This is a genomic window from Paenibacillus sp. J31P190, from assembly GCF_059692075.1.
The window spans coordinates 288357-403699 of record NZ_JCAUAS010000002.1 but is presented as its reverse complement, the minus strand read 5'-3'; the positions used below and the strand labels follow the sequence as shown (position 1 = coordinate 403699).

The following is a 115343-nucleotide window of genomic DNA, read 5'->3' as shown; positions in this document are numbered from 1 at the left end:
GCCTGCGGGAGAACCGCGACTGCCGGTTCAATCTCTCACTCCATCAGCTAAAGAGGAGCTGAGAATTGTGATGGATCGATATATGGGCGAAGGGGTCATAAAATGATCAGGAAGAGGTGCTGAAGATGAAGGATGTAAACATTCCGAATGGCGTTTGGCCAACGATGCTGACCCCGTTCACAAATTCCAACGAAGTGGACTATGGCGCATTAGGGCAATTGGTCGAATGGTATATTGCCCAAGGTGTTCACGGCCTTTTCGCGGTCTGCCAATCGAGTGAAATGTTTTACTTATCCTTGGAGGAGAGAGTAGCGATCGCGGGGTTCGTTAAGGAGAAGGCTTCTGGACGTGTGCCAGTGATCGCTTCTGGCCACATCTCAGACGGATTCGATGAACAGGTGGAAGAGCTTCAGCGGATGGCTGACACGGGAGTTGATGCGGTCGTGTTGGTCAGCAACCGGCTTGCCGGGCCGGAAGAATCGGACGAGGTATGGTTGAACCGTGCAATGGAGCTGCTGGATCGAGTGCCGGATGTGCTTTTTGGTATTTACGAATGCCCCTATCCTTATAAAAGGCTGATGACCCCGAAACTGCTCAAATGGTGCGCGGATACGGGCAGGTTTGGGTTTCTCAAGGACACGAGCTGCGATCTTAAGCTTATTGCCGAGAAACTCGATGCGGTTAAAGGAAGTCCATTGAAAATATTCAATGCTAATTCTGCAACACTGCTTGAATCGCTATGCTTGGGCACAGCTGGCTTCAGCGGCGTAATGGCCAATTTTCATCCCGAGCTGTATGTACAACTGATGGAGCGTTGGGATTTAGAGAGCAATACGGCCGAAATGATACAAGCATTTGTAGGACCGGCGTCCTTGATCGAACTGCAGATGTATCCCGTCAATGCGAAATATCATCTGCAAAAAATAGGCCAACCCCTAACGATACACTGCCGTACCAGAGATTCTAGTAATTTCAGAGAAAACCAAAGGTTTGAGGTGGAGCAGCTCGATACACTGTATCATCTGTTCAAGCAGCAGCTTATGACAAAACAAAATGTAAACGTTTGAAAAGAACAGCTGACCCTTTGGCGAATTCGAAGCTGCAGCATGCTGCCTCAAGGCCGTCGATCAGGGAATGAAAATACGAGGGGGCGTTACAGTGCCATTTAAAGCAAAGGACAAAATCGTATTTATCGGTGACAGTATAACGGACAAAGGAAGAAAAAAGGACCCCTTAAAGCTGGGCTCGGGTTATGTAAGGCTGCTGCATGATTATCTCACTGCGGTATATCCGAAACTGTCGTTGAAAATAATCAATGAAGGTGTATCCGGAAACCGCGTGATTGATTTGGAGAAAAGATGGAGAATCGACGTAATGGATCACCAACCGCAATGGGTTTCGATTTCTATCGGAATCAATGATGTATGGCGGCAATTGGATTCGCAGGATGCTGATCAGGTGTACCCCGACAAGTTCGAAGCGGTGTATCGCAGCCTGCTGGATCAAACGAAACAAGTACCCAATTGTCGTGCGATTCTCATGCAGCCTACGGTCATCAAGGAGTATCCTGATTCTACAGGGACCCAGTTACTGAAGCCTTACGTGGACATTGTTAACCGTCTGACGGAAGAATATAGTGGCATCCTTGTGCCGACGCATGAAGCATTCATCGATTTCTTACACTGTGAAACAGGTCAGGACTTAACGACTGATGGCGTACACATGAACACGCTCGGAGATATGCTGATGGCCACTACTTGGCTGAAGGCGGTTACGGGCACCCCCAATAGGAATTAGTCCGGATCTATTAATTAGACTGCATGCCATTCACCATGGATGCAGTCTTTTTCATGACTTTTTTCATGAGATTCATGGAGAGGTGGAAGGCGTCGCCTATAAAATAGGTGAATTCGCCCTATAAACGAAAGTTGAATTTTAGATACACTTGACTCAAGCATCCCGGTGAAGGGAGTCTGTCTATAGGAGGAGAGGACTATGAAAGTTTCTGAACTAAAAACGGAATACATCGAAAATCCGTTAGGTATCGTTACAACCGTTCCCCGCTTAAGCTGGATCATGGAATCGGAAGAATGCGGTCAAGTCCAGTCGGCCTATCACGTATTGGTAGCATCTCGTCCAGAGTTGTTGAATGAAAATAAGGGCGATCTATGGGACAGTGGAAAGGTTCATTCCGACCAATCTATCCATGTCTCTTACGGAGGAGCACCTCTAGAATCCAAGCGAGTTTATTATTGGAGGGTCAGGGTTTGGGATAAACGCGATATGGTGTCTGAGTGGAGCAGGTCAGCTCACTGGTCGATGGGATTTCTAAACGAAAACGAATGGCAAGCACGTTGGATTGGCAGAACCAATCCTCAGAATACGGAGCTTTTGCCTTCTCCCTATATGAGAAAAAGATTTCGAATCGAAAAGCCGGTCCGCCAAGCTTTCATTTATGCAACTGCATTGGGCTTGTACGAACTGCATATGAACGGTGAAAGGGTAGGACGAGACTATTTTGCCCCCGGATGGACAGATTACAACATTAGGGTACAGGTCCAAACCTATGACGTAGCGGCGTATCTGAGTACGGGAAGTATGGCTATAGGTGCGATCGTAGGCACCGGATGGTATGCCGGTCACGTGGGTATGTTCGGTCCGAACAGGTACGGGGACACCCCTTACTTGCTACTTGAACTGCATATCGAATATGAGGACGGTTCCTCTGACATTATTGTGACAGATGAATCATGGAAAGTGTTTGCAGGTCCTATCCTGTACTCGGATTTACTAAAAGGCGAAAGTTTTGACGCCCGTCTGGAACCGAAGGGATGGAGCCTGCCTGGTTTTGATGATGACTCTTGGGAGACGCCTGTTGTTTTGGAACGTTACGAAGGGATTTTGACTGCACAAGTAGATCCTCCTGTTCAAGTTATGAAGGAACTGCTGCCGATCAGCATGAAGCAAACATCCCGTGGCTCTTATCTATTTGACATGGGACAAAATATGGTCGGTTGGGTTCGTCTTCAAATTGAAGACGGGCAAGAAGGTCAGGAAGTTACTGTCAGCTGCGCGGAAATGTTGAATGAAGACAATACGTTATACACCATAAATCTGCGCGAAGCCATTCAGCAGGAGACATACATCTTGAGAGGCGATAGGGAGGAATGTCTGGAACCTCACTTTACTTTTCACGGCTTCCGGTATGTGGAAGTAATAGGATTGACGAGTTCGCCCACCCTGCAAACGGTCATCGGCAGAGTGGTTCATTCGGCGACGCCGCAAACGGGTTGGTTAGAAACTTCCAACGTCATGCTGAATAAGCTTCTAAGCAATATTGAGTGGGGACAACGTGGCAATTTTCTCAGTGTGCCGACGGACTGTCCGCAGCGTGACGAACGGCTAGGTTGGACGGGGGATGCGCAAATTTTTGCTCGTACAGCCAGTTTTAATATGGATGTCGGACGCTTTTTCAATAAGTATATGATCGATGTTATCGATGCCCAACGGCCCTCCGGAGCTTTTCCAGATGTGGCGCCGGATGCCGGCTGGGAAGCGTTTAAGCATAATCATGCGGAACTTAACTGGCATGCTCCCGACAATGGCGGATGGGGGGATGCGGGGGTTATAATTCCTTGGACCGTTTACCAGGTATATGGTGACTACAGAAATTTGGAGGAATGCTATCCGGCGATGGTCAGATGGGTGGAGTATTTGCAAGCAAACACGGTGAACTTGATCCGACCGGGTTACTCGAATTATGGTGATTGGCTCTCCATCCATGCGGACACGCCAAAGGACGTGCTTGATACTGCTTATTTCGCTTACAGCACCTTACTGTTGTCCAAATCTGCGAAGGCACTCGGCAAGGAAGAAGATGCACGTAAATACGCGGATTTGTTTGAAAAGATCAAACAAGCTTTCGAGGATGCGTTTGTGGATGAGGCCGGACGGATCAAAGGAGATACGCAGACCGTATACGTGCTTGCACTGAAGATGAACCTGCTGACAGAAGAGCAGCGCAAACTTGCGGTTCGACATTTGGCGGGGAATATCCAGCTGCACGGCAATCATTTGACGACAGGTTTTCTCGGCGTCGGGTATTTACTTCCTGCTTTAACGGAAGGGGGGAGAGAAGATCTTGCTTACACTTTGCTCAATCAAGGTACTTTCCCTTCGTGGCTTTATTCCATCAAGCATGGAGCTACGACTATTTGGGAACGGTGGGACGCCTGGACAGAAACAAACGGATTCCAGAATCCGGGTATGAATTCGTTTAATCATTACTCATTGGGTTCAGTCGGCGAGTGGATGTATCAAAATATGTTGGGGATCAACACAGATGAGGACAGACCGGGATATAAGCATATTGTGATTCATCCGCGTCCAGGGGGCGGGCTCCATTTCGCCAAGGGCGAATTTCATTCTGTATACGGCAGGATCCGAGTAGAGTGGAAATTGGAGCGGTCGTGCTTCGTTTTGAAAGTCCAAATTCCTGTGAACACAACCGCCACGATCTATGTGCCAGGTGCCGTCCTGAATGAGGATGGGCACGTAACCGAGGGATTGCATTATGTAGGAATGGAAAACAATAAATCCATTTACAGCGCTGGTTCAGGAAGTTACACATTCGTTTCTCGGTGGACAGATGTCGGATTGAGTCTGGGAGCGGAGACAAATGTCACGCATGAGATTGGAGCGTAAAGTAGCTGTTGTTACCGGGGCAGCTTCCGGTATTGGAGAGGCTGTTGCACGGCGATTCGCCGAAGAGGGAGCCTGCGTGATCGTCAATGACATATCCGAAGAGGGAGTTCGGGTCGTCGAAGAGATCGTAGAGGCAGGTGGGAACGCCTTGTTTGTCCATGCCGATATTCGCGCCGAAAACAGCGTAATTGCCTTGATGGAAGCGGCCAAAACATATTTCGGCGCCCTGCATATTCTCGTTAACAACGCCGGGGTTACTTTCAGTTCGAACGTCGTGACAGCTGACGAAGCAGCTTGGGATCACGTGATGAATTTGAATTTGAAAAGCGCTTGGTACTGCTGCAAGCACGCCATTCCGTTCATGATGGAACAGGGTGGTGGCAGCATAGTCAACATCGGCTCGACTCATGTTATCCGTACACAGCGAAATCATTTCCCTTATCACTCTTCCAAGGCAGGCATGCTTGCGATGGCGCAAGGGATTTGTGTCGATTTCGGAGGTCAGGGAATCCGTGCGAATACCATTAGCCCGGGGTTTATTGAAACCCCGCTTGCCGAGACCTACATGCAGTCCTATCCAAACCGGGAACAGAAACGCAGTGCCATGCTGGCAACACACCCTGTCGGGCGATTCGGTAAGCCGGAAGACGTGGCGAATGCGGCCGTTTTTCTTGCTTCTGATGAAGCGGGATTCATTGCGGGAGCGAATCTCGTTGTTGACGGAGGCAGGTCTGTTCTGCAGGTCTTCGATTAAAGATCGAACGGTTAATCATAACAAGGGAGAGAGACTATGACATTCGAAGTTGAGAAAACCGCAGGAGACAGTGAATGGTTTACACATGACCGATTCGGCATGTTTATCCATTGGGGACTATATTCGCTTGCAGCTAGGCATGAATGGCTGCAATCCCGGGAAAAATTGAGCGGGGAACAGTACAGCCAAAAATATTTCAAAAGATTTGATCCCGATTTGTACGATCCCGATCTTTGGGCACAGCTCGCTTCTGACGCGGGCATGAAGTACTTCGTGGTGACGACGAAGCACCATGAGGGTTTTTGCTTATGGGACAGCAAGCTTACTGATTATAAAGCGACGAATTCTCCGGCTGGGCGAGATTTGCTAAGACCTATGGTAGATGCGTTTCGTAAACGCGAGATGAAGGTTGGTTTATATTATTCCCTGCTAGACTGGCATCATCCCCATTATACGGTTGATCCGAAGCATCCGCTTCGTTTCGATCCTAATAATATCGCTGGGAACACAACGCTGGACTTCGCCAATTACCGGAACTATTTGTATGGACAAACGAAGGAATTGCTGACTGATTTCGGTCAAGTAGATCTGTTATTTTATGATTTTTCGTTCCCGGAAGAAAACGGGTTGGCGGGTAAAGGGAAGGAAGATTGGGGCAGCGAAGAGCTGGTCCGAATGATCCGGACCTTACAGCCGAATATTTTATTGAATGACCGCTTACAGGTTGGGGGCGATATTACAACTCCTGAACAGTATATGCCGACCAAATGGGTCCAGGTAAACGGTAAGCGCGTCGTATGGGAAACATGTCACACCTTCAGCGGTTCGTGGGGCTATCACCGGGAAGAAGAGTCATGGAAAAGCGTCGAGTTGCTGATCAAAATGATGATTGATACCGTAAGTAAGGGTGGCAATCTATTATTGAATGTCGGCCCAACCGGACGCGGTGAATTCGACGAGCGTGCCGTAGACCGGTTGAAGGGAATGGGGGAATGGATGAAGCGGCACAACCGTTCCATCTACGGATGCACACAAGCTCCGGATACATTCGTTTGCCCCGATGATTGTCGGTTAACTTACAATCCGCAGTTGAATCGCATGTACGTGCATGTGTACAGCTGGCCTTTCAAAAATATCCATCTTCACGGATTCGCCGGCAAAGTGGCGTATGCCCAATTCCTTAATGACGCATCGGAAATCAGATTTAAAGAAGGCTTTGTGCCAAGCGGTATGGATAACGGAGCCTTCAAGGAAGGGCGAGATGAGCATACAGTGACCTTATCGCTTCCTGTCAAGAAACCGAATGTTACGGTGCCGGTCATCGAACTATTTTTAAAATGAAGTGAGAAGAATGGAGGTTGGGTATAAAGGATGAAAGCTATCACTCTTGGATACGCACCGAATCCTGCCCCGCGGGTGGAAAATGGCATCCGGCTGCTGAAACAAGCATTGCTGGACTGCGGATATGATGTGAAAGTTGAAGAAGTTTCATGGACGTGGGATAGCTATCGGTCAGTAACGGGGAGAAAAATCTTTGTGGGAAACCGTATTGAATCTGACTTGCTGCGGCAGTTGGAAGAACGTGACGTACTCTTGTATCACACGGAAGCTCCGGAAGGAGAAGGGTTTTATATTGCTGCTTGCCCGGGCAATCTGATGACGGTTTCCGGAGGCAGCGATTCCGGAATATTATACGGCTGTATGGAGCTTGCGCAGCGTGTTCGCGCTGCTGGGCTTCTGCCCGAAGATATCGCCTACGGGGACGCTCCGCGATTCGCACTTAGGGGGCCGGCGATCGGACTGCAGAAAACAACTGTCGAACCGCCTCGTCAGACGTATGAATATCCGATTACCCCCACACGCTTTCCCTGGTTTTACGACCGGTCATTGTGGCAAGATTTTCTCGACATGTTACTGGAGCAGCGGTGCAACATTGTCTATTTGTGGGCCGGTCATCCCTTCTCCTCATTAGTGAGATTAGAGGAGTACCCGGAGGCGCTTGAAGTTACGGAAGAAGAGTTCGCGCTGAACGTTGAGACGTTCCGCTATGTGGCGCAGGAAGCGGATCGACGAGGCATATGGCTCGTATTGAAGTTTTACAACATTCATATTCCGCTGCCTTTTGCGGAAAAGCACGGGTTGAAGCTGCATCAACCGAAGCCGCTGCCGTTAACGAGCGATTACTATAAGAAATCGATCGCCTCTTTCGTTCGATCATTCCCTAACGTGGGGATGATGGTCTGCCTCGGAGAAGCACTGCAGGGACAAATTTACGGAGTAGAATGGTTTAACGAAACGATTCTCGCAGGCTTGTTGGAAGGGCTTAAGGATTCAAATGTGAAGGAAAAGCCACCGATTATTCTACGTTCGCACGCGATCGAGCCGCAAAAAGTCATTGAGGCGGCGCTGCCTCTGTATCCGAATCTGTATACGGAGGCCAAATATAACGGCGAATCGTTGACCACATATACACCTCGAGGCAAATGGCAGGACATTCATAACCGTCTAGGGTCGTTGAAGACGATTCATATCGTCAATGTACATATACTTGCTAACCTGGAGCCTTTCCGATTCGGGGCGCCTTCGTTTATCCAAAAATGTATGCAGGCGGCTAAATATCGGCTGAAAGCGAACGGGCTGCATCTGTATCCGTTGTTTTTCTGGGATTGGCCGTTTTCGCCGGATTTGGCGGAGCCAAGGCTGAAACAACTGGACCGCGATTGGATTTGGTTCGCAGCCTGGTTCCGTTACGCTTGGAACCCGGATCGTGATCCAGCAGCCGAACGGCATTACTGGATCGAAGTGCTTGACCACAGATACGGCAGCCCGGAAGCAGGCGAAGCAATACTGGACGCATACGAAGCGTCCGGAGAATGTGCGCCCAAGTTGCTGCGACGATTCGGCATTACCGAAGGCAACCGTCAAACGATGAGCCTGGGAATGACCATGAGTCAATTGACGAATCCGGAACGGCACATGCCTTGGCCAGATTTATGGGAATCACAGTCGCCTCAGGGTGAAAGGCTGGAGGAATATGTGATTCGGGAGTTGAAAGGCGAACCGCACGTCGGAGAGACCCCGCCTGAAATTATCGCTGATGTCAGTCGGCATGCGGAAGATGCCGTGCAAGCGATCGAAAGGGCGCGCAAGTTGGTGAAACGAAACTGGGATGAATTTGATCGCTTGTTCGATGACATGCAGGCCATTCGTCTCATGGTCAATGTCTTTGTGCATAAAGTTCAAGCGGCATTGCTCATTTTGACTTACAAAGGCAGGGCTCAAGGGGAGTATTTCACACAGTTGGAATTGTTGGAAGAGGCCGCTGGGCAGCTTGAGAGCTCCTTGAAAAGCTACCGCGCATTGACGACTTTGACGGAAAAGACCTATTTATTCGCCAACAGTATGCAAACGCCGCAGCGGAAAGTGCCGATTCGAAACGGACTTGAATACAAGCATTGGACGGGGTGTTTGCCAGTCTATGAGTTAGAATTGGAACGCTTCCAGTTCCATCTGAATGAATTAAAGTCTGGCACCCTGCCTGAGGCGTTGAAGAATATGAAAGAACCGATTGTTCCATATCGGGAGGTTCCGTTCACCTTGCTGTCCGGAAACGCGGAAACATTCCTGATTGAGAAGGAAGCACAAGTGTTTGTGGATGGGGACATTCACATCGTCGGTTGTGCGGAGGAGCTGGATGGTTTAACGGGAATCCGGTTCAGCCAAATGGAAGCGGGTCTGAGCGGAGTGACGATTGATATCGAATTGCAGCAGCCATCCAAGGTGTTGATCGGTTATTTCAATTCGAAGGATGAGCAGTGGCTTCAAGTTCCCAGCTTGGAGGAAAACACACACGCGGATGACTTGGGCGGGTATGCTCCGGTATTGCAAAAAGGATTGCGTTTGTACGCGTATCCATCTGTCAATGTCCATACGTTTCGTTACGAAGCAGGGCGGCATTCGCTTGATTTTGGCAAGGGAGCTTACTTGATCTTGGGCGTCGTACCTGCTGATCTAGACATTCGGCCAAGGAATGTCGAGCACAAAAACGATGGCATCAACACATTGGATTGGCTGTACGAGTAAGCAAGTGACAGATGGGGAGAGAGTCTATGTCCGATAAGAGATCCACACTCTGGTATACCCAGCCGGCCAAGGATTGGTTCGAAGCGCTTCCTATCGGCAACGGTCGGTTTGGCGGTATGGTGTATGGCGGCACGAACCGGGAACACATTCAATTGAACGAGGATACGCTTTGGTCGGGGGAACCCCGGGAGACGGTCCGCTATGATGCGGAGCGGCATTTGGACCCTGTGCGTGAATTGATATTTTCGAAGAAGTACGCTGAAGCGGAGCAGATTATTGAACAGTACATGGAAGGGCCGGATATCGAGTCCTACATGCCTCTCGGGGATTTGGAGCTTATCTATGACGAAGAGGGCGAAATATCGAATTATCACAGGGAATTAGATCTGGAAGCTGGAATTGTACGGGTGCGTTACTGTCAAAATGGCGCTGTCTTCACACGTGAAGTGTTCGTATCTGCCGTTGATCAAGTGATGGCGATACGTCTGCACAGCGAGAAAAAAACCAGTTTTACTGCCGTCCTTCACAGCCCGCTGCAGTTTTCCGTAGGCAAAACTTCTTTAGACCGGGTGACGCTCTCCGGCCGCTGCCCGTATCATGTTTTGCCTAACACGGTCAAATCATCCGATCCCATTCTCTATGCCGAGGGGAAAGGAATCGGCTTCGAAATCCACCTTCAAGCAGCAGCGGAGAGCGGAAGGGTGGAAGTCAGCGGCGGGCGGATTCGCTTCAGCGGGAAAGGATCAGTTACTCTGCTGCTGGCCGCTGCTACCAGTTACAACGGCTTCGAGAAAGATCCGGTCGTACTGGGCAAAGATCCTTCAGACTTGTGTACTGCATGGCTTACGAATGCTGTACGACTGGGGTACGATCGTCTGAAAGAGCAGCATATGAGCGAATACGCCGCACTATTCGGCAGAGTTGCTATCGACCTTGCCGATAGCGGCGAGGACAAAAGCCTTCTACCTACGGATGTTCGCATCCAAGCGGTCAAAAACGGGAATGACGATCCTGGTCTCGCTGCACTGTTCTTTCAGTTCGGGAGATATTTGCTCATATCCAGCTCCCGTCCTGGTACGCAGCCGGCGAATCTGCAAGGCATTTGGAACGATAAGATCCAACCACCGTGGTGCAGCAGCTGGACAACAAATATTAATGTTGAAATGAACTATTGGCCGGCGGAGGTCGGCAATCTTGCGGAATGCCACCGACCGCTGTTTGATCTGATCGAAGATTTAAGGATCACAGGCCGGAAAGTGGCCAGTATCCATTACCGCAGCAGGGGATGGACTGCTCATCACAACATTGATTTGTGGCGGACGGCGACGCCGGTAGGCGGATCGCCCAGTTGGGCATTTTGGCCGATGGCCGGCGCTTGGTTATGCCAACACTTGTGGGAGCATTACGCTTTCAGCCAGGATGAACAATTTCTTAAACAAGCGTATCCGGCAATGAAAGAAGCCGCGCTGTTTTGTCTGGACTTTCTTATCGAGGATCCGGATGGCTATTTGGTCACCTGCCCGTCTACGTCCCCTGAAAATTTCTTCATTACCCCGGACGGGCAGCGAAGCAGTGTAACAAAAGCAACGACGATGGATTTGGCGCTAATCAAGGGATTGTTTGCCCACTGCATGGAGGCCAGCCGCATTCTAAATCTAGATGACACGTTTAGGGGACAACTGGAAACGGCACTGAGCCGAATCCCCCCGTTCCGAATCGGAAAATTCGGCCAGCTGCAGGAATGGGACGAAGACTTCGAAGAGTTGGAACCGGGACACCGGCATATCGGACATTTGGTCGCTCTTCATCCACTGGATCAAGTTACACGACGTGGACAGCCTGAACTGTTCCAAGCCTGCAAGAATACACTCGAACGCCGTCTTGCCCATGGCGGAGCGCACACGGGCTGGAGCTGCGCTTGGACAGTCAACTTTTGGGCACGGTTGGGTGAGCCGATAGAAGCGCGTCGATTCTTAAACGACTTGCTTGCTGGTCTGCACCCCAATATGATGAATGCTCACCGGCATCCGAAGGTGAAGATGAATATTTTCCAAATTGACGGTAATTTTGCCGGTATGTCAGGCATTGCAGAAATGCTGCTGCAAAGCCATGCAGGAGTGATTCAGCTCTTGCCGGCCTTACCGCTCCAATGGAGGCATGGTAGCGTTAAGGGATTGAGAGCCCGCGGTGGGTTTGAAATCGATATGGAATGGGAGGATGGAAAACTATCACGTGCTTTCATTAAGTCGATTGCTGGTAAGAAGTGTCGGCTATGGACCGCTCAGCCGGTTCAAATCCTCCTAAATGGACAAATCTACCGTTCGTCTAGTGACAAGTCGGTGTTTGAAACTGGCGAAGGATTCTATTACGAAATCGTTCCTGTATCGGAGGTTAAAGGATGAGATACGTCAATACCGTAAAGGAATTCATTTTTGAGGAGGAGAGACCCTTCCTCAGCTGTCACGCATCCACTTTGGAACTGCTGCCAGGGGGCGATGTGATTGCCGCATGGTTCGGAGGAACACGAGAGAAAGCTGGGGATGTTGCGATTTGGATATCGCGCAGGGGAGACAAGGGATGGACACCGCCCGTGAAAGTGGCGGATCAAGAGGATCTTCCTCATTGGAACCCCGTCCTTTTTCGAACGAATGAAGGCATTCTATTTCTTTATTATAAAGTCGGATCCAGTATTGCCGATTGGGAAACCATGGTTATTCGCTCTACGGATAACGGAAACACATGGACATCTCCGGTTCCTTTGGTTGAGGGGGATAAGGGAGGAAGGGGACCTGTCAAAAACAAGCCGATTGTGCTGCACGATGGAACGATTGCTGCCCCTGCTTCACTGGAACCAGCCTGGGATGCATTTGTCGACCTCTCGTTCGATGGAGGCGAGACCTGGACTCGCAGTGAAATCGTCCCTTTGGAACACAGCCGTATGAAAGGAAAGGGCATTATTCAGCCGACCTTATGGGAATCTGTCCCTGGAATCGTGCATATGCTCACCCGAAGCACCGAAGGGTCTATATACCGCAGCGATTCGATGGACGGGGGAAGAACGTGGTGTCCTGCATATCCCACCGAATTACCCAACAATAACAGCGGAATTGATCTAGTTAAGCTTAATAACGGCACAATTGCGCTGATTTACAATCCGACTCGTCCAGAAAATGGGAAGAATAAGGGACCGAGAACGCCGCTTGTCATTCGGCTTTCACAAGATAATGGCCTTACTTGGGAAAATGAAATTGTACTGGATGAAGGTGAAAAACAGTATTCCTATCCAGCTATAGTTGCAAGCGGTCTTGACCTATATGTGACCTATACTTGGAAGCGTGAACGCATTGCCTTCTGGAAAATCACTCTTGCAGATTTAGCATGATTGACCTATAGTTTGAGCGGATAACCACCATCCATCTCTCAGATGAATTCGATATAATAAACAGGGTAATACAATACACCCATAAGCAGTTATGGGATGGGAGGTCATCCATGCCAGCTGGCAGCCGATTGGACGAAAAATTGCGCGCGGGAAAAAAAGCGCTTCGTACGCTCCCCGGTGCACTCTTGCTCGGTTCGACCGGAGCGCGGTTGTGGGCCGATTATTTGGATCCCGTACCTGGTTTTTCTGGACGGTTCGATTTTATTCACAAAGTCAATATTCCTTTGTTGTTTAAGATAACGAACAATTTGGAAGAAAGCTTTGAGCCGTGCCAGACCGAATGGTTTCCGAGTCACTTGCTCATGGCATATACAGGTAACCGTCTTTCATTGGTTGAACGCAAGTTCATCTCTTGGAACGACTGTGCAGTTTCCTGTCAGACTTGGACGAATCGAAGCAGCGAGGAGCTCGTATTACGATTGGAGACGTATGGAGATGCGTTCTCGGAATGCAAAGGGAATTATCTATATGGAATGTTTAACATCGAGCATTACAGCTTTGACATCGCAGGCGTAATTGCCGTCAGCGATCCCGCATTGTTCGAAGAAATGCGTTTGAAGCCAGGAGAATCCAAAGATATTATCGTCTCAGCGGCATTTGGAATTTCCGGTCAGGATCATACCGACTTGCTGAGGGAACGGGCTTCGGCGTATGCGGAAAGCGTTTACACTACCGATCAGGTCATAGAAAATCAGCGTAATGAATATCAAATCTGGTTTGAAAAAACACCGACATTTACTTGCAGCGACCCTGTGTTAAACAAGACTTGGACCTATCGGTGGTTTCTGCTTCGGCACAATTTGGCCGATCCACAGTACGGTCACTTGTCCTATCCATTGTTTTACGAGGGAAGATCTCATAAAAAAAGCAAAAAGCCCTTCAGCAAAGGAGGATGGGAGTTCAGCAAGCTGATCAATCTGTCCGTTCCCCTGCATCTGATGGATGCCAGATGGTATCACGATCCGATATATAGTGAAGGTCCGTTGCGAAACATGAAGAATGCACCCGGCGAAGACGGCATGTTTAGCTGCTTAACGGTAGATACGATCATGCATTCGTTTGCGAACTTCTCTTGCTGGGCCGCATATCAGCTCTATCTCGTGCATCGAAACACCGAAATGATAGCGGAGATACTGCCTGCCATGAAATCGAATATTTCGGCATGGAAGCTTGTGAACGGAAATGATCAAGATCATTTGATGATCGAACACAAACATACGCGGACGGGAAAAGAATATCAACCAAGCTATTGGTATTTTCACCAATTTCCGAAAAATCCCAAGGACAAGGCAACCTACACCCATCTCAAAAGGGTGGATCGCGCCATCTATCACTATTTAAACACGCTCGGCGTTGCTAAATTGTGCGAGGTCACGGGTGATCCGGAAGCGGAAGAATTTTATCGACAAGCCGACAATATCAAGCAGGACATTCTTGACAAAATGTGGAATGAAGATACAAAGTTCTTTTACGATCTACATTATCAAACCGATGAGAAAGCGTTTGTCAAAAATATTGTCGGGATTTATCCCGGTTGGGCAGAAATCCTGGATGATCGTTTCAATGGGATGATCGAGCATCTGTTCAATGAACAGGAATTTCATACGAAGTGTCCGTTCCCGTCTGTTTCCGCCGATTGTCCTGCCTATTCGCAAGAAGGGGGCTGGATGGGCCATTTTGTCAAAGGACGGAACGGCTGCGTATGGGACGGTCCGACCTGGCCTTATACCAATTCGATTGCGCTTGACGCGCTCGCAAAGGAAAGTAAACGGAGAAATCATCAATTCGATCGTCAGTTTGCCTATTATCTGCGCGAATATTCGTTTCTCCATTTTATGCAAAGAGATTTAAACCAGCCTGGTCTTGTTGAGCATTACAACAGTGCAACGGGCGAACCGTTAAGTGACGAACAGGAATACAATCACTCGTATTATATCGATCTAATAATTTCACATGTGGCGGGATTGACCATTGAAAAAGATGGGATAGTCCTAGATCCACTGAATACAGGATTGGATTATTTTTGCTTGGACCGCGTGAAGGTAGCAGGCACGGAAATTCGGATCACTTACCGGAAACCCGATATGTTATCAGATATTCCGAATATCGAGGAAGGCTATTGTTTGTATGTAAAAGGCAAACTTGTTTTCTCAGATCAAACACTTTGCCGAACAGAGCTAACATGGAAGGAAATGAACTTATCGTGAAATGGTTTACCATGCGGACAAGGAGTGTGTTCTAATGAAACGTTTCAATGGAGTTGTTGTACAGTCGGAGACGGATCCGCATCTACAAGAAGCTTACCTTCCCATTCCGTATCCAAATGACAACCATGCAGCCAATTTACTGGAACTGGACAACGGCGACCTGCTCTGCGTTTGGTTTTCGGGAAGTGGGGAGGGTAATCCTGATACCAATGTTTTGATGGCGAGATTACCTGCTGGAGCCAAACAATGGACTTCTCCCGTGCAGCTTTCGGGTGATCCCGAACGATCCGAGCAAAATCCGATCCTGCATCAAGCGCCAGATGGTAAACTATGGCTGTTCCATACGTCCAACGAGCCCCATAATCAAAAAACATCGAGGATTGTTTATCGCGTATCGGAAGACCAGGGTTTTACTTGGAGCCCTACCGAGGTTTTGTTTGACGGTCTGGGTATATTTCTGAGGCATCCTCTGCTCGTTCTCAAAAATGGCGATTGGCTGCTCCCGACGTATTACTGTAAGCTTGACGGGCACTACAGCGTTGTGCAAATTAGCTCAGATCAAGGGAAAACATGGCAAGAATTCGAAGTGCAGGGCAGCACCCACCGGGTTCAAATGAACGTTGTTGAATTAAACGATGGTACGCTCTACGCGATGTTCCGGAGCCGCCAGGCGGACCGTATCTATACAAGTGTTTCTCGCGACAACGGAAAAAGCTGGACAGTTCCTGTCAAGAGTGAACTGCCGAACAACAATTCCTCGATGCAGTTCATTAAGATGCAAAATGGCCATCTAGCCTTGATCTATAATAACTCCACCATGGAGCGTGACCAATTCAGGTGGGTCCAAAGGAAGGGCGAGTTCCGCAAGAAACCGCTGCGTACGCCGCTTACGTTAGCCATCTCAGAAGACGAAGGAAAAACATGGCCTTATTTCAGAAACGTACAGATGGCGGATTTGGAGTACAAGGATAGCGAAATCGGGTATTCCTACCCTTCGATTATCTCTACGCGTGATGGTAAGATTCATATTGCTTTTTCATATTTACGAAAAGGAATCAAACATGTTTGTCTAGCGGAAGAATGGGTAAAAGAGGGTTGAAATCATGTGCTGGAGGTGATGGTCATGAATGGTAGAATTGGTCATTTAAGTGGAGACTTGTTTTTTGACGGAAAGATGGATATTTTCATAAATCGTGAATTGGAATCGTTTACAACCACCCAGCACACGCATGATTTCGTTGAAATCAGTTATGTGGGGGAAGGAAGCGGTTATCACTACATTGAAGATCAAGTGATTCCCATTAAACAGGGAGATCTGTTTGTGATTCCAATTGGAACATCACATGTATTTAGGCCGTCATCTCCGACGCAGGATAAAATGCTCGTCATATATAACTGCATTTTCCGAGTTGGGCTAATGGAGAACTGGATGCATCTTCTGCAGGAAGAATCTCACACCTACAATTCCATCACGTTTCCATGTAAGTGTCCGGAGCGGTGGCTGCATTTTCAAGATAAGCATGATACATTCTCAACGATCGTTGACAATATGTACCGTGAATATTTGAAGCGGAGCACTGGCTTTGAGACCATTCTGACCGCTTTGCTGATCCAAATGCTGGTGATGCTGCAGCGCTTTGAATTGAAGAATGAATCGGAGGCTGTTCCTTTTCGGATGTTGGAGGAAGTCGTACATTTCATCAAATCCCATTACACACAAAACCTTACGGTTCAGCATGTGGCGGATTACTTTTTTTTAAGTGCCAGTCATTTTCAACGCTTATTTAAAAAATCAACGGGTCTGTCGTTCACGCAATACTTGCAAAACGTACGCATTCAAAAATGCTGCGAACTGTTGAAATCTTCCGATATTCCGATTTATCAAATCGCCAATCAAGTCGGTTATCAGGATATGAAGTTTTTCCATGCTCTATTCCGTAAAAAAACAGGGGTAACGCCTCGGCAATACCGACAAAATTTCCAAGAGTTCGAAGATAAAGCTATAACGTATTAATTTGCGCGGGGGCTGACCATAGCTATGGAACAGCTCTTTTTTTAATTTATTAAAGTGGAGGAATAATCGATGTGGAATCCGGATGATTACTTGGAACATGTATATAACAACTTGAATGATGAATCTAGGCTAGCAATCAAAAAGCCATGGAACGAAAGAAAAGCCGATGTACGGTCAAAACTGCTTGAAAGTTTGGGGGAAATCCCCGATACGATAGGTGAATTGAATCCGGTTGTACTTGAGAGGATGGATAAAGGAGATCACTACCTAGAGCGTGTCATTTATACGACAGATATAAACCTTCAGGTTGCTGCATTCGTATTGATTCCGAAACGGCTCATGGGTAGAGCGCCAACCGTGCTTGCATGGCACGGACACGGATACGGAAGCAGGGAGATCGTCGGTTTAAAGCCAGACGGAACCACGGATGATGCGCCTCCGGGCATCCATCAGCATTTTGCTTTGAAACTTGTACAAAGGGGCATGATCGTCGTAGCGCCCGAGATCATCGGGTTCGGTGATCGTAGGCTGTCGGCGGACAAGGATAAGGATCCGAAAAAAAGCAGTTCCTGCTTTTCGCTCGCCTCTCGCTTGCTGCTTTATGGAAAAACGTTAGCCGGCCTGCGAATTTATGAAGCAATCAGATCACTTGATTATTTGTTAACGCGAGAGGATGTAGATCCGAATCGGATCGGATGCATGGGATTTTCCGGTGGCGGTTTAATTGCTTCGCTCAGTTCCGCTCTGGACGAACGTATTAAGGCTACCGTTATTTGCGCGTTTACAAGCACTTTTAGAGGAAGCTTATTAGCAATGAATCATTGCATTGACAATTATTTACCGTCGATTCTTCCTTACGCGGATCTTCCAGAGTTGATCGGACTGATCGCACCGAGAGCGCTGTTTGTCGAATCGGGAATCGAAGACCCGTTATTTCCAGTTGCTTCCGTAGAGGAAGCTATCGTCAAACTCAAGGAGATTTATCATACCGAGGGAACCGAAGGAAAGTTTGAAGTTGATCTTTTTCCAGGAAAACATGAAGTGTCGGGGAGACAATCATACGATTGGTTAGCACGTCAGTTGAAAGCATGATTCACCTATAGAGTAAGCAATCATCACCTATAAGTTAAAAAGTAGATGGATGTATAATGAACTGAAACCGTTATCATCGGGAAGTTTGAAACAGACTATCGGAGGTGCCGCAATGGGGCGCATTCTTTTGAATCACGTGGAAAAACGTTATGGTAAAGATGGTGGATATGCTGTCAAAGATTTCCATTTGGAAATACACGACGGAGAATTTCTTGTCATGGTAGGTCCGTCTGGCTGCGGTAAATCAACGACACTCAGGATGATCGCCGGCTTGGAGGATATAACATCAGGAGAACTTTATATCGGAGATCAATTGGTCAACCATTTGCCGCCGAAGGATAGGGATATTGCGATGGTATTTCAAAATTACGCCTTATACCCGAACATGAGCGTGTACGAAAATATCGCGTTCGGTTTGCGCTTGCGTAAGATGCCCAAACACGAGATCGATCAAGCAGTCAAAAAATCGTCGAGGATACTGGAAATCGAACCTTTTCTGGACAGGAAGCCTAAGCAGCTCTCCGGCGGTCAGCGTCAACGTGTTGCCCTCGGCCGAGCCATTGTCCGTGATCCCCAAGTCTTCTTAATGGATGAGCCATTATCCAATTTGGATGCTAAACTGAGAGTCCAAATGAGAACGGAGATCATTAAGCTTCACAAGCAGCTTGGCGTGACGATGGTGTACGTGACGCATGATCAGGTGGAAGCGATGACAATGGGACATCGCATCGTCGTCATGAAAGACGGCATTATCCAGCAGGTAGATACTCCGCAGAAGATTTACAATCATCCAAGAAATATGTTCGTTGCCGGATTTATCGGGACGCCGCCGATCAATTTAATTGAGGGCAAAATTATGGAAAGCACGGACGGCAAGCTAGAGTTTCATACTAACCGGTATTATTTGGAAATCCCTGCGAGTCAATCGAACATTTTAAAGATGAAAAACAAAGTAAACAGAACCGTCGTTTTAGGAATTCGCTGTGAGAATATCCATGTAAATCCGGCTGTGAGTGAAGCTACCTCCTATGCTCAAATTAACGGGATTCAAAAGATCAACGAATTGATGGGGGCGGATATGTATTTGTACATGGATATCGGAATGCCCAATCTACTGATTGTTCGAACCCGAGCCGATCACGACTTTGAGGAAAACGAGAAGCTTATTTTGTCTCTCGATATGCAGAAAGCACTATTTTTTGATAAAGATTCAAAGGACAATCTATTGTACTAAATAGACAGCGGAGGGATGAAGTTGAAGGTGTTTTTTCGAACCCGGGTATGGATTTCAACGATGCTGGCGATCGTATGTATGCTCAGTCAAACGCTTCCCGGTTTAGCGGATACAAGCCTTTCATCGGGGGTAGATTCGAAGATAACGAGCATGGAAAATCAGGCGAATTCATCCAAGCAACTGGATCCTTATTATTTTGAAAAGCTTGATCAGTGGAAAAAGGAAGGAGCTTCGACCGATCACATGGGGAAAATGACCATACCTGGCTCGAAGCTGGTTGGTCAGTCGGATAACGCGAATGTTTCTATAGGATCCTATAACGAGAAAAATGGCGTTTTGATCTGGAATGCCGCAAGGGATGAATGGATCGAATACGAAGTGGACGTGGCGCAAGGCGGATTGTATACGATCGAAATGTCATACAATCCTTTCGTCGGTACGAAATACCGCAAGCCGATTGCGTTAAATCTGACCGTTGATGGCTCAAGCCCATATTTGGAATCGAAATCGGTCGAGTTATACCGGCATTGGAAGGATAAGTTTCCCATTCGCAAAGACGATAAAGGCGATGAGATTCGCCCAACAGCGGATGACAAATCCGGATGGTTATCTTGGGTGCTGCGCGATTTGTCCGGCGTATACGAAGATCCGCTAACCTGGTATTTGAAACCAGGGAAGCACAGAATCCGGTTGGCGGGCAGTGATCCTTTTGCACTGGAATCCATAACGTTAAAAGCGCCAGACCAAACAACCGACTATAAAACCGTGAAAAGCAAGTGGCCAACAGGTGCTCCTACAGTACAAGCGGACCCGATCGTGATCGAAGCCGAACAGATGCAATGGAAGAACGATTCATCCATATCCCTGGCCTACGATAACGATATTGCTTCTACACCCAGTGTACGCGGCCATATTACTTATAATGTGGTAGACGGTTCCCGGTGGTCATCGAATAATCAAGAGATCAGCTGGAACTTCGACGTACCGGAAACCGGCTACTACAAAATTGCGATGCGCGCGGATCAATCGTACGTATCTAACCGCTCTTCGTTCCGTCAGATTATGATCAACGGTAAAGTGCCGTTTTCGGAACTAAAAGCCTATCGGTTTATGTATTCTTCCGGCTGGAAAGGTACAACACTGGCAGACGATAAGGAGAATCCATATGAATTTTACTTGGAAAAAGGGACTAATACGATCTCGATGCGCGTCACATGGGCTCCACTCGGTTCAATTTCTTCCGATTTGGATCATACGATAAGTGAATTGTCGAAGCTATCCGCTGATTTAAGAACGCTGACCGGCGGGGTGGACGATAAAAACCGAACATGGGATTTCAAAAAAGACCTCCCTACTTTCGTCGAACAATTACAAGGCGTACATGATGATTTGGATGGGGTTCGGGCACGTATGGCAACCATCAATGGCCGTCCAGATGCTGTTGCGCAAGCGCTTGTGACTGTTCAGAAAGATATGGAAGACTTGCTGAAAAACCCAGATGAAATTCCGTATAATCCAAGCATCCTGAACAGGCTGCAAGGCAGGGTGGCGGAACAAATTAAACAGCTCTCCTATCAGCCTCTCCAATTAGATCGTATTTATGTCGTGCCTGCTGAGCAGCCGCTTCCGAAGATGTTACCGACCTTCTACGAAAAATGGGAAGGGGCAATCATCAATTTTATCGATTCCTTCAAATCAAAAAGAACGACAAACAAGGAAGAGATGGTGCTTGATGTCTGGATGCTCCGAGGGCGGGATTACGTTAATATGCTGCAAGGTCTGGCGGATGAAATGTTTACACCGCAAACCGGAATCAAAGTCAGAGTGAATCTGCTCAAAGATGAGAAACTGCTTGTCATGATGAATGCCGCAGGAATTGCGCCTGACGTTGCGTTAGGCTTGCAGCAGCAAATTCCGTTCGACTATGCGATTCGCGGTGGGATCTATAATCTGAAGCAATTTCCGGACTTCGACGAGTACTATAAGCAATTTTCCCCGGGTACGTGGCCGGCTTTCTATTATAATGGCGGTTACTACGCCGTACCGGAAACACAGGAGTTTCGGGTGATGTACTATCGGAAAGATATTTTACAAAGATTAGACCTGAAGGTTCCGGACACATGGGATGATCTTTACAAAATGCTGCCTGTGCTGCAGCAGAACGGTATGAACTTCACACCGGTTAATGATCACGGTATCTTCCTGCAGATGCATGGGGCAGAATACTATCTGCAAGATGGCTCGAAAACTGGGCTGACGACAGAGAAAAGCTTCAATGCGTTCAAACAATGGACCGAGCTGCAAAACAAATATGCGATCGATCAACAAATGGATAGCTTCTACCAGCATTTCAGAGACGGGTCGTATCCTCTCGGTATTGCCGATTTGAATACGTATCTGCAATTGAATGTAGCGGCTCCCGAACTGAATGGATTGTGGGGGGTAGCTCCTGTGCCCGGTGAACGGCAGAATGATGGAACGGTAGCCAGGTGGATGGGTGGAAACATGTATTCTTCGATGATTATGAAAAACGCCAAGCATCCGAAGGAAGGTTGGGAGTTTCTGAAATGGTGGACTTCGGCGGAAGTACAGGAAAGGTTCGGCACAGATTTGGAAACGCTCAACGGCGTGACATTCCGCTGGTTTACATCGAACATGGATGCGTTTACTCAGCTTCCCTGGAAGGAAGATGATCTGCAAGCGATTTTGGAGCAATGGAGATGGTACAGGGAAGTTCCGAATGTACCAGGCGGCAGCTATCTAATGGAGCGCGAATTGAAAAATGCATGGAACCGAACCGTGATTGACGGGATGAACTACCGGACTTCGCTCGAACTGTCCGCGAAAGAATTGGACCGCGAAGTCCAAAGAAAACTGCAGGAATTTAAATTTGTCGACGGAAACGGAAAAATGGTAAGGTCATTGGACTTGCCGGTTATTACAAAGCCGTGGGAAGGGGTGGATAAGTATGTTAAAAAGTGAGCCGCTAGTGCTGCCTAGTGTTCATACTTCCACAAAACGAGTGAAGAAAAAGGATCGTACGCTGCTGCAAACGATTTGGTCATATCGGGTGTCTTATTTATTCATAGCGCCATTTATGATCTGTTTCATTCTTTTTATCTTCCTTCCTGTTCTTTCTGCGATCGTACTTAGTTTTACGTATTATAATTCCATTGAACCTCCTCGATTCGTTGGCTGGGACAATTTCCGTTACATGATATCCCAGGATTTGATTTTGCTCAAATACGCGCTGCCGAACACCATTACATTTGCGTTACTCGTCGGACCAGGTGGATATATGGCAGCTTTTTTACTAGCGTGGCTGATCTCGATCCTGCCCGGCATCTATCGCAAATGGTTTACACTCGCTATGTATACGCCTTCCTTGGCAGGCACGATAGCAATTGGCATTATATGGGTTCCTATGTTATCTAGCGATCGAATTGGTTATTTAAATAGTGTTCTTCTGAAATTCGGATTCATTGCCGAACCCAAATTGTGGGCTACTAGCAAAGAGTATTTGATGAGTTCCATGGTCTTTGTCACACTTTGGAAAAGTATGGGGATCGGGTTCCTAGCCATGCTGGCCGGTATATTGAATGTGAATCCGGAGCTGTACGAAGCAGGCAAACTGGATGGCATTCGCAGCAGGCTGGAAGAAATTTGGTACATAACAATTCCCTCCACAAAGCCGCAAATGTTGTTTGGAGCTGTCATGGCTATCGTCGGTGCAATTCAATCCGGAGAAATAGGTCAGACGCTTTCGGGCATGAATCCGACGCCGCAATATTCGGGCCATGTTCTCCTGACTCACATGCACGACTATGGATACACCCGTTTTGAGCTCGGTTATTCGACGGCGTTATCCGTCCTTCTGCTTATATTTATTTACTTTGCTAATAAGCTATGCGAAAAGCTGTTTGGCACGAAGGAGGGCGAATAAATGAGCGTCGCGGGAACTCTTCGAAATTTCAATTCGTGGCGAAAACGGAAAAGGCTGCGCAGATTTAGTCATATGGAAAAGATTTCTATTATCATTCTCATTTTGATGAGTATTTTTTTGCTGCTGCCGCTGGTCTATATATTTAATCACGCATTTAAGCCATATGAGGAATTGTTCATTTATCCGCCGAACATATTCGTGAGACATCCTACTCTTCAAAGCTTTATGGAATTAGCGTCCATAACGAAGGGGACGGCAGTTCCAATCACGCGATATTTGTTTAATAGTGTGATTGCCACTGCACTGGGTGTTACTGCAATCGTTATTGCAAGTGCCATGTGCGCTTATCCGATTTCCAAGCATGAATTTCCTGGTCATAAAATGATATTCGCGACGATACTTTTGACACTGTTGTTCGTTCCTGAAACGGTTTCGATTCCCAGATATTTGATCATCAGCCAATTGGGTATTTTTAACACGTACTGGGCACATGTCCTTCCGCTCGTAGCTGTGCCAACAGGTGTTTTTCTGATGAAGCAGTTTATCGATCAACTCCCAGATGAATTGCTCGATTCCGCTCGGATGGACGGAGCCAAAGAATTTACGCTTTTTTTAAGAATCGTCATACCCGTCGTTATGCCTGCGATTATGACAGTCAGCATCATTGCATTTAACTCGGCATGGCTCAGCACGGAAGCATCGGAAAACTTTATTCAGGATGAGGAATTAAAAACGTTTCAGTTCTATGTGCAAACTTTGACCTCCGGTTTGGCGAACAGTGTGTCAAGGCAAGGTGCTGCGGCTGCGGCTGCGATGATCCTATTTCTACCGAATTTCATCATGTTTTTGACGTTCCAAAGTAAGGTCATCGCGACAATGGCACATTCCGGTATCAAGTAATGATCATAACGGATTGAGGGGGATAACGTACCGATGGGCATTCATCAGAACGGGCGAGAAGTGGATAAATGGGGACGGTTTGAGTTGACGTTAAAAGGACCGTCTGAAGGCAATCCGTTTCAGGAGGTTCAGCTATCCGCCCGATTTCAATACAAGAACCTCGTTATAGAGCCTGATGGCTTTTACGATGGAAACGGAACGTACCGGATCCGCTTCATGCCTGATCGAGCTGGCGTTTGGCGCTATGTTACCCATAGCAATCACAATGATCTTGATGGTCATTTCGGCGAATTCGTATGTGTCGAGCCGTCTCCCGAGAATCACGGTCCCGTGAGGGTAAAGGATCAGTATTTGTTCGCTTATGAGGATGGTACGTCATATATGCCGTTCGGCACTACCTGCTATCATTGGACTCACTACAATGAACAGCTGGAGGAGCTTACTTTACAAACGTTGAAAGATTCTCCATTCAATAAAGTGAGGATGTGTCTGTTGCCCACACGGGATATGAAGCCTCCTCTTCAGTTAGTCTTCGATGGAGCGTATCCAGAAGATGTGGATAAAACGCGATTTAATACCGAATTTTTTGCCCATTTGGAGCAGCGGATCGACAATTTGATGCAGCTCGGCATAGAAGCTGATCTCGTCTTATTCCACCCTTACGATAAAGGGTTTTGGGGCGTCGATAATATGGACGCGGAATCCGATATCTTTTACTTACGCTACGTGATCGCACGTCTTTCCGCTTTCCGGAACGTATGGTGGTCGCTTTGCAATGAGTACGACTTTAATTCCTTCAAAACGGTCGACGATTGGGATCGTCTGATCCAATTCGTACAGCATAAGGACCCGTACCAACATCTTCGTTCGATCCATAACGGGACGAAGATGTACAAATCTTCCTGGTTGTACGATTTCTCCAAGCCTTGGATTACTCATCAAAGCATACAGCACTGGGATGCGGAGCTTACGACAAGCTGGCGGGAGGCGAATCCGAAACCGATCGTCATTGACGAAATATCCTATGAAGGCAACAGCTCTAGACGTTGGGGCAATATTTCCGGAGAGGAAATGACCCACCGATTTTGGGAAGCCATGTCCCGAGGCGGGTTTGTCGGGCATGGTGAATCGTTCATCGACAAGCAGACCCGGGCGTGGATATCCTCGGGGGGTAAACTGTACGGAGAGAGTACGGAGAGAATTGCCTTTTTGCGAAAAATTATGGAGGAAGGTCCTGCAGATTGGATGAAAGCTTGGCAGCAAAGAAATTATGGGCTTAAGTATTTCGGTCATCACCAGCATGCCTATAAGTTCATTGATCTCCCTGAAAATGCTTCCTACCATATCGAGATTATCGATACTTGGAACATGACGATTACACCGGTTAAAGGCACGTTTCGCGGACGAAGCAGGGTTGACCTCCCCGGAAAACCTAATCTCGCATTACGCATTTTGAAGGTTTGAAGAGAAAACCCGGAAGGAGGAGGTCAGACTGATAGTAACCAAGGAAGTTGAACGCTGGAGTGTGTTTGAGCTGACACTGGAAGGTCCCTCAGATGGAAACCCGTTCACTGACATACGTCTCTGCGCCATATTCAAGAAGGAACTGCATGTTGCTGAAGCGGAAGGATTTTACGATGGCAACGGGAAATACCGTATCCGGTTTATGCCGGAGGAAGAAGGCGTATGGTCGTATGCAACGTCAAGCAATTGTTCGGATCTGGACAGGATATCGGGAGAGTTTACTTGCACCATCTCAGCAGCCGGAAATCACGGACCTGTTCGGGTAAAGAATGCTGCTCATTTTCAGTATGCGGATGGAACTCGGTTCACCCCGTTTGGCACGACGTCTTATGTATGGCATTTGCAAAGTGATGAACTTCAGGCGCAAACGCTGCTTACGCTGCAGAATTCGCCATTTAACAAAATTCGCATGTGTGTGTTCCCGAAAAACGATGGGTTTAATTACGCTGAGCCAAGTTTCTATCCTTTTGAAGGCTCGTCAGAACAAGGATTCGATTATAGCCGTCTTCGCCCGGATTATTTTGCCCATTTGGAGAAAAGGGTAAAGGATTTGGCAGATTTGGGCATAGAGGCGGACCTCATTTTGTTTCATCCGTACGACGAGGGACGTTGGGGCTTCGATGAGATGTCTTCGGAAGAGGACGATCGTTATCTACGTTATGTCATCGCACGTCTTAGCGCATACCACAACGTCTGGTGGTCGCTTGCCAATGAATACGATTTAATGAAGTGTAAAAGTCTTGAGGATTGGAAGCGTTTATTTCGAATTGTTCAGGAATACGATTATGGCGGACATTTGCGCTCGATCCATAATTGTCAAACCTGGTATGACTTCGGAGTTCCATGGGTGACGCATGCGAGCATCAAACATACCGACGTGAGAATTGCATCGGAATGTACCAAGCATTATGGAAAACCGGTCATTATCGATGAATGCGGTTACGAGGGAAATCTGGATACCCAGTGGGGCAGTTTGACCCCTGAAGAGTTAGTTTGCCGGATTTGGGAAGGAAATTGCCGTGGAGGCTATGTTACTCACGGAGAAACGTATTTGAATGCGGAGCAAGTTCTTTGGTGGTCGCATGGAGGGGAACTTCATGGACGAAGCGTTCGGAGAATCGAATTTATGCGCGGCATTCTTGAGGATGGGCCGGCTCATATGACTTACAGCAGTGATCGGCTTGACGCCGCAACGTTGGAGGTAAGAGGCGAATTTTATTTACAGTACTTTGGCCCGCATCGTTTTGCATTCCGCGAATTTGCACTGCCAGATGGGAAATATGAGGTTGATCTGATCGATACATGGAACATGACCATCACGCCGCTTAGTGGGATATATGAAGGTCGATTCCGAATTGATTTGCCTGCAAAGCTTTATTACGCATTGCGAATACGAAAAATGACCGATTCGTCTAATAAATAGCTTAATCAAGGAGAGATGTCATTGGAACATTTGCGGAAATCAACTGGTGTTACAAAGCTGTGGTATGAAAAACCGGCAAAAACGTGGAATGAGGCATTACCGATCGGCAACGGACGTCTGGGTGCGATGATATTTGGAAAAGTAAATCAAGAACGGCTGCAATTGAATGAAGACTCGGTTTGGTACGGCGGACCGGTGAACGGAGACAATCCGGATGGTCGGCGATATTTTCCGGAAGTAAGGCGTTTATTAAGTAAAGGGAAACAAATTGAGGCAGAAGAGCTGGCGCAAATGGGGTTAATGTCCAATCCCAAATCCATGCGTCCCTATCAACCGTTGGGTGATTTGCATTTCTACCACGACGGGGAAAAAAAGATGATTTCCAATTATTACAGGGACTTGGACATTGAGCAGGGTATCGCCCATGTTAGCTATTGCCTAAACGATGTCCAGCATGAGAGGGAATTGTTCAGCAGCGCGGTCGATCAGGTGATGGTTATCAGGATCACGTGCAATCGGCCTGCAACATTGAATCTCAGGATGCATTTGAGCCGAAGACCGTTTGATGAAGGTACGCAAAGGATAGCCAACGATACATTGGTAATGAGCGGAGAAAGCGGAAAAAACGGAGTGACGTACTGCACGGCTGTAAAAGCTGTTCCAGAAGGCGGAACGGTGGATGCAATCGGTGATTTCCTCACTGTTCATCAGGCGGAAGCTGTTACTATCTATCTTTCGGCTGCAACCACATTTCGGCATGAGGACCCTCAAGCCGAGTGTATGCAACAGTTGGTTCATGCGGCAAGTAAGGGATACGAAAGGGTCAAGCAGGATCACGTTTCGGATCATACTTCTAAATTTGGACGTGTAAAGCTGGAGTTGGGACGTCCTAAAGATGCCAGTGAAATCGAAGTACTGCCTACTGATGTCAGACTTCAACGGTACAAAGACGGTGGTGAAGATCCGGGGCTCATTTCTCTGTTTTTCCAATATGGCCGTTATTTGCTTATGGCTAGTTCCCGCCCTGGTTCAAACCCTGCGAATTTGCAGGGCATTTGGAATGAAAGTTTTACACCGCCATGGGAATCAAAATACACAATCAATATTAACACAGAGATGAATTACTGGCCTGCGGAAGTTTGTAATTTGTCTGAATGCCATGAGCCATTGTTTGATTTGATCGATCGTATGCGGCCTCATGGCAGGAAAACAGCGCAGAAGGTGTATGCTTGCAATGGATTCGTCGCTCACCATAATACCGATATGTGGGGATCCACGCAAATTGAAGGGAATCATATTCCAGGTTCGATTTGGCCGATGGGTGCCGCTTGGTTATCCCTGCATCTCTGGGAGCATTATCGGTTCGGCTTGGATGAATCATTTCTCCGAGAACGGGCGTATCCGGTTATGAAGGAAGCGGTTGAATTCTTCCTGGACTATTTGTTTGAAGATGAAAAGGGACGTCTTGTTACGGGCCCTTCTACCTCTCCCGAAAATAAATTCATCGGTCCCGACGGAAGCGTAGGTTGTCTGACTATAGGGCCTTCCATGGATACCCAAATCATTTATACATTAATCAGTGCATGTATAGAGGCTGCCGACATTCTTCAAACGAATGAAACGATACGGCCGAAATGGGAAACTACACTTCACAAGCTGCCGCAGCCGCAAATCGGCAAGCACGGACAGCTGCAGGAATGGGTGGAGGACTGGAATGAAGTGCATCCGGGCCACCGTCACATCTCTCATTTGTTCGCGCTCCATCCCGGAGAAATCATTCATGCAAGGCATACGCCGGAATGGGCGCAAGCGGCCAAACGGACGCTGGAACGCAGGTTGGAGAACGGGGGCGGCCAAACGGGATGGAGCCGTGCTTGGATCATTAATTTTTTTGCGCGCTTGGAAGACGGGGAACAAGCCTATGAGCATGTTCGCTTGCTGCTTTCCCTCTCGACACTACCGAACTTGTTCGACAATCATCCACCTTTTCAGATTGACGGTAATTTTGGCGGAACGGCGGGAATTGCCGAGATGCTTCTGCAATCGCACCGTGGGGAGATTGCACTGCTTCCGGCATTACCGAAGGCATGGATGCGTGGTAAAATCAGCGGTTTTCGCGCCCGTGGCGGTTTCGAGATCGAGATGGAATGGGAGGAAGGCGAGCTTACGCGCTGTGTCATTAAAGCGACGAAAAGCCAATTATGCACCGTAACGTGCATACGCCCGCAGTCGTCTCTTATCGTGGAAATGGATGGGAAGCCGGTTGAAACCATAACTTCAGAGTTTTTAACTAAGTTCGATGCTGTTGAGGGTAAGACGTACGTGCTCGTAGCGGGGAAGCAAACACAGTTTAAAGAAGCGAAGATGGTAACCAACATTTAGCGCTGAAAAATAGGATCATGCACAAGGCCACCGTAATCGGTGGCTTTGTTTGTCGTACTGCCTATCACTCAGACATATTTGGCGACTTTTTGTCAGACTCTGCGTCGTACAGCCTTTCTCAAGACATCTCGGCGACTTTATGGGCAACCTATGTTGTTGCAATGATGTATTTCTCTTCGGCGACTTTTTGCACCGACACTTTTGCTGCAACGATGTATTTCATCGTTGTGTTACAGGTCGGCAAACTCTGTTGTTATGGAATGTGCTAAGTGATAGATGTATGTGCGTTGCTTACCGCGTCCGCCAGGGATTAGTATTCCCTTTGAGAGTAAGCTGCGAAGCAGGTTGCGTGCTTTTTGCTGCTCAACATTTAACGCCGAACATACGTCAACCGGTTTTACTTTTCTATTGTTTCGAAGCGTAATACGGATAACCTCTCTTTCTTCAACAGAATAGCTGCTGTACTGACCGGAGTGACTGCTTCCAAACCATTACCCCATGAATTGATGAATCATTTGCTCGCACATTCTAGGTTTGTCTTTCACATCGTCGAAGGAGAAGCGAAGTAATTTCCAGCCATCGAGCATCAAATGATTTTGTCGGATCCATTGATCGGAAAACTGAGATCGTGTAATCTTCTGCAAGTGAGGGCCGTAGCCGTCGATTTCTATTGCCAACCGGACATGCCCGCGAATGAACGCAAAGTCGATAAATCGTGTACCGTCGCGGAAGTCTTGGATTTCATACTCAGGCACCAGATTTTCAAAGTTTGAGAAGGCGGGCCACCATACTTGCTCCAAAAATAACTTTTCCGCATGACCGAGTCCTTCTTTCAAACGCTACCGCGCTTCACTTTTTCGCGACTTTACATGGTGTCTTATAAATTTCCGAATAAGCAAGTTCAACCTTCAAGCGTCATACCTCCTTAGGAAAAAATAAAGCCGCTCCCCAGTCAGGATAACCTGAAACCGGGCAGCGGCGTGTGCTTCACAACCGTATATCTATTGAAATTTTATAGCACAAAGCTGAAATCTATGGCTACTTTAAACTTTGTCTACTTTTGGAATAGATAAAGACAAGACCATAGTAATATACAGTAACAACCCCTCCAAAACTTTCCTTCAACGAACTCCTGAACTCAGTATCCATAGGCACATATCACACCATCAAAACTATCCAATCATTGTGGTCGAATGATCCCTAAAAAAAGCATGAACAGCCTATAAATGTTTTTTCGTAGTGATGTAATGTAGTAATTAAGAGGTGATACCATGGAATTTATTAGACCAGAGGATTATTTGCCGAGAAAGCAACATATACCGGACTTGAAGAAATACGGAATCGGCTTGATCGGCTGCGGGAGCATCGCGAATACGGCGCATTTACCCGCCTATCGTAAGTATGGATTGCATATTGCGGCTGTCTGCGACGTCAACGAGGAAGCGGCTCGCGCTACAGCGGAAAAATTTGATATTCCCTATTGGACGACCGATGTTAATGAACTATTGCAAAATGATGAAGTTGGGATTATCGATTTAGCGATCCATCCTGAACCGAGACGGGAAGTGCTGAAACAGATCGGCAAGTCGCCTCGGCCTGTTTTATGCCAAAAACCGTTAGCGTTGGATTTGGAGCATGCTCAGGTGCTTAATCAAGAGGCGAAACGGCTGGGAATCGTGCTTGGCGTGAACCAACAGGCTCGCTGGGCGCCTGCTCATAGAGCGCTGAAGATGGTTCTTGAGCAGGATCTCATCGGTGAGGTATACAGCATTCACCATGATATGCGTTCCTTCCAAGACCAAGCCGGCTGGTGGTGGACGAAAATGAAAAATTTCAATATTGTCGATCACGGCGTCCACTATGTGGATTTGTGCCGATATTTTAATCCAAATCCCGAAGAAGAGTGGTCCCGGGTACACTGCACGACAGCTCAGCTGAAGCAGCAAAACGCGGTTGACCCGCTGATCTATTCGGCAAACGTCGAGTTTGGTCCTAAAGGCGGACGAAACTCGCTCATGGCTTCGCTTCATTTTAACAATATTGCCAAAGCAAGCCGTTCCCATAGCAACACCTGGTGGGTTGACGGTACGGAAGGAAGCCTCTGGTGTACGCAGGATACGCTCTATATGGCGCTCAACAAACACAAAAACGTCGTTCATGAGATCAAGCTAAAAGGAACTTGGTTCCCTGACGCTTTCGCAGGATCTATGATCGCATTCATGACTGCCATGGAGGAAGGCGAGCGTCCGCCGGTTACTCCGGAAGATAACTTGCAGACTATCGCTATGACGACTGCAATGGTCATTTCCAGTCAAGAAGGATGCGTAGTGGAAAGAACGGACGTGTTGAAAGGAAGCGATTAATCATGAACAGACTCGGATTCATGAGTTACATATATCTAGGCTGGAGCGCGGAAGCAATCGCCGAGGATGCAAGTAAACACGGGTTAGCTTATGTGCAGATCGACCCGAAGCAAGCTATGCAGGTCATGGACGATGAGCCGTTTTCACTGATACGTGCTGAAAAAATCCGTACCATCTTCGAAAACAAGGGGATTTCCGTCGTAGGTTTATCGGGTTACACCAATTTGCTGAATCCTAACCTTCAGAAGCGGGAAGACAAGTTGAAACAGCTCGAAAAGATGATCGACCTATGTTCGGCTTACGGCACACGGTATATCGCGACGGAAACGGGAAGCCTTCACCCTACTAACGCTTGGCGTGATTTTGAAGGAAACCGGACGCCTGAAGCATGGGATGAGCTGCTGAAAATCATTGATCGTTTGCGGAACCGGGCAGTTAAGAACGATGCCATGTTGTTGATCGAAGGATTTGCACTTAATGTGCTAGCGACTCCGGAACTGGGTGTCCGTCTGATGGAACAGCTTGGAACCGAAGGGTTGGCGCTCATTATGGATCCTTTCAACTATTTGACGCAAGAAGATTTAAGCCGACAAGAAGAAGCAATGGCAAACATATTCGACTGCATTGCTCCACATTCTCCGATTGCGCATGCCAAAGACGCACTTTACCGTGATGGAGTATTTACAACGCCTAGGGTAGGAGCGGGACAAGCGGATTGGAGCGTGTATGCAGCGCTGCTCGCCAGTCAATTACCGGGTGTCCCGTTGATTCTGGAGCATGCAAAGCCGGAAGAAGTAGAGGAATGTTTGGATTTGATCCGAAAATCCTTTGAAAGCGCAGTTAGGACGTGAAGAATGTCTATGACGCATAAACCGAGATTGGGTATACAGGGTCCTGTTGTTGCATGGCAAGATCCGTGGGCAGGGGAAGCTTCAGAGCTTATTATGCGGACGGGAACGGGAAGTATTTGCCCGTCTCAAGACCGAAAGCCTGAGCCTGATGAATTTCTACACGTTTTGCGCGAGTTGGAAGCGGACTTTTATGTTCATCATGTGATTCCAGAAATGAAAGGGTATTCAGAGCTCTTGGCAGATATCGCGGAAGCGGGATTAGACATTTGTCTCGGCAACGAATATGGAAACATTAATGGGCCATGGACGGAAGGAACGAACCGGTATGACGTGCCCGATGAGACGATTATGCAAGCAGCACGCTCAGGTCGGTGCATCGGACTGCTGTATGATGAACCGGAGCATCTGCAAATAAACGCCGGACAGTATCGGCATGACGGGTGGTTTCCACATTGGGGTTGCACCGATGGTATGAATTTGGAAGAGTCGCGCACCAAGGTTGAACGGTCGGTTATGTCCCATGTCCAGCATGTACATAGCGTCTTGGAGCAAGTCGGATCACCCCGCAGTTCCATGCCTTTGATTGCGGAGCATGTGTTTCCTACCATGTTCCACACATTTGCCAGAGCGGGAATGGACATCTGCCCCAAGATTATGAAGGAATCGTTTCAATCTTTGCAGCTATCTACCGCATTGGGAGCGGCCAAACAATATGACAGAGCGCTATGGATTTGCGCCGATTTGTGGGGTCCGGATACAGGAAGGTGGTTCACCCGTTTTCAAGGATTTCCCGGTCACTCTCCGCAGGAATTTGAATCTGCTTTGAAAATGGGCTACTTGATGGGACCATCCCATTTGTTCGTGGAAAATATCGATGTTTTGATGAAACATCGTCAAACTGGATTTGAAACAACCGAATTCGGCGAAGTATGGAAAGAGTTCGTCCGTAAATTTACCCCTGAGCATCCGTTGACCTGGCACCATTCGCAGGCGAATCCGGATATCGCAATCATTCATTCGGATGACGGTAATTACGGTCAGAATGAAAGGTTGTTTGGCAATAGGACACTTGCTAATTCGAGCGGTTCCCAAAGCGTGTTTCACATCTGGCATTTGCTCAGCCGAGGAACGATACCAGCTCATGGCAGCTGCATGCATATCCCAGGCTACGATTTTCCAAGACACGAATTGAAAAGAGACGTAGCATACGAACAATTCCCGTTAGAACAAGGGTATGTTTCAAGCAACGGAAGAAGGGTGCATCCGTTATTTTATCCGGTTAGAAATGTCCTTGCATTTGACGATAAAGTCAGCGTAGAACAGCTGGGACGACCGAAATTGATTATGGTTGGAGGCTCCTCCCTTTCCGCCGAAACATTGTTTGCTGTTATCAAAAGGGCAGAAGATGGGGGAGTCGTCGTGATCGCAGAATGGCTGCTGCCTCCTAATTGTCCGGAAAAGCTAAGGAACAGTGGAAAAATGGGCTTCGGAAAGTGGATCGTCACGAACGATTTTTTGGATGAACGAGTGAAAGAAATCGTCGAACCCTTTTTGGGGGAGGAACGCTGCTGGATGCAGCGCTTTGGCACGACAGAAGTGAGGATGTACCCAAAGGACAGGGACGGGTATACACTCGATTTTGAGATCGCAGCTGTATGAAACGAATCCAAGCGTTAAGGTTTCGGAATAGGGGGAGATAAGTTTGGAGCAAAACAAACATCAGGATCCGTTTGCGGAGATTGCCTTTCGCGAACATCCCGGAAATAAAGACGAATTGCGGGAGATTCCTCCCGTGGCTTATGAAAAAAAATATTTCACTCCGGGATCGGAAAAAGCGACGAACGTATCTCATCACACCTACGAGGAACAAATCGCAATTTTCCATGAAGAGTTGGAGCTGCTGCGCGAGAAGTATCGCCCATTTATGAGAAATTTGGCTCCCTCCTCCACCATGCGCCGCAACCGACAAGCATGTAAGGAGTTTCAATTTCGCTATCAAACGTCTGTGGACGCCAACTTTACGAATGTGCTGGAGGGAGCAGGGGATTGGGAATCGGTGATGGTTCCTGATTTCCGCGGACCGACAGGAGAAAACGGTAAATGGACGGGGTTTTACCGCAGCGAGTTTCCTTATGCTCCCGTTCCCGAAGGGAAGAGAGTTTACCTCGTATTTAAAGGGGTTGACTATAAAGCGACCGTATATCTCAATCGCAAGTGTATTGGCAGCCATGAGGGGTTCTTTGCTCCTTTTGAATTCGATGTGACTGACGTGCTGCAGGACCTCAACACATTGGTCGTTGAAGTGGTTAACGATTATCCGATGATGGGGGTAGGCGGCACGAAGCTGGACGGGGATAAAATGTATGCAGCTACTGGCCCGGGATGGGACGATTCAGCTAGCGGCTGGAGCCACTGTCCGCCAGGTGCAGGCATTTACAATGCAGTCTATTTGGAAGAGCGGTCGTCGTTGTTTATTCAGGACATTTTTGTTCGGCCGAACATCGATGACGGCTTCGTGGAAGTATGGATTGATGTGATGAATACGACGAATAAGCTGAAGGAAAACTTCGAATTGTTTCTTGAAATCCTGCCGAAAAACTTCACCGGTCAAGGGATCCGGCCCATCTCGTTTCAAGCGGCTTACGCCGGTCCAGGTCTCAATTATTACCGCTACAAGGTAGATTTCCCATCTTTTCGGATGTGGGAACCGGAAACTCCTTTTTTGTACATAGCTCGCACTCAAATAAAGAACAGTACAGAATGTGTGGATATCCAAGACCGCACCTTTGGCATGCGGAAATTTCATATGGACGAAAAGGACACACCCAAAGGAACGCTGTATCTTAATAACCAACTGATTATATTAAGAGGCGCCAATGAAATGGGGCACTTGCAGCAATGTGTTATGAACAACGATTACGAGCAGTTAATGGACGATATTCTGATCGCGAAACTTGCTCATTTGAACTTTTACCGCATCACACAGCGTCCTGTTCAGGAAGAAATATATGACTATTTCGATATGCTCGGCATGATGCATCAATGCGATCTTCCAACGTTCGGATTTATCCGCCGCAACCAATTTGTCGAGGGAGTCCGGCAGGCGGCTGAGATGGAGAGACTGATCCGCAGTCACCCGTCTTCGATTATGGTATCGCTGATTAATGAACCTTCACGTACGGAAAAGAGGCGAAAAGGCCACCGTCACTTGCACCGGAACGAATTGGAAGCCTTTTTCGTTGCCGCCAGACAGGCGATTTTCATTGAAAATCCTGATCGTGTAGTCAAAAACGCGGATGGGGATTACAATCCTCCTACCCATGAAGGACTGCCCGATTTTCATTGTTATAACATGTGGTATACGAACAATACGATCTCTGTAGGTAAAATGTACAAAGGTTTTCTTCCCTCGATTAGGACGGGATGGAAGGCGGGGTGCGGCGAGTATGGCACGGAAGGTTTGGATAATGTCCAGTTGATGATGAATCGTTATCCGAAAGAATGGCTTCCATCCTCTGAGAATGAGCATTGGCTGCCAAACAAAATCAATGGAGCCCAAACCTACGGTCTGCATCGAGATTGGTACGCGGAGCAGTATACGATTCAAGAGTGGGTCGAGGCGAGTCAGAAGCATCAATGTTTGGGGACGAAGCTGATGACAGACGCATGGCGCAGAAGGGCCGATTTGGTGGTTTCCACCGCCATTCACCTGCTGATTGACGCATGGCCTGCCGGCTGGATGAAAGCTCTCGTTGGTGTTGATCGGATTCCGAAACCAGCGTACTTCACGTATAAGGAATGTCTAGAGCCGGTACGTATCCATTTAAGGTGCGACAGGTGGAAGGTGTATGAAGGAGAAACGCTGGAAATAGAAGCGTGGCTATTGAACGATACAGCGAAGGATTATGACCGGTGCCGTGTCGTCGTTACGCTTCGTGATGATAACCGGGATTACGGCAATTATGAAATGACAGGCCCTGTGCCTAAGGCGATGTCCAGATATGCAGGTACGATCAGCTTTTCGGTTCCATCGATATCAGATAGACAGAACTTGTACATGGATGCTTGCTTGCTGGATGAAAACGGAAAATTGATAAATAAGGAAAGATTTTCTTTCGAGGCATTTGCAAAAATGAGACATCCGAAATCGCAGAAGATCGCTTTTCTAGATGCGGAATCGGAGCTGCTATGCTCCTTACTGCACATAGAAGGCAAAACTTATAACGGAGATACGCATAAAGAGAGCTCGCTTGTCGTTTCTTCGAAAGAAGTCTTTGATCGCCATCGGCCATCCATCCTCGAGAGGGTCCAGAGTGGAGCCACAGCCGTTTTGATTCTACGTGGTCCAGGCAGTGACTCTTGGGATATCGAAAATACGACGGTCAGAACGGTCAAATTACGTGGGATGTACACATTAGCCGTTCAAAAAAATGACCAGCACTTGCAGTGGATGAAAGCGGACGATTTCTCCTATTTTTATCATTTGACGAACGATAGGATAGATGGGATAACCAATTGTTACCTGCAAGGAGAAGGGATCGAACCGATTGTGTTCGCCTACGACACTCAGGTTGAACCATGTGGTAAACAAAAGCTCCCTGTAGTGGGAAAGAAAACGCTCGGAAAAGGCCAAATCTTCTTCGTATGCTTACCGTTGTCGGGTAGAGTGGGATTCAACCCAACGCTAGATCGATTCTTGATTTCCTTATTGAACGAGAGAGGAGGGGATGATAATTGTACGCCATTGTTAGCCGAGACAAGCAAAAGCGGGCAGAAATAGCGGACACAAGTAATGGAGCACAGCTCATTCTGCGAAACGATGGCGAGCAGTCCCCTCATTTCGCGGGACATTTGGATGAGATGTTCATTTGTTCCTTCGGAAGACCATGGCGTTCAGAATTTGTGCGGTTAGAGGATGTACAAATCACCTCCGAGCCGGATTTGATCCGAATTCGCGGGAAAATGGAAGCGTTAACCTTCACGATGGAGCTAGCCTTCGACGAGCATCATGTATTGAAAATAAACGCGACTTGGGAAAATCGGACGGATCGAACGCTGCATGAAGTCGCTGCGGGATTCCTATTCGTACTGCCAAGGTGGAGTAAGGAAATAGTTACGATTCCCCACATGATCTATAACAACAATCCTTCCGCTGATCCGAGCCGGGTAGTCCCTCGTCTTGGACTAGGGCCTGACAAAGGATTTATTTGCGAAGAACACCGGTTGCCGATCCCTTGCGTGAATGTGGAGTGGACGGAAGCTGCCGAAGCCCGCTTCTTCTCCTTGTTTTCGGTACCTGCGTACATGGAAACGTCGGATGGAGTCGTGCACTACGGCTCACTTGGAGCAATTCAAGAGGAAGACCGGACTATGCTGGCAGCGATGAGCGGAGTCTTGATGTTTAATGGCGAGAAGGATTTGTATTATGTGGGTAAAAACAAAACAGGGCCTTATCACGGCGGTTATTTGGACTTCACACCTGGGTTGTCATTAACCAAACAGTACGCTCTGGATTGGGGAGCTGCTGCTCATCACGGGCAGGGCTTTCGCGAAATTGTTCGCAAAGGCTTGGAGCTGTTTGCGCCGATAGGGGCAAAGCCGCACTCACTCGAAGAGATGATCCAGCTGAAGAAGAACGCTCTGGACGATAGATGGAGGACTGACGAACATGGTGCCGCCGGATATGTGAAATTTTCCGATTCGAATGAGTTCGGCAACATCTCTAAACGTCCGCTGCACTATATGTACGGATGGACGGGACAATGTTTGAAGCTGGCATGGTGCGACGCCAAGTTAGGGTTTATCCAAGGCCTGGAAGAACGGATCTCCCATTGCGAACAGGCCGTAGACTTTTATTTGCGCGAAAGCCGAGCCGATGTTGCCGGTATCAGACATGGCGCGTATCGGCTCACGGAAGGGCAATGGGATGACTTCAACTGGAATAAGCAGGCTGTCGTTTCCAGCCGTGCTCTCGGGGAAACCATTGCCGATTTGGCGGAAATCATTCTTTTGTTCCGAGAAATGGGCAGGGAAGTTCCTGCTTACTGGGTGGAGGCGCTGCACGAATCGGCTGATTTCTTTCTTGCCGGTGCCCTACCGTCAGGCATTTTTCCGGCAGCTTGGCTGCTGGATGGCAGTTCGGCAGAAGATAGGATTACAGCGGCCGGATTGCCTTGCCTGATTGCAGTTGTGAAGGCTTATCGGGTTACAGGTGAAAAGCGGTATTTGAATGCTGCCGAAACGATGATGCAGCGTTATTATGAGCAACACGCCCTGACATTCGAACGGCCATTTGCACGCTCAACACTCGATGCGAACTGCGAGGATAAGGAAGCTGGCATGTACTTCTTCCTGGCCGCTTATGAATTGTATGTCTTAACAAAAAATGAGCGCTACTGTGAATGGGCCGAAATTTCAGGGGATTGGATTCTTACTTACGTTTATATGTGGAACCCCGTGTTTGATCGGGGGTCACAGTTCAGGAACGCGGGGTTTACAGCCACTGGATGGCCGGGAGTAAGTGTGCAAAATCATCATCTTGACGTGTTTTTTCCGACCTTCGAATTTTGGCATTTCGGTCGGTTAACCGGCAAAATGCAATACGAGCAATTCGGACGAATGGTTTTCGATGCCATGGGGCAGGGAATATGTACGAAACCAGGAGAATGGAATTTCACCGTGGTTGGCGAACAGGGAGAAGGCTTTTTCCAAACGCATTGGCATCACCGGGGACATAGTAACAAATGGAATCCATCCTGGGTGACTGCGCTTGTTCTGCATAATGCCTTACGATTCCGAGATGTTGTTGAATGATAATAAAGATTGGGGGACAATCACGTGAACGATAGAGCTATTCCGGATTGGGAAAATCTAGAGATTCTTGGGCGGAATATGGAGCCGCCGCATGCCGGATTTATTCCCTACGGCGATATGGAGACAGCGCTCGATAACGAACGGGCTGTGTCGCCTTATTTTCAATCATTGAACGGCAATTGGAAATTTTATTATGCAGAGAGCCCATCCCAGGCTCCTGAACGTTTTTACGATTCGTATTTCTCGTCTGATGACTGGAATACGATACCTGTGCCTGGCAATTGGCAGATGCATGGATATGGCCGTCCGCATTACTCCAGCAGCTACTATCCTTTTCCGATCGACCCGCCGCATGTGCCGAATGATAATCCGGTTGGGTGTTACCGTAGAAGTTTTATCATTCCCGATTCGTGGGATGATCGGCAAGTATTTCTTGTCTTCGAAGGGGTCGACTCGGCCTTTCATGTGTGGGTGAACGGACAATTCGCTGGGTATGGACAGGGTAGTCACATGCCTTCGGAATTTCGGGTCACCTCGCTGCTGCATCCGGGAGAAAATATAGTTGCTGTGCAGGTATATAAGTGGAGCGACGGCAGTTATTTGGAGGATCAGGACAAGTGGCGGTTGAGCGGCATCTTCAGGGATGTCTATGTCAAAGCAACCCCTCATGTCCATATCCGTGATATTGCGATACAAACTAGCTTCTGTGAAAATCATGAAGATGCCGTGATCGGTCTTCGGCTTAACTTGAAAAATTATGCGGACTTAGATTCCGGTCAACATACATTACGGATATCGCTTTTGGATGAAGCTCGACAATACGTTAACGAAGAAACCGTCATTTCTTCCCTTCTGATGAGAGCGAACGAAGAGAACGTGCTTGATTTGGTAATCGCGGTCTCAGCTCCGCGTAAATGGTCGGCTGAGGAGCCGAATTTATACACTCTCTTGTTCATGCTGGAGGATGATCAGGGGAATTTGCTGGAGGCGGGGAGTGTGGCTATAGGATTTCGTGACATCGCCATCCGTGACGGTCAACTCTTCATCAACGGCAAGACGGTGATTTTGAAAGGGGTCAACCGCAACGAATTCCATCCAGATTTCGGGTTTGCCATTCCCTACGAATCCATGATCGAAGATATACGCTTGATGAAACAATACAATATGAATGCCGTTCGTTCTTCCCATTATCCGAACGATACGCGTTGGCTTGATCTGTGTGATCGTTACGGGTTGTATGTGATCGACGAAGCGGATCTAGAAACTCACGGCTGTCATTTTATCGACAACGAAAGCCATTTGGCCGAGGATCCTCAGTGGAAAAAGCCGTTCCTTGACCGCGCCATACGGATGGTTGAAAGGGATAAAAATCATCCTTCCATCATCATTTGGTCGCTCGGAAACGAATCGGGCTACGGTCCCAACCATGACGCCATGGCTGAATGGGTACGTCAGGCCGATCCCACGCGCCCCATTCATTATGAACGTGCCAAGGATGCTCCGATGGTCGATATTGTCAGCTGCATGTATCCCTCCTTGGAAGCTTTGATCGAAGAGGGGGAGAAATCAGATCCCAGACCTTTCCTGATGTGCGAATTCGCTCATGCCATGGGGAATTCCGTCGGCAATTTGAAGGAATACTGGGATGCCATTTACAAATATCCGCGATTGCTAGGCGGCCTAATCTGGGAGTGGGCGGATCTCGGAATCCGGCAAAAGCTCGATTCGGGTGAAGAATGGTACGCTTATGGCGGTGATTTCAATGATCATCCGAACAGCGGACATTTTTGTATAGACGGATTGTTATTCCCTGACAGGAAAATCAAGGCTTCGATCATTGAGTTTAAAAAAGTGATCGAACCAGTAAAAGTAGAGCCGGTCGATGTACGGGCCGGAATTGTGAAAATCCAAAATCGATATGACTTTATTTCCCTTGAACATATTGTCGGGTCTTGGTCCATTCTGTGCGATGGAGTAATTGTGGAACAGGGTGAACTGCCTGAACTTGATGTGCCCGCCAGAGGAGAGGCTACCGTCTTTATCCCTTGGAAAAAGAAATTCGGGCAATCAAGCGGCGAGTTTTGGCTCCATATCCGATTTACTTTGCGTGAAGCTTCTCGTTGGGCGCCGCAAGGGCATGAAATTGCTTGGGCCGATCTGCCGATTCCAGCCACACATCAGGCCGTTCCGTCCATCAAATTGGAATTGATGCCTAGCTTGCAATCTTCCGAAACGGATAGGTTCCTTCGGATAAAAGGGAACGATTTCACCTTTGAATGGAGCAAAACTCGCGGTGAACTATCCGGACTTGAATATAACGGCATACCGCTTTTAATCGCCGGTCCGAAAGTTCAAATCTGGCGGGCAACGATCGATAACGACTCACGTCAATCAAAAGAGTGGAAGAAGGCTGGATTCGATGCACTGACTCATCGCATGCACGATATGTCGATTCAATTTCAAAAGCACGCTGCGCAAATTACGGTAAAGTCGACGCTTGGCGCGGCTGGTCTGGGAAACTGTTTTACAACATGGATGACCTATACCATCTACGGATCTGGTGATGTCATCATCGAGACCCGCGTCATACCACGCGAAGGACTTCCCCCGCTGCCGCGGTTGGGATTACAAATGACTATGCCTGACGGATTCGATCAATTTTCGTGGTTCGGCCTCGGCCCGCACGAGTGTTATATCGATCGGAAAGAAAGTGGGCGGCTCGGCGTGTACAGCGGATCAGTACAAGATCAATTCGTCCCATATATTAAGCCGCAGGAAAACGGTAATAAAGCGGATGTGCGTTGGGCGGCAGTAACGAACGCTCTGGGAACTGGTCTGTTCATTGGTGGAATGCCGAAGCTGGATGTCAGCGTGAGTCATTATTCCACCGACAATTTGACCAAAGCAAAGCATACCTTTGATTTAATCCGTCTGAACGAAACCATTGTGAATATGGATTATCGCCAAGCACCGCTCGGCAATCATAGCTGTGGAGAAGCTCCCCCGCTCGATGGGTATTTACTTCATCCTGCGGACACTATGTTCTCATTACGGCTGAAGCCTTTTTCCACAAGAGATCGTTCTCCGATGAATTTGAGCAAACGACAACCGGAGCCTTATAGAAGGGAAGAACGTGAGCAATCCGTACCGATATCGAAACAGGAGGTGAACCTATGATCAGCCGCAAGTTTCCAAAATTTTTATTTGGCGGTGATTATAACCCTGAACAGTTTCCAAAGGAAATATGGGATGAAGATATGCGGCTGTTTCAATTGGCCGGAATCGACATTGCCACACTCAATGTCTTTTCATGGTCCTTGAATCAGCCGGATGAGGAGACTTATAGATTCGATTGGCTGGATGAAGTGATGAGTAAGCTGCATAAAAACGGAGTCCAAGTATGCATGGGTACGAGTACGGCTGCGCATCCGGCTTGGATGGCGAAGAAATATCCGGACATTCTGACTATGACCTCCGATGGAAAAAGAAGAAAATACGGTAGAAGACACAACTCTTGTCCGAACAGTCCGACCTTCCGTCATTACGCCGGACTCATGGCGCGGAAGCTGGCACAGCGGTACAAGAACCACCCGGCTCTGCTTCTGTGGCATGTAAACAATGAAATTGGAATTCGCTGCTACTGCGACAATTGCGAGAAGGCGTTTCGCGATTGGTTAAAGATGAGGTACGGGACGCTGGAGCAGCTGAACCAGGCATGGTATACCCGTTTCTGGGGTCATACGTTTTACGATTGGGATGAAATTGTACTTCCCAGCGCGTTAAGCGAAGGATTGTCAGGAGGGAATTCCGATCAAACCGCTTTTCAAGGCATCACTCTCGATTATTATCGATTTAACTCTGACAGCTGGCTGGATTGTTATCTCATTGAATACAACGCAATTAAAGAGGAAATACCCGATGCAATCGTCACGACCAACTTCCAAGGAAATGGGACTTACAAGCCACTTGATTATTTCAAATGGGCGCCCCACTTGGATATTGCGGCGCTCGACATTTATACCGAGAACCATACGCCGGAAAGCTACATGGCGCTTAGATACGATCTCATGCGCGGCTTGAAAGACGGTGCTCCCTTTATGCTAATGGAGCAAAGTCCGAGTGTGATTAACTGGAAAACGGTGAATCCTGTCAAAAGACCTGACGTCATGCGGCTCCGCAGCTATCAGGCAGTAGCCCGCGGGGCGGAGTCGGTGATGTTCTTTCAACTGCGCCGTTCCCTTGGCGCTTATGAGAAATTCCATGGTGCCGTCATTGATCACGCGGGTCACGAGAACACCCGAGTCTTTAGGGAATGTGCAGAGCTCGGCAAGGAATTGCAGCAGTTGGGTGATCGTCTGTTGGACTCGCGTATGAAGAGCAGAATCGGCATCCTATTTGATTGGGACAATTGGTGGGCTGTTGAGCTAGGGGGCGGTCCATCAACCTATATCAAGTATTTGGATCAAATCCAGAAATATTATGACGCGTTTTACGAGAATCATATCCAAGTCGATTTGATACATGTCAACACGGACTTAAGTCAATACGATCTGGTTCTGGCTCCGCTTTTGTATATGGTTAAACCTGGTTACGCTCAAAAGCTGGAGCGATTTGTGGCGGATGGCGGGACGTTCGTAACTTCATTTTATAGCGGGATAGCGAATGAAAATGATGTGGTTACACCGGGTGGTTATCCGGGTGAGCTGCGTAAGCTTCTGGGCATTTGGGTGGAGGAGATCGACGCTCTTTTTCCGGATCAAAGAAACCTTATGGTTATGAAGCAGGAGCTTGGACAACTTCAAGGATCGTATGAATGCAGTTTAGTTTGCGAAATTGTTCATCTAGAGGGAGCGGAAGCGCTCGCAGAATTCGGCAGTGATTTTTACCAGGGATCACCGTCCTTGACCTATCATCGCTTCGGAAAAGGTGAGGCTTGGTATGCAGCCACGGATCCAAGTCGGGAATTTATGCAGCAATGGATAAAGGCTTTATGCGAGCGCAAAGGGATTTCCCAATTGTACGACGCACCGCCGGGAGTTGAGGTTACGCAGCGTGAAAAAGACGGGGTTCGGTATACTTTTGTGATGAACCATAGCGATCAAATTCAAAAAATGAATATAGGGAAGAACGAGCAGAAGGAGCTGCTGTGCGATCTAAGCGTCAGTGGTGATATCGAGCTCGAACCAAAGAGTATCATGATCCTGCAGGCGTAAATATGTTTAGATGGAGGCGAATGCCGATGGAAATAAGTGAATATTTACGTGAAAAATTCGACCATCCATCGGTCGAATACAGGTCGGTGCCGTTCTGGGCATGGAACGATCGTCTAGAAGAAGAAGAGCTGGTCCGTCAAGTGAACCAAATGAAGGAACAGGGAATGGGCGGATTTTTCATCCATTCTCGAGATGGATTGGAAACCGTTTACATGGGACGCGAGTGGATGGCATACACCCGGAAGACGGTGGAAACCGCTGAAGAGCTCGGCATGCATGTATGGCTGTACGACGAGGACCGCTGGCCATCCGGCTTCGCTGGAGGACTTGTGCAAGACAGAGGCGGGGACGCATTCCGCGCCAAAGGTTTGACGATGGAGGTATACAATCAGATCGGTTCGGACGATTTGACAGATAGCGTGGCGCTGTTTAAGGCCGTCATCGACGATAGAAACTTGGTACGCTGCGAGAGACTGCATGATGGCCAATTTATCGCGTTGAATGAAGATGAAGTCCTATTGGTCTTCCGCGTAGAAATTTCCGAGCGAAGTGCGTGGTTCAATAACGAATCGCCGCCTGATAATTTGAATCCGGAGACGGTACAGGCGTTTATTGATATCACCTATGAAGCCTACAAGAAAGAGGTTGGGGACCATTTCGGGAAAACTATCCGTGGCGTATTCACAGATGAACCTAGCGTGCACGACAGTCACTGCAAGTTTACTGCAGGTCGTGGTTGGCTTCCGTGGAGTTGGTCATTTCCTGACTTTTTCCAAGAAAGACGGGGCTACGATCTCTTGGATGTCATACCCTACATGTATTTTAATGGAGAGTATTCCTCCCAAGCCCGTCATGATTACTGGTGGACGCTCACCGAAAGATTCAGCGAGTCGTATTCCAAGCAGCTAGGTGAATGGTGCGAGATCAACGGTATCGACTTCACTGGTCATTATCTCTGGGAAAATAATATGGGCACGGCCACCCGCGTATGTGGAGCTGTTATGCCTAACTACCGGTATCAGCAGGTTCCGGGTATCGATATGTTAACCGAGCAGACGAACGAATACATCACGGTCAAGCAATGCACAAGTGTAGCGAACCAATACGGTAGAAAGTTCGTTCTCTCCGAAACATATGGATGCACCGGCTGGGCGTTCACCTTCGAGGGACAAAAGTGGGTGGGAGATTTTCAATATGTGCTAGGTGTTAATTTGAGGTCACAGCATTTGGCGCTTTATTCGCTCAAAGGCTGTCGGAAGAGAGACTATCCCCCCGTGTTTAACTACAACACGAGCTGGTGGAAATACAATCATGTGATGGAAGATTATTTTGCCAGATTGTCGTCGGTATTGACGGAAGGCAGACCAATCCGCGATGTGCTCGTCCTTCATCCTTCTTCCACCGCTTGGAGCATGGTCGGTACGGGACCGTACGGCTTCCCAGCTCGAGGAAAGGATAGGGATGTCTCCGCAACCAATACGTTTGGTCATGAATTCAATGCGTTTCTAGGCAAACTGCTCAGGGCGCATTACGATTTCGATCTCGGCGATGAGATCATCATGGCGGAAACGGGGGAAATACGCGGGGGGAACCTGGCCGTGAATCTGGTGGAATATCCTATCGTTGTCATTCCGGCAATCCAGACGATGTTGAGCAGCACCTTTCGGCTGCTGTCAGACTTTTTGGAGGCAGGGGGAAAAGTGATTGCCGTAGGATCGCGTCCGACGATGATCGAGGGTAGACCGACGGGCCTGCTATCAGAACTTTACGAACACGCGAACATGACCGTCGTCATGAACATCGAAGATGCGGTCTTAGCTCTGGAACGCATACAGCCTCGGCGAGTCAGCTTAACGAACACGCAATCGATTGAAGCGCACGAGATGTTGTATATGCTGAGAGAAATAGGCGATTGTCGCGTTTTGTTTGTCGTGAATAACGATCGACAGGGTACGCATCGGATTAGCATAACCATGGAGGGCACCGGCAGCGTGGAAGAATGGAATGCGCTGACAGGAGAAGCGAAGGACGTGGAGATCGTCATCCGTGAAGGGTACGTTCATTTCGAGGACGTGTTCGGTCCTGCAGATTCCAAGCTATATATAATGAATGCAAATAAATCGGTAGAAAGCCACCCCGTACTAGGCAGGAGTAGTGCGGATGAGTCTTCTGTGACGGTTGTGGAGCTTGGTCCAGATTGCCGATTCACACGCACGACGCCTAACGTATTGACTTTGGACACCTGCTCATACCGATTAGAGGATGGCGATTGGTCGGAAGAAACCGGTGTATGGCAAGCCCAAAGAGCCATTCGGGACACCTTAGGCATGAGACAGGTTTATTACAACGGGCTTGAGCAAAGGTATAAATGGATTGACGAGCCGCATCCGGAGAACGGTACGTCAGCAGTGTTCAGATTCACATTTCAAGTATCGGTCATGCCAGCGGATGACGTTTATCTCATCGTGGAGTCCGCGGAATATTACGACATTCAGCTTAATGGCGAAATGATTTCGAACCTACCTGCAGGTTGGTTTCTCGATCGAACGTTTGATAAGGTGCTTCTCCACGGACTAAGAGAAGGTGCGAATGAGCTGCTTTTATCTTGCAAGTACCATAACCGCATGGAAGTAGAGGATATTTACCTGATCGGCGATTTCGGGGTCGATGCCGACAGGGCGGTTGTGGCGGAGCCTGAAACACTGAAGTTCGGAGACTGGTGCTTGCAAGGTTATTTCCATTACTGCGGCAGCATGATCTACCATTTCGACGTTATCGTGGAGAACAATGCGAAGAACCGGATGGTGCTTGGGTTCGGTGAGTATTCCGCGGTAACGGTTGAAGTGCGGGTAAACGGCAGAACGGCGGGGCACGTGCCTTGGCGGGCTGCGAACCAACTCGACTTGACGGAGCATCTTAACGATGGAGCTAACCAGATTGAAATCGAAGTTATGGGAAGTCCTCGCAACATGCTCGGCCCTTTTCATCATACGGCTGGTGATACGTCGACGACCAATTGGGCATCTTTCCGCAAAGAAGGCGACGCGTACACGCCGGATTATAAGCTGCGCTCATACGGTTTGTTTGACCAAATCAAGCTCTACCGTATCTGATTGAATGAAGAGACAGAAATGGAGGTTTGAGCATGAAAATAAGATGCCACAGGTGGAGGCTTTTCCTTTCCTTGATCATCTTGTGCACCGCGCTGTTGCCTGCAACTACGCACGCCGAAGTGAAATATTCGACCTATACAAAGGATAGTTACAACAATCAGATATGGCTTCAACCGGCTTACTTTCCACTGGATGTAATCGGAGAGGATCTGTATACAACGGATCCTAAGCAGCCAAATGTTAAAACGCCCTCACCGTTACGAAATCCAAAAGATATCTTTATCGATGTGAAGAACGAAGTCTACATCGTTGATACGGGCAACAACCGGATTGTCCATATGACTGAAAAGGGACAACTGCTGCGCTATCTGACGCTCCCGGAAAGCCCGCTCAACAAACCGGAAGGCATATTTGTCACCAAAGAGGGCGACATCTATATCGCGGATACGGGGAACAAAAGAGTGATTAAGCTGGACAAAAATGGGAAGATGCAAACCGAATTTAAACGACCGGACTCCAAATACATCCCAGCGACGTTCGTCTTCGATCCGGCAAAAGTGATGGTGGACGAACGGGGATTCCTGTACATTGCGGTGCATGGCGGTTACGAGGGGATCGTACTGCTTGACCCGAAAGGTAAATTTCAGGGCTTTTTTGGCGCAAACAAAACGGCTCTTTCTCCGTTAGACGCTTTAAAGCGCATGTTATACACCAAGAAAATGTATGCCAATGAGGTCGCGAAGAGGCCAGAGACGATAAACAGTGTCGCTACGGATAAGAACGGTTATATCTATACGGTTACGGGCGGTATGGCCAAAAGCGACCAATTAAAGAAATTAAATATTAAAGGGAATAATTTACTTCGCAGCTCCAATAAAACATTCGGGGAAGTCGTTCCCGGGGATGTTCCGATAGGGCCTATAACCTCAGGTCCGCAGCTGATTGATGTGGCCGTTGACCAAAGCGGCAACATGATCGTGGTCGATTCGCAATTTAAATATATTAGCCATTATGATGCATCTGGCAATTTGTTGTACTTTTGGGGCGGCGCTTCAGCAGTCGGATCGTCTCAAGTAGGTCTCTTGAAAAGCCCTGTGGCACTCGATGTGAATGCCAGGAATGAATTGTTCGTTTTGGACGATCAGGAAAATATCGTTCAAGTATTCCGTTTATCGGAGTTTGGCCAAAAAGTGGATCAAGCCAACCAACAGACGCTAGCGGGTTATTACGAGGACAGTGAAAAATCGTGGCAGGATGTTCTTCGTATGAATGCCCAATTCACTCCAGCCATTATGGGATTGGCACAAGCGGCTTTTACAAAAGAACAGTATGAAGAAGCGAAAAAGCTGTTTAAAGAGGCTGGGAACCAGGAAGGGTACTCTGACGCCTTTTGGCAAATCAGGATGAAATGGTTACAACAGAACTTCTCCTGGATTGCGAGCCTATTGTTATTCAGCGGAATTTTATACATGTTGATCAATAAATGGACCTCCAAAAGCAGGTTCCGAGATAAATGGCGCAATAGAAGGCGGACACATCACAGCTTCCTAATGAATTTCAAGCATGTATTTTATATGATGAAACACCCGATTGATGGATTTATTGCCATACGCTATGAAGGTAAAGGCAGCTACTTGAGTGCGATAATCATCTTACTTTGCGTGTATGCTTCCCTGGTGATCAAAAGGCTTGTTACCAGCTTTTCCTTTGACGCTTCGATCCATGTCGATATTTATTCGATATTTACACAGTTTTTCATTGTTTGGATTGCGTGGGTCATTGCCAACTATCTCGTGAGCTCCATTTATCGAGGAGAGGGTAGGTTTCGAGATATTTTTATCGGAAGCGCTTATGCGCTCGTACCGTATATGGTTATTGGTATTCCGCTTGCCTTCATTTCGAATATCATGACGATGTCCGAGTCTACTATTTACCATTATGTGGCGCAAGGGATGATTGTATGGATCGGTTTATTGATATTCTGGAAAATTCAGTGGATTCATAATTACAGCGTAGGAGAAACCGCATTGAACATCGTATTTACGCTTTGCACCATGTTGGTCATTGGTGTTCTCATCTTTATTACAACCGGATTGACCAACGATTTGGCATCATTAATCTATGAAATGTACCAGGAGGTGATCTTGAGATGATAGGGATAATCAAACGGGGGAAAACCGCAGCAGTCGTTACCATCCTGCTCTTGGTCGCCATCTTCTTGGTCGTGGTTAATGTCAAAATCGAGTTCAAAGCTCCGGAAAATCGCATACCCTTACCGGCGAAGATAGAAAGTTCAGCAGCTACTGTCAATAGTGTCGCCGCCCAATTGCCTAAAGAGAGCGACTTTAAAAATGTCGCCGAAACGGATCTGCTGCGTTTAAAAATGGATGAAAAAACCGGCCATTTTATCGTGGAAGACAAACGGAATGCAAATGTCTATCGTTCTTTTCCAAATCCGGCATATTGGGATAAGGAAAAGATCTCGGAGACCTGGAAAAAGCATTTGGCCTCACCGCTAATGGTTCAATATGTCGATTTCTCGAAAAACATCCTGCAAGCGAAGGAAACAAACTTGGCAGCGGATGGGGGACGGGTCAAAGAGATAAAATTGATTCCGGGCGGTTTTTCATTGGTGTATGAACTGCCTGCAACCGGATTTACGATCCCGATTGAGGTGAAAATCGAAAACGATTATGTAGAGACGAAGATTATACGCGAAGGCGTCAAGGAAGCGAATATGGGTCTCGTCTGGGCTAGGTTGTTTCCATTCTTCGGAGCTGAATATACCGTTTCCGGACAGGAAGGATATATGTTCATACCAGACGGCGCTGGAGCATTGGTGCGGTTTAAGGATAATCAGTTGAACGTCAACAAAATATACGATGAAGCTGTATACGGTCAAGATAACACTTTCGCGGGTCTTAGCAACAATCGCAACAAAATTGTGATGCCGGTATTCGGTATGAAGACGGGTACCAAAGGGTTTGTGGCCATCGTTCACGACGGAGACGAATACGCCAACATCGTTGCAGCGCCAGCAGGGGTGCTCAGCAACTATAACTGGGTGACTGCTCAAATGAATTTCCGGTCGAGCTTCTTGCAGTTTACAACGAGAAATACGAATGTCCCTGATTCATGGGGGTATATCGATTATAACCGAGAAGAAGTGTTCGGCAGTGACCGTATTGTGCGTTACTACCTATTAGACAGCCAAAAATCAAACTATGTAGGTATGGCTCAAACGTACCGCCAATATCTGATGAAGGAAAAGGGGGCGAAGCCCGTCACAGTCAGCAATCCCAATATACCGATGCATGTAAACTTCATCGGGGCGGATCAAGAAGACGGCTTAGTCACCTCGCGATATCTCAATTTGACCACGACGGACGATGCCACTCAAATGGTCAATTCTTTACATGACAAAGGCATAACCAATATGTCGCTTACGTTTAAAGGTTGGCAGAAGGGGGGCTATAGCGCCTTTGGGAACACGTTTCCGGTTGATTCCCGTATCGGTGGCGATAAAGGAATGAAAGCTTTTATTGACAATGCCCATAGTTACGGTTTGCCGGTTTATTTAGAGGCCGAATATGCTTTGAACAACACAGGGGCATCAGGTTTCGACGAAAAATATCACGCCATCGTCAATTTGGCCGGGCGAAATCAAACAGTAAGTACTTTATATAACAGAGAACGAACACCAGCGGTCAGCTATAAATTTGCAGAAGAAATGGTTAAGAAAGACCTGAATGCATATAAAGCAATAGGTGCTGACGGAATTGCTGTCAACATACTCGGACAAAGACTGTTCAGCGACTATAATTCGGGGTTCGGTTCGACCAGAGATGAAGCTCGGGATGTTCAGGAGCGAATTCTAAAAACGATAAAAGAATCATTAGGCGGCGTACAAGGGAAATATGCCAATCTGTATTCACTGCCTCATATGAATTATATTCAAACGCTGGTTTACGATCATTCCTATGATTTATTTACCGACGAAGCCGTTCCTTTCGTTCAGATTGCTACCCACGGTTTAGTCACTTATTCATCGGAATATGTGAATAACCGGCAAGAAGACGTACACGACTTTTTGCGTGATATTGAATATGGCGCAGAGCCATCTTTCATTTTCACACGGGCGGAATCGAAAAAATATGTGAATTCTTTCGGTATTCGATACTACAACACCTATTTTCCCTATTGGGAGACTTTCGCCGTGGAGCAGTATAAACGATACAACGAAGCGCTCGGTGGTGTACAGGATCAGTTTATTGCCGATCACAAGACGCTGGCCCCGGGTGTAAAGCAAACAACTTACGAGAATGGTACACGGGTCATTGTGAACTATAATTTGGAGCCGTACCGCAGCGGCGATCTTGACGTTCCAGCACAAAACTTCGTTGTGGTTCGAGGAGGGGCAAGCCGATGAAAAGAAAGATGAGACTAAATTCGTCCCTAGTCGAATATTTGGAAGGTGCGCTCTTTATTGCCCCTTGGTTTATTGGCTTTCTAATTTTCATGGCGTTCCCAATTGGCTTTTCCTTGTATATGAGCTTTCAAAAAGTGACGATAACGGCTACGAAAACGACAACCGAGTATATTGCTTGGACGAATTACCGGTATATTCTTTTCGAGAACGGACAACTGTTGTACAACGATTTATTGCCGTTTCTTCGACAAGCTTTGTTTATGATTCCGATTATTGTCCTATTTGCTTTAATGATCGCCATCATTCTGAACCAGAAGTTTGCAGGTCGAACGTTTTTCCGCGCGATATTCTTTCTTCCTGTCATCTTGGCCACAGGTCAAGTCGTAGCGGAATTCCTGACGCAAGGTGAGGGTGACTTGGGCTTCATGTCGAAGTACAATGTTTCCGGCCTCATTAGTGCTAATCTATCGTCGACCTGGTCTGGGCCACTCATCAAGATTCTCGACTCGTTCGTGTTGATTCTGTGGTATTCAGGCGTACAAATCTTGATTTTCCTGGGAGGCAGACAGACCATTTCGAATTCGGCCTATGAAGCAGCTCGAATTGACGGCGCTGGTCCTTGGGAAACGTTCTGGAAAATTACACTTCCAGCCATGACGCCATTTATTTTCCTAAATATGATCTATACCGTCGTCGACTTGTTTACGTTCCCGACTAATCCTATTTTGGGAAAGGTTAGAGAAAGTGAATATGGGTCATATAGCGCGTTGATATGGATTTATTTCCTTATCATCAGCTTCTTCCTGGCGATTATTTTCATCATCTTCAGCAGGGTAACAAAGTCGCAAAGGGAGACTGTTTAACGTTTAAACAACAAAAAACTTATTGTTGGGGTGAAGCTATGATCGGATTAAAAATCAAGAAAGAGCATTCGGATTCGTTTCTGCTTTGGTTAAATAAAGCCCGTTATATGATTATAGGCAGAGAAGCAGATAAAGGGATGCTGTTTAAATTTTTTATTTATTTAATATTACTGGATACAGCCTACATTTATCTGAAGCCTATCCTCCATATGATAACGACGATGGTCAAAAACGCAGATGATTTGCTGGACCCTTCCGTTAATTGGTTTCCACGGACGATCTACCTCGGAAACCTGCAGGAAGCTTGGGCTTGGTTGAAATATCCGAAAGCTTTCAGCATCAGCTTGACGCTCTCTCTTTCCGTGGCCATCCTGCAAACGCTTTCCTGTGCTGTGACCGGTTATGCCTTCGCAAGATTGAAAGTCCCTTTTAAGAGGCTGATGTTTTTTCTTTTGCTGCTGACATTTATTGTCCCGATGCAGGTTACCATCTTGCCGAATATCATTTATGCTAGGGAATTAGGCCTTCTAAATACGATTTACCCCATTATTGTGCCCGCATTTTTCGGTCTAGGTTTAAAGGGGGCACTGTTCGTCATCATTTATCGTCAATTTTTCTCCACCCAACCGAAGGAACTAGAGGAAGCAGCCAGAATTGATGGGGCCAATGTGTTTAAAATATTTTACAAAGTGATGATGCCGCTTGCCAAACCTGCTATTCTCGTCGTATTTTTATTTTCCTTCGTATGGACCTGGAACGACTTCTATTTGCCGAGCATGTATTTGTCCGATATCGAAACAGCACCTCTCTCGATGGGTATCTCACGCATAGCCTCTGCGCTGCGGCAGCAAGCCGAACAATATGGACCGTCGGTTAATGACGAAGCGATCAGAATGGCTACCACGTTCATGATGATCATTCCGCCGATGCTTTTGTATACATTCACACAGCGCTGGTTCGTTGAGGGTGTGGAAAGAACAGGCTTGGTAGAGTAGTACAATGCAGCTAAAGGAGGATTATGGAAAATGAAACGAGTTATTGCCTTATGCGTTATCGCCGTATTTATGATTTCTATGATGGCATGTTCATCGACGGAAACGGCCACTGCACCCTCAAATGCCAAAAAATTGCTTTATGTCAAAAAGAACGAAGGCAGCAATGATCCCATTATCATTAGTCATTTGAAGAAGCTTGGCTATCAAATCATGGATACAACGGACAGCGTCTTTAAAGCGGAAGCAGCGAACGGCTATGGCGTCGTGTTTATTAGCGATTCCGTCAACTCCTCCAGAATAGATGCCAAACTGAAGAATTCCACGGTTCCCGTTGTCTATGCCAAGACTCAATCGGTCAGCATTGCCGGTTTGACGGGAATTCTGGATTACGGGGAATTGAATGATGTGAAAGCCATACAAATTAAAGACAGCAAACATCCACTTGCAGCAGGATTGAAGGATCAGGTAACTGTTTATAACAGCAATGGAAAAATGGGGTACGCAATTCCGGGCAAAGAAGCGGTTATTATTGCAACGGCTCAGGGCGACGATAAGAAAGCGGTCATTTTCGGGTATGAAAAGGGGGCGAAAAACATCAAAAATGAACCCATCCCGGCTCGTCAGGTGTTTTTCTATTTACCCGCCGGGCAAGAAATGAACCAGAACGATGAGGGGTGGAAGCTTTTGGACGCCTCTATCCAATGGGCTGCACAAAACGGGAAAAAGTAATGATTAAGCGTTTACTACTATTTTGGCAAAGGGGATTTGATTCATGAAACGTTTAGTGAACATGATCACTGTCTTAATGCTGTTTATGGCGCTAATGGCTTGTACATCGGCTCCAGTCAATATGGATTCCGTGACCAATCCATCGACAGCACCGAACAAAACGCAGAGTAATGGGAAAAAAGTTCTTTTTATCGGAAGAGACAGCGGCGGAGATGCCATCGTTACCAAACGTTTAAAAGAAGTGCATGGCTTAGAAGTGACGATCATATCAGACAAAGAGGTTGCTGCTGCAAAAGCGAATGATTATACGTTAATCTATGTCAGCGAATCTGTTAATTCCGGTAAAATCCGCGACACATTCGTAAAGACTGCCGTACCCGTCATTTATGCCGAGCCTCAATCAACCTCCGATACAGGAATGACGGGTACGGATGGATTCGGTAAATTGGATGCAGGGAACGTGGCAAAAACAATTCAAATCAAAGACAGTAAGCATCAACTTGCAGCAGGGCTAGAGAACCAGGTTGACGTTTATAAGGCTAACGGAAAAATGGGTTTCGCCACCCCTGGGGCAGAAGCTATTGTTGTGGCTACGGTACCAAATGAGGAGCAGAAAGCAACCATTTTCGCCTATGAGAAAGGCGTGAAAAACGTAAAGGACCAGCCCGTAGTCGCGCGCGAAGTGTTCTTCTATTTGTTCAATGGGGAAGAAATCAATCAAACCGAAAGCGGTTGGAAGCTATTCGATGCAGCCGTTCGTTGGGCCATGGGGAAAAAGTAGCTTTTTACAGCAAAGGAGTGATATCTCATGAAACGAATATTGAGCCTTCTCATTATTGCTGTGATCCTGATTTTCGCTACGGCTTGCACAGCAACAACACAGGGAAGTCCTGAAGCGAGCACGGGAGGAAATGCTACCAAAGTGTCTGGTAAAAGCAAAAAAGCACTCTTTGTTGGCAGAGAGAGCGGTGGTGATGCCATTACAATTAAACATTTGAAAGCACTCGGATTTGAAGTCGCGGTGACTACGGACAAAGAACTTACCGCCGACGAAGCGCTGAAATATGCGCTGGTTTTTGTTAGCTCAACCGTCAACTCTGGTCGAGTTAGCAACAAATTGATTGCTTCTCCAATACCCGTCATTTATGCCGAATCTCAAAATATAGGAGATGTGGCTTTGTCGGGTAAATCGACTGACTTTGATAATGGCGATTACTCCGGTAAGACCGTTACGATCAAAGCCGGCAATCATCCGATGGCAGCTGGGTTAAAGGGCAATGTGGACATCTATAAGCTAGATGGGAAGATCGGATTCGTTGTTCCTAGCAAGGAGGGTGTCACTGTTGCCTCAGCTCCCGATGATGACCAAAGAGCCGTTATTTGCGCGTTTGAGAAGGGCGTCAAAAACTTGAATAATGAACCAGTGCCGGCACGTCAAGTGTACTTTTATTTGGTAAACGGAGAAGAAATAAACCAGACCGACGATGGCTGGAAGCTCTTCGATGCTGCCGTAAAATGGGCGATAGGCAGCAAGTGATACTTGATTTATGAGGAACAAATGCATTAGGCTTCTCCGCTCAGGAGAGGTCTTTTCCGTATGATCATCACACGAAATGATGCAATAGATCCGGCGGTTCAACAGGTATTCGGGCAAGGCATTCCGGAGTGGAAAGGAAAGCATCTCCAGTCGCTCTTTTATTTAAATAGTGCTAAGCCTGCTCTTCGTAAACCTGGTTTGACCTTCATAGACTCGAATACGGATATGGTGTGAAATTTAATAGTGATTCAGAAGGATGGCGGATCAAGTCAATATCAATAGGGATGATCACCGTAGGAAAAGATGCAACAAACAACCTATAAAATGGAACTCCACCCCTAATGTAAGCGCAATTAATTAGTAATAAAGTAAGGATATATAAGAATGCCAAACGAAAGTTGCCGGTTCTCGCTTCATTTTTGTAAAAATAGAAGCGTTTACATGGCGAATAATGGAGGCGAGCTATGAAGAAGTATCTTATTTCACGAAGCAATCGACTAAAGGTATTCAAACTGAGAAAGCTGCCAAGTAAAATCGTATCCGATGGGATTGAATCAAGAACTTAGGGGGAATTAATTAATGAAACGTTTTCTCATCCTGCTCGTCATCGCTTTGATGACATTAACCGTGATCGCCTGCTCGTCATCCGAAGGAAATCCTGTCGCGAGCGTCTCGCCAAAAGTCACAGAATTAGCTACCACATCGATATCGCCAGTACCTACGATAACGGCAGCGCCTAAGGATTCTTCCATGGCTTCTACGGCACCATTACCAACAGCTACTTCAGTGGTTTCGGTAACTCCTGCACCAACGGAGGCTTCCAAAGCATCAGTAACGCCTGCAACTACAGATTCATCCAAGGCATCGGCAACGCCTGTACCTAAGGATTCTCCCAAATCTTCAGCGATATCTACACCAACAGCGACACAACCCGAGCCATCACAGCAGCCTGAAATTTCACCAAAGGGGAAAAAAGTGCTCTTTGTTGGGCGGGAACAAGTTCCTGTGCCTGCGGAAGATGTTGCAATGGCCGATCGTTTGAAAGGTATGGGCTTCATTGTTACTAAGCTTGGTGATAAAGATTTCACTGCCGATGAAACCAAAGGTTATGATTTGCTCTATTTCAGTCAAACGGTGAACTCAAAGTTTTTGAAAGGTGGCGTCATGAAAGATGTCGCGATTCCAACCGTCTATGTGAAAAGCCATGGTATGTTCTATCTGGGCTTATCCTCGCTCGAGGAAGGAGCCACGGTTAAAAAAATAAAATCGATCGATATCGTTGATAGCAAGCATAAAGTTGCAGGTGGCTTATCAGGCACAGTGGACGTGTATAAAGAAGCTGACACTGGTTACGGAGTTAGTTATGGAATAGTGGGCAAGGAAGCGAAAGTGATTGCAACGATCCCGGGAGATAAGACGAAGGCTGCGCTCTATTATTACGATAAAGGCTCGAAAGCTGATAACGGATACACGACTAAAGCTCGGTTATCATTCTACTATTGGAGCAACGGCATGCAGGATAATTCCACTGACGCAGGATGGAAGCTTTGGGACAATATCGTCCTGTGGACTTTACAAAATGGCTAATTGTTGTTGAAGCAATGTATAGGACAATTAATCATCATTGGAGGTACTAAACACAGTGAATAAATTTGTAAAGAGCACCTTGTTTATCGTTGCATTGCTCACACTATTCACAGGCTGTGAAAGTGGTCTTGAATCAAATCCTGTCACTACAGCTAACAAACCGACGAACAAATCGCCTGAAAATGAATTGTTTATTTACACGGTTTGGCCTTCCTTTTATGCAAAAGAAGAAAATTTCGACAAACAAATCGGTCAATTTCTTAAAAAGAAATTTCCAGATATGACGATTAAGCATGTGCACTGGGATAATCCGGGCAGACAATATCAGGACTTAATTGCGGCTGGCACCATCCCGGACATTATTCTCGATAACACTCGTATGAATGCGCAAAGATATATTATAGATAACGATCTTCAGTATGATATCAGCGATTTGATCAAAAAGTATAACTTCGATACAAACCAATTAAATCCGGCCCATATGGCCCAGATGAGAAATATGACGCCGGATGGGAAGTTATATGGTCTGCCATTCAATAATAACGATTTCGTTCTATTCTATAACAAAGACATTTTTGACAAATTTGGCGTCGACTATCCGAAGGACGGCATGACCTATGACGAAGCTTACGAGCTGGCCAAGAAGCTGACCCGTGTGGAAGGCGAAATTACATACAAAGGGTATTCTCAAAACCCTGGTCATTATATGAACTACAATCAGCTTTCTGTCTCGCCGCTTAGCCAAACGGAAGACAAGGCAAGCTTGAACACGCCGGAGTGGAAAAAGATTGTAGACAACATGAGACGTTTCTATGATATTCCTGCCAATCAGTTTGATACCGTCGAAACTTTTGCGACGAAAGGAAATATCGCCATGGCTGTGGCAACAGTGGACCATATTGTTTCGTTCCATGAGCAAAACAAAAACTTGAACTTCGATGTCGTGTCGGCACCTTCGTTTAGTGATGTTCCGGATACTAGGTATCAACCGAACCTGTATGCCATGTACATAACGAAGCAATCGACGAAAAAAGATCAAGCTTTTCAGGTAATGGCCGCAATTCTCTCCGAAGAGCATCAAGTCGATTTGGCAAAAGAAGGTGTCATCGTGCCTTTGGAAAGCAAAGCAGTCCAAGAAGCGTTTGGCCAAAATTTGATGCAAATGAGAGGCAAAAACACGAAAGCTATTTTCCATGGCAAAACCGCTTTGCCTCCGGCGGCACGCGTAGCAGGTTTAGAGTATTATGACGTTCCGATGCAGAACGTATTCGGACCTTTGATTTTCAAAGAGTCCAAAGACTCTGTAACGGCACTGCGCATGATTGAAGAACAATCAACCAAAGAAATCGAAACGAAGAAAGCTGAAAAGGCTGCACTCGATAAATCAATCAAGAAATAATCAACCTCTTAAAGACCTATAAACATGAGTAAAAGCCCCTATAATCGATTCATCTTTTCGTATTAAGGTATGAATAGTGCAAAGATGTCCTTGATGAGGAGGTGAAAAAGTAAGCCGTGTAAAGTAATGCCTTATTTACTTAACTGACTGCATGCTCGTTTCTTTATTAATCTAATATTGGATGGTGATCTGTTTGAAAAAACTTATATCAACCCTATTAATGGTTCTTCTTTTATCATTCACTTTGCTTCCATTGGCTTTTGCAGAGGGTACCGATTCGGCCGACACTCCTGCCGTTAAATCCGTGGATGATTTCAAGGATTTGAAGGATCTGCCGCAAGACGTGAAGGACAAATTTGATTCACTGATTAAAGGCGGCGTTTTTAACGGATTGACGGAAGATACATTTGGTTTGGATGCCGAAATGAATCGCGCTCAGTTTGCTAAAGTAGCCGGCATTATTTTTAAATTGACCATTGATGAAACGCTTAAAAGCTCTACATTTACGGATGTTCGTTCTGATGATCCCGCCAATTCTTATGCACTTCCTTATATTGAGGCACTGAAGAAAGCAGGGCTAACAAATGGATACGACGCAGAGGGGAAAACGTATAAGCCGTCTGGCGCAGTGTCACGTCAAGAGCTAGCAGCGTTCCTCATACGAGGTCTCGGTTTGGAGGAAGACGCTAAAAAAGCCACGCCTGTTTCGGACAACACGGTAGACGATTGGGCAAAAGGATATGTCGCGCTTGCGCTCGAAAAGAAACTTATGACGAATCAAGAAGACGGTAAATTTGGCGGTTCGAAATCGGCTACAAGAAAAATGTTGGCGCTTGCAAGCTATGAAGCGAAGAAGCTGGTTGAGGCAGATGGAACGGCTGATCCGGGTACACCGACGACTAAGCCAGACACACCGACTACACCTACTGGTGAAATTTCGGCGCAAGGTAAAAGAGTGCTTTATGTAGGAAGGGACGCATCCAGCATACCTGCGGAGGATGTATTTGTTCAAGATCGTTTGAAGGCTCTTGGTTTTAGGGTTACCAATATTATCGATAGAAAGTTCACTGTGGAAAAAACAGAAGGATATGATTTGATCTATATCAGTAATACCGTGAACTCCAAGTATCTAAAAGGTGGAGTAATGAAAGATGTCGCTATTCCAACCGTATACGCCAAAAACCATGGCATGTACTATCTCGGCCTTTCATCACAAGAGGAAAACACGAATGAGTACAATCTCAAATCAATTACCATAGTAGACCCTAAATTAAAGGCTGCTGCTGGATACTCCGACGATGTACAAGTGTATACAGAATCTAACCCTAAATTCGCGATAGGTTACGGTCTTCCGGGTAAGGAAGCAGTTAAGGTTGCCACTATCCCTGGAAAAAGCAATGAAGCTACCATGTACTATTATAATAAGGGCTCCCACTCCGATAGCGGGTATGAAGTAAAAGCACGTCTTTCGTTCTACTTTCAGACCGGTAATTATGAAAAAATGACTGATGATGCATGGAAGCTTCTAGATGCACTTGTTTTATGGACGTTGCAAAACGGATAATTTCATATGTTTAAACTCCAGTTTTCGGACTGGAGTTTTTTTCTAAGCCATATAAACGCTTTATGCCGTAAATATAGGAGTGTGAATATTCCGTGGTCATTTCGCAACAACAAAACACCAAAGCTCTTATAAGGGTAGAAGGGGTTACGAGGGTGTTCGGACGAGGTTCTACCGCTGTTCACGCATTGAAAGGAGCCAACCTATCAATCCCGGGAAAGCAGTTAGTTGCCCTCAAAGGTCGGTCTGGATCCGGCAAAACCACGTTAATGAATATGCTTGGTGCTCTTGATAGGCCAACGGAAGGCAAAGTGTACGTTCATGATGCCGAAATCAGTGGATTCACAGAGAAGAAACGCAATGAGTTGAGACGTGAACACATGGGATTGATTTTCCAGTCTTTTGCCCTGGTTCCACTGATGACGGCTTACGAAAATGTGGAGTTCGGTTTAAGAATTGCGGGCATTCCGTCCGCACTTTATAAGGAGTATGCGGAAAGGGCGCTTGAATTCGTAGGGTTGAAAGCAAGAATGAAACATCGGCCCTTTGAGATGTCTGGGGGAGAACAGCAGCGGGTTGCCATTGCGAGAGCAATTGCTCACAAACCTTCATTGATCCTAGCGGACGAACCGACAGCAGAACTGGACAGTAAGATGGGGCTTCAAGTGATGAAGGTATTCAAGGATTTGGTTCAACACGAGGGGATGACCATCATTATGACGACTCATGATCCCTCAATAATGAGCGTTGCCGATCATGTATACACATTGGAGGATGGTCAAATTGTCGAAGAAGCTTAGCAAAATCCTTTTCTCAATGCTTGGAACATGGTGCATGGCTGGTACCTTGGCAGGCTGCTCTTTGCTGCCGATTGAAGAACCAGAATTGAAACCGCCGCTTGTTCAACCTCTCACCGAATCCTTAACACTTTTTGAGGTGAAGAGCGCCAATATCGCTAAGCAAATTACGGGAGTAGCGACGTTTGCATCGGATCAAATGGATTACTTATTTTATAAAGAATCCGGCGGCAGATTGACGTCATTCAATGTGAAATTGGGAGATAAAGTACATGCAGGCGATGTCGTAGCTTCAACAGAAACAGGCGATTTGGAAATGAAAATTCGGTTGCAGGAAATTACGCTCGAAAAGATCAAAATTTCAATGGCCCAAGAAATAGCGGATAAGGGTGGCGATGATCCAGCTGTTCGTTTGAAAATGCTTGATTATGAAAGCGCTCAAATTCAGTTGAAATCGTTGCGGAGTCAATTGGAGAGGACGACTCTCGTTGCAACGGTTGACGGCATCGTAACTTACATTGAACCGATGAAACTGGGCGATCAAGTATCAGCGTATAAACAACTAGTGACAATCTCAGACCCGAATAAGATGAAACTCGTTTATACGGCCTCCAGTCAGAATGATTTGGTTGGCGTTGAAATAAACATGGATGTCAATGTGAAAATAAAAGATAAAACATATATAGGGAAGGTCGTTCAAACGCCAATGACCGCACCGATAAGCGATAATAAAACGGTACAGGATAAGAACTCGAAGTCACTCTTTATTAACGTGCAGGGACTACCGGCAGAAGTGACGATTGGTTCCCAAGCCGACATCACCATTGTGACAGAAAAGAGAGAGAATGTGTTGGTCATCCCTAGAGCGGGGCTGCGCAGCTACATGGGGCGCGACTATGTACAGGTTATGGAAGGAGAAAGCAGGAAAGAGATCGATGTGGAGAAAGGGATCGTTGCGGCAAGGGAAGTGGAAATACGCAAAGGTATTACCGCAGGGCAGAAGATTATTTTGAATAATTAGGAGGTTAAGAGATTGGCATTATTTATCATGATCTTGCGCAAAATGATCAATAATAAATGGCTGGAGCTTAGCCTGCTATTCGGATTGGTGTTATCTGTGGCTCTTACGAGCACGATGCCGATATATACAAATGCGATCTTGCAAAGATTACTAATTCAGGAGCTGCAGCAATTGCAAACCTCTAGCAGTCAGTATCCCGGCATCTATTGGTTGTCAGCAAATTTGGTTCCAGAAGATAAGCAAAAGAACGAAAAAATTTCTGAAACCGATGAATTTCTGATCAAAGCCAGTAATCGCTTTGGCCTTCCTGTCCAGCATCTCGTCCGTGAAAGGTCGACAGAGCGATATGGTCTTACTCCGGCCGAACCAGACAAAGTCGATATCCACATACAGCGGTCAGCGGATTTCTCTGCCATTGATGGTATGGAGGAACACATTCGGCTAGTGGATGGACGTCTACCGGAGAAAGAGCCGATTAATGGGGTGTATGAAGCGCTTGTTGTAAAAGAAGCTTTGACAGAACTTGGCATGGTGCTGAATACCGTTTTTACAATCCAAGATGAGAATATGAAGCAACCGGTTTACGTGAAGCCTGTAGGCGTATTTGATCGTAAGGATTACGCAGATCTATACTGGTATAATATTCCAAGCAGCTATAAAAACAGCTTTCTGATCGATTTTGATATGTTTGAAAAAGAGTTTACAGCCGGTGGCAAATTGACGATCCAGTCAAGCTATTGGTATTTGGCCCTTGATTATAGCAAAATGTCGCTAGTATCCACGAACGATTTCATTGATGCTCATCGCACGATCACGGCTCATATGGAGAAACGTTACGAAACTCACAATACGAATGCTCCTGCCTTACAAACTTTGGGTGCCTATTACGTAAAAGAAACCAATCTAAGGCTGATGCTCTGGTCGTTAAATGTGCCCGTTATGCTCATGCTCGCCTTTTACTTGTACATGGTTGCAAACTTGATCACGGAACGCCAGAAAACGGAAATCGCCGTATTACGCAGTCGGGGAGCTAGTCGCTTGCAAATCATTTTCAGTTATGTCGTGGAGGGCTTAGTGCTCGGCACGATGGCTTTCTTCATCGGGCCGTATTTCGGTGCTTTTTTGACTAAACTATTGGGTGCTTCGAGCGGGTTTCTTGAATTCGTACAGCGGGCTAAGCTTGAGGTTGAATTGAATCGGGATGCTTTACTGTATGGGTTGATTGCTGTCGCAAGCTCACTTGTGATGACACTGATTCCGGTATTCCTTGCCATGAGGGTAACGATTGTCGGGCAAAAACAGCAGTCGGCAAGACAGGAGAAAAGCTCTTTTTGGCATAAATATTTCATAGATGTCATGTTGATTGGGATAGCCCTTTACGGCTTGAATAATTATAAAACGCGAATTAAAGAGCTGCTGTCGCTTGGCTTAAAGTCCGGCGATTTAAAGGTAGATCCACTGTTATTTCTCATTCCGGCACTTTTTATATTGGGTATGGGTCTGTTCATTCTTCGATTTTACCCTTGGTTTATGCGTTTGGTGTTTAAGGTCGGCAGACGTTGGTGGCCACCTTCCCTTTACAGCACACTGATACAAGTCAGCCGTTCGACCATTCAATATCAATTTATTATGGTTTTTCTGATTATCACAATTGCCACAGGCCTATTCAGTGCCAGTGCTACCCGTACGATCAACAAGAATACAGCTGATAAAATCCATTACTCCGCGGGTGCCGATATCACGATGCAAATCCGTTGGGAGAATGATGCCCCTCCGGCTATTTTGACCGGTTTAATGAAAGAATCCGAAGAGGAATCTGCTGATTCCAATGCTGATTCCGATGCTCCACATAAGACGCAATATACAGAGCCGTCATTCCTACCGTTTACTCAGCTTAATGGTGTGGAACACGCCGCGAAGGTGTTTAATAAAAAGGATGCGATTTACACTCGGGGAAAGACAACTGAACATATACAACTTATGGGAATCGAAAGTAAACAGTTCGGTGAAACCGCATGGATGCGCGATCGTTTACTTGACCATCATATCAATGATTATTTAAACTTGATCGCTCGCAACCCGTCTGCTGTTTTAATTTCCAAATCGATGGCCGAAGAATACAGCCTGAAACCTGGCGACACCATGACTCTTGGCTGGGAAGGCGTAGAAGGCGCCCAATTTACCGTGTACGGGGTGATTGATTATTGGCCGTCTTGGAATCCAAACCCCGGTGTGAATGACACAGTGACAACCACAACGAAGCAGGGGTCCACTACGAAAATAAAGAAGCCAAATCTTGTGATCGGCCAACTTCCTTATATTCAAAACAATCTTGCGCTGGAACCCTATGAGGTTTGGTTGAAGCTGAAACCAGAGGCTAGCAGTCAAGCGGTATATCAAGCCATCGTCGATCATGGCTATGAGATAGAGTCTTTGAGGGATGCCAAACAGGAACTGATTAAGTCGATCAAGGATCCCTTCCAGATGGCCATTAATGGTGTGATGACGCTCGGGTTTCTGATATCGATCTTTATTTGCTTTTTTGGCTTCCTGTTATATTGGGTTCTCTCCTTATTTGCTCGGACGCTTCAGTTCGGCATTTTGAGAGCGATGGGCATTTCCTTTTTCCAGTTGATATTGATGCTTATTGGTGAGCAAATCTTGATCTCCGGTGCGGCGATTCTCATTGGAATTCTGACCGGTAACTTGGCGAGTCATTTGTTCGTACCCTTATTTGAATTGTCATTTGATCCGAAAACGCAGGTACCGCCATTCAAAGTTACATTTGATCCTCGTGATCAAGTTCGGCTGTACTGGATCGTCACTTTGATGATCGCGATTGGATTGGGGGTACTTGGTTCTTTCGTATCCCGAATCCGAATTCATCAAGCTGTTAAGTTAGGGGAGGATTAGGATGATCCATTGTAATAATCTGGTCAAAATTTATAAAATTGCTGATTTGGAGGTAGTCGCGTTACAAGGATTGGACTTGCAAGTGGAGGTTGGTGAATTGATGGCTATTATCGGCAACAGCGGAAGCGGTAAGTCGACACTGCTAAATATGCTTGGGGGGCTTGACCGCCCCTCGGCTGGCAGTCTAAGGGTGGATGGCAAAGATTTGCTCAGCATGTCAGAGAAGGACATCGTGAGTTACAAACGAGAGACGGTAGGCTTCGTATGGCAGAACAATGCACGGAATTTAATTCCATACTTGACGGCATTGGAAAATGTGGAGCTGCCCATCTTACTTCAGGGCAAGCGCAAGCGAGAACGAGCCATGGAACTGCTGGAAGCCGTAGGCCTCAGTCATCGGTTGAAAAACAGACTGAACCAACTCTCAGGCGGAGAACAGCAGCGAGTTGCCATCGCTATAGCGCTGGCAAACCATCCGAAGCTCTTGCTCGCGGATGAACCAACCGGCTCAGTCGATACGAACATGGCCAATCAAATTTTGGATTTGTTCCGGCATTTGACCCGGAGTCTGGGGCTCACTGTCGTTATTGTTACGCACGATCCGCTGCTTGCCAAAAAAGTCGATCGCGTAGTAGCGATTCGAGACGGGAAAACTTCCTCGGAAATAGTGAGGCGTAAATCGTTCGATCAAGAACTGCTTGAAGCGGTGTATGGTATCGAAGAGCAGGAAGAAGAGTCGCACGTCGAATATGCGGTGCTGGACCAAGCGGGTCGGTTACAAATTCCTTCAAACTACTTGGAATCAATAGGAGTGAAAGATACGAATAAAGTCCAAGTTACGTTAGAGGAGGGCAGAATCGTACTTCTGCCACCCGAATAATGATGAAGTAAACAACCTATAAAGATGCATAAAAGCCCCTATAAAAAGTTCGCATTTTTGCCATATAGTTAGGTCATGCAAGTAAACTGAGATTGGAGAGTGGGTTGATGTGATCAGAGAGACAACAGTGTTCAAGCGAAATGTAAGCGTTTTATTTTCACATGCTTTTGCTTGTTGGGAGGTGTATGCATCCAATGAATAAACAAATTGCGCTTTTCTTATCGTTCTTACTTTTCTGTTACTGCTTATCTCCTATGGCTTATGCGGCTGATACCTCGTCGCAAACCTCACAAACGACAACCACACCTTCAACATCGACTACACCATCTGCGACACCAGCGGCAACTACAAAAGCAACAACTCCATCATCGTCTGTAACTTCAGACACGTATCTGGCCGACCAGTTTGGCGATTTGAAAAATGCTTCGAAGGACGACAAGAAAAAGATTAACGCTTTATTAAAAATGGATGCGATCGATACGGCGTCAGTAGATTCTTTCGGTTTAGACCAACAAATCACTCGTGCCCAATTGGCGAAAACGGTCACAATCATTTTAGGATTACGCATCGACAAAGCGGTTGCAACATCGAACTTTTCCGACGTCCAATCGGATGACCCTACACGTCCTTATATCGAGGCTTTGAAGAACTCGGCTCTTACGTACGATGTGGCAGATAAGTTCAATCCAACCGGGCAAGTGACCCGCCAAGAACTTGCCATGCTGCTGATCAAGGGACTTGGTTTGGATGAGAAAGCGAAAGCAGAGATGCCTAGCAAGGATGAAACGGTAAACGTTACATACAAGAGCTACGTAACTTACGCGCTTAAGCAAAAAATCATGACTAACCAAGTTGGTGGCAAATTCGGAGGTAATGTCCCTGTTACAAGAAAAGACTTTGCTCTGGCAGCTTATGCAGCGATGCAGTTGCATGCAACAACGGCGAAGCCTGCAAAAGCTTCTATTGCCGAGTTAAAAGTGATCGGTAACAGCAAAATGACCGTAAGACTGAATCGGGATGTCGATATCGATAAGGCTGTTCTGACTGTTACGAAAGAAGGTTCAGTAGATTCGGATAATAAGCCTTTGGTATTTACAGGAGGCACCGATTGGTCGGATGATAATGTGACAGCCAAGCTTGATATGGACGATCCATTCACATTCGGTACTTATACAGTAACATTGTCTGGAGTCGATGTTGCGAACGGAACCATATCATTTACCCCTGAGAATGAACGCGTCACCAAGCTGGAGATTGTTACCGCAACGGAGAAGCTTCCTAGATCCAAAGCCCTCGTTGAGTACAGCGCAACCAATCAGTATGGAGAAAAGATGAAGAAAATATCAGCAAGCAATGTGAGTGTGTTCGTTTCTGCACAAAAGAACATTGCGGCTACAGTACTTTCTGGAGTCAACGCGATCAGCCTCGATTTAAGCGACATAGTTCCGAATAGTTCGATAACCGTTTTTTTGCTTGAGAAGAGCGGTTATATATCCGTGACCAAATCATTTATCGTAGGTGATCCTCCGCTAGTGAAAAAAGTCGATTTAGGTGATGTGAAAAGCAATCTGAAACTCCCGATCGGGCAATTATTCTTTAGAGCCGGAGAGAAGGCCTACCTTGCCTTTAAAGCTTATGACCAGTATGGAAACCGCGTTGTCGATCCGCTATATTTGAACGTCGGAATAGGTAAGTCCTTTACTGGGGGTTTGGGAAATGTATTTAGAACTGACGGCCAGAATGATTTCATCGATTTTGAAAACGATGGTTATCCTGAATTACAATTAGTAGCCTACCCGAATTTGGATAGCGATAAGGAAGTAACTGTCACTTTGTTCTACGACAATCAGCAGGTTTTCCAGAAAGTTACAGTGAAGACGCCGAAGGCGCCCACTTCTGTCACGATGGGTCCCTTAACAAATCCGATAACGGAAGGCGATACGAACGTCTCAGTCAATTTGAAAATCGTAGATTCATCTAATTATGAATTGACTGCCACCGAAAGAGCGGATCTCTTAACGGCTGGTAAAATTACGATCTATGCCACTGGTGGTCTTGTACTGGCTAATCCGGCAATTAATTCTACAGGAGCAATTATCGTTCAACAGGTGGCGGGGGCAGGTCCAGCAGCTATTAATATTCGACTTAATGGGCTCGGTCAAACCGTATCATTTCCAATCAATATCTCGGCTGCCCGCAAGCCGGATTCAATTAAAGTAGATCTGAATAGCTCTGCTCCTAACGTATTGGCGCTTAATGGGGTGAATACCAAGTTTTCCAGTACTGGAGTGACGACGGCCAAAGCGCAATTCATCATTTACGATCAAACCGGTACTGAATACAAAATTAACCGAGACGATTATAAGATTCAATTGAAACTCGAGAAAATCAGTGGCGATACGGGGGCGATTTCAAATACTTCTGGAGCTGTATCACTCACAGATACGAGTCCGACGGCACTAAAAGGGGTTAGGGATATAAGCTCACAAGGCATCACATTCAACCCATCTAAAACCTTGTCGGGGAGTTACAAATTGTCAGCTTCGATCGTTCAAGTTGACTTGAGTGGGAAAGTTCTAGAGACATTGAGCACCGATTCGGTAACGGTAGATATCAAGAACATATCGAATGCGAACTTGACCTACTCTGTTGAAATGTCGAGCAGCGGCGATCTCTTTGCGATTGCAAGAACGCTTTTCGACAGCGGAGTAGCTGCCACTGTTACGGATGTAACGTACTTAATGAGTGACTATTCGATGCTTACCCAAACTGCCATAGTAAAAGTTAAAGATGGATCAAGCGTTGAAGCCTTTTCCATTACACCAAAGGCGGTTACCTCTGATAACCCAAAGGTCATCGGCGCTAGAGGAAATAGGATTATTGGGCTCGATTCTGGTAAAACCAATTTGACGGTTTGGTACGACTCTCCGCTTGGAGGCGTGCAGAAGCTCACCATAACTAAAGGGGCCAATGTGGATACAATTATTCCTAGTGAGATTAAGACAAATGGCAGTCCAGCTACGATTACAGGTGACCCGGTGGCTCAGCTAAACGGAAAGTACATTTGGGATTCCAGCTTGTTGGGCAAATTACAGGCTACCACGAGTTATGGTACGGTTAATCTGCATCAAGCCACTTATTTACTAGGTATTGCAGGAGTTCAGGCTTTCATCAGCGACCTTGTTTATGCTGACGGTACGACGACTGCTCAACAGGATACGGTCACTATCAATCCCGATTTCACTTTAACTTATACCAAAAAAGGCGGTACAAGCAACATTAAGCAATTTACGATTTATGTCGTTGCGGGAACGTATTCCAAAGCGTTTGTAGTTAATTTGCAATAATTGGCATGTAACTACTTTTAATAAGGAAGTCCCTGTTGGCTAATTCGGCAGGGACTTCTTTTTTTAGGACATTAGAAATAATGGTTGAAGTGACACGTATTATCGTACTGATCCACCGTATGGCTACGACAGGATTGACCTATAATCAAGATCGTATTTACTAATTCTTTGCCCATCGCATATTTGTATACTTAACCTAAGATTGGAGGGCGAACACTTTGGCAAGAAAAAGATATGTCATCTGCGGAGTTAGTACTAGAGCAAACGGCATGTTTATCAAGAACATGCTGGAAACCTTTCAGTCGCATTGTGAAATTGTTGGATTGCTCGATGCGGATCCCGGACGATTTACGAATTGTTTCAAGAAATTTCCGGCGTTAAGCGGGCTGCCCGTTTATCTCCCTGATCAATTTGAACAGATGATTCTGGAAACGAGCCCCGACGTTATTATTGTCGCAGGCGCGGACCATACCCATGCGGATTACATTGTTAAAGGATTGGAGCACCATCTTGAAGTCATTTCGGAAAAACCAATGGTTACCAGCGGAACAGATTGCAAACGTGTTCTGGATGCACAGAACAATAGCAAGGGGAAGCTGTATGTAGCCTTTAATTACCGCTACTCCCCGATTCACACGAGAATCAAGGAATTGATTCTTGAAGATAGAGTCGGTAGGGTGACATCGGTCGATTTGAATTGGTATCTCGATACGTACCATGGCGCAAGCTATTTTAAAAGATGGAACCGTAAAAGAAGCAATTCCGGCGGATTGTCGGTACATAAAAGCACCCATCATATTGATCTTGTTAATTGGTGGATCGATCAAAAGCCGGTGGAGGCGTTTGCATACGGTGCACTGAATTATTTTGGTCCAGAAGGCGAGCTAAATCCTATGAAGGTAGACGGAAGGCACTGCGGAACATGCCAAGTCAAGCGGAATTGTGCCTATTTCATGCGATGGTCTACACGGAGCAAGGAGGTTGTGCCTGAAGACGATCATTTGACCAATATGGATGTAAAAGTGGGCAGCTATACCGGATATCGCGCGGACGGCTGCATCTTCGATTCGGAAATCGATATTGAAGATACGTACGCTGCGGTTGTTAAGTATAACAAAGGTGCCATGATGAGTTATTCCGTTAACTTTTCACTGCCTTATGAAGGGTATCGACTGGCTATTAACGGGACAAAGGGGAGAATTGAAACTCAGGAAGTGATGTCCAAGCGGACAACGCATCAGGTACCCGAGCAAACGATTGAATATTTCCCTTTGTTCGGCGGCAAAGAAACGATCCATGTGGTCCCGCGTCCGGGAGGGCATGGAGGAGGGGACCCTCTCATTTTGGAAGATTTGTTCTTAGGACCAGATCCGATTCGTCCCTATGAGATTATGGCTGGTGCGGAAGCGGGAGCTGACTCTGTGTTGGCAGGTGAAGCGATATGGAAGTCCGTGCAAACTGGCTTGCCTGTCCGCATAGCCGACCTGTTGGTTTCATCGAACACGGACTGATATGAAAAAAGGGGGACATAACTACTGTGTATGAGAATCTAGAGAATGTGGGAATCGCCCACTTTGATGTGAAAAGCCAGCTTCCGCGTTGGGTTTACGAATCCGCTATGCGCGCAGCTGAGAAGGGCGAACAAGCACGTTCAGCTATCAAGGATAAGTCAGAGCTTAAGCAGCGGCAGCAGGAAATTCGCGAAGGGCTGGAAAGCTGCATCGGCGGCATGCCTTCTTCGGATACACCGTTAAATCCAAGAGTTACAGGTACAGTTGAAGGGAACGGTTTCCGTGTTGAAAAAGTCATTTTCGAACCGAGGCCACATGTATACGCGACTGCTAATTTGTATGTTCCCGACGGGTTAACTGAGCCTCGTGGAGCGGTACTTCTTCTATGCGGGCATCGTGAACAGGCTAAACATTGTGACGAATACCAAACAGTTTGCCATTACATGGTCCATACTGGTCTTGTCGTGATGTCGCTAGACCCAGTCGGTCAGGGGGAGCGGTTCGGATTTTATGATCCAGAATCCAAACAGGCACCGATGACTAGCGTTACTGAACATGAAAATGTCGGGCGTCAGTGTATGCCGTTAGGGGATAGTTTAGCCCGCTACATGCTCCATGACGCCGTACGGGCGATAGATTATTTATGTACTCGGCCGGAAGTCGACCCGAACCGTATTGGTGTGACTGGCCATTCAGGCGGTGGAACGCAGACTTCGTTGGTTATGATGTACGATCATCGCATTGCCGCAGCGGCGCCAGGCGGATTTATTATGAATCGGCCGTACTTTCTGTTAACCGGCAAAGCCCAAGATGCTGAGCAGAAATGGCCTGGTTTCTCCGCGCTAGGTTTCGACCATGAAGACATTGTATTGGCTATGGCGCCACGGCCTGTGCGCATTCTTGCTACCACGTATGATTCCGTCCCGATTGAGGGTCCCAGGCATACAGTAGCTGTAAACCGGAGATTTTGGGAGATGTATGGCCGAGGTGAAGATCTGGACATTTTCGAAGATGAAAATGTTCATCGATTTACGATTCCATTGGCACGTGCGGCGGCACAGTTTTTCTCCAAGCATTTGCTCGGACGTACCGACGAATATTCAAATGAAGAAATCAAGCTGATCCCTGCCGAGCAGCTCCGGTGTACACAAAGCGGGCAGGTCATCGGTGAGTTGGAGAATGCGAAAAGTTCGCACGTTGAAAATAGGGAACGGCTAGCGATATTTGAGAGGTCACGTGAAGCATTGCCAGAAGACGAACGAAAAAAGCGCGCTATCGAATGGCTTCGAATGCGTGTACTTTCAGACAGACAGCATTGCGACCTTAACCCGCGTCCGTCTGGCGGAGGGGAAATTGCGAATATGTGGGTGATCCGCAAGATCTGGTGGAGTCAGACAGGATTATTAAACCATTGTTTACAATTTTTTGATTCGAAGCTTGCGGGTAATAAACTCCCGGTAACCATTGCTGTCTGGGACGGCGGATCGAGCCAGCTCGAAGCGCATGCCAAGTGGATTGAAGAAACTTGTGCTTCTGGACGGCTTGCCATGGTGCTCAATCCAACAGGGATCGGACCGCTTCTCCCGCATTTGAATTCGCCTACGGACAAACCTTTCAAACGATTTGGCATGATGGACAGATATACCGACGAGATGATGTGGCTTGGCGACAGTATGGCTGCCATACGGACATACGATGTACTGCGGGCAGTGGAGCTTGCAGCTGGATCATCCAATATCGATCCTTCGGACATTCGATTATATGGAAGCGGACGATATGCCATATACGCTGGATTGGCGGCTTTACTTGATGAACGCGTACAGAATGTTTGCATGGAGAACCGTATGAATAGTATCTCCGATTGGATCAAGGAACCGTTTTACGATGAAACGGACTCGTTAAGTTTTATTTTTCCAGGGATGCTCCGATATTTCGATCTGCCTGATGTGGATAGATGGCTTACTGAGGAAGGTAAGCTTTACGATTCTACGCTTGTTAGGAGCGATTTTGTGAGCTGATAACTAGCTGAAGGCAATGAGACCTGAAGAACTGAATTTAGCGCGGGAACTGAAAGTATGATGAGCCTATATAAATGAAATACCGCCCAATGAAAGCGTTACAATTTCGTAATAAAGTAAGATTAAATAATATGATTAAGCAAAAAACTGAGGAGGTTCAAAAAAGTATGAAAAAGTATCTGAAATCATCCTTGTTGATTGCGATAGCAATCACCGCTATTGCTGGCTGTGAATCAACACCTACTGCACAAAGTCCAGCAGTCGAAAAATCAACAAAAGCACCGGATAACGAATTGTTCATTTATACGGTATACCCTGCCTTTTACGCGAAAGAAGAAAATTACGAGAAGCAAATCGGGCAATACCTGAAGAAAAAGTTCCCTGATATCTCGTTTAAACATGTGCATTGGGATAATCCAGGCCGACAGTATAAGGATCTGATTGCGGCCGGTACGATTCCCGATATCATCATCGAGAATTCGAGCGGCAACTTTGAAAAGAGTATTATTAAGAACGATCTCCAATACGATATGACCGAATTGATCAAAAAATATAATTTCGATACCAGCAAATTAAATCCAGCGGCCATGGCAAAGATGAAAAATAAAACGCCGGAAGGGAAAATATACGGATTACCTTACCAATTAAGCGATTTCGTTCTTTTCTACAACAAGGATATTTTTGATAAATTTGGAGTCGATTATCCCAAAGACGGCATGACCTACGATGAAGCTTACGAATTGGCCAAGAAGTTGACTCGTGTTGAAGGAGAAAATACGTATAAGGGCTACCAGCAGCACCCCGGTTTGTATATGACGTATAATCAACTCGGGCTATCACCGTTCAGTTTGACAGAGGACAAGGCAGTACTCGCAACGGACGGATGGAAGAAGGAAGTTGACAACTTAAGACGGTTCTTCGAGATACCGGCTAATCAATTTACTTCGGTGGACGATTTCCCAAAAGGGAAAATGGCGATGAGTGTCCATGTTTCAGAGAAAATCGTTCAATGGTATGAGCAAAATAAGAACCTGAATTTCGATATCGCCGCCATGCCGTCCTTCGCCGATGCTCCTAATACGAAAGCGCAACCGAATATGTATGCGGCTTTTATTACGAAGCAATCTACGAAGAAGGATCAAGCGTTCCAAGTTATTCAATACATGCTTTCCGAAGAGATGCAAGTCAATTTAGCCAAAGAAGGCATTATCGGCTCGCTGCAGACACCTGCGGTGCAAGAAGCGTTTGGGAAAAACCTGCCGCAAATGCAAGGTAAGCACGTTCAGTCGATTTTCTACGGTCAAAATGCCATGCCTCCGGCTGCACGTGCTAATGGCTTAACCTATATAGATGTGCCGCTCCATAATGTGTTCTCTCCTTTGATTTTTGGAGAATCCAAAGATTCAATGACGGCGCTGCGGATGATCGAAGAACAATCGACCAAAGGTATTGAAACAGAGAAAGCCGCCAAATAATCTTTTTCGTCGAAACTCCAGTTTGAGGACTGGAGTTTTTTCTCGAAGCTGGGGGAGGAAGAGGAACAAATGAACTTATTCCAATTACATAAAAAGTTTGCTAATGCAGACCCGCGTTTCGGACCGGTCCCCTTCTGGTGGTGGAGTGCTGAAGAGGTAACGGCGGAGCGTATTCGCTGGCAAATGAAAAAAATTCGTGACGGAGGGCTGCGCAACATCGGCATTATTAATTTGGCCCCTACAGGACCACAGTATGGTTCCGTGAGCGATCTTCCCGTGTTTGCAAGCGAGGATTGGTGGTGCATGTTCGAGGTTGCTTTACGCGAAGCAGAGCGATTGGGCATGTATCTTTGGTTTTATGATCAAATTGGATTTTCCGGATCCAACATGCCATCTCGTATTGTGACAGAGGATCCAGAAATGGCCGGGTATCAATTACGCCGTTTCATGCATGGCGAGGAGATGCCAAAGTCTTCGGAAGTCCTTCTTGAAACAAACGATTATGTGTATGCTGCGGTACGTCAGGGCTTCAATTGGCTCGATCCTAAGGCAACTGAACAATTGATTGACCGGATTCACGGTGAAATGGAGCGCCGCTTCCCATATGATCTCGGCAAGACGATTGCGGGAAGCTTTCAGGACGAACTTCCACCGCTTCCACTGTGGACACCTGAGTTGACGGCTCGATACATGGAAAGGTATAAGGAGGAGTTAACGCCTCTTTTACCCGCATTGTACGATCCGCTTCCTGGTTCTGAACAAGTGCGTCGCCGTGTATACCGTCTTGCTGCTGAACTTGCTGAGCAATCGTTCTTTATTCCACTCGGTGAATGGCACCGGCAGCGCGGAATGCTCATTTGCTGCGATCAAGCCGGACCAGCCAGAAGAGCAGATCCTAACGGGGCGCAGCGGCTTTATTTGGATTATTTTCGGACACATCGATGGTATAACGCATCAGGAAGTGACATGGATGGCGAGATTAAGCCGCATTCATCGATGGCGCATTTACACGGCGGTTCACGCGTATTCTTAGAAGCATTCCATTCCAGTGGCTGGGGCGGGACATTGGAGGAAACGATGCATTGGTTGATCCCATGGTTTCAAGCGGGTGCAACCGTCTATAGTCCCCATGCCGTTTACTATAGCACCCGTGGCGGTTGGTGGGAGTGGGCTCCGCCCGATACGGGATGGCGTCAGCCTTATTTCGAGCATTATCCGGTCTTTGCCGACACGATTAGCCGTGTTTGTTATTTATTAAGTGAGGGGACGCACGTTTGCGACGTTGCTGTCCATTACCCGTCATATGCGGTATGCGGATACTTGTCTTTGGCGGATGGGAAAATAAATGAGCATCCGATGGGGGTCTCGAATCGTGAGCATAACAATCAAGTAGCCCATATCCAAAACGTATATAGGAAAATAACAGGTAGTTGGAGTCGCAGAGATCACAAACAGCCTGGTGCGCTAAGGAAAGCGCAGCTGGATTTCGATATTGCAGACGATAGTGCCTTGCAAAAGGCGACGTCAGAAGAGGGCAAACTTAAAATCGCGGATGAGCGGTTTTCCGTTTTACTTTTGTGCGGTACAACCGTTATGGATGAGGAAGCACGCGCGCGAATCGAAGCTTGGTTGAAAAAGGGCGGTTTTGTGATTGCCGTAGATGTGCCAGAATCGGAGCGGGATTTGGCTTGCGCCGTTTATGTCGATACAGCAGAAGATGCAGTAGCACTCGTGGAATCCCGTATTCCGAAAAGGGTGGAGGGACCAGGTGAATCCTTGCATCGCAAAATCGAGGATGCCGACATCTACTTGCTGCTTCCAGCGAACGGAGCTTTGTTAAGCATGCATCAACCAGCGTGTCCGGATACGGCAATACCGGAGTCTGCCGTTTACCGATTAAGAACAGATCGTGAGCCTCAGATTTGGGATCCGGTTAACGGATCTATGGAGCCGATTCCGTATAAACGCGAAGGCGACTGGATTGAATTGCGAGTTCCATTCACATCCTGGCCTGCTGCGTTGATCGTATGCGCTGAGCCGAATGCAACCATTGCGGCATCGGAAAATAATCATGAAGATTTCCCAATTCGTCCCTTTCCAGCACAAATCGGTCAATTGGAAGCAAGTGGGAAAAGGCTTGAGTTGGCATTTGGCGATTGGCGCATCCGAGTAGAGCCCACTTTGGACAACCGGTACGGGGACTTTGATTTGCATGGCGAACATAACGGCTTTATGCCGATCGAACGACGCATGATGAGTGTGCGCTTAGAGAGGGAGGAGACAGAGGGGGAGAAGGCTGACTGGCATAAACCCGGTTTGGATGAATCCAATTGGTTGACGAGACTGTGGAGCGAATCCGCATATTGGCATGTATGCCATGGAGAAGAGTTCGACGAATTGCATTCTGAACAAAAAGTGTACAGTAACGTGTTTGGAGATCTTGCCATGCGTTCTTGGGCGGGCCGTATGGGTCGTGTTCCTCGTCGATTTCTCAATCTTGGTGAATTGAAAAAAAGAGAATTCGTTTGGGCAAAAACATTTGTAATTGCACCTTCGGGTGGACGCTACTGGATCCGGTCGGAAAGTAACTCCAACATCATTGGACGTATCAATGGCAAGGAGATTGCATGGAGCGGGGGGCCCGAGGAGCAAACGGCATGGATCGAGTTGCATGAAGGGAGCAATGAATTGCTATTGAGGGCACAGGCTATCGGAAACGGGGTCATAAGGGCAGGCATTGAAGTGAACACGATCGCGCGTCTGCCACTTCCGAAATGGTTATTTACCCAGCATCCTAATCTGCAATCCAGCTTGATGTACCAAATCGAAAGCAGACGCGATCACCCATATCAACGGGTTCGAATCGTGTTTGCCGCTCGCGGGAGAGCCATACTTTATGTGAACGGTGTCAATGTGACCGAGCACGGGGACTTCAACCCTTACATCCGGCAAGGCCAGGAAGAAATAGATGTTACGGCTCTATGGCAATACGGCATGAATGAAGTCAGGGTTGCTTTACCCGAAGGGAAAGGCGAGGTATTTGTAGACGGAGTCATTGAGCTGCAGAATGGTGAGACTATAACTTTCTTCTCTGGTGAAAATTGGCTCGACGAACAAGGGAATGCTCCAGGTATTCATCATTTCTCCGTTCTCCAGTTTGCGGAAACGGAGTCATTATGGATTTCCGCCAGGCCGCATCCGCTTCCGATGGTGGGCTGGCTTATGCCTGAATCTGTTCCCGAGCCGAAGCCGCTCTTTTTCTCTGCTGATCCTGCCTGCAACGGAAGACCCGTTTGGCTGCGCTTTCCGCTGCCCATAGGAGCGAAGAGAATGCGTATCGAAAGCGCAGGGGAGATGCGCGTTTGGATTAATGGCACAGAAGTCGCAGCAAATGGCGGCAATGTGGAGTTTAAGCCACAGCTAGCTGGAGCCTTAGCTGCAGTCAGAATAACTCCAGATGGACCTTCTACAGAAGCGGCCGTTCTTCTTGCACCGATTCGCTTCGAGACGACACCTGTACAAGGCTCGTTGGGCGATTGGCGGACCTCACTTTGTTTGCCCCATCATAGCGGCGCAGTGGAGTACGAAACTGTTTTTGAGACTTCATCTCACGTTGGTGCCGAGCTTGAATTGGGGCACGTCAGGGGGACCGCGGAAGTGTGGGTAGACGGTGTACCTTTAGGAGTGAGGCTTTGGAGACCGTATCGCTTCACACTGCCGAAATTGCCTGAAGGCAAACATCGGCTTAGGATCCGGGTGACAAACACACTTGGCACACACTACGAAGTCGGCAAGCCAACAAGTCTGGTGGGAGGAAATCCTGAGGTAACCTATTGGAACCGAGGCCGAAATGAGGATGAGCTTGGTTGGCAGGAATGGTTTCCCACCGGCGGTTTATATGGACCTGTCGTGATCGTTACGGGTGATGTTTAAGTAAGATTTCAGATAACTGGCCTCCGATGCCATATTGAGCAGTTCAGCAGCTGTATGAATGGTTATGGTTATTGTGGATACTAGTGTTGCATTCTGTACAACAATTGGGAGGCCTAAACGCTATTTTGCAACTTGAAGTTGCAGTTCGTACAACATTTTGAGCCCATTTACTGCAAAATCGGCTGTATCGGGCCAAATTATTGTACATTATGCAACAACGAAGGGTGAGAGGCTAGATTTAGGCAGCAATTGTTGCACTTTTTACAACATCATTCATCCGGCAACCTCAAGTGTGGATAGATGACGAAGGACTCCGATTTAAGACATCTCGATGTAGAAGAAGTTTGGATGAATGAATAGCAGTCTATAAATTACAATGGTCTAGGGGATTTAAGTCATGAACAACCTATAATTATGGAATTATTGCCCTATGATGTTTTTTTCATTCTATTATACATTTTAGTGAAAGCATCGAGACATCGGATATGTGAACCAAAGATTTACAAGTAAATGCAAGCGTTATCAAATTCGAAAACTATATAAGGAAAGGGGGGATCATTGAATTTTCATGTAGATCATTGGAAGTTAGACAAATTGCATCTGGAGGTGTATAAATTTGCGTATTCAAATTCCACGTATACTATGCTTCGCGTTATTGTTAAATGTTCTGCTAGGAGTCGGAATGCTGGGGCAACCTCCTGCAGCTGCCGCAGATTCAGTTGTTGAACCAACCACGTTGCTAGACAAAGATTTTTCTAGCGCAGTAGAGGGCCAGTCGGCCTCGCAACTTGGTTTTGATTATTCCACACTTCCATCAGGCGCCACGAGCAGCGCAGTAGTTGAGGTTGATCCGATAGCTAAACAAAAAGCACTGCATCTTACAGTTAACGGTGCGGGTACCAGCCAGTTCTTGATCAATAAAACCTTCAGCGAGATAAAAACCGGTACAGTAACGGCAGAGATAACTTTTATGCAGCCGGGTACTTCCAAAGCCAAGGACCAGATTATTTACCTCACGAATGCCGCAGGTACCAAATCGCTGGTGATTGCGGGTTTGGATTCTTCGAAAGGTGTGGTTTATTGGCCTGATACAGCGCCAGTCGATCTCAAAACACCGTATCAATTGAACAAATGGCACACGATAAAAGTTGAACTAAATACACTGACGAAGAGATTTAACATGTGGTTTGACGGTACGCTTATCTCTGCTAGAAAAAATACAAACGATGCTATTGATGTGAAAAAGATATCCATCGGCACCCCGGCGGGCAATGGCGAGCTTTATGTTCGCAGCATCAAAGTTTCGCATACGCCACCGAATTATATGCCAGCAAAGCCTAAAATCGCTTATTGGGTTGGGCGAGATAAATCGATCGCGATGTGGATAGAACCGGACGCATGGGCTTCCAAATATAGTATTAAAATAAAGGAGAAAGCGGAAGATCCTTGGTATACGACTGCGACATACACATCTATTCCTACATCTATTCCGCCATATGCGTCTCCTTCGGCAAGCAAAATCTGGGACCCTGTGACCAATACGGCTGTTGCTTTAACGAATGGCAAGACATACATAGTAGGCGTAGCCGTAATTACCAGGGATGAAACAGCAAAAATAGATTACGAGGGTGAAATTGCGGAATTTACAGCCACCCCCTACGCCGTTACACCGATCGAAACTCCTGATACCAACGTGATCGGAACCGTTACGGCATATAACAACTACAATGCGAACAGATGGTCAATCAATTCCGGTCTTCATGTTGATGACGAGCCATTTGCAGACAGAACGTCTGCACTCAAGATTACCGTTCTTCCAGAGAAGTATAGCAGCATGGATTGGATCAAAACACACGCAGATACAATGAAATATACGGGAAGCTCCACAGGCATGCAGATTGCTACTTTTCCGGTCCGGGATAAGGCTTCGATTTATGTGGCCATGGATCAAAGGGAAACACCGCCTGCATGGCTGTCAACAGATTCGGGATGGAAGGATACCGGTGATACCATACAATTGGCTGACCCGGCGCTTTCCTATACATTCAAAATTTATCAAAAGTATATGGCCTCTGGATCTACTGTCACAATGGGTCTGAATAATGTAACCGATTATAATGCAGGCAAAAACGCTGGCTACTTCGTCATGGCTGAGCGGGTTCCGACTGGATTGAAAGCGGATTCATTCGTACCTTGGACGAATAAATCCAAGTATACATTGAAGGGTTCCTTAGATGAAACAAGTGTAACCTTGGCTGTCTATAACAATCAAACTCTTGTCTATGACAGCAGACTAGCGCAGAATCAATTTTCAGTGGATGTCGAGTTGACTCCTGGCGCAAATAACATTGAATTAATAGCAAGAAGAGCTGGCAGCAATTACTCGGATAAAATCTCTGGCGTTGTTCATTTTGATCCGGTTGCACCCGTACTTCATATGACTGTACCACCAACTTCCGTGAAAGACTTTCTTTACAACGTACAAGGAACTGTAGATGAGGAATCAAAAGTAACGATCAAGAACAACGGCGTATCGGTTGTAGATTCCGTATACACATCGAGCAACATTCCGTTTTCATATCCGGTGCAGTTGTCGGAAGGAATGAATCAAATGGAGATTTCTGCAATTGACGCTTCAGGTAACGAGAGTATGAAAAGCTTTTCGATCGATTATACGTTTTGGGCAGGAAAGCCGAATTTTTACAATTTAAACGAAACTGAAATGACGACGTTAGTATCATCAACGGATATGATTGCACAGAAGCAAATAACAAATACAACACCGCATGCAAAGCAAATTACGCTGTTTGTTGTGTTGTTTGATGCGAACAAGAAAATGGTTGATTTTTCGACACTTATTGAAGAATTTGCCCCTGAAGAAACAAAAACGTTGAGCACTGGATTTTTGCTGCCTGCAGAAGTGAGTGGCTACAGTTTAAAAGCATTTATTTGGGACAGTTTGGACGGTATGATGCCGTTATCCGAGGAATCGATTATTGAGTAGCATACGCTTACGATGTAAGTTTTCTTACGAAAACTCTAAGGAGGTTAACATATGAAGAAAGCCCTAAGCATAGGGATGTGTCTTTTGCTTGGATTAAGCGTATTCCCGCTCACCATGAATGCAGAAGCTTCAACGATGACGACTACGGCGCAGACAACATCTATACTTACGAATCCGACAGGACTGACAGCGACTTCAGGTGATAATCAGGTTGCTTTATCCTGGAATTCCGTATCGGGTGCCGTATCGTACAAGGTGAAGCGAAGCGCGATCAACGGCGGACCCTATGAAACGATCGCAAGTAATATTTCAACCATATTTTACACGGATACTTCGGCTTCAAACGGCATGATCTACTACTACGTGGTGACAGCTGTCGGCTCAACAATGGAGAGCATGATCTCGAATCAGGCTAAAGCTGCTCCGTATACTCCGATTGCGGGGGCTCCTGCGGTTCCTGTTGATTTCTCGGCCACAGCAAATGACGGAAGCGTAGAATTATCATGGACGGCAGTTCCTGGAGCAGATTCTTATTCTTTAAAAAGAGGCGAAATGAGCGGCGGCCCATATACGGCCTTAAGCACTGGACTCACTTCAACGACTTATAAGGATACAACGGTTACAAATGGGAAGCAGTACTATTATGTCGTCTCTTCTGTAAATTCTAGCGGTGAAAGCCAGCATACAGATGAGCTTATTGTCACACCTGCTAGGGTTGTTACTGTAGCACAGGATGGAAGCGGCGATTTCACAAACGTGACTAATGCTCTCGCAACCATTCCTGCTAATAATAATGTCCGTACGGTCATTTATTTGAAAAAGGGTACATATCGAGAAAGATCTATCGTAACCGCTCCTTATGTAAGCCTTGTGGGTGCTGGACGGGATGATACGAAAATCGTTTACGACCTTTCAAACGCTGATATGCCTAACCAAGCTGTAAATGGCGCAACCGTAGCTGTAAGTGGAGATTATTTTACTGCAGCTAATCTGACGATTGAAAATGACTCCAAGCCAAGCGACGGTCAGGCTCTAGCCTTGTCCGTTAACGCAGACCAAGCCGTTTTTGAGAATGTGAAGCTTGTCGGCTATCAAGATACGCTGTACGCGGGTATCCGAACGGCCAGTCCGCGACTAGGCAGACAGTATTATCGCAACAGTGTGATTATAGGCCGCACTGACTTTATTTATGGTCCGGCAAGTGCAGCCGTATTCGATCATGTTGATGCAATCAGTATAAATGCATCGGATACAGGCGGTTATGTTACGGCGGCTGCAACAAAAAATGAAACTGATCCTGGCCTTGTATTTATCAATTCAAGGCTTCTGAAAGACAGTTCCACCAATGGTCTTCATTATTTGGGCAGGCCATGGCAGGATAAGCCGTCAACGCGTTACATCAATACCTGGATGGATAGTCATATACACCCTGAAGGATGGACGACCATGCAAGTTCCGCCCTTCTTCTACGGAGAATATAACAGCACCGGTCCGGGTGCAAATCCGGGTACGCGGGTCATGGGAACACAAATGACAGCTGACGAGGCTAGTGCCTTAACGATTCCGCGAATGTTTGACGGGTGGGATCCAAGTAAATCGGTCATCATTCCAATGATGTTTCCAAAACTTACTCCTGCTGTTTCTCCGGCACTGCCAGACGGGCAAAATGGGGCTTATACCAAACCGGTGATGGTTTATATGGAAGTGGACGGGGCGCTTCCGGAGGACAATCGGGTTCAGTATCGGATAAATGGCGGAAATTGGGGTGCCTATACGGCTGAATTCGAGGTCAGCCAAACAGGTACGAATAGGATCGACTATCGTTTTGTCGATAAAGCAGGCAATGCGAGTGCTGTAAAAACATTAACAATCAAGATCGATCCGACTGCCACAACAAGAGTTCCGGCTTTCCCAGGGGCAGAAGGAGCCGCCATGTATGCAAAAGGTGGCCGTGGGGGCCAGGTTTATGAAGTAACGACCCTACAGGATTATGACCCTTCAAAGGGTGAAGCCGCTATTCCGGGTTCTTTAAGAGACGCCGTAAGTATGGGAAATAGGACGGTAGTATTTAGAGTGTCCGGTACAATTAACCTAAAGAGAGGACTGGATATTACTTCCGGGAACTTAACAATAGCAGGGCAAACTGCGCCCGGTGATGGTATTGCTGTTAGCGGGTATATGGTCAAGTTCGGAAATAACGACGTAGGAACAGACCTTATTATCCGATATCTTCGTTTTAGAAATGGCATTAACGTGTTAAGCGATACGGCTGATATTTCGGGAAACAATATTATTGTCGATCACTGCTCCTTCAGCTGGAGCTCAGACGAGACGTTCACTGTGAAAAATCGTAAAAACTTTACAGTCCAGTGGAGCATCATTAGCGACAGTCTGAATCAATCGATTCACGGCAAAGGAGCACACGGTTACGGGGGGATATGGGGGGGAACGAATGCGACCTATCACCATAATCTGATCGCCAATCATAACAGTAGAAACCCTCGTTTTGACCGACAAACAGATCCGGACAATTACCCGACCAAAATCGACTATCGCAATAACGTTGTGTACAACTGGGGTGCAAACTCAGCGTACGGCGGCGAGCAGGCAACGGGTATCAATATGATCAACAACTACTACAAACCAGGTCCGAGTACATTTGATAATGTGAAAAACCGGATCGTCGCGCCATCCAGCGCAATATTCAGCGGCACATGGTATATCGATGGCAATTATATGGAAGGATCACCAGATGTTTCGTCAGATAACTGGGTTACTAACAGCAATGGGTCATGGAAAGCAATCAGTCCTGAAGGACCCTTAGTTCGCAAGTTTGCGCCTATGGTTATTCCTGACGCATCGGATCCTATCGGTGGTTCCGTTACTACGGACACGGCGCAAGTCGCCTATGAGAAAGTACTGGAAAGTGCGGGCGCCTCTTTGCCTAAGAGAGATTCTTTGGATGCTAGGATTATGAATGATGTCAGAAATGGTTCCGGGAGAATTACCAATTCAATCCAGAGCGATGGAGGATTGCCCGAATTAAACTCGACACCTGCACCTCAGGACAACGATCACGACGGAATCGCGGATACCTGGGAAATGGAAAATGGCCTAAATCCGAGTGTTAGTACGGACGGAGCAGCGATTGCAAGCAACGGTTACACGAACTTGGAAAATTATATCAATTCTCTGGTTGTTTTGGTTTCTGAAAATCCAACTATTACGACATCGAGTCCTAATCACCAAACATCGTTTCAAGTGGGAACTCCCATCACGATCAGTGCTGAAGCAGCGGATAAGGAGGGGATTGCTAAGGTTAAGTTTTATTCAAGTGATCAAGAGCTCGGTGAGGACAGTACGGCACCGTATTCCTTCACTTGGGAAAATGCTCCGGAAGGCGAGCACTATATTTACACAAAGGCGATAGACAACGCAGGATATATGACTTTGTCCGCCGTAAGCATTATTTATGTGAACGGGCCTAACAACACAGCCCCACTGGTATCACAAGATATTGGCCAAGTAGCGATTGCTGGCAGCGCTAGTTTGGAAGGAACGACTTATACAGTAAAAGGATCCGGAGAGGTGAGAAATGGCTCGGATTCATTCCACTATGTGTACCAGCCAGTTCAAGGAAACTTTGAGATGCTCGCGTATGTAAACTTTGATTCCGAAATAGATGATACCGCAAAGGCCGGATTGATGATTCGCAGCAGTCTTGCAGCCGATTCTCCCGCTACGGCTATTGTATTAGCACCGGAACCGAATGAAACCATCGATACGAGCGGAAGAAGAGCTCTCTTTATGAATCGAAGCACAGCGGCTGGAAGGTACAGTACGAATAGTGTAACATCAAGCACGCTTAAAGCGCCTTTCTGGTTGAAAATTGTAAGAAATGAGAATGTTATTTCCGGTTTTGTTTCTACAGACAAAAATAGTTGGGCACTGGTCGACTCTGCAAATACGAATTTACCGGACCAAGTCTATGTCGGTATGGCTGTTGATGCAGGTAAAGCGACAAGCAACTCTGATTATTTAACGGCTGCCACATTTTCTAATGTGAGTATTAACCGATCTGCTGGATTTACCGTAAGCAATGCGGTCAGCGAAACAGTTAACATTCCAATTTACACGATAAAAGGGAATATGATCGATAGTGCTAAATTGACGGTTGCCAATAATGGAACAGTTGTTGTTGATGCCGTGTATACAGAAGCTGGTTCGGAATTTGAACATAAAATTCAGCTTGTTGATGGAGTAAACGCGATCACAATTTCTGCGAAGAGCGATATGCTCGGCGACGTGGTGAATACCAAAACAATCATAGTAACGTACAATAAATCTGCGGTTGTCATTACAAGTGAAATACCTGCGACTGTAAACGCTCCCGACTTTAACTTATTGGCTAGCGTAAGCCGAAACTCGAGTGTGACGGTTAAAATAAACGCAAATACGGTGTTGGATAAAGCTAACAAGTTGGCAAACGAAGCATTTAACGTTCCGTTAAACTTGCAGGAAGGTCCGAACGAAATCATCATTTATGCTATTGATGAGTACGGGATCGATTCAACGAATACGTATTCAATAACCTATGTTCAAGATTGGGGCAGCGGACTGTTTGCTTTTTCGGGGTTGATCTTAAGCGATTTGAGTGGAAACGCGCTTTCCGGTTTAAGAGGTTCACAGGATACAATTGTGACTGCGACCGTTCATAACAATTCCGAAATCGCTCAAAGCGGTGTATTTGTAATCGCTCTTTATGACCAACATGACCGGAAAGCAAAATATTCCTTCATCAATCAAACAGTTCCTAGCCACGGGGATAAACAAATCAAAGCGATTGTAAATGTGCCGAAGGATGTCACCGGTTATAAAGTGAAGATGTATGCACTTAAAAAAATGTCCGATCAGACGCCGATTTCCAACACGATCATTAGTCCTTAAGCAGTGAGACTTTGAGCTGCACTCAAAGATCCCTATATTTAGGAGGAATACGATTGAGAAGATGGTCAATAATCATTTTATCGCTCCTTTTGTGCTTCGGGATGATGGCTCCGCTTGCGATAGCTTCATCTTTGACGGTAAGTGCATCGTTTGATAACATCACCCGAATCGCAACGATTTCAGGCCATTTAGGTTCAGAGGAAGGGCAGATCGTTAGCGTTCAAGTAAGAAGCCCTTTGAATCAATTGGATTATTTGAACCAAAGTAGGAGTGGTCCAGGTGGAGCTTTCCAGGTTACTTATAAGACCAGCCAAGAAGTTTCGGGGACGTATCAAGTAACTGTCGGTGGCCAAAATGCCGATGCGATTGCCACTGCCACGTTTAATGTTCAACCTGTCATCGCGGAGCTTGAGGCAAAAGTGTCACCTGAGCAACCTGACGGCCAAAATGGCTGGTATATACATCCGGTTAAGGTTACCATCGAAGCTGTGAACGGAATACCCGAAGACAACAAGATCGAATACCGTATAAATCAAGGGGCTTGGACAACATACAGTTCGGCGATTAATGTTAATACGGATGGTACCCATACTGTTGATTACCGCAGAGTTGGTGAAGAAGGAATTCCTGGTAAAGTAAAGTCAACGATCATTAAATTAGACGCACAGGCGCCGGTTACCACCGCTGCTACAAGTCCAATTGACGGAAAGAATGGCTGGTATATCTCGAGTCCGACGGTGACGTTTGCGGCTACTGATAACGCGTCGGTCACTCAAACGGTATATCGTATCGACGGATCTGGGTGGTCCACTTATTCTCAGCCGGTTACATGGTCCGTTTACGGTGTCCATTCTCTTGAATACAAGAGTATCGATCAAGCTGGAAATGAAGAGGCAGTAAAATCGATATCGCTGAAGGTTGATAAAGCAGTCCCCATGCTTAGTATCGCATTGGATAAGACCACTTTGTGGCCTGCGAATAAAAAGCTGGTAACCGTTACCGCCAGTGTTTATGCAATTGATGATGTGTCCCAAATCGACTCCATCGTGCTGACTTCTATTTCAAGTAACGAGAAAGTAGAAACAGACGATATTCAAGATGCACAATACGGCACGTTTGATACATCTTTTAAACTTCGTGCAGAAAGAACAGGTAATGGTTCGGGACGGGTATATACCATAACGTATATAGCTACAGACCTAGCGGGGAATAAAGCTATTGCAACGGCAACGGTTAAGGTACCTCACGACCAGGGCCATAACAATAACGAAGAGTATGAAGATGAGAATGTGAAATAACCTCAGAGACATTTGTGTAGGAAGACCAGAACATATATCTAGATCCGCGCCCAGCGCGGGTTTTTTTTGGTTATAGTCGCTTTCATCGATCTAAAAGTCATCAATTTGGTTTTATGATTTTTTTCACTAAGTAGCAGTGATGTTCAATACGTGTGTTAAGGTATCAATAATTTGGGAATAATGTTTCGAAAGTGCAGATAAGGGTGAGACATTGGACAATTTCACAAATACTAATAAAAATCGACGTTATAAAGCTCATGTAAATATTTTCGGGACAACCCAATTACATTTAAGAAGTCCTTACATTGTTGCTTTTTGGTCAGTGACTTTTCCAGGATTCGGGCACCTGCTTTTATCCAAATATATTCGGGGAATGCTCTTATTTATATGGGAACTATTTATAAATCAAAAAACACATCTCAATTTAGCTATGGTTTATTCGTTTATGGGGGATATTGAATCAGCAAAAGCAATATTAGATGTAAGTATGATGCATTTATATATTCCTGTTTATCTTTTTGCTATCTGGGACAGTTATCGCACAACTGTGGATTTAAATAAAATTTATTTACTTGCTGAAAGGGAAAATGCTCCATTTAATTCATTTAGTTTGGGGGCATTAGAAATCAATTACCTTGATAAAAAGAACCCTTTAGTTGCTTTTTTATGCTCACTGACAATACCTAGTGTGGGGCAATTATATATCAACAGATTCGTCCTTGGTTTCTTCAATCTCGTGATGACGGTAATATTAGTTTATTATTCACATTTTCTTAAAGCGTTTCACTATTTGCTCTTAGGGGATATTCCTAAATCTACTAGCGTATTAGATGCACAATGGCTTTTATATTTTCCATCTTTTTATTTTTTCACAATTTATGATTCTTATACAAACACAGTAGAGAACAACAAATTATTCGAAGAAGAACAAAAGAATTACTTGAAAAATAATTACCAACCGTTAGGTTTTATGATATTGAAAGGAAATAAGGTGAAATAAGTGCAAATTTATGCCACATTTGAATATTCTACTTATATTGAATTGGCTATTACAAAATTAGAGGAAAAGGGTATTAAAGATATATTTGCCGTTCCATTAGATAAACGCACGGAAGAGCGTAAATTAATTGATACCATCCATCAGTCTGACGGAGTTTCTTTTATTGGAAAAGGAATGGTACTTGCTGTCATATTTTCAGTAATAGGTGCCAGCAAAGGGTTCGTTCTTGAGTGGGGACCTATCTATTGGGGATTGATTGGAGCTGTCTCAGGGTTTGTCCTTGGTATTGTAATAGATTTATACATATATAAAGTTTATAAAAAGAAGAAGCGAGTGTTGAAAGGGAAAAACTCAGAAGTAATCCTGATTATCGATTGCGATGAGAGTCAAGGGGAAGTAGTTGAAGGAGTTCTTTGGGAACACCTAGCTTTAGGATTAGCAAAAATAAAATAATTAGGGGAAAAGATAGTTCAACAATTAACGCAGCCTTAGTTAATTGGGGTTACCCTTTTTGCATGCAGTAGCCTCGCTGTCATAGCGGGGCTTTTCCTTTTATTGGGGTATGTTAAAAGCCGCTTGATTGCGGCTTTTTTTATTTTAAAGATATAAGTTGGTAATGGGTGGATAGAAAATACCTTTCGCAAGAACAACTTTTGGTCAAATCACCGAATTGACTTATGCTGAAAAGCAGGTTATCATAAATTTACGATTTAGTAATTTAGTAAATTAGTAATTTAGTAATTCAGTGAAAATTTAAATGGAGAGTGTGGAAAAAATGAAAATACCAACGACTTTAAAACATAAGCCTGTTATCGTTTCAGAAAATTATGAGCAGGTTGACGGCCGTTATGCCCGGAATACGGATGCAAAAGGTTTATCCCTGGGATTGGCCCAGTGGAATGATAGGGGAAAGGTCGAGATCTCGGCAAAAGTGTGGAGATACACAGGGGAAAAATGGTCAAGGCAGTCGGAGGAGTTGCCTATGCACCGTGTTCTTGACCTTGCCGTTTTGATTTGCAGAAGCAGCTTATATTTTCAGGATGCCTATCGTTTCCCGAAAATGTATGACCCTGATAACACGATGATTGACCGTATTGGGCTGCAAGGGGATGCGATGAGTGTCTCCGTGTGCGCAGAAAATCCTATGATTGATAATGATATTAAGTTATTTGCTCAGGCTCTTACTGATGATGGCGAAATGATTGGAGAACGCCTTCGTGTCTTATCCAGTCTTCTGAAGGAAATGGGGTATTAACCAATTTAGGAAAGGTGAAAAGGTATGAACAATCAGGAAGAATATAAATTGTCGCCAACGAGACAACTCTCGGATATAGAAAGAGGACTTATTTGGAAAAAGCCGTTATCTCATAAGGTAAGTGAAGAAGAACTGCGTATTTGCAAAGAAATTAAGCGCAACTGGCATCGAGGGGAAATGAAAATCGCCAATATTTTGTTAGAAGGTGACGCCGGTTCCGGTAAAACACAACTTGCCAAAGCATTGTCGGCGGAATTCGGGCTGCCCTATACGAAAGTGACCTGTTTTGCCGATATGGATAAATCAGACGTTATTGGCGCTATTTTGCCGGTGATTTCATCAGAGCGATTAGAACAGATGGAGCCTGCGGAGCAAACCGTTTTGAAGGAGGACGATGGGGTTGAGTATCGATTTTACCCCTCTGAAATCGTCAGAGCCTATCAAAAAGGCTATCTTCTGGAAATCCAAGAACCAACCGTTATCCGGGATGCCGCGGTGTTAATGGCACTCAACTCTGCCTTAGAGCTGGATGGCAGCATTAACCTTCCCACAGAAATCATTCGCAGGCACCCGGATTTCATAGCGGTTATCACAACAAACCGAAGTTATGCAGGGACTAGGCCGCTAAATGAAGCACTGCGTGACAGAGTTCAGCATACGGAAAAGATGGACCTGCCAACCAAAGAAATCATGATTGAACGGGCTATGTCCAAAACTGGTTATAGGGATGAAAAGGTGTTGGATGTTTTAGCAGATATCATTATTATCTTGGACAAAACAGCCCGTGCTAATGCAATTAAAGGCGTGGCGGGTATGCGTTCATTTTTTTATTGGGCGGATGCAGTTGCCGGAGGTGCTTCAGCAAAAGAATCCCTTTATCATAAAGTCATTTATAAGATTACAACTGATTCTGAAGAAATCAAACTATTGGAAGAAGCACTGAAAAGCCATGGTTTGTTAGCGGGTTTAGATCAAATTGAGATGGAATTAAAAAAAAAAAGAATTTTTGATGAGGTAGAGATAAGAACATGTGGAAACATCGACGATACTGATTTTGACCACGACAAGAAGGTGGAGGAACAGGGGATCGTATTAAAAAAATCTGCGGATAGTGACGAAAGTACTTCCGACGTTTCTGATGATTCTACCGATATGGAAAGTTCAGATATGGGGGAGGACGGTACTCCCAAATATCATCAGTCAAATCCTAAAACAATGTCAGACGATGCGAAACAAAAAAATCGAGATTTCCGTAAAAAGCTGAATCGCGATGCACGGGAGGTTGTATCCGATTCTATTCATAAAAAGGTTAAGCTCATTGTTCATCGCCCGGATTACGGTATTGAATCTGAGCAGGAATATCTCAGTCTAAGTAAGGAACTCATGCCTGTCGTACGTGAGATTGCCAGAAAGACACTTCCGCTGTTGGAACATGAGACTTCCTCCGAATTTGCAAGGAATCAATTTTATGGCAGCAAATTTCAAGCGGATAACGTTGCTTACCGGGATTTTAGATACTTTGCCAAGAAACGTCCTCCAACAGAATCTCCCTCACTTGCGGTCGGTCTAAGGGTTGATGAGTCAGCATCCATGACAGCTTTTGGGAGATTAGAAGCAGCAAAGCGTGCAGTGATAGCTGTATATGAATTTTGTCAAATTTGTCATATTCCCATATTGATCTACGGGGATACAGCGGATGCGTCCAAGCAGGAGCAGATGTCGATTTATGTGTATACCGATCTTGATAAAACAGATGCCAATGATCGATACAGACTTATGGGGATTCGTGCTAGAAGTAATAACCGTGATGGAATGGCTCTTAGAATTATGGCAGACCGATTAGCGGGTTCACTACAACAGACCAAATTATTGATCAGCATAAGTGATGGGCAACCCAAAGCCATGGATGATTATACCGGAAATTATGCAATCAAAGATATGCAGCAAACCATAGCCGAATATGAACGAAAAGGAATCACATTTCTTGCAGCGGCAATTGGCCAGGACAAGGAAGTAATTAATCAAATCTATGGGAATGAGAAGTTTTTGGATATTACAAATCTAACAGAGTTGCCTGCAAAGTTGGTTCGGATTATCGCCCGATATTTGTGATCGTTGTCATCATTGATAGGACCAGAAAGGAGAAACATGCATGGATAAGAACAAGCGCAAGGAGCTTCAGGAAGAATACAAGCAGATTAAGACCTACATGGGTGCCATACAAATAACAAACACGGCCAATGGCAAAATCTACGTAGATAGCTTTCCCAACCTGAAAAACAAATGGATGACCTTACAGATGCAATTGGACATGGGAAGATTCGCAAATGCCCAATTGCAAAAAGATTGGAAAGAACTAGGGGCTGAAACTTTCATCTATGAGGTGCTAGAGGAGAAGGACGCTGACGGAGTTACTGACGTGCGCTGGGAGCTTAAGCAAATGGAAAAGCGGTGGCTGGAGAAATTGCAGCCTTACGAAGACAGAGGATATAATAAAGCGCCATTATCATAGATGTACACAAATAATAAACGACCCCGAGCTTTTAAAAAGTTTCGGGGTCGTTTATTATTTGTTGGATTCGCTTGAATGACCAAGTAAACTCCCTTATTTGATGGAGGCTTCATAAATGTCACGAATGGTTTTGGACAGCATCGTGTTGAATACATCGTCTGTTTGCTCGGCGGTTAGTCCCTGCGATAAGGCACGCGAGAAACTGGCGATCAATCCATGATTATGTCCCAGCTTTTCGTTTGCTTCCGCTTGCGTGTAGCCGCCTGATAAAGCCACAACCCGTACAACTTGCGGTACCTCCATTAAATCGCTGTAGAAATTGTTTTCCGTCGGTATGGAGAGTTTTAGCATAACTTTTACGTCTTTGCCAAGGTTGGATAATTGATCGAATATCTCATCTTTTAATAGATTTTCCGATGTTTCCTTATCTGCGCTGTGGATATCAACTTCCGGTTCGATTATCGGAACCAGCCCCATCTGGGCGATTTGTTTACCGATGGCAAACTGCTGCTCAACGACTTTTTTGATTCCGGCAGGATTGGCTTCCTTAATAAGCGAGCGCATTTTCGTCCCGAAGATGTTTCGCTCAGCCGCCCGCTTCAGAAGGTCGTTTAAACCGGAAATGGGCTTCATGAGCTGAACCCCGTTTTCAAGGTCGGCGAGCCCTTTATCGACTTTTAGAAAAGGCACAATGCCTTTCTTCTCCCAAAGATAATCGGCTGTAAATTGCCCGTCAATGGAACGATCCATTGTGTTCTCAAATAAAATCGCTCCTAAAATGTACTGGGAATCAAACGCAAAACTCTTAATAATACGCGTTCTCATCTCATGCACCAATGCATACATCTCTTCTTCATTTGAATAGCTGTTTTCCTTAATGCCATACTGCAGCAAAGCCTTAGGAGTACTTCCGCCGCTTTGGTCCAAGGCCGCTATAAAGCCCTTTCCTGTACGGATACGTTCCAATTGCGTTGTATTCATGGCTGTTTCTCCTTCTCTTTCGTGGACTGAATTGCATCTTGATTCTTTTAATTATAGCACTTTTGACATAAATGAAAATAATGGTTATATTTTATTTATTCCGACCGTACGGTATAAAAAAACTCGGATGATCGAGGAGGAGAAAAATGCCTAAAGTAGGAATGGAGCCAAAGCGTCGAGCTGACGTTATTAACGCCACACTCATTTGTATCAGCAGTCACGGGATTGATGGCATGACTCTGGATAAAGTTGCTGAGTATGCGGGTTGCTCAAAGGGCGTTGTCACTTATTATTTTAAGAATAAAGATAACTTAATCATTGAAGCTTTCAAGTCGTTCTTAGCCTATTATGGCATAAAGATCCAATCAGAAATTCAGAAAACCATGAAAGCAGAGGAAATGATCGATGTCACGTTGAAGCACATCCTCGCGCCATATAGCGATGATAGGCAAAAGTCGGTCAATGTTTCTGAACTTGATGGAATTGAGAGGATGTTTATCCCACTTGAAGATCAAGCGAAGCTTTTTCTTCAGTTCTTCTCCAAAGCTGTATTGGATCGCAATTTACAAGAGGTAGTATCCAAAAGCTATATGGAAGATCTTCACGGCATTGCGAGGATCTTTGATTACGGCAACATCTCGGGGCAAATGAAGGTGGACGATTCCAATAGCGCTGCTTACGGCCTCTTGGCGATGGTGGTTGGACTAAGCTTCTTTAGAGTAGCGAATATCCCTCCATTGAATAATGAGGATAATCGCTATATCTGTGAGGATTATGTCAGAAGATTAACTAAAAGTTGAACGATGGATGGAGGATGAATATGAAAATAATTACAATCAAAAAGAACGATGTAGAAATTGCCGTCGTTGAAAACAACGAAATATTGATAACAGATGTTCAGTCCGCTTTAGATCTAATGGCAACTGTACAATACGAAGCAGGATGCGATCGTATAATCTTAAATAGATCGGTAATATGTGAGGACTTTTTCGATTTGAAAACACGGCTTGCAGGAGAAATATTACAAAAATTTATAAATTATCGAAAAAAAATTGCAATCGTTGGTGATTTTTCTGTGTTTTCAAGTCAAAGCTTGAAGGATTTCATCTATGAGTGTAACAAAGGAAAGGATATCTTTTTCATGTCAAACGAAGAACAAGCTATTGATAAATTGAGCAGCGGTTAACACAAGAAAGACTAGGAGGAAAATGGAGTGTCAAATGTATTACAGAGTCTTGTTGATTATTCGATGGTAAAAGTTCCTGCTGGTGAAATAGATTTAAGGGACGATCGAACATCATCTAAATGGAAGGTTGACATTCAACCGTTTCAACTTGCTCGGTATCCTGTCACTAATGAACTTTATTATGCCATTTCACAAGAACTATCTATTACTTATGAATGTGATCAAAATCCGGTTGTGAATATATCATGGAACGATGCCATATCTTTTTGTAATCTACTTTCTCAGAAAGTTGGTTTGAAGGAGTGTTATTCGCTAAGTAATGATGGCGAAAATATCATCTGTGATTGGGAAGCAGATGGCTATCGCCTCCCTTCCGAAGCGGAATGGCAGTACGCATGTAAAGCAGGAACTACTGGATACAGATACGGAGAGCTTGATAAGATTGCCTGGTATAACGAAAATTCAGCTGGCACGACCCATGAAGTAGGAAGAAAGGAACCGAATGCATGGGGGCTGTATGATATGTTAGGAAATGTTTGGGAATGGTGTTGGGATTTATACGATCAGAACGTATACGGCTCCTACCGAATTTTTCGCGGTGGCAGCTGGGCTGAAGAGGCCAGAGGTTGTGGGGCAACATGTCGTCGTCGCAGTCACCCGACATTTACCATTGATGATCTTGGATTCAGACTTGCCAAATCTATATAAGTGGTGTTGTCAAACCATAAAACCTTATGTCAACAGACATGGGTTTTTCTTTTTGTTGTAAGGCATGCTAATCGCTGATAAATCACCATATTTTGAATTTTTCTGTTTTAGGATTCTGGAATAATAGTAAAGGCAATAGTTCGAATTGGTGCATCCAGATCATTACTTTCGTTAGCAGTGTTGTAGTATTTTATCACTAGGTCGTTTAATTCATTTTGAAACTTTTTGAAATTTTCATCATCAAGCTTTAATTCGACAAGTGAAAAAGTAGCACCATCATCTGAGCAACCTTGTTCTTCTAATTTGGTAAGATAGTTTTGATATTGAGTCAAAAGCGATAATTGATAATGCGATATATAATTCAGCTTTTCCTTATTAGAAGACTTTTCCCACTCATCTGCACGAAGTCGGGCTTCTTCTTCATTTAAAGTGTAGTATTTTTCGGAAATGGATCTCACTTTTTTTTCTTTCATAATGCGAATAACTCCAGCATCCAACAAAACTTGTATATGTCTATATAAAGTTGCCTGAGGCACATCTTTAATGATTTTTACCATTTCAAGTGAAGTCAGTCCATTTTCTTTGTTTCTCATTAAAGCTTGAGAAATCTTCATTCTTACTGGGTGCAGGATAATTTCAGCTTTATTAACCATCTTTTTCTCCCCAATCCTAAAAAGATCTCGTTATTATCTATAATGATAATATTATCATTGTAAATAACAATAAGAATTAAAACAATATTCTTTAAAGAAAAAAATAAGTGTAACATTTCGTCTTCATATGTTATCATTATCGATAATGATAACATTATATTATTAATAATGATTTTAGGGGAGTGGTTAATTTGCAAATGCATTACGGGTGGAACGAAATAAAAGATATTGATTTCATGTCTGTGTTGCCGGTTATTTTACCGGTCTTAGCTGTAGGGATGATTTTGATCCTAATAGCATTAATGGACTTATACAAGAACAGAAAAACGAGGAAAAATGTTTTGATGTGGAGTCTCATTATTATTTTTCTAAATACGTTTGGTCCGATACTATACTTTGTTATTGGCAGAAAGGACCGTGATAGAACATGAAATTAGAAGTCAAAAATGTTACTAAAACCTATAAAGAAAAAACGGCTGTAAATAACTTTTCTATGGTTTTGCAATCTGGAGAATGTGTGGGATTGATAGGGCCGAATGGGGCTGGTAAATCGACACTCATCAAAATTATTTCAGATATTATTAATCCTACAATGGGAGAAGTTTTGCTTAACGGGAAGAAAATTTCGAAAATGAAAAAGGAAATTGGCTACTTACCACAGTACCCTAACTTTTATCATTGGATGACTGCACAAGAAACTCTTGCTTTCATGGGGGAACTATCAGGATTAAGAAAAGAAGAATTAACAAAGGAGATCCCAGAAATATTATCGAAAGTAGGGTTAAGCGGAGAAGAGAATTCAAAAGTTGGAACATTTTCAGGCGGAATGAAACAGAGACTTGGTATTGCACAGGCGTTGTTACACAAACCATCATTGATTGTAATGGATGAGCCGGTATCAGCATTAGACCCAATTGGTCGAAGGGAAGTACTGAATCTAATCGAAGAAATCAAGAGGGAGACGACGATTTTATTGTCGACGCATATATTAAGTGATGCTGAAGAAATTTGTGAAAGATTTATTATCATCAAAAATGGGCAAAAAATTGAAGATACAACCATCTCCGACTTGTTAAACAGCAATAGCCAAAACAAAATGATTTTTGAAGTTACGTCTATCGATCAAGAATGGATGAAAGTTTTGAAAAATTTGAACTATGTAAAAGATGTAGAGGCAGTAGGAAATAAAATGAAAATACAAGTTGAAAATATAGGCTTGAATAAGAATAAGTTATTAAGAAGTGCACTGGAACATCAGGTTGACCTCGTAAAGTTTGAAATCAATAACGATACATTAGAAGAGATATTCATGAAACTGGTGGTGGAAAAATGAATCATTTTAATGTGCTAATGAAAAAAGAATTTGTTCAAATGGTACGTGAATTTAAAGTTATTTGGCTGCCTCTAGTATTTATATTTTTAGGAATAACTCAACCCGTTGTTAGTCATTATTTACCCGCCATATTAAAATCACTCGGTGGAGCACAAGGTATCACAATTGATCCTAGCATGGCTGCTCAACAAGGTGGGGAAGTACTCGCAAGCACTTTAGCTGCTCAATTTGATCAGTTAGGGGTTATCATTATTGCAATTTCGATGATGGGAATCTTACAGACAGATAAAGTCAATGGTATGTTAGCTTTTATTCTTACAAGACCGGTCACTGTAGTATCGTACATAGGTGGGAAAATAATTGCCAATTACATATTTGTTGCTTGTTCTGTTGCGTTAGGTTACTTGATTTCGTATGTGTATGTTAATTTGTTGTTTACAAATGTTAACTTTGTGGACGCGATAATAGCTTCGTTGTTTTATATGCTATGGGTTCTGTTTATGGTATCTTTCACTACGATGATAAGTACTATTTTTAATAGCCAAGGTATTATTGCATTAATTTCAATAGTATTCCTACTGGGCTGTAGAATTGTACTAGGTTTGAGTTCTTTTACAGATTTTTTGAATCCAGCAAGTATGAGTAAACAAGCCATGGAAGTATTAATTACAGGAGCAGTGAACGCCAGTGTAATATGGAATGTTTTTGTGGTACTAATATGGATTGTATTAACAATCATTGTAACGATCTTTTGGATCTCTGGTAAAAGATTTAACAATGAATAATGACACTCTTGTGAAGGTGTTAACAGCATAATCATAAACTCGTGTCAATAGACATGGGTTTTTCTTTTTATTCTAAGGTATGCTAATCTCGTTATACCGACAAAAATATCCTAAAAACCAAGGAGGTGATGTTTCATGACAACGAATAACATACCCAATAGGTTAATCACTGAGAAATCGCCATACTTACTACAACATGCTCACAATCCAGTGGAATGGTTCCCTTGGGGTGAAGAAGCATTTGACAAAGCGCAACGAGAAAATAAGCCTATCTTCTTATCTGTTGGGTACAGCACGTGTCACTGGTGTCATGTCATGGCACACGAGTCATTCGAAGACCAAACCGTTGCAGACATGCTGAATAAAGATTTCATCTCGATCAAAGTGGACCGCGAAGAACGCCCGGATGTCGACCATATCTATATGGCTGTTTGTCAGGCGATGACAGGGCAAGGGGGATGGCCTCTTACGGTGTTTCTGACGCCTGAGAAGAAGCCTTTCTTCGCAGGGACGTATTTCCCACGCAGTAGAAAGTACAACCGTGCAGGAATAATTGAGATTATTGCGCAGATCGCGGGTAAGTGGAAGGAAGATGCTGACCGCATTCGCGAGGTTGGTGATCAAGTTATTCAAGATACGACAAGTCGTTTACTAGAGCATCGCACGGGTGGCGAGGTGACGGAGGAAACGCTTCATGAAGCATTCCGGTTATATGACAAGATGTTTGATTCAGAACATGGCGGATTTGGCAGCTCTCCGAAGTTTCCGACATCTCACAATTTATCTTTCCTCCTAAGATACTATCAAAAAACGGGCAATGCACGCTCGCTTGAGATTGTGGAAAAAACGCTAGATGCCATGCATCGTGGGGGCATGTATGACCATATCGGGTTCGGTTTTTCCCGCTATTCAGTGGATGAAAAATGGTTAGTGCCGCATTTTGAAAAGATGCTTTACGATAATGCTCTATTAATTATGACTTACATTGAAGCCTACCAAGTGACTGGAAAAGAGAAATATGCAGAGGTAGCTGAGCAAGTTATTACTTATGTACTTCGCGATATGACGGACGAGGGTGGAGCTTTCTATTCCGCAGAGGATGCTGACTCCGAAGGGGAGGAAGGCAAGTTCTACGTCTGGACGCCGGATGAAGTAGAGGAAGTATTAGGAATAGAAGAAGGCGATTTATATGCCGAGCTGTACGATATTACGGAGTCGGGCAATTTCGAGGGGCATAATATCCCGAATTTAATTGGAACGACGATGGAGTCTTTTGCGAGGCGTAAGCAAATCCCATTGGATGAGCTGAAGCAGCGGATTGAGGCTGCCCGCGTCAAGCTGTTCGCGCATCGCGAGCAGCGCATCCATCCGGGCAAGGATGATAAGATTCTGACCGCGTGGAACGGTCTGATGATCGCTGCGCTGTCCAAGGCTTCACGTGCCTTGGACAAGCCTGCTTACGCGGAGGCAGCCGCGAAAGCCGCGGAGTTCCTCCTGCGCGAGCTGCGCCGCGAGGACGGGCGGTTGCTCGCCCGCTATCGCGATGGCGAAGCGGCTTTCCTCGGCTACGTGGACGACTACGCGTTCCTCGTTTGGGGCCTCATCGAGCTGTACGAAGCCACGTTCGAGCTGCGCTATCTTCGTGAAGCTGTCCAGCTGAACGCAGAGATGCTTCGTCTCTTCGGAGACGAAGAGAAGGGCGGGCTCTTCTTCTACGGCAGCGATGCCGAGCAGCTGCTCACCCGCCCCAAAGAGATCTACGACGGCGCAATGCCGTCGGGCAACGGTGCAGCCGCGCTGAACCTGCTGCGGCTGTCCAGGCTGACCTACGACGCGAAGTTGTCGCAGACAGCAGATGAGCAGCTCCAGGCATTCGCCGGAGCTGTCGCGTCCTACCCGCCGGGCCACGCGCTCACGCTGGCCGCGCTCGACTTCGCTTATGGCGAAGCCAGCGAAATCGTCATCGCCGGCGATCCGGCGAAGCCAGAGACACAGCACATGCTGCGCACGGTGCAGCGGCAGTACCTGCCGAATGCGCTGCTGATTCTTCATCCGCCGGGAGCGGCGGGTGAAGAAGTGCGCAAGCTTATTCCGCTCGTGCAAGACAAGCTGCCGCTTGGAGGGCAGGCAACGGCCTACGTGTGCCAGAACTTTGCCTGCCAAGCGCCAACGCAGGATCTGGAGGAGCTCGAAAATCTCTCCTCGAAACACTGATAATAATTATCATTATTGGTTACAATGAGAATAAGGGCAAGGAAAAAGAGAAGAGGCCCCCGACAGGGCCTCTTTTAACGCTCCGAATTTTCACTCTAGCTCTAACGCACTAGCTCTAACGCTCTAACTGTTTCGCTCTAGCTCTAACGCTCTAGCTGTTACGCTCTAGCTCTAACGCTCTAGCTGTTACGCTCTAGCTGTTACGCTCTAGCTGTTACGCTCTAGCTGTTACGCACTAGCTCTAATGCACTAGCTCTAACGCACTAAATCTTAGACTCAAACGTCTTACAATCCGTTTCCTCAGAATTACGTGCTTGGTCATTGCCGCGGTGACTCACGACATAAATCGAGCTCGCATTGCATTTGTTTTCGGTTGCCCAATATTTACAGGAATTCACTTCACAAAGAACATCTTTAGCCATGTCTTTTTCGCCTCCTCCATTATATATAGGGATCTTTGTTCGGAGAACAGAGTCATCCCTTATTTAGGGTGGGCGAAAGAGGCCTATTTTTATACATAGGCTGGATTGGTTTATTATTCACCTTAGCTGTGACTGCCCACATATACATGAAGTAGCTACCAAACTTCAAGGGGTTGAACCTATGGCTAAGGATGAGTTGCAACAATGTGTCAGATGTAAATTTGTCGCTGATAAAGAAGATAACTACTGCATTCGTTGTGGAGCGCCGCTTAAGAATAAGTGTACCAAAGAGAAAACCTTATTGCACAAAGGGTGCTATAAAGTTAACAAGCCGGACGCCAAATATTGTTCGGGCTGCGGAACTGAAACCATATTTAGCGAATGGGGTCTTATCTGATCTGCATCAAAAAGGGGCTGTCCCAAAAATGTTAAATAAATTATAGGGACAGCTTCTTCATGGATACATGCAGCCATCTATCCATGGTAGGCTTCCACTAAAGGGAACGTAGAAACGCTATTTACGTGAAATATGCTTTCATTCAAGCAAACGAGGAACGTAGAGACGTTATTCCCTTGTTTTTGCTTCGAATTGCTCAAATTTCATCGAATAACGCCCTCTCGTTCCGCTAATTCAATGTTTAGCTGATTTCTTTCATGTTAGCGGCTTGTCGTTCCGTTAAGAATAACATTGATACCAAAAGGACCTCCCCACATTGGCGGAAGTCCTTTTTTCCCCTTATTATTTATTCTGCAAAATCAATTTCCATAAGTCCGATTGATCATATCCAAGCCGCCATGCTGCGACACCAGCGATGTCGTACTTTTTCGCCATGTCCAGACGAGCTTTGACTGTAGCCTCATCTTCCAACCAGAATACATAGGTGAAGCCATCCTCTTGGTACTCGATCCGATATTGTTCGAAGGTTTTGTCCCAGGTTTGTTTGGTTGATTTGGAAGCCAATAAAGCAGGGATGTCTTTCATCAATAAGGTTCGATTACTTTGCAAGGCACCGGCTGAATCCAGCTTCCATTCACGCACATAGTAAGGGATACCTAGAATGATTTTGTCCCGTGGAATGCCATAGGAAAGGAATTCTTGAATACCGCCATCCGTCCAAGGAAGCCCGGCAACGGACCCCGCAGATGTACTGCCACGCCAGAATTGATCGTAGGCCATGATGACGACGTAATCTACTAGACTCCCCAGCTTCTCATGATCGAATGCAGAAAGATGGTTCCATTTAACACTACCACGCGGCAGATCAATGGATACAACTAAGCTGTTCAAGTGAGCGTAAGAGGTCAATTTGGCTATGAAGGCTGTAAAAGCATTACGATCCGAACCAGCCAAGCTTTCAAAATCGACATTGATTCCCGGAACACCAAGCTGCACGGAGCGGTCTACCAAGGCCTTAACGAATTTGTCTTGGGCAGCACTATCCGCAAGAAATTGAGTCGTCAATGTTGAGTTAAATTGGTTACTGACTAGCGGATACACGGTGTAACCATTCTTTTGGAGCCATTTGACCGTATCCGCATTGGATTGATCCTTCAAATTACCAGCTGCATCCGCAAGCTCGAAATAGCTCGGAGAATCAACATCAAGTCCGACCGTATTGTTCACATGCGCTTTAATCGCATCACCACCGGCCATGCCGTTCCATCCCCATACCTGCAGCTTTTTGAAGTTATCCCAAAGGAAGCGGTGATCGAGCGTTTGAACAGAAGAATTACTATACTGCACACTGTAATTTAATGCTTCGGGAATCGTCTTGAATTCGCCAATAAGCGCTGTATTCTGAAACACTTGATAAGAGGCGTAGTTGTTCCAAATTTTGCGGCCATCCATGAAGATGGAGCTGTGTCCCCATAGACGTGCGTAATCTGTGGCTTCATTCAAGGAAGCAAAGTCCTGCAAAAACGTGTCGTTCTGAAATACTTTATAAACTTTAAGATTGCTATACACGGTTTTTTTCGTATTTTTATTAACTACTGTTGAATTTCCCCATTTGAGAGCTTCATTAATGGCGTCCTCTAAGGATGCAAATTCCCAATTGTCTGCTGAAAATGTACCTTGATACACTTTGTATGTAAGCTCGCCAGTGCGGAGCACTTTCTTATCCTCATTTGAAATATTGTCCCAAATCCACTTATTACTGTTTAAATCAATAATATGGGCGCCGCCCCATTTCTTCGCTTCGGCAACGGCTTCGTTCTGTGTTAGAAACTTCCATGAATCCTGTGTGATCTCATTTTGGTAGACTTGGAAATTAGGATAGTTGTTCCACACCCAACCAGAGGATTGCAGGTCCCGAACACTTGCGTTGGTCCATTTTTTGGCTTCAGCGATGGCTGCGTCCAGTGAGGCAAATTGCCACTCAGGCAGTGATACATCCAACTGAAAAACCTGGTACCGAGGGAAATTGTTCCACAGCCATTTGCGAGTGCTTATTTCTTCTACATGACTATTCGTAAAGCCTTTTGCAAATGATTCTGCTTGCCCATAAGCCGCAAATTCCATGAGGACATGATTGTACTGATAGACGCGGTATTTCGTTGTCTTGTCCGGACTAGATTGAACCGCACCTGCTGCATGAACAGCATTTGGTGCGCTCATTGATAATAATAGGGTGCCTGTGAGCATCCATTTCCCGATTTTCATCTATCACGCCTCTTTCTAGTAATCTACTTAATTGGACGTAGGATATGCTAGTTTGGTTGCGCTGGAAAATGTATGAAAGTTAGCGATCCCCTTGTTGATGTTGGACGATGACACAACTTTCGAGTAACATGAGAAGTAATTAGGCATTACCGTGATCACAACAAGGTGAGGGGAACGATTCATGAAGCCATATCCGGAGGCATATATCGATTATTTACTTTATTTCCATGCACAACGGGATTATTTTGAATGCCATGAAGTGATGGAGGAGTTCTGGAAAGAGCATCCAGGGGATGTACGCAGCAGAACCTATGTGGCTCTAATTCAAATTGCAGTAGGTATGTATCATATTCGTAGAGGCAACCGCAATGGTGCTGTGAAAATGCTGCAAAGCGCAGGAAGGAATGCGGAAGCTCCTCATGTCCTTTCTTTGGGGTTAAACCCTGATAAGCTTCAAGAGCTTATTAACCAGGTTTGGTCTTCTATAGAGCAGGATGAATTTCTTTATGAGGATATTAATTTGCCTATTACGGACCCGGAACTTATAGATTTCTGCTTAAAAGAGTGTGACAGAAGAGGGCTGATATGGCAGGCGCCAAGCCTAATGGAAGATGAGCAGCTCATTCAAAAACATACGCGGAGAGATCGTTCAGAGGTAATTAATGAAAGAGCAAGGCAGCAGCAGATCCGCAAGGAAAAGGGTGGCGCTAGATGAGTTCGGAAGGGAAAGTTCTAGTTGTAGATGACGAACCGAATATTGCTGAAGTCGTCAGACTGTATTTGGAGCACTCCAACTATGAGGCGATTATATTGCCGCGAGGGCAGGAAGTGCTTCGTACGATAATAAACGAGAAACCAAACTTGGTTCTACTGGATATCATGCTGCCAGATATATCCGGCTACGAGTTATGTGAGCAAATTCGCAAAATGGAGGCCCCCTTTCATCAAACGCCAATCATTTTCCTCACGGCAAAAGGGGAGTCCATCGATAAGCTGAGAGGGTTTAATCTGGGGGTTGACGATTATTTGGTCAAGCCTTTCGACCCGAATGAGCTCATTGCCCGTATTAAGGCCGTGCTGCGCCGCACGATTCAAGTGCCAATGGAACTGTCTCAAACTCAAAATTCATCCCGTAAATGGCTGGAGATCGGCAATATTGTTATTGATATTGAGCAGTATCGGGTCACGGTCGGCGGGAAACGGGTTGAACTTACACCGAAGGAGATTGAGCTGTTGTATTTCCTAACCAGTCATCCAAGCCGTGTATTTACACGAGAGGATCTACTCGGTTATGTGTGGAATTTTGATTTTACAGGCGGTACGCGCACGGTTGATGCCCATGTGAAAAACTTGCGTAAAAAGCTAGGACAGCATGACATGTGGTGCATCCAGACCCTGTGGGGAATTGGCTACTCCTTCGAGGTGGTTCAGCATGTTTAAACGTTGGTTGGCGGGAAAGAGCAACAGCTTATATTTGAAAATTTTCCTGTCTTTTCTTGCGACTTGTGTGCTATTTTTTGCTGGTCTTTTCCTGTTCTGGAACTACTATTTCACAGATTTATTTTATAAAGATAAGATCGAGCTGATGGAGAAGCGTAATGTGGAAGTCACTCGCTTAATGAATTCATTACAGGATGGAACGATCTCAACCCGAGAGCTGAAATATACGGTACGTATTTTGGCTAGAAGCATTAATGGACAAGTCTGGCTTGTTGACGACAAGGGCAACATTCTGAATGGCTCCTCGGATAGTGAAGGGAGGGCTATTCCTAAACAGATGGATACGCTCTTTATCGATGGACTTCACGGTCATACCGGCTATGGCATGGTTGGTTTACCGACACCTGATGGACGAACCATCAATCTGTTTACGTATCACGCCCCGTATCAACTAAACGGACAACCTATGGTCATCATTCTTCATTTTCCGGCTGGAGATATCAGTGAAGCCATTTCTGCAGTTCGCGTTAACATTCTGGTTCCCTTATTATTTTCACTGGTAGCTGTTGGTTTCATTCTGTTTATCATTTCTCGCAAACTCGCAGGTCCGCTTCAACAGATGAATCGAGCCGCACTTGAGCTCGCGCATGGTGATTTCACTACACGGGTTCCGGTAACTTCACAGGATGAGGTAGGGCAGCTTGCTGCTAGCTTCAACTTCATGGTCGAACAGCTGGAGGAATGGGAAGGAACGAGGCAGGAGTTTTTGACGAATGTATCCCATGAGCTTCGTTCTCCGTTAACGACACTTCGGGGTTTTATTGTGGCCATGAATGATAAGGTCATTCCGGAAGAGAAATATTCGCATTACCTGCGTATCTGTGATCAAGAAGTTCAACGGCTGCAGCGCCTTGTGACCGATCTATTAGATTTGGCACAAATTCAAAATGGGGTCGATGTGTTCCGGCTTAGGCCTGTATCCATCGCAGAAACGCTTGAAGAATCGTTGGAGCTGCTGAAAGCACCGATTGCAACGAAGGAAATAAACTTTCACCTCATTCTTCCTGAACCGGCAATGATGCCCTCTCAGGTTCACTTAGATCCTGATCGTTTTGCCCAAATTGTACAAAATTTAATCTATAATTCGTTGAAATTCACACAAAAGGGCGGAACGATAACGGTAGCTCTAGAAGAGCAGGAGCGAGAGGTCCATATGTATGTTCGTGACACCGGAGAAGGGATGACAGATGCCGAGTTAGAACGCATTTGGGATCGTTTCTACAAAGCAGACGAAGCAAGAACTTCGCGGTCAGACATTAAGACAGGAACGGGTCTTGGACTTACGATTGTGAAGCATTTGGTTACTGGTATGAATGGAACGATACATGTTCGCAGTCGGGTAGGCGAAGGCACCGAATTTCGTGTTACTTTTCCTCGTATTTCGTAGATAATTCACAATAATTTTACATCTAAAGCAAACTTAATTCATCATTATTTCGTATCCTGTTGCTGTTGGACAGGATTTTTTGTTTTGGAGGTGTATGTAAGGTGAAATACACACGGAAAATGGTGCTGCGTTTAACGCTCATTTCCTTCCTGCTTAGTGGTTGCAGTGGGCACATGCCTTTGCTTGATAGCACATCTGCATTGGTATCGCCTTCTCCATCATCTGCGAAAACTCCACAGGAAGCCCTCCCCGCTGAAGATGTCCAAAACCTTAGAGAGATGCAGCTCGTTATGCTGTTTCAGGGATTAATTCGAATGGATCGGCTTGCCTCTCTAACGATTACGCCCAAGCAGGCTGAGGCTATTCTGCCTTATGTTCGCAAAAGTATGGATGAAGGAAGCATTACCGAGTCCGAACAGAAACAAGTCATCAATGGCTTAACCCTTCCACAGCGAACATTTCTGGATGAACAATCCAAGCAAATGAAGAAGCGCATAGCGGAGCGGATGGACAATCGGGGTGAAGAGGTATCCTCGGAAGAACGGGAAAAGCGAGTCAATGCGTTTATTCAAAAAAGAAAGGCGGAGCGCCAAGTAGAAGCAGGTATGACGGACCGTGGGAACGGTGAATTTCAGCTTTTTGACCAAAGAAATATGGGAATAAGTGTAGAACAGCAGCTAATGGAGCTTCTTACGTCCAAACATGATTAAATGTAAGCGGCAAGCGATGTAGAAACACTTTTAGGCTTACGTTGTAAGTGTTGGTTGAGCAAAAAAGTTAAGCATATGCTTTCGAAGCCAGTTTTCTGGCGTAAATTCTAAGGGGGTTAGTCACTTCATGAAATGGTATCGCAGTAAGTGGTTCATTGTGATTGTCGCAGTAAGCGTTTGTGCAGGTGGTTCGTATGCTTACTTCGGTGGAAAAGGGAAGAAAGCAAAAGCTGCTGCCGTTAAAGAGGTGACGGTCGATGCCAAAAAAGGGAATATCCGCTTCTCCGTCTCCGGCACGGCACAGTTCGAGCCCAAAGATACACAAACGATTTCATCTACAGAAAATGCGAATATTAAATCAATTAATTTAACGCGAAACCAAGCGGTTAAAGCTGGAGATGTGCTTATTGAACTAACGAGTACAAGCTTGGAAAGCGATTTGCAAGATGCCCAACTGACATATGAACAGCTTGAGAAAGATCTGAATGCCTTACAGCAGCAGCAAGGATTAATGGGTGTTAAAGCACCTATTTCCGGTAAACTTACATACGCGAATAACATCGATTTAGGGTCTACAATCAATAAATCGACCAAAATTGCCACGATTGGTGATTTAAGTACTTTAACCGTAACCCTTCCTTTCTTTGTGGAAGATGCTTCGCAGCTTCATAAGGGAGATCCAGTGGATATTACATTAGATGGATTTATGATCACGAAAACAGGATCGATTCAAAGTATCTCCAAAGATCCAAAATCGGATGGAAAAGGCGGTAAACTGATCGACATCGAAGTTGCTGTCCCGAATGACAACTCCATGGATGCAGGAACGAATGTGTCGGGCTCTGTTACTATTGGTGGTCGAACCGTCGATTCACAAGGCAAGAGTGCCTTGCAGTATCTGAAAGTGATGACGATTTTGGCTGGGACGACGGGGAGTATATCCGTATTACCTTTCAAAACGGGGAACATGGTACATCAAGGCGATACGATCGCAACCTTCGTGAATGATACGCTAGGCGATGATATTCTGGAGAAACAGTCTGCTCTTGAACGGCAGAAGTTTAAAGTGGACTCGGCTAAGGACAAGGTGGATTCCCTCAAAATTGTTGCTCCCTTTGACGGCGTATTTTCAACCGACTTTGTGAATAAGAAAAATGATATTTTGAGTAATTTCAGGGTCGGAAGTAAGGTAACCAATGGTACGCAGTTCGGAGCTGTTGCTAGCCTAGCGAAAATGCAGCTGCCGGTGCAAGTGGATGAGCTGGATTTACCCAATATTAAGACGGGGATGAAAGCTGAAATCAAGGTTGATTCTTACCCTGGACGCATATTCCCGGCAGAAGTAACTCAAATCTCTTCTGTGGGAACGACAACGAATGGCGTAACCTTCTATGATGTTGTCCTAGCTGCTGAAAATAAAGACAATATGTTGAAATATGGGATGACGGCAACTGGCGAAATTTTAATTCAAGATAAAAAAGACGTTATTTATTTACCGCCAGAGGCGCTGCAATCACAAAAAGGGAAGCGTGTAGTTTCTCTGAAGAAAGCCGATGGTACGGTTGATAATGAACACGAGGTTAAAATTGGTATTCGCTCCAAAACGCAAATCGAAATCACTGAGGGTCTTAAAGAAGGCGATAAAGTTGTTCTGCCTGTCGTGAAGAGACAGCAGAATTTAAGCCAAGATGAAATTAATCGTTTGAGACAGCAGTTCCAGCAAAACGGCGGCGCTGGTGGATTTGGTGGCGGAGCAGGCGGTGCAGGATTCCAAGGCGGAGCAGGTGCAGGCGGTAACGGTGGTGCTGGGGGCAATACGGGGGCTGCTCGTACTAACGGCGGTGGCGGTACTAGATAATGCGGCAGGGAAAGGAGTTATTGCGGTATGAATATCATTGAACTGAAAGAGATTACCAAAACATATAAACGCGGGGAAGAAGATCTTCATGTTCTGCGCAGCATATCGCTTTCCGTTGCCGAGGGTGATTTTGTCGCCATTATCGGACCGAGTGGATCAGGGAAATCGACACTCATGAACACGATTGGCTTATTAGATGTGCCTACGACAGGCAGTTATACGCTGGATGGCGTTGTGACCGAGAATATGGGTGATAATGCCCTTGCTGAACTGCGAAACCAGAAGATCGGCTTCATTTTCCAACAATTTAATTTATTGCCTCGTTTGTCAGCTATGGAAAATGTGGAGCTTCCGATGATCTATGCTGGCATTCCAAGGAAGGAACGGCGGGAGCGGGCTAACAACATGTTGAAGATGCTCGGGATGGGAGAACGTGGTCATCATAAGCCAAGTGAACTATCAGGCGGCCAGCAGCAGCGTGTGGCCATCGCGCGGGCGCTTGCGATCTCCCCTTCGCTCATCTTAGCGGATGAACCAACCGGTGCTTTGGACTCCAGAACGGGTGAAGAAGTATTGGAGTTAATCCTGCAGCTGAATGCACAAGGAAATACCATCGTATTGATTACGCATGATCATCACATTGCCGACAATGCCAAACGTGTCGTTTCCCTTAAGGATGGCGTCATTATTGATGACTATCGGAATAACATTCATATGGTTGCACAGCATGAGGTGAGCGTATGAAGCTAAGTGAACTCATTCGAATGTCGCTTCGTACGATCATATCGAGTCCGCTGCGAACATTTTTAACCATGCTAGGCGTCATTATTGGAGTAAGCTCAGTCGTAACCTTAGTATCGATAGGTCAAGGCACATCAGAACAAATCGCCAAGCAATACGAGAACATGGGGACGAATCTGCTAGTTGTCACCGCGACCGGTAACGGACGTGCAACGCAATTGAATTATGATGAGCTGATGAATTTCGAGAATTTTCCGGAGTTCCAGTCGATTGCGCCAACGATGACGAAGAACGGATCCAACATTAAATATGATCGTACGCAGGAGAAGTACAACGTTATCGGTACGAACGATCGCTATTTTAACATTATCAAAGCCAATATTGACAAGGGGCGGAATCTCGCCCCAGCTGATCTAGAATTTCGCTCGAATGTCGTAATACTGGGTAGTGAAGTGGCTAAAACGTTCTTTGGTCAGCTAAACCCTGTAGGTGAAGATATCAATATCGACGGAGTCGTGTTCAATGTTATTGGAACTCTGAAAGAGAAGGGCTCTAACATCGGCGGGGCTTCTGTCGACAGTGCAGTGATTATGCCTTTGGAAACAGCAAGACGGCAATTCAAGCTGGGGCAAATTCGCACAACCTACGTTGAAGCGCCGACGAAGGATGATATTTACACCGCTCAAGAGACAATGAAGCAGTATTTGACGTACAAGTTCAAAAGCGATACAGGCTTCATTTTAACGAACCAAGATGAACTGCTTAAAGCACGGACTGAAGCAACGAATACGCTTACGAATCAATTAGTGGCTGTTGCGTTAATCTCTTTACTCGTCGGCGGCATCGGAATCATGAATATTATGTTAGTTACGGTGAGTGAACGAACGCGTGAAATTGGGATTCGCAAATCGATTGGCGCCAAGCGCAGAAATATTTTGCTGCAATTTCTCGTGGAAGCCGTCGTCATCAGCGGTATGGGCGGAATGATTGGACTTGCGCTTGGAATCGGATTATCCTATGCGCTGCCTTATTTTAGCCCCAAGCAAACAACCAGTTTATCTTTTGATATTAGTTTGTATGCCTTTTTATTTTCCGTGCTTGTCGGTGTTATTTTTGGCTTATATCCGGCGAACAAAGCGTCCAAATTGCGACCAATTGACGCGTTGCGATCTGATTGATTTGAGAAATGCAAGACTATGCTTCTACGAAAACTCAAGACTATGCTTACGATGCCAGTTTTACTAAAGCAAACTCAGTAGACGCTTACGAAGTAAGTTTCTACGAAAACTCTAAGGAGGACTACCTGTGAAACAACAACAAAAGATGAAACGCTTGCTCAGTCGTTCGGCTATCATGCTAACCGCAGCAAGCTTCCTAACATTCCCCTTTGCAACATCGGCTTTTGCTGGGAAGGAGGGCGTGTTTCTCAGTGATTCCGTCTACTTTACATTGGACAAAGTTACCTTGTCTGCGGGGGCTGAGGATGGCTCACTTCGCTTCTCATTAGGCCTGAACAATAACAGCAGCTCTCCGGTTGATTTCAATAACTATGGGGTCAAAGTCATAGACACGAATGGAGTGTCTTACACCGCGAAGCTGAGTGAGAAAGTAACGGCGCGTGTGAAAGCGGGAGAAACCGGCACGTTCAAATTTACTTCTGAAATTCCTTCAAATTTGACTCCGTCCCAGTTAAAGGTCGATATTTTCGAATGGAATTATAACGCGATGGAAGATATTGGCGCTTTGTCCGTAGAGGCTGCTTTGGCGGAGTCGGGTCAATCCGTGCTTCAACAAGCGGTTCTGAATTTGAAGGAACTGGACTCCACACTTGCTGATGATGCGTTAGTAACTGCCCAATTAGGCAAAAGCTATAAAGTATATAAAGACGGGGCATGGATGGTGTATACCGACTTACTGCTTGAAAATTTAAGTAGTTCAACTCTCAAGCTACCAGATGGACTTGAATACAATTTCCAGGACAGCAAAGGGCTGACATACAGTGCCCAGTTTGCCAAAGTAGAAGGGCAATCCTTGCTTCCTCAGCAGCCTGTTAAAGCCACCTTACAAGCTGCGGTTCCAGCAGCGCTTGAGACCAAAGATTTGGCATTGATATTCTCTCCAAAAGGAAAGGTGAAGACAACCGTTTTGGGTTCACTGAATGTTGCGAAGTCATTCTCAATTGGTAAAATCGGTTACAAGACGGAGTATCCAAATCTGGATGTTAACGGCCTATCGATCTCAACCTCTTGGGCAGCGGCAAGTAAGCAATCGGATGGATTGCATTTGCAAGCCAATGTGACCTTAACGAATCAAAGCGATGGAATTGTGACCATACCTGCCTTATCGGCAGAGTTCCAAGCACTTCGAGGAAGTGTAGCTGTTACCTCTAGTGATAACGCCGTACGTACGTCGTATTTATCACCGAATGAGTCAACGACATTCCGGTTTTCTGGCATTTTGCCTGCAGGGCTGAACACTGATGCACTGCAATTGGTTGTGCTTGAGAAGCAGGCGGTTGCTTCTACGACAACACAGCCTAGTACAGGAACCGGCAATACGGACGCAAGCAGCAGCAAGCAAGCGGCAGCTTTACCGGTTTCGGTAACTACGCTTGCCGGAGCAGGAAATGGTGGAGAGGTCTCCTCTTACGCAGCCGCACAAGATTACACCCTAGGCACACCATTTAAGCTTACGGCAAGTAATCTCATTGATTCGAATGTCGATGTATCCCTTGTGGAGTTTGGGATGAGTGAGAATTCGGACTTCGGGTTTAAGACAGTTGTTGCGAAGTATAAGCTGACGAATAAAGGAACAACGTCTTTGACCGTTCCGGATTTCCAAACGGATTTGACAAGCGCTGAAGGCTACACATACTCTGGCGTTCGTCAGTCAGCTGTAGCGAAAACCATCGCACCCAATACTAGCTATGTGATGAGTTATTCTTACATGCTGCCTGCCGGCGAGAAAGCTGATCAGCTTGCACTCAATGTTTATGATGCCAATCGCCTAGCGGTGGGGTCATACAAAACAGCCATTCAACCAATACCAAGTACAGGCGCTATCTCCTTGTATCCATTCACCATTGACTTGAAGGATTACTCTGTGAGCGCTACATATAGCAAAGATTCATCTTATGCTTACAGGTTGCGATTGGATTTGGATGTGAAGAGGCAGGAGCAGGTGATTACGGATGCGAACTTCTCAACACTTGCTTTTGAAGTTGTTGACTCGGAAGGACGACTGCTAAGCTCCAAGTCGATGACCTTCACAGGGCAGCAAAAAATCATGTCCGGCGTTCAATTCATTGATTTCGGCAATATCAAATCCGAACAATTGAGTTCCGATGTCAGCATCAACGTGTATGAAGTAGTAGCAACACCTAACGGCGACGCTAAACGCTTAGTGAAAACGATAAAAATGTAACACGGTAAGAGCAACGGCGCATCCCCCGATACGGGGGAGAGCGCCTTTTTTGTAAGATAAGAATAAGGCCTGATATCCGTGCAGTGTGTGGCTTGTAACGATGTTTTACATCGTTGCAGATGTCCAAGTAGCTGGGAGGGGCTGTTAAACGAAGAACCCTGGCTAATGTCCAGGTTTTTTTGATATTGATATGCGTAGAAGTTGGCACAATGCTAGAAGTCATAGAAAAAGAAGCCTTAAACTCCACGTTAAAGTGGATTGAAAGGCTTCTTTATTTGTATTTTTGGGCTAGCTCATTCCACTTTTTGAGAAATGGAACCATCTGATTCATAACCGACTTCCACCAAATCGAGTCGACCTGATTCGGGATCCATGATGAGGCCGTGAACAGGTAAATTTTTGGGAAGCAAGGGATGGTTTCGAATGATGTTAACGCTTTTCTCGATGCCTTCACGCACATGATTAAAGCCTGTTAACCAGCGAGACAAGTCGATGCCTGAATGTCCCAGTGTCTCAATGACATCATCGGAGATGCCTCTGTTTTTCGCTTTCGTAATTACACTCTCAGAATTCAATCCCGTCATCCCGCAGTCGTGATGCCCAATAACGAATATTTCATCCGCTTCCAACTGGTAGACGGCGACGATAATACTACGCATAACACTTCCGAAGGGATGAGAGACAATCGCTCCGGCATTTTTAATGATTTTGGCGTCTCCATTTTGAAGATTCATGGCTTTGGGCAGCAGTTCGACCAGCCGCGTATCCATGCAAGTAAGAACAACCATCCGTTTGTCTGGGAATTTCGTAGTCAGAAACTCTTGATACTGCTTCGTTTCTACGAATTCCTTGTTGTAATTCAAGATTTCGCTAATCAAAGACATGGTTTCCCTCCAGGTAAGTTGATGTGCTGCTTGTCTATATTTTTAGCAGTTTTATCTTTTGTCGACTAAGCTCATACCCGCATTATAAATTTGATTATTACTCTTAAGTATATAGGATTTATTTCCTTCATGGTAGTCGATTTTCATATTTTCTTCAAAAAAGATTTCATCCTTAGCTTTATAAATGAGATTGAAAGTATCGGTTTCAGCGGTAAGATCATCATCATTTGCTTGGGAAACCAGCCAAAGGGTAGGCACTCCGTTTACGGAACAGCCGCAGTCTTCTGTATCAAAAACTAGCTTTAAGACAGCTTCATTCTGGCCAGAAGTAAATGGTGTCAATCTATGAATAGCTGTATCGGTAAACGTGATTTTCATAAGAGTCATCTCCTTCAAGTGTTTGCACAGTTAGGTTTCTTACCTAAGCTTGTCATTATTCTATCATACCCCAGCATAAATTTGATTCTGAGTAGGGGACGAAGTATGATAAAATAAGAAACTTTTGGGAGGAGATTAGAGCATGAGTGTGCAAGCAGCCCCAGCAAAGCTGGAATCTTTCAAGGCCTATGTCCGCAAAATGAAGCAGTACGAGGAGGCCATCGCCTTAATTTATTGGGATATGCGTACCGGCGCTCCAAAAAAAGGAATAGAAACGCGTTCTGAAGTCGTCGGAGAGCTGTCCACCGAAGTTTTCCGTATGTCTACATCCGATGAAATGGGAAGTTATTTGGACTTTTTCATGCAGCCTTCTGAATTAGAGAAGCTAGATGCCATTTCCAAAAAAATGGTCGTAGAATGTAAAAAAGAATATGATCGCAGTAAAAAAATAC

At 45.8% G+C, this 115343-nt stretch carries 81 protein-coding genes (2 of these 81 cut by a window edge); 74 read left to right on the top strand and 7 right to left on the bottom strand.

The window, feature by feature from the left end; genetic code table 11:
- The 20 genes from dapA to AC58U0_RS05230 form a co-directional block, all read left to right on the top strand.
- Positions 1 to 106 carry the final stretch of a 4-hydroxy-tetrahydrodipicolinate synthase gene (dapA, locus tag AC58U0_RS05325; protein WP_497377981.1) on the top strand. 788 nt of this gene lie to the left of the window's left edge, so only the last 106 of its 894 coding nucleotides appear in the window; its start codon lies beyond the left edge, outside the window; it ends in the stop codon at positions 104 to 106.
- A 19-nt stretch (positions 107 to 125) separates the two neighbouring features.
- Positions 126 to 1067, top strand: coding sequence for a dihydrodipicolinate synthase family protein (locus tag AC58U0_RS05320; RefSeq protein ID WP_497377980.1), 942 nt, complete (start codon positions 126 to 128; stop codon positions 1065 to 1067).
- A 91-nt stretch (positions 1068 to 1158) separates the two neighbouring features.
- The gene (locus tag AC58U0_RS05315) at positions 1159 to 1797 is read left to right on the top strand and encodes an SGNH/GDSL hydrolase family protein (protein ID WP_497377979.1); all 639 of its coding nucleotides are present in this window, start codon (positions 1159 to 1161) and stop codon (positions 1795 to 1797) included.
- A 198-nt stretch (positions 1798 to 1995) separates the two neighbouring features.
- Positions 1996 to 4704 (top strand): family 78 glycoside hydrolase catalytic domain, encoded by a 2709-nt coding sequence (locus tag AC58U0_RS05310; RefSeq protein ID WP_497377978.1) that lies wholly within the window; start codon positions 1996 to 1998, stop codon positions 4702 to 4704.
- A complete protein-coding gene (locus tag AC58U0_RS05305) occupies positions 4679 to 5458 on the top strand; it encodes an SDR family NAD(P)-dependent oxidoreductase (RefSeq protein ID WP_497377977.1) in 780 nt (259 codons plus the stop codon). The genes AC58U0_RS05310 and AC58U0_RS05305 overlap by 26 nt, the downstream gene beginning before the upstream one ends.
- A gap of 36 nt (positions 5459 to 5494) precedes the next feature.
- On the top strand, positions 5495 to 6799 hold the full coding sequence (locus AC58U0_RS05300) for an alpha-L-fucosidase (protein WP_497377976.1): 1305 nt from the start codon (positions 5495 to 5497) through the stop codon (positions 6797 to 6799).
- A gap of 30 nt (positions 6800 to 6829) precedes the next feature.
- Positions 6830 to 9541 carry a hypothetical protein gene (locus AC58U0_RS05295; protein ID WP_497377975.1) on the top strand — a complete coding sequence of 904 codons (2712 nt, stop codon included), beginning with the start codon at positions 6830 to 6832 and terminating at the stop codon, positions 9539 to 9541.
- 26 nt (positions 9542 to 9567) lie between these two features.
- Positions 9568 to 11943 (top strand): glycoside hydrolase family 95 protein, encoded by a 2376-nt coding sequence (locus tag AC58U0_RS05290; protein ID WP_497377974.1) that lies wholly within the window; start codon positions 9568 to 9570, stop codon positions 11941 to 11943.
- Positions 11940 to 12923, top strand: coding sequence for a sialidase family protein (locus AC58U0_RS05285; protein WP_497377973.1), 984 nt, complete (start codon positions 11940 to 11942; stop codon positions 12921 to 12923). The genes AC58U0_RS05290 and AC58U0_RS05285 overlap by 4 nt, the downstream gene beginning before the upstream one ends.
- A 110-nt stretch (positions 12924 to 13033) precedes the next feature.
- The gene (locus AC58U0_RS05280; protein ID WP_497377972.1) at positions 13034 to 15190 is read left to right on the top strand and encodes an MGH1-like glycoside hydrolase domain-containing protein; all 2157 of its coding nucleotides are present in this window, start codon (positions 13034 to 13036) and stop codon (positions 15188 to 15190) included.
- Positions 15191 to 15224: 34 nt separating this feature from the next.
- A complete protein-coding gene (locus tag AC58U0_RS05275; RefSeq protein WP_497377971.1) occupies positions 15225 to 16289 on the top strand; it encodes a sialidase family protein in 1065 nt (354 codons plus the stop codon).
- Between the two features lie 24 nt (positions 16290 to 16313).
- Positions 16314 to 17204, top strand: coding sequence for an AraC family transcriptional regulator (locus AC58U0_RS05270; protein WP_057301704.1), 891 nt, complete (start codon positions 16314 to 16316; stop codon positions 17202 to 17204).
- Between the two features lie 69 nt (positions 17205 to 17273).
- Positions 17274 to 18296 carry a dienelactone hydrolase family protein gene (locus tag AC58U0_RS05265; RefSeq protein WP_497377970.1) on the top strand — a complete coding sequence of 341 codons (1023 nt, stop codon included), beginning with the start codon at positions 17274 to 17276 and terminating at the stop codon, positions 18294 to 18296.
- A 112-nt stretch (positions 18297 to 18408) separates the two neighbouring features.
- Positions 18409 to 19530 (top strand): ABC transporter ATP-binding protein, encoded by a 1122-nt coding sequence (locus AC58U0_RS05260; protein WP_057301702.1) that lies wholly within the window; start codon positions 18409 to 18411, stop codon positions 19528 to 19530.
- A gap of 15 nt (positions 19531 to 19545) precedes the next feature.
- Positions 19546 to 22512, top strand: a complete 2967-nt coding sequence (locus tag AC58U0_RS05255) for an extracellular solute-binding protein (RefSeq protein WP_497377969.1) — start codon at positions 19546 to 19548, stop codon at positions 22510 to 22512.
- Entirely contained in the window at positions 22499 to 23473 is a 975-nt protein-coding gene (locus tag AC58U0_RS05250; RefSeq protein WP_497377968.1) for a carbohydrate ABC transporter permease, read from the top strand. The genes AC58U0_RS05255 and AC58U0_RS05250 overlap by 14 nt, the downstream gene beginning before the upstream one ends.
- A complete protein-coding gene (locus tag AC58U0_RS05245; RefSeq protein ID WP_497377967.1) occupies positions 23474 to 24373 on the top strand; it encodes a carbohydrate ABC transporter permease in 900 nt (299 codons plus the stop codon).
- Positions 24374 to 24406: 33 nt separating this feature from the next.
- A complete protein-coding gene (locus AC58U0_RS05240) occupies positions 24407 to 25837 on the top strand; it encodes a DUF5060 domain-containing protein (protein ID WP_497377966.1) in 1431 nt (476 codons plus the stop codon).
- 28 nt (positions 25838 to 25865) lie between these two features.
- Positions 25866 to 27320, top strand: coding sequence for a DUF5605 domain-containing protein (locus tag AC58U0_RS05235; RefSeq protein ID WP_497378252.1), 1455 nt, complete (start codon positions 25866 to 25868; stop codon positions 27318 to 27320).
- Between the two features lie 21 nt (positions 27321 to 27341).
- A complete protein-coding gene (locus tag AC58U0_RS05230; protein ID WP_497377965.1) occupies positions 27342 to 29702 on the top strand; it encodes a glycoside hydrolase family 95 protein in 2361 nt (786 codons plus the stop codon).
- A gap of 491 nt (positions 29703 to 30193) precedes the next feature.
- On the opposite strand, the gene AC58U0_RS05225 is transcribed toward AC58U0_RS05230, so the two are convergent.
- A complete protein-coding gene (locus AC58U0_RS05225; protein WP_497377964.1) occupies positions 30194 to 30538 on the bottom strand; it encodes a putative endonuclease domain-containing protein in 345 nt (114 codons plus the stop codon).
- Positions 30539 to 30973: 435 nt separating this feature from the next.
- Between AC58U0_RS05225 and AC58U0_RS05220 the strand changes: the two genes are divergently transcribed.
- The 37 genes from AC58U0_RS05220 to AC58U0_RS05040 all read left to right on the top strand — a co-directional run bounded on the left by AC58U0_RS05220 (position 30974) and on the right by AC58U0_RS05040 (position 93066).
- On the top strand, positions 30974 to 32065 hold the full coding sequence (locus AC58U0_RS05220) for a Gfo/Idh/MocA family protein (RefSeq protein ID WP_497377963.1): 1092 nt from the start codon (positions 30974 to 30976) through the stop codon (positions 32063 to 32065).
- A 2-nt stretch (positions 32066 to 32067) separates the two neighbouring features.
- Positions 32068 to 32916 (top strand): sugar phosphate isomerase/epimerase family protein, encoded by an 849-nt coding sequence (locus AC58U0_RS05215; protein WP_497377962.1) that lies wholly within the window; start codon positions 32068 to 32070, stop codon positions 32914 to 32916.
- Positions 32917 to 32919: 3 nt separating this feature from the next.
- Positions 32920 to 34575, top strand: coding sequence for a hypothetical protein (locus AC58U0_RS05210; RefSeq protein ID WP_497377961.1), 1656 nt, complete (start codon positions 32920 to 32922; stop codon positions 34573 to 34575).
- 43 nt (positions 34576 to 34618) lie between these two features.
- A complete protein-coding gene (locus AC58U0_RS05205) occupies positions 34619 to 37696 on the top strand; it encodes a glycosyl hydrolase 2 galactose-binding domain-containing protein (protein WP_497377960.1) in 3078 nt (1025 codons plus the stop codon).
- The gene (locus AC58U0_RS05200) at positions 37651 to 39729 is read left to right on the top strand and encodes a hypothetical protein (RefSeq protein ID WP_497377959.1); all 2079 of its coding nucleotides are present in this window, start codon (positions 37651 to 37653) and stop codon (positions 39727 to 39729) included. Before AC58U0_RS05205 ends, AC58U0_RS05200 begins: the two co-directional genes overlap by 46 nt.
- Positions 39730 to 39753: 24 nt before the next feature.
- Positions 39754 to 42906: a beta-galactosidase, LacZ type gene (gene lacZ / locus AC58U0_RS05195; RefSeq protein WP_497377958.1), complete on the top strand. Its 3153-nt coding sequence runs from the start codon at positions 39754 to 39756 to the stop codon at positions 42904 to 42906.
- Complete coding sequence (locus AC58U0_RS05190; protein ID WP_497377957.1) at positions 42903 to 44942, top strand: beta-galactosidase; 2040 nt, start codon at positions 42903 to 42905, stop codon at positions 44940 to 44942. Before lacZ ends, AC58U0_RS05190 begins: the two co-directional genes overlap by 4 nt.
- A gap of 26 nt (positions 44943 to 44968) precedes the next feature.
- The gene (locus AC58U0_RS05185) at positions 44969 to 48055 is read left to right on the top strand and encodes a glycosyl hydrolase (RefSeq protein WP_497377956.1); all 3087 of its coding nucleotides are present in this window, start codon (positions 44969 to 44971) and stop codon (positions 48053 to 48055) included.
- A gap of 32 nt (positions 48056 to 48087) precedes the next feature.
- On the top strand, positions 48088 to 50208 hold the full coding sequence (locus tag AC58U0_RS05180) for a YIP1 family protein (protein ID WP_497377955.1): 2121 nt from the start codon (positions 48088 to 48090) through the stop codon (positions 50206 to 50208).
- Positions 50205 to 52484: a DUF5696 domain-containing protein gene (locus tag AC58U0_RS05175; RefSeq protein ID WP_497377954.1), complete on the top strand. Its 2280-nt coding sequence runs from the start codon at positions 50205 to 50207 to the stop codon at positions 52482 to 52484. The genes AC58U0_RS05180 and AC58U0_RS05175 overlap by 4 nt, the downstream gene beginning before the upstream one ends.
- A complete protein-coding gene (locus tag AC58U0_RS05170; protein ID WP_057303770.1) occupies positions 52481 to 53347 on the top strand; it encodes a carbohydrate ABC transporter permease in 867 nt (288 codons plus the stop codon). Before AC58U0_RS05175 ends, AC58U0_RS05170 begins: the two co-directional genes overlap by 4 nt.
- Before the next feature lie 38 nt (positions 53348 to 53385).
- Complete coding sequence (locus AC58U0_RS05165; protein WP_497377953.1) at positions 53386 to 54342, top strand: carbohydrate ABC transporter permease; 957 nt, start codon at positions 53386 to 53388, stop codon at positions 54340 to 54342.
- A gap of 30 nt (positions 54343 to 54372) precedes the next feature.
- Complete coding sequence (locus AC58U0_RS05160; RefSeq protein WP_057303772.1) at positions 54373 to 55071, top strand: hypothetical protein; 699 nt, start codon at positions 54373 to 54375, stop codon at positions 55069 to 55071.
- A gap of 43 nt (positions 55072 to 55114) precedes the next feature.
- Positions 55115 to 55852, top strand: a complete 738-nt coding sequence (locus AC58U0_RS05155; RefSeq protein WP_497377952.1) for a hypothetical protein — start codon at positions 55115 to 55117, stop codon at positions 55850 to 55852.
- A 27-nt stretch (positions 55853 to 55879) separates the two neighbouring features.
- Positions 55880 to 56608, top strand: coding sequence for a hypothetical protein (locus AC58U0_RS05150; protein ID WP_497377951.1), 729 nt, complete (start codon positions 55880 to 55882; stop codon positions 56606 to 56608).
- A 60-nt stretch (positions 56609 to 56668) separates the two neighbouring features.
- Entirely contained in the window at positions 56669 to 56842 is a 174-nt protein-coding gene (locus AC58U0_RS05145; protein ID WP_497377950.1) for a hypothetical protein, read from the top strand.
- 345 nt (positions 56843 to 57187) lie between these two features.
- A complete protein-coding gene (locus AC58U0_RS05140) occupies positions 57188 to 58195 on the top strand; it encodes a hypothetical protein (protein WP_497377949.1) in 1008 nt (335 codons plus the stop codon).
- A 55-nt stretch (positions 58196 to 58250) separates the two neighbouring features.
- Positions 58251 to 59594 (top strand): ABC transporter substrate-binding protein, encoded by a 1344-nt coding sequence (locus tag AC58U0_RS05135; protein ID WP_497377948.1) that lies wholly within the window; start codon positions 58251 to 58253, stop codon positions 59592 to 59594.
- 193 nt (positions 59595 to 59787) lie between these two features.
- Positions 59788 to 61158 (top strand): S-layer homology domain-containing protein, encoded by a 1371-nt coding sequence (locus tag AC58U0_RS05130; protein ID WP_497377947.1) that lies wholly within the window; start codon positions 59788 to 59790, stop codon positions 61156 to 61158.
- Positions 61159 to 61310: 152 nt separating this feature from the next.
- Complete coding sequence (locus tag AC58U0_RS05125) at positions 61311 to 61955, top strand: ABC transporter ATP-binding protein (RefSeq protein WP_497377946.1); 645 nt, start codon at positions 61311 to 61313, stop codon at positions 61953 to 61955.
- Positions 61939 to 62973, top strand: coding sequence for an efflux RND transporter periplasmic adaptor subunit (locus AC58U0_RS05120; protein ID WP_497377945.1), 1035 nt, complete (start codon positions 61939 to 61941; stop codon positions 62971 to 62973). Before AC58U0_RS05125 ends, AC58U0_RS05120 begins: the two co-directional genes overlap by 17 nt.
- A gap of 12 nt (positions 62974 to 62985) precedes the next feature.
- Positions 62986 to 65886: an ABC transporter permease gene (locus tag AC58U0_RS05115; RefSeq protein ID WP_497377944.1), complete on the top strand. Its 2901-nt coding sequence runs from the start codon at positions 62986 to 62988 to the stop codon at positions 65884 to 65886.
- A gap of 1 nt (position 65887) precedes the next feature.
- On the top strand, positions 65888 to 66766 hold the full coding sequence (locus tag AC58U0_RS05110; RefSeq protein ID WP_497377943.1) for an ABC transporter ATP-binding protein: 879 nt from the start codon (positions 65888 to 65890) through the stop codon (positions 66764 to 66766).
- Between the two features lie 194 nt (positions 66767 to 66960).
- Entirely contained in the window at positions 66961 to 70113 is a 3153-nt protein-coding gene (locus AC58U0_RS05105; RefSeq protein WP_497377942.1) for an S-layer homology domain-containing protein, read from the top strand.
- Positions 70114 to 70148: 35 nt separating this feature from the next.
- On the top strand, positions 70149 to 70277 hold the full coding sequence (locus tag AC58U0_RS05100; RefSeq protein ID WP_497377941.1) for a hypothetical protein: 129 nt from the start codon (positions 70149 to 70151) through the stop codon (positions 70275 to 70277).
- A 54-nt stretch (positions 70278 to 70331) separates the two neighbouring features.
- Positions 70332 to 71624 (top strand): Gfo/Idh/MocA family oxidoreductase, encoded by a 1293-nt coding sequence (locus AC58U0_RS05095; RefSeq protein WP_497377940.1) that lies wholly within the window; start codon positions 70332 to 70334, stop codon positions 71622 to 71624.
- Positions 71625 to 71650: 26 nt separating this feature from the next.
- The gene (locus AC58U0_RS05090; RefSeq protein WP_497377939.1) at positions 71651 to 73642 is read left to right on the top strand and encodes an alpha/beta hydrolase family protein; all 1992 of its coding nucleotides are present in this window, start codon (positions 71651 to 71653) and stop codon (positions 73640 to 73642) included.
- 167 nt (positions 73643 to 73809) lie between these two features.
- Positions 73810 to 75117: an ABC transporter substrate-binding protein gene (locus tag AC58U0_RS05085; protein ID WP_057303785.1), complete on the top strand. Its 1308-nt coding sequence runs from the start codon at positions 73810 to 73812 to the stop codon at positions 75115 to 75117.
- Positions 75118 to 75186: 69 nt separating this feature from the next.
- Positions 75187 to 79050 (top strand): glycosyl hydrolase family 2 protein, encoded by a 3864-nt coding sequence (locus AC58U0_RS05080; RefSeq protein ID WP_497377938.1) that lies wholly within the window; start codon positions 75187 to 75189, stop codon positions 79048 to 79050.
- Between the two features lie 616 nt (positions 79051 to 79666).
- Positions 79667 to 82054 carry a hypothetical protein gene (locus AC58U0_RS05075; RefSeq protein WP_497377937.1) on the top strand — a complete coding sequence of 796 codons (2388 nt, stop codon included), beginning with the start codon at positions 79667 to 79669 and terminating at the stop codon, positions 82052 to 82054.
- A gap of 51 nt (positions 82055 to 82105) precedes the next feature.
- Positions 82106 to 87001, top strand: a complete 4896-nt coding sequence (locus AC58U0_RS05070) for a pectinesterase family protein (RefSeq protein ID WP_497377936.1) — start codon at positions 82106 to 82108, stop codon at positions 86999 to 87001.
- A 53-nt stretch (positions 87002 to 87054) separates the two neighbouring features.
- A complete protein-coding gene (locus AC58U0_RS05065) occupies positions 87055 to 88299 on the top strand; it encodes an OmpL47-type beta-barrel domain-containing protein (protein ID WP_497377935.1) in 1245 nt (414 codons plus the stop codon).
- Between the two features lie 211 nt (positions 88300 to 88510).
- A complete protein-coding gene (locus tag AC58U0_RS05060) occupies positions 88511 to 89299 on the top strand; it encodes a hypothetical protein (RefSeq protein ID WP_497377934.1) in 789 nt (262 codons plus the stop codon).
- Positions 89300 to 89752, top strand: a complete 453-nt coding sequence (locus tag AC58U0_RS05055; protein WP_497377933.1) for a hypothetical protein — start codon at positions 89300 to 89302, stop codon at positions 89750 to 89752.
- Between the two features lie 322 nt (positions 89753 to 90074).
- The gene (locus AC58U0_RS05050) at positions 90075 to 90554 is read left to right on the top strand and encodes a DUF6530 family protein (RefSeq protein WP_497377932.1); all 480 of its coding nucleotides are present in this window, start codon (positions 90075 to 90077) and stop codon (positions 90552 to 90554) included.
- A 24-nt stretch (positions 90555 to 90578) separates the two neighbouring features.
- A complete protein-coding gene (locus AC58U0_RS05045) occupies positions 90579 to 92666 on the top strand; it encodes an AAA family ATPase (RefSeq protein ID WP_497377931.1) in 2088 nt (695 codons plus the stop codon).
- A 40-nt stretch (positions 92667 to 92706) separates the two neighbouring features.
- A complete protein-coding gene (locus tag AC58U0_RS05040; protein WP_497377930.1) occupies positions 92707 to 93066 on the top strand; it encodes a GIY-YIG nuclease family protein in 360 nt (119 codons plus the stop codon).
- A 93-nt stretch (positions 93067 to 93159) separates the two neighbouring features.
- On the opposite strand, the gene AC58U0_RS05035 is transcribed toward AC58U0_RS05040, so the two are convergent.
- Complete coding sequence (locus tag AC58U0_RS05035; RefSeq protein WP_497377929.1) at positions 93160 to 94047, bottom strand: fructose bisphosphate aldolase; 888 nt, start codon at positions 94045 to 94047, stop codon at positions 93160 to 93162.
- 146 nt (positions 94048 to 94193) lie between these two features.
- Between AC58U0_RS05035 and AC58U0_RS05030 the strand changes: the two genes are divergently transcribed.
- From AC58U0_RS05030 to AC58U0_RS05020, 3 genes are all read left to right on the top strand, one after another.
- Positions 94194 to 94847, top strand: a complete 654-nt coding sequence (locus tag AC58U0_RS05030; RefSeq protein WP_497377928.1) for a TetR/AcrR family transcriptional regulator — start codon at positions 94194 to 94196, stop codon at positions 94845 to 94847.
- A gap of 20 nt (positions 94848 to 94867) precedes the next feature.
- Positions 94868 to 95233, top strand: coding sequence for a DUF4180 domain-containing protein (locus AC58U0_RS05025; protein ID WP_497377927.1), 366 nt, complete (start codon positions 94868 to 94870; stop codon positions 95231 to 95233).
- 63 nt (positions 95234 to 95296) lie between these two features.
- Positions 95297 to 95941 (top strand): formylglycine-generating enzyme family protein, encoded by a 645-nt coding sequence (locus tag AC58U0_RS05020; protein WP_497378251.1) that lies wholly within the window; start codon positions 95297 to 95299, stop codon positions 95939 to 95941.
- Positions 95942 to 96048: 107 nt separating this feature from the next.
- Here the strand turns inward: AC58U0_RS05020 and AC58U0_RS05015 are convergent, their stop codons facing one another.
- Entirely contained in the window at positions 96049 to 96594 is a 546-nt protein-coding gene (locus AC58U0_RS05015) for a helix-turn-helix domain-containing protein (protein ID WP_497377926.1), read from the bottom strand.
- Between the two features lie 191 nt (positions 96595 to 96785).
- Between AC58U0_RS05015 and AC58U0_RS05010 the strand changes: the two genes are divergently transcribed.
- The 4 genes from AC58U0_RS05010 to AC58U0_RS04995 all read left to right on the top strand — a co-directional run bounded on the left by AC58U0_RS05010 (position 96786) and on the right by AC58U0_RS04995 (position 100926).
- Entirely contained in the window at positions 96786 to 97025 is a 240-nt protein-coding gene (locus tag AC58U0_RS05010; protein WP_497377925.1) for a PLD nuclease N-terminal domain-containing protein, read from the top strand.
- The gene (locus AC58U0_RS05005; RefSeq protein WP_497377924.1) at positions 97022 to 97927 is read left to right on the top strand and encodes an ABC transporter ATP-binding protein; all 906 of its coding nucleotides are present in this window, start codon (positions 97022 to 97024) and stop codon (positions 97925 to 97927) included. The genes AC58U0_RS05010 and AC58U0_RS05005 overlap by 4 nt, the downstream gene beginning before the upstream one ends.
- A complete protein-coding gene (locus AC58U0_RS05000; protein WP_497377923.1) occupies positions 97924 to 98712 on the top strand; it encodes an ABC transporter permease subunit in 789 nt (262 codons plus the stop codon). The genes AC58U0_RS05005 and AC58U0_RS05000 overlap by 4 nt, the downstream gene beginning before the upstream one ends.
- Before the next feature lie 135 nt (positions 98713 to 98847).
- Positions 98848 to 100926 (top strand): thioredoxin domain-containing protein, encoded by a 2079-nt coding sequence (locus AC58U0_RS04995; protein ID WP_497377922.1) that lies wholly within the window; start codon positions 98848 to 98850, stop codon positions 100924 to 100926.
- A 263-nt stretch (positions 100927 to 101189) separates the two neighbouring features.
- Here AC58U0_RS04995 and AC58U0_RS04990 read toward each other — a convergent pair whose 3' ends face one another.
- On the bottom strand, positions 101190 to 101348 hold the full coding sequence (locus AC58U0_RS04990) for a DUF1540 domain-containing protein (RefSeq protein ID WP_082562085.1): 159 nt from the start codon (positions 101346 to 101348) through the stop codon (positions 101190 to 101192).
- Positions 101349 to 101529: 181 nt separating this feature from the next.
- Between AC58U0_RS04990 and AC58U0_RS04985 the strand changes: the two genes are divergently transcribed.
- Entirely contained in the window at positions 101530 to 101745 is a 216-nt protein-coding gene (locus tag AC58U0_RS04985; RefSeq protein WP_057302319.1) for a hypothetical protein, read from the top strand.
- Positions 101746 to 102087: 342 nt separating this feature from the next.
- Here AC58U0_RS04985 and AC58U0_RS04980 read toward each other — a convergent pair whose 3' ends face one another.
- A complete protein-coding gene (locus AC58U0_RS04980; protein WP_497377921.1) occupies positions 102088 to 104010 on the bottom strand; it encodes a glycosyl hydrolase family 18 protein in 1923 nt (640 codons plus the stop codon).
- A 181-nt stretch (positions 104011 to 104191) separates the two neighbouring features.
- Here AC58U0_RS04980 and AC58U0_RS04975 point away from each other — a divergent pair, with 181 nt between their 5' ends.
- The 8 genes from AC58U0_RS04975 (at position 104192) to AC58U0_RS04940 (ending at position 113629) form a co-directional block, all read left to right on the top strand.
- A complete protein-coding gene (locus tag AC58U0_RS04975; protein WP_497377920.1) occupies positions 104192 to 104725 on the top strand; it encodes a DUF309 domain-containing protein in 534 nt (177 codons plus the stop codon).
- Positions 104722 to 105450 carry a response regulator transcription factor gene (locus AC58U0_RS04970; protein ID WP_497377919.1) on the top strand — a complete coding sequence of 243 codons (729 nt, stop codon included), beginning with the start codon at positions 104722 to 104724 and terminating at the stop codon, positions 105448 to 105450. Before AC58U0_RS04975 ends, AC58U0_RS04970 begins: the two co-directional genes overlap by 4 nt.
- Positions 105443 to 106897, top strand: a complete 1455-nt coding sequence (locus AC58U0_RS04965) for a sensor histidine kinase (RefSeq protein WP_497377918.1) — start codon at positions 105443 to 105445, stop codon at positions 106895 to 106897. Before AC58U0_RS04970 ends, AC58U0_RS04965 begins: the two co-directional genes overlap by 8 nt.
- A 101-nt stretch (positions 106898 to 106998) precedes the next feature.
- Positions 106999 to 107607 (top strand): hypothetical protein, encoded by a 609-nt coding sequence (locus AC58U0_RS04960; protein WP_497377917.1) that lies wholly within the window; start codon positions 106999 to 107001, stop codon positions 107605 to 107607.
- Between the two features lie 127 nt (positions 107608 to 107734).
- Entirely contained in the window at positions 107735 to 109465 is a 1731-nt protein-coding gene (locus tag AC58U0_RS04955) for an efflux RND transporter periplasmic adaptor subunit (protein WP_497377916.1), read from the top strand.
- A 27-nt stretch (positions 109466 to 109492) separates the two neighbouring features.
- The gene (locus AC58U0_RS04950; RefSeq protein ID WP_497377915.1) at positions 109493 to 110209 is read left to right on the top strand and encodes an ABC transporter ATP-binding protein; all 717 of its coding nucleotides are present in this window, start codon (positions 109493 to 109495) and stop codon (positions 110207 to 110209) included.
- Positions 110206 to 111384 carry an ABC transporter permease gene (locus AC58U0_RS04945; protein WP_497377914.1) on the top strand — a complete coding sequence of 393 codons (1179 nt, stop codon included), beginning with the start codon at positions 110206 to 110208 and terminating at the stop codon, positions 111382 to 111384. Before AC58U0_RS04950 ends, AC58U0_RS04945 begins: the two co-directional genes overlap by 4 nt.
- Before the next feature lie 127 nt (positions 111385 to 111511).
- Complete coding sequence (locus AC58U0_RS04940) at positions 111512 to 113629, top strand: hypothetical protein (protein ID WP_497377913.1); 2118 nt, start codon at positions 111512 to 111514, stop codon at positions 113627 to 113629.
- Between the two features lie 293 nt (positions 113630 to 113922).
- Here AC58U0_RS04940 and AC58U0_RS04935 read toward each other — a convergent pair whose 3' ends face one another.
- A complete protein-coding gene (locus AC58U0_RS04935; RefSeq protein ID WP_497377912.1) occupies positions 113923 to 114513 on the bottom strand; it encodes a beta-class carbonic anhydrase in 591 nt (196 codons plus the stop codon).
- Positions 114514 to 114564: 51 nt separating this feature from the next.
- Positions 114565 to 114891, bottom strand: coding sequence for an iron-sulfur cluster biosynthesis family protein (locus tag AC58U0_RS04930; protein ID WP_497377911.1), 327 nt, complete (start codon positions 114889 to 114891; stop codon positions 114565 to 114567).
- 142 nt (positions 114892 to 115033) lie between these two features.
- On the opposite strand from AC58U0_RS04930, the gene AC58U0_RS04925 reads away from it, so the two are divergent.
- Positions 115034 to 115343: the start of a carboxypeptidase M32 gene (locus tag AC58U0_RS04925; protein WP_497377910.1), read on the top strand. It continues 1211 nt past the right edge of the window; only the first 310 of its 1521 coding nucleotides appear in the window; the start codon lies at positions 115034 to 115036; its stop codon lies beyond the right edge, outside the window.

Bases quoted from the DNA above. Each gene is read 5' to 3' on its own strand.
- AC58U0_RS05320 (WP_497377980.1), top strand. From the start codon at position 126: ATGAAGGATGTAAACATTCCGAATGGCGTTTGGCCAACGATGCTGACC.
- AC58U0_RS05310 (WP_497377978.1), top strand. From the start codon at position 1,996: ATGAAAGTTTCTGAACTAAAAACGGAATACATCGAAAATCCGTTAGGT.
- AC58U0_RS05305 (WP_497377977.1), top strand. From the start codon at position 4,679: ATGTCACGCATGAGATTGGAGCGTAAAGTAGCTGTTGTTACCGGGGCA.
- AC58U0_RS05300 (WP_497377976.1), top strand. From the start codon at position 5,495: ATGACATTCGAAGTTGAGAAAACCGCAGGAGACAGTGAATGGTTTACA.
- AC58U0_RS05295 (WP_497377975.1), top strand. From the start codon at position 6,830: ATGAAAGCTATCACTCTTGGATACGCACCGAATCCTGCCCCGCGGGTG.
- AC58U0_RS05290 (WP_497377974.1), top strand. From the start codon at position 9,568: ATGTCCGATAAGAGATCCACACTCTGGTATACCCAGCCGGCCAAGGAT.
- AC58U0_RS05285 (WP_497377973.1), top strand. From the start codon at position 11,940: ATGAGATACGTCAATACCGTAAAGGAATTCATTTTTGAGGAGGAGAGA.
- AC58U0_RS05280 (WP_497377972.1), top strand. From the start codon at position 13,034: ATGCCAGCTGGCAGCCGATTGGACGAAAAATTGCGCGCGGGAAAAAAA.
- AC58U0_RS05275 (WP_497377971.1), top strand. From the start codon at position 15,225: ATGAAACGTTTCAATGGAGTTGTTGTACAGTCGGAGACGGATCCGCAT.
- AC58U0_RS05270 (WP_057301704.1), top strand. From the start codon at position 16,314: ATGAATGGTAGAATTGGTCATTTAAGTGGAGACTTGTTTTTTGACGGA.
- AC58U0_RS05265 (WP_497377970.1), top strand. From the start codon at position 17,274: ATGTGGAATCCGGATGATTACTTGGAACATGTATATAACAACTTGAAT.
- AC58U0_RS05260 (WP_057301702.1), top strand. From the start codon at position 18,409: ATGGGGCGCATTCTTTTGAATCACGTGGAAAAACGTTATGGTAAAGAT.
- AC58U0_RS05255 (WP_497377969.1), top strand. From the start codon at position 19,546: ATGAAGTTGAAGGTGTTTTTTCGAACCCGGGTATGGATTTCAACGATG.
- AC58U0_RS05250 (WP_497377968.1), top strand. From the start codon at position 22,499: ATGTTAAAAAGTGAGCCGCTAGTGCTGCCTAGTGTTCATACTTCCACA.
- AC58U0_RS05245 (WP_497377967.1), top strand. From the start codon at position 23,474: ATGAGCGTCGCGGGAACTCTTCGAAATTTCAATTCGTGGCGAAAACGG.
- AC58U0_RS05240 (WP_497377966.1), top strand. From the start codon at position 24,407: ATGGGCATTCATCAGAACGGGCGAGAAGTGGATAAATGGGGACGGTTT.
- AC58U0_RS05220 (WP_497377963.1), top strand. From the start codon at position 30,974: ATGGAATTTATTAGACCAGAGGATTATTTGCCGAGAAAGCAACATATA.
- AC58U0_RS05215 (WP_497377962.1), top strand. From the start codon at position 32,068: ATGAACAGACTCGGATTCATGAGTTACATATATCTAGGCTGGAGCGCG.
- AC58U0_RS05210 (WP_497377961.1), top strand. From the start codon at position 32,920: ATGTCTATGACGCATAAACCGAGATTGGGTATACAGGGTCCTGTTGTT.
- AC58U0_RS05190 (WP_497377957.1), top strand. From the start codon at position 42,903: ATGATCAGCCGCAAGTTTCCAAAATTTTTATTTGGCGGTGATTATAAC.
- AC58U0_RS05185 (WP_497377956.1), top strand. From the start codon at position 44,969: ATGGAAATAAGTGAATATTTACGTGAAAAATTCGACCATCCATCGGTC.
- AC58U0_RS05180 (WP_497377955.1), top strand. From the start codon at position 48,088: ATGAAAATAAGATGCCACAGGTGGAGGCTTTTCCTTTCCTTGATCATC.
- AC58U0_RS05175 (WP_497377954.1), top strand. From the start codon at position 50,205: ATGATAGGGATAATCAAACGGGGGAAAACCGCAGCAGTCGTTACCATC.
- AC58U0_RS05170 (WP_057303770.1), top strand. From the start codon at position 52,481: ATGAAAAGAAAGATGAGACTAAATTCGTCCCTAGTCGAATATTTGGAA.
- AC58U0_RS05165 (WP_497377953.1), top strand. From the start codon at position 53,386: ATGATCGGATTAAAAATCAAGAAAGAGCATTCGGATTCGTTTCTGCTT.
- AC58U0_RS05160 (WP_057303772.1), top strand. From the start codon at position 54,373: ATGAAACGAGTTATTGCCTTATGCGTTATCGCCGTATTTATGATTTCT.
- AC58U0_RS05155 (WP_497377952.1), top strand. From the start codon at position 55,115: ATGAAACGTTTAGTGAACATGATCACTGTCTTAATGCTGTTTATGGCG.
- AC58U0_RS05150 (WP_497377951.1), top strand. From the start codon at position 55,880: ATGAAACGAATATTGAGCCTTCTCATTATTGCTGTGATCCTGATTTTC.
- AC58U0_RS05145 (WP_497377950.1), top strand. From the start codon at position 56,669: ATGATCATCACACGAAATGATGCAATAGATCCGGCGGTTCAACAGGTA.
- AC58U0_RS05140 (WP_497377949.1), top strand. From the start codon at position 57,188: ATGAAACGTTTTCTCATCCTGCTCGTCATCGCTTTGATGACATTAACC.
- AC58U0_RS05110 (WP_497377943.1), top strand. From the start codon at position 65,888: ATGATCCATTGTAATAATCTGGTCAAAATTTATAAAATTGCTGATTTG.
- AC58U0_RS05105 (WP_497377942.1), top strand. From the start codon at position 66,961: ATGAATAAACAAATTGCGCTTTTCTTATCGTTCTTACTTTTCTGTTAC.
- AC58U0_RS05085 (WP_057303785.1), top strand. From the start codon at position 73,810: ATGAAAAAGTATCTGAAATCATCCTTGTTGATTGCGATAGCAATCACC.
- AC58U0_RS05080 (WP_497377938.1), top strand. From the start codon at position 75,187: ATGAACTTATTCCAATTACATAAAAAGTTTGCTAATGCAGACCCGCGT.
- AC58U0_RS05070 (WP_497377936.1), top strand. From the start codon at position 82,106: ATGAAGAAAGCCCTAAGCATAGGGATGTGTCTTTTGCTTGGATTAAGC.
- AC58U0_RS05050 (WP_497377932.1), top strand. From the start codon at position 90,075: ATGAAAATACCAACGACTTTAAAACATAAGCCTGTTATCGTTTCAGAA.
- AC58U0_RS05045 (WP_497377931.1), top strand. From the start codon at position 90,579: ATGAACAATCAGGAAGAATATAAATTGTCGCCAACGAGACAACTCTCG.
- AC58U0_RS05040 (WP_497377930.1), top strand. From the start codon at position 92,707: ATGGATAAGAACAAGCGCAAGGAGCTTCAGGAAGAATACAAGCAGATT.
- AC58U0_RS05035 (WP_497377929.1), bottom strand. From the start codon at position 94,047: ATGAATACAACGCAATTGGAACGTATCCGTACAGGAAAGGGCTTTATA.
- AC58U0_RS05030 (WP_497377928.1), top strand. From the start codon at position 94,194: ATGCCTAAAGTAGGAATGGAGCCAAAGCGTCGAGCTGACGTTATTAAC.
- AC58U0_RS05025 (WP_497377927.1), top strand. From the start codon at position 94,868: ATGAAAATAATTACAATCAAAAAGAACGATGTAGAAATTGCCGTCGTT.
- AC58U0_RS05020 (WP_497378251.1), top strand. From the start codon at position 95,297: ATGGTAAAAGTTCCTGCTGGTGAAATAGATTTAAGGGACGATCGAACA.
- AC58U0_RS05015 (WP_497377926.1), bottom strand. From the start codon at position 96,594: ATGGTTAATAAAGCTGAAATTATCCTGCACCCAGTAAGAATGAAGATT.
- AC58U0_RS05005 (WP_497377924.1), top strand. From the start codon at position 97,022: ATGAAATTAGAAGTCAAAAATGTTACTAAAACCTATAAAGAAAAAACG.
- AC58U0_RS05000 (WP_497377923.1), top strand. From the start codon at position 97,924: ATGAATCATTTTAATGTGCTAATGAAAAAAGAATTTGTTCAAATGGTA.
- AC58U0_RS04995 (WP_497377922.1), top strand. From the start codon at position 98,848: ATGACAACGAATAACATACCCAATAGGTTAATCACTGAGAAATCGCCA.
- AC58U0_RS04990 (WP_082562085.1), bottom strand. From the start codon at position 101,348: ATGGCTAAAGATGTTCTTTGTGAAGTGAATTCCTGTAAATATTGGGCA.
- AC58U0_RS04985 (WP_057302319.1), top strand. From the start codon at position 101,530: ATGGCTAAGGATGAGTTGCAACAATGTGTCAGATGTAAATTTGTCGCT.
- AC58U0_RS04980 (WP_497377921.1), bottom strand. From the start codon at position 104,010: ATGAAAATCGGGAAATGGATGCTCACAGGCACCCTATTATTATCAATG.
- AC58U0_RS04975 (WP_497377920.1), top strand. From the start codon at position 104,192: ATGAAGCCATATCCGGAGGCATATATCGATTATTTACTTTATTTCCAT.
- AC58U0_RS04970 (WP_497377919.1), top strand. From the start codon at position 104,722: ATGAGTTCGGAAGGGAAAGTTCTAGTTGTAGATGACGAACCGAATATT.
- AC58U0_RS04965 (WP_497377918.1), top strand. From the start codon at position 105,443: ATGTTTAAACGTTGGTTGGCGGGAAAGAGCAACAGCTTATATTTGAAA.
- AC58U0_RS04955 (WP_497377916.1), top strand. From the start codon at position 107,735: ATGAAATGGTATCGCAGTAAGTGGTTCATTGTGATTGTCGCAGTAAGC.
- AC58U0_RS04950 (WP_497377915.1), top strand. From the start codon at position 109,493: ATGAATATCATTGAACTGAAAGAGATTACCAAAACATATAAACGCGGG.
- AC58U0_RS04945 (WP_497377914.1), top strand. From the start codon at position 110,206: ATGAAGCTAAGTGAACTCATTCGAATGTCGCTTCGTACGATCATATCG.
- AC58U0_RS04935 (WP_497377912.1), bottom strand. From the start codon at position 114,513: ATGTCTTTGATTAGCGAAATCTTGAATTACAACAAGGAATTCGTAGAA.
- AC58U0_RS04930 (WP_497377911.1), bottom strand. From the start codon at position 114,891: ATGAAAATCACGTTTACCGATACAGCTATTCATAGATTGACACCATTT.